The sequence below is a fragment of the Pseudoalteromonas sp. 2CM32C genome (assembly GCF_023161925.1).
Lineage (GTDB): Bacteria > Pseudomonadota > Gammaproteobacteria > Enterobacterales > Alteromonadaceae > Pseudoalteromonas > Pseudoalteromonas marina.
The window spans coordinates 600,506-715,848 of sequence record NZ_JALNTI010000001.1; the positions used below are offsets into that span (position 1 = coordinate 600,506).

Genomic DNA, 115,343 nt, shown 5'->3' on the forward strand with positions numbered 1-115,343 from the left:
AGCGGTACACGAGGCTCGAACTCGTGACCTCGACCTTGGCAAGGTCGCGCTCTACCAACTGAGCTAGTACCGCATTTTTACTTCTTTAGTTATTTTAGGTTGGTGCGCGACAGGTCGCGTTCAACACTCTAGCAACTGAGCTAGTACCGCATTTTTGGTTAGAAATTGGAGCGGTACACGAGGCTCGAACTCGTGACCTCGACCTTGGCAAGGTCGCGCTCTACCAACTGAGCTAGTACCGCATTTCTATATTTTAACTCCAATTTCTTTGGTGAGAAATTGGAGCGGCACACGAGGCTCGAACTCGTGACCTCGACCTTGGCAAGGTCGCGCTCTACCAACTGAGCTAGTGCCGCATTATGGTTAGTCAGTAATTTGTCCGTTGGTGCGCGACACGTCGCGTTCAACATTCCGGCAACTGAGCTAGTGCCGCATAATCGCTTGCTCAAGCGCACTAACCCCGCGGGGGTTATCGTCTTGAGCGGGGCAGGATTCTACAATAATACGATGTGTTTGCAAGTGTTTTTTACAAATTAAAGAATTTTTCTCTGTATACCTTCAATTCCATAATCGAATCTTTAATGTCGTCTAAGGCAAGGTGAGAGCCTTTTTTATTCACTTGAGCGAGCACTTCTGGTTTCCAACGTCTAGCAAGTTCTTTAATCGTACTTACATCAAGGTTGCGGTAATGGAAAAAATCTTCGAGTTCACGCATATATTTATTCATAAAGCGTCTGTCTTGCCCAATAGAGTTACCGCACATTGGGGATGCACCGGCTGGCACCCATTGCTTTAAAAACTCTAATGTTTGCGCTACCGCATACTCTTCATCAAACGTACTTGCTTTACAACGCGCAGTTAAGCCTGATTTACCGTGCTGAGTAGTACACCACTCATCCATACCATTAAGTAATTCATCGCTTTGATGAATAGCAATAGTTGGCCCCTCGGCTAATATATTAAGGTCTGCATCAGTGACAACAGTTGCAATTTCAAGTATTTTATCGGTTGCAGGTTCAAGTCCGGTCATTTCCAGATCGAGCCAAATTAAGTTTGATTTATTAATAGTCATAATTACCTTAAACGGTGCTTTTCTTTAGATCCAACGCATTTCGATATATCATATTAGCATCAACCGTCGAGCTAAAGCTTTTTTTATACCAACTCGGTTAAGTATTATTGCGAATTGGTATTATGCTCAAAGCCGACATTTAAACAAGGTTATAGGCCAAACGTGGCAAAACAGAAAAAATTAAGTAAAGGCCAATCGCGTCAGATCAAGGCCAATCATCAAAAGCGTATTAATAGTGCAGGTTCAAAACCAGCTAAAAAAGGTGCCCAAGAGTGGCAGGCAGATAATTTAGGTCAGGTTGAAAGCGCCATTGTGATCAGTCGATTTGGCCAGCACGCTGATGTTGAAACGCAAAATGGAGACGTGCTTCGCTGTAATATACGCCGAACGGTATCTAATTTAGTATGTGGCGACGAAGTGTTATTTCGTCGCGCTAAAGTAAGTGAAGGCGATTTAGCCGGAGTTATTGAAGCAACACAAGAGCGTCGCTCGCAGCTTACTCGCCCCGATTTCTACGATGGGGTAAAAGTAATTGCTGCAAATATTGACCAAATACTTATGGTTTCTGCTGTATTACCTGAGTTTACCCCTAGCATTATTGATCGCTATTTAATTGCCTGTGAAGACATGGGTATTGAGCCTATTTTAATCCTCAACAAAATCGATTTAATCGACGAAGCCGGCCTAAAAGATATTCAAAACGTGCTCGATATTTATCGCAAATTAAATTATCGCGTACTGCTTGTCAGCAATATAACCGGAGAAGGAATTGATGAGCTTAAAGACATGCTTGTTGGTAAAAATAATATTTTTGTAGGTCAAAGTGGCGTGGGTAAATCAACCCTAGTAAATACTGTACTGCCAAATGCCGAAATATTAACGAAAGAGGTATCCGAAAACAGTGGCTTAGGCCAACACACCACAACGGTATCACGCCTTCATCACTTACCCTCTGGCGGTAACTTAATTGACTCGCCGGGTATTCGTGAATTTGGGTTGTGGCATTTAGACGTTGAGCGTGTAACTTGGTGCTTTAAAGAATTTAGAGAATTTATAGGTGGATGCCGCTTTAGAGACTGCAGACACTTAAATGACCCGGGCTGTATAATTAAAGAAGCCGTAGCCAATGGCGACATTTCGCAACTACGTTTTGACAGCTACCACCGAATTTTAGAATCAATGGCCGATGGCCGTGCCGGCGCTCGTGCGCCGCGTGTATAATTAAGGAAAAATACCGTGAGCTTAGACAAATTTAAAATCGCAATGCAGTACGCAATGCCAAAACACTTTATTTCGCGCGTTGTGGGTAAATTAGCAGCTGCAAAAGCCGGTGCGTTAACAACAACGCTTATTAAACTGTTTATCAAGCAATATAAAATAGATATGAGTGAGGCTAAATATTCAGACCCGTCTCATTACAAAACATTTAACGAGTTTTTTACTCGTCCACTCAAAGACGGCGTTCGTCCAATGGTTGAAGACGCTGATACAATAATTCATCCAGTAGATGGTGCAATTAGCCAGCTAGGCGACATAGTTGATGGGCAGCTTATTCAAGCCAAAGGCCACGACTATAGCTTGCAGGCACTTTTGGGTGGGTCTGAGGACGATACTACTGCGTTTTTAGGTGGTAAATTTGCAACTATTTATTTAGCTCCGAAAGATTACCACCGTATTCATATGCCTATTGATGGCACATTAAGCAAAATGATTTACGTACCGGGTGATTTATTTTCGGTAAATCCGCTTACAGCGCAAAATGTTCCCAACTTATTTGCGCGTAACGAGCGTGTAGTGGCTATTTTTGAAACGGAAATAGGTCCACTCGCTATGGTATTGGTAGGCGCAACTATTGTCGCTAGCATAGAAACTGTTTGGGCCGGTACTGTTACTCCACCAGCAGGTAGTGATGTATTTAGTTGGAATTACCCGACCAGCGGTGAAAACGCAATCACACTTAAGAAAGGCGAGGAAATGGGTCGCTTTAAATTAGGCTCAACGGTAGTGCTTGCATGGGGTGCTAATAAAGCAAACATACTAGACGATCAACTACCAGAAGTGGTTACTCGCTTAGGTACTGTGTTTGCAAAAATTAAAGAAAGTGAAGAGCTATAAGTTTTTAGTTTTTAGTTAAAGATTAAAAGCACCGCGTTTATGACAAATGCGGTGCTTTTTTATTGGTAGACAATGAGCTTGCTCATGTTAGAAGCGCAGCTTCTCATGGCTTAATCCCAAGTTTAGCCCCGCGAATTACCTCTTATTTTATCCACCACACTCTTTACAGTTTAAATCTTTAACTACTTTAAAATGTTGCTGCTTTAAACTCAGTGCATCAAAGGTAATAAATGCACTCCCCTCAACATGCCCGAGTAAAAAATTAAGCGTAAGTTGTGCCTGCATAGAACCAACAATCCCTAATAAAGGGCTTATTACCCCCGCATTACTACAATTAATAGCGGGTGCTTCACTCGTTTTTGGAAAAATACAGCCGTAGCAAGGGCTTTGAGTCTGTGTAAAATCAAAGCCCATTAACTGCCCGCTTGTCGCGATAGCTGCGCCAGCTATTAAACGCGTTTTATTCGCTAAGCAATACCGGTTAATTGCATAGCGCGTGGTAAAATTATCTGAGCAATCAAGTACTACATCGGCATTGCTTAAAAGCTCAGCGCAATTCTCGTCATCAAGCTTTTTACTCTGCGTTACTATATTTATTTGATTATTGAGGCTCGTTAATACTTTACCAGCGGCCGCTACCTTACTTTGTCCTAAATGATTAACTTTATAAAGCACTTGGCGCTGTAGGTTTGAAAGATCAACGGCATCATCGTCTATTAAAATAAGCGTTCCAATACCTGCCGCCGCTAAATACAAAAGTGCTGGACTGCCTAAACCGCCTGCACCGACTACAGCAACAGTGGCAGACTTTAGTGCTAACTGCCCTTCTAGCCCCACTTCTTTTAATAATAAGTGGCGGCTATAACGCAGGGTTTCTTTATCGCTGAGCTTATCCATGTGGCTGGTTTATAGCGCTTTGTAGCGAGCTAATAGCTGCAATATAGTCATCCGCTTCACTAATGGCCCTTACTACCGCAACACTACCGACGCCTGTATTAGCAACTTCATTTGCGCGGGTTAAATCAATTCCGCCAATAGCAACCGTTGGGTAACTTTGCATTAATGGCACACACTTTTTAAGTTTATCGAGCCCTTGTATTTGCCCTGTCATATCTTTAGTAGTGGTTGGATAAATAGCGCCAAATGCCACGTAACTTGGTCGGTAGTTATGCGCACGTAGCATTTCATAAAAACCATGAGTCGAAAGCCCAAGCCTTAACCCTGCGTTTTTAATGGCGGCTAAATTAGCAATGCCTAAGTCTTCTTGGCCTAAATGCACGCCATAAGCACCGTGCTTTATTGCTAACTGCCAGTAATCATTTATAAATACGTGAGCCCGGTACTTATTACCTAGTTCAACAGCCTGTTTTATGAGTTCATCAAGCTCAGTATCCGTTTTATTTTTAACACGTAATTGTGCTGTTTTGATCCCTTGCTGTAAGCACTTTTCTAGCCAGTCAATACTATCAACAACCGCGTACAAGCCTAATTGTTTACTTTCACAGGGTGCAAAATCAGCGGCAATATTAAACTCAAGCGGCACATCAAAATCAAGTTCATCACCAAGCCAGCTACCTGGCTCTATAACTTGAGGATAGTCATCTAAATGTGTAGGAAATGATGTTTGCGCTACAGGCCCTATTCCTTCACCGTACCTAACCGACTGCTTTAAACCTCGGTTTATATAAGCTTTGGCTAAAATAAAGGCATCTTTTAGTGGATAATCTTTTGCTAAACACGCTGCAATAACCGACGCCATACTGCATCCCGTACCATGGTTGTGTGGGGTTTGAGTTTTTTTATTACCTAGCCAATATTCTTCATTATTTTGTATGCAGTAATCAATACAGTAACCACTAGGGAAATCCCAATGCCCACCTTTAATAACCACTGACTTTGCTCCCCAACTTAGCAGTTTATTTGCAGCGTCTTTAACGGCGCTTGGGCCAATTAAATATACGCCGGTTAATAATTGAGTCTCGTGCGTGTTAGGTGTTATTACATCCACCAGCGGCAATAAGCACTCTTTAATAGCGCTTACGGTATCTTCTTCGGTTAATACATCCCCGCTTGAGGCAATAGCAACGGGGTCGTAAACAATCACTGGTGGAACTGGCCATTTAGCTTTGTAGTGGCTTATGTGTTCACTGATTAATTGAATTTGCTGCACATTTGCTAACATGCCAATTTTAATTACTTTGGCCTTCATGTCTTTTTCAAGTGCCAAAAGCTGTGATTCAATAATATCGGTAGACACCGCATTAATAGCTTCTACACCTAAACTATTTTGCGCCGTAAGCGCGGTAATTGCGGTACAGCCATGTACACCAAAACTTTGCATTGCCTTTATATCGGCTTGAATACCTGCGCCACCGCCAGAATCAGATCCGGCAATTGTCCACACTACGTTATTCATATATTTTATTTCCTTACTGCTGATGCCAAAACGGCATGCCCATTGTAGGAGTTGAGGGTGCTGCGAGGTCTTTTTCGGGCATTGCTTTAGCGTTATAAGCAAAGCGCCCTGCCTCAACCGCCGCCTTAAATGCAAGGCTCATAGTTTTTGGGCAACCCGCCCCAGCAATGGCTGAATTTAATAATACAGCATCATACCCTAATTCAAGCGCTTGGCAGGCATGCGACGGTAGACCTAACCCTGCATCCACGATAAGTGTTGTATTTGGTAAGCGCTCACGAATCGTTTTTAAATTGTAACTATTTAACAAGCCTTTTCCTGTGCCTATTGGTGCCCCCCATGGCATAAGCACTTCGCATCCTAGGTCATTTAAACGCTGACAAAGCACTAAATCATCGGTGCAATAAGGCAGTACTTTAAACCCATCGTTAATTAGTATTTCTGTGGCTTCAAGCAAAGCAAATGGATCAGGTTGCAAGTTATAGTCATCACCTATCAGCTCAAGCTTAATCCAATCGGTAGCAAATACTTCACGACACATTTGAGCAAGGGTTACCGCTTCTTTTACGCTGTGACACCCGGCCGTATTGGGCAATATTTTTAAACCCGTATTTTTTATCAATTGCCAAAAGTCATCACCTGCTTCTGCACTTTGCTGGCGCCTTAGTGATACCGTGACAACCCCCGCTCCGGATGCTTCAATTGATTGCGTCATAATATCTGGCGATGGATACAAAGCGGTGCCAATTAATAATCGGCTATTAATTGCTTCACCATAAATATTTAACGTGTCTTTTACTTGCATGCGCCTACCCACCTTGAATGGGCGATAACAATTCAATGCTATCCCCTTCATTTATAACAAAACCGTTATGCTGACTTTTTGGTATAAATACGCCATTAACAGCCACCGCATAAGGGGCAATTGCTCCATACTCTTTTAATATCTCAAGTAACGCATGAGAGGTTAAATCTAAAAGCTCACCGTTTAACGTAATCTTCATTTAATTCTCACCTATGTACGATAGCGCTTGTGCAACAAGAACAGGGGCTAACATATAGCCATGACGATATAAGCCATTAATGCTAATAACATTTCCTGATTTTTTTACTTGCGGTCTGTTGTCACTAAACGCAGGGCGGAGCCCTGTTTGAACTCCTAATAAACGCCCTTCTGCAAACCCACTATGCACAGTGTAAGCTGCCGACAATAGTTCTAGTGTTGAACGTACAGTGGCTGGGCCGCTGTCTTGCGATTCAATTTCAGTTGCACCAATGACATATTCATTATTAGGTTTTGGTGCAATATAAATAGGATACCGCGGATGCATTAATCGCACTGGGCGCGTTAAATTAACTTCTGGCGCATAAAGTCGCGCAACCTCACCTCTTACACCACGAAGCTGTTGCTCTTTTTTTGCGCCAAGCCCTCTGCAATCAATAATAAAATCAAACGGGCGATTATTAATTTCACCATTTTTAATGGTTACCCGCTGATTAAACACAAACTTCACTTTTCGCCTATTAAGCATGCTATAGCTTGCTTTATAAAAGCCTTGGTTATCTATTTGCCCATCACAGGGTAAAAACACACCTTGGCTAAAACGATTCGCAAGTTCTGGCTCTAACTGCGCTATTTTCTGAGTATTTAAAGCCTCAGCATTGTGCCCAGCTATGGGTTTTATTCGCTGGGTAAAGCTTTGAAGGTCACCTTTATCTTGTTGATGTGCAACCACTAATGTGCCTTGCTGCTGAAAAAACACATCGTGTTCAAGCTCTTCAATTATTTGTGGCCAGCGATTAATCGAATCCAACCCCATTTGCGCTAAATCGGCTTCACACAATACCGACTCAGCCAATGGCGCAAGCATAGCTGCTGCAACTTTGCCTGCGCTATTGAGAGCATGTTCATCATCGGCCTCAAACACGCTCACATTGTGCTGCTTACTTAGCTCGAGTGCAGCAAGCCTTCCTGCTAAACCAAATCCAACAATGGCAATATGGTACTGCATAAAAAATCCTTCATTGGCTGGCCGCGAGTCACAAACTACATGCAATCTTGCGCTAAGGTAGCCACCTCATTGCACGTAGTTAGATATCCGCAGCCTAAGGTCGAATTATATCGCTTTGTGATAAATTTCAGAGCCCGTTTGCTTAAACTCCTCTGATTTAGCTTTCATTTGCGCTTCTACATCAATCATTTTAATTTCAATAGCCTCACCCGCGTTATTGGGATCAATACCACGCTCCTCTAAATCGTTAGCGTAATCGCGTACCTCTTGGCTGATTTTCATAGAGCAAAATTTAGGGCCACACATAGAGCAAAAATGAGCTACTTTGCCCGACTCTTGTGGCAGTGTTTCGTCGTGGTATTCGCGTGCACGTTCAGGGTCTAAACCAATATTAAATTGGTCATGCCATCTAAACTCAAAACGCGCTTTTGACAAGGCATTATCGCGCTCTTGCGCGCCTGGGTGTCCTTTAGCTAAATCGGCGGCATGCGCTGCAATTTTGTAGGTAATTAAACCTTCTTTAACGTCTTCTTTATTTGGTAAGCCTAAATGTTCTTTTGGCGTTACATAACACAACATAGCACAGCCATACCACGCTATTTGCGCCGCTCCAATACCCGATGTAATGTGGTCGTACCCTGGTGCAATATCGGTTGTTAGTGGGCCTAGAGTATAAAATGGCGCTTCGCCACAATGTTCTAGTTGCTCATCCATGTTGGCTTTAATCATGTGCATTGGCACATGCCCTGGCCCTTCAATAAATACTTGTACGTCATGCTTCCATGCTATTTGTGTTAGCTCGCCTAATGTACGTAACTCACTAAATTGTGCTTCATCGTTTGCATCAGCAATAGAGCCTGGGCGAAGGCCATCGCCTAATGAAAAACACACATCGTATTGTTTTAAAATTTCACAAATATCTTCAAAGTGCGTGTATAAAAAGTTCTCTTTATGGTGCGCTAAACACCATTTGGCCATAATAGAGCCACCGCGCGATACAATACCTGTAACACGTTTTGCCGTCATCGGGACGTAGCGCAAAAGCACACCGGCATGAATAGTAAAGTAGTCCACGCCCTGCTCTGCTTGTTCAATTAGGGTATCGCGGAATATTTCCCACGTTAAGTCTTCAGCTACACCGTTTACTTTTTCAAGGGCCTGATAAATAGGCACAGTACCAATGGGTACAGGCGAGTTACGTACTACCCACTCACGTGTTTCGTGAATATAGCGCCCTGTTGATAAATCCATTACGGTATCGGCGCCCCAACGAGTCGACCACACCATTTTTTCTACTTCTTCTTCAATAGATGAAGTGACCGATGAATTACCTATATTAGCGTTCACTTTAACCAAAAAGTTACGGCCCACGATCATTGGTTCGGTTTCTGGATGGTTGATATTGTTAGGTAAAATTGCGCGGCCGCGTGCTATTTCGTCACGTACAAATTCAGGGGTTATAAAATCGGGAATACTCGCGCCAAACGACTCACCCTTATGTTGCGCAGCTAATAACTCTTCTCGAATCTTTGCACGCCCCATATTTTCTCGCACTGCAACGTATTCCATCTCTGGCGTTACAATACCTTGGCGGGCGTAATGCATTTGTGTGACATTTTTGCCCGCTTTACCACGGCGAATTTTTGGTAGGTGATCAAATCGAATATGATCAAGTCCATCATCAGCCATACGCTGCTGTGCAAACTGCGAGGTGACCGAATCGAGTACTTCTGTATCGTTGCGCCCTGCAATCCATTGCTCACGAAATTTTGGTAACCCTTTACGTACATCTAATTCAAAATTTGGGTCAGTGTAAGGGCCCGATGTATCGTAAACACGAAGGGGCTCATTAGATTCATACACCGGATTTTCGTCGGTGCCACCAATAAACGTATCACTGAGTGTTATTTCGCGCATACCCACACGCACGCCTGGCTGGCTACCTTCAACGTACACTTTTTGAGAATTTGGAAATGGCTGCCCTGTTAAATTATAAATATATTCAGAAGCAGCTGCGCGCGTTTCGCGACGCGATGATTTATTTGTAGTGTTTGACATGACTTACCTCATAACTAAAGGGTTGTCTTGTCAGATATTCCAAAAGGAATAGAGAAAGATCGTAAAGTAGCTTCATGCCACTTTGCAGCCTATAAAAATGGGTATCGCTTTATTGCACGCATAAAAAAAGACGCACAAGCGTCCCGTTTTAGGCAGCTTGTTCCCTACGCAGGTATTAACCTGATCAGGTTCACGGATCCCGCTTTCGCGATCTCAGCCTAAGCAACATACTTAGGCACTCCGACAAGTATATAAATTGTTCGTTGATTTAATAAACAATCTTATTAAATCTGCGTTGAGTGTACGCCAGTTAAAAAAGACCCGCAAGGGGTCATTTTTTAAAACTCTAAAATTTATTTAGCAACAAATACAAACTTTTGCTCGCCTTGCATAACTAATTTTTGACCTTGCATGCTAAGCGTTGCACCTTGCTTTAACGTTTTTAAAAACTGCTGTTCAAACTTATCTGTTTTTTCGCCGCAAGATTTTCGGGTCATTCCAACTTTTTGCACACTAAGGCTACTTTCGTTAAGTTCACCCTCACCAAAGAATCGGTTACATCCTGCAAATCCATTTACTTGAAGCGCTTCTATAAAGCTAACGGAGGCCGTGTATTGTTCCTCTAAGGCTAAATCATCAATTGTAGATAACTGCCATTGTGTGTACTTTAGCTGCTCACTGGTAACGGTCCCTGTTGATGCGCAACCAACACATAAACCGATTAAAAGCATCGGTATTGCTGCTAATTTCATACTGCTACTAACTCATTGTCTAATTAATGTCATAATAACAATATTTATGCGATTTATCCGTTAAATTTGCATGTTTTAAATGTAATTTTTTGTTCATAAAACGTTATTTATAGAATATGAGTTAGCTTAAATCATTATTGTTGAATAGGGTTTGCATTTCGGGTGGTAAAAAAGGACGCCCTTTTTCGTTAACGGCAGTACCTATTACTTTTGCTTTAAGCATCACTTGCTGGTCGTGTTTACGTACAATAGTTTGCTCAAACGCAAACTTTAAACGACTTAGACGAACGGGCTTTACAGACACATAAAACTCATCTTCTGGCACCAATGAGTGCTTGTAATCAACTTCACTACGAATCACAACTAAATTAACTTTTTGCTTAGCAAGTAATGCAAAGTCTACACCGTTCGAAAATAGGAATTCATGGCGGGCATGTTCTAAATAATTAAAATAAACACTGTTATTAACGATCCCTTGTAAATCGCATTCGTAATGACGTACTTTAAAATCAACTTTAAAAGTCATATTAGTAATCCTAGTTTTTTTACGTATAATCGCTGCGTTATAACACAGGTATAAAAATAATTACTAGGGTCAGTTTGTCTTTTAAGATTAATACTAAAAGGTCAACAGACCCCAGCATAAGCCCCTAAAATGGAGTTAAGTAACAAAATGAACTTACGTTTGTCTTTAATCACTGCCGCACTTTTGCCGCTAATGAGTGCCCCTTTTTCAGCTAATGCTGATGATAGCGACATAGAAAAAATAGTGGTCACCGGTGACTTTCAACGAGAAACTATTCAAACTTTAAGTGCCAGTGCAAGTTTACTCAGTGAAGAAGAAATAAGCCTACGTGGTGCAAGTTACTTAGACGAAATATTAGGCAGTGCCGCTAACGTAAACTTCACTGCGGGTGCGTCTCGTGGGCGTTTTATACAAATTCGTGGCGTGGGTTTACGCTCACAATTTGTTGACCCTATTAACCCTTCGGTTGGTTTAGTTATTGATGGCATTAACTACTCTGGCCTTGGTGGCAGTTCATTATTATTTGATATTGACCAAGTAGAAATTTACCGTGGACCTCAAGGAACACGCTTTGGTGCAGACGGCATGGCCGGTATGATCCAAATGCAATCAGCTAAAGCAACTAGCGATCCGAGTTTAAAACTGCACTTAGGTGCTGGCACATACAACAGCCATGAAGCAGGCCTTGCAGCAAGCACTGGTTTGACCGACGATACAACGGCTCGTGTTAGTTACTTTCGCAGAAAATCTGACGGCTACGTAGACAACTTATACTTGAACGAGTCGACACAAAATCAAGACGAGCAAGTTGCACGCTTTAAGTTAAACTCTCAGCTTACTGAAAACCTAAACACTGAGTTAAATTTTCATTATATTGATATAAACAATGGTTACGATGCCTTTACGCTCGACAATAGCCGCGACAGCGTTGCGGATGAACCAGGTCAAGATAACCAAAAAAGTTACGCGGTAGGTATTGCTAACACTTACACGGGTTTAGATAAATTTGATGTAAGCCTTAATGTTTCAGCAATCGATAGCGAGTTACTTTATAGCTACGATGAAGACTGGGTTTGTAATGATATTAACGAGCCGCAACTTTGTGCTGCAGGCTTACACCCTTGGGGTTACAGCTCTACTGATATTTACAATCGCGATCGCGATGATCAATCAGCTAACTTACAGTTTAACGATAAAACCGGTAACTGGGTTGCGGGTCTTTATTATCAAAACCGCAATGTTGATTTAGAGCGCCAATACACATGGCTTGCAAGCCCATTTGCCTCTACTTATGAAACCAGCAATATTGCATTGTATGGCCAAGTAGCAACCCCTATTGGCCCAAAAACCACCTTAATAACAGGCCTACGTGTTGAGCAATACCAAGGTGATTACACCGACAGTAACGGTTTTATACAAGAAACCGACGATGTTATGCTCGGTGGTAAAGTCGCGCTTGAGTATCAAGTAATAGATCGCACTATGATCTATGCAAGTATTACGCGTGGTTACAAAGCCGGTGGTATTAATTCTGAAGCGCTTGCAAAAGCAAAAGATGAAGGCCTAAACCTAGACGCTAACTTTTTTCAACAGCACACCAGCTTCGACCCTGAATACTTATGGAGCAGTGAATTTGGCGTTAAAGGATCATCACTCGATGACGCTTTAACACTTCGCCTTGCGGCATTTTATATGCACCGCGACGACATACAGTTAAAAGCATGGCAAGTTGAAGGCCAGCAGTTTACAGGCTACGTTGATAACGCAAGCTCTGGTAGTAACTACGGACTTGAAATTGAAGGTAACTACCGACTCACCGACAACCTATTATTAACCGGTAGCGCTGGTTACTTAGATACAGAAATAGATAACTTTGTAACGCAATCTGGTTTAAACCAAGATGGCCGTGAACAAGCCCAATCGCCTAAGTACCAATATGCATTTACCGCACGCTACAATTTTACCAATGCTTTCTATGCCATGGTGGGTATTGAAGGGAAAGATGATTACTACTTCTCAGACAGCCATAACTCAAAAGCGCCTAACAGCAACTTAGTTAACTTAAGCTTCGGCTACGACGCTGACATGTGGTCAGTTCGTGCATGGGCACGCAACGTGTTTGATGAAGCTGTGCCGACGCGTGGTTTTGAGTTCGGTAACGACCCACTTGATGGCTACGAAACGCATACCTACACACAATTAGGTGAGCCAAGAGTAGCAGGTATAACGTTTACGTTAGAGCTGTAAGTTGTCAGTTAAAGATTAGAAACACCGCGCTTAATTAAAGCGCGGTGTTTTTACTTGTAGACGTTGAGCTTGCTCACGTTAGAAGCAACGCCTCTAATTACTTTAATTTAAGTACAATCGATATAATCAAACAACCTTTCAAAACCTCGCTTTAACGCGCCAGCAAGCTTTGCGCTTACAGGGCAAGTATCAGGCTCTATCTACATCAAAGGCAATTACATCTTTAATTGTGTCTTTGTTAGTTGCTAGCATTACCAGCCTATCAATCCCCAATGCTACGCCTGAACATTGCGGTAAACCATGCTCCAATGCAGCAATTAAGCGCGAATCCATCGGAACTTGTTTTAAACCGTGCGCTTCACGATACTGGTTATCTTCATCAAAGCGTTTAGCTTGTTCTGTTGCGTTGGTTAGCTCGTTAAAGCCATTCGCTAGCTCCATATTTTTATAATAAAGCTCAAAGCGCCCTGCTACCCGGTTATCGTGCTCACAAATCTGTGCCAGTGCCGCTTGTGAGGCAGGAAAGTGATAGACAAAACAGGGTTTAGTTTGCCCAATGCTCGGTTCTACTTTCATACAAAATAATAGCTGTAGCAAGGTATCTTTATGAGTTTCGTTTTTAGCTATGTCAGCAAAGCCGTGCTCACAAGCATGCGCCTTTAGTTGATCTAAAGATGCTGTTAGTGGATCCAGGCCTAATACTTGTTTAAATGCATCCTGATAAGTAATACGCGTTGCTGGCTCCACATTAAGTACACACTGCATTAGCTCATCCATTTCATCCATCAATGCAAATTCGTCAAACCCAGGACGATACCACTCAAGCATCGTGAACTCAGGGTTATGATGGCTGCCCGCCTCTTCATTTCTAAATGCTTTGCAAAGCTGAAAAATAGCGCCTGAACCGGCCGCTAACAAGCGTTTCATTGCAAACTCGGGGGATGTTTGTAAATAAAGAGGCAAACCACCAGCATGCCCGGGGCCCATAAATGAAGTATTAAAACTTGCCAAGTGAACATCAGTGACACTAGCAGCACTTAAGCTCGGTGTTTCTACTTCCATTACATCTCGTACGTAAAAAAATTCACGAATTGTGCGTAAAATTTCTGCGCGTTGTTTTAATGTTTTTATATTTGCGCTGGGCGCCCAAAGTGTTGCTGACATATTTTCTCCAAAAAAAATCCCAGCATAGGCTGGGATTTATACCAATTCGCTTAGGCCGTGTTGCTCTTTGCGGATTGGTATTATTAAGATACGTTAAATATTACTTAACACGGCCTACGTACTCACCACTGCGGGTGTCTACTTTAATTACTTCGCCAATTTGAACGAATAATGGAACACGAACTACTGCACCCGTGCTAAGCGTTGCTGGTTTACCACCCGTGCCCGCTGTATCACCTTTTAGGCCAGGATCTGTTTCAGTGATCTCAAGCTCTACAAAGTTTGGTGGAGTAACTGCAATTGGGCTGCCATTCCATAGTGTGATAGTACATACATCGTTTTCAACTAACCATTTGCCAGCATCGCCTAATGCTTTCTCGTCAGCAGCAATTTGCTCAAATGTTTCGTTATTCATGAAATGCCAAAATTCACCGTCTGTATAAAGATACGCTAAGTCCGTATCCATAACATCAGCACCTTCAACCGATTCACCTGATTTAAAGGTTTTTTCAAGTACCTTGCCAGAAATAAGCTTGCGGATACGAACACGGTTAAACGCTTGGCCTTTACCAGGTTTTACCATTTCATTTTCTAAGATACTGCAAGGCTCGCCGTCCATCATAATTTTTAGGCCGCCCTTGAACTCGTTGGTGCTATAATTCGCCATCGTTTCCTCTATTTTAATTTTTTCGAGTAATCTACGTGCCAATGATACAAAGAAATGAAGCAAATTTGCATAAAAACTGGCAAAAAGAATTAGCAAATGTAGTTACCTGTCCAAAAACCTTGCTTGAAATGGTTGGTTTATCGAGCCAAGTCCATGAAAACGACCTAAAAGCTCGCAGTTTATTTCCGGTACGGGTGCCAGTGCCTTTTATAAAAAAAATGCGTAAAGGTGATGCAAACGATCCTCTATTGCTACAAGTTATGCCTCGCCATCAAGAGTTTTTAAAAAAATCGGGGTTTAATAAAGATCCTTTGCTTGAGCAAGACAACTCCCAACCCGGGATTTTACATAAGTATAAATCGCGTGTTTTAGTTATGTTTAAAACCGGTTGCGCGGTAAATTGTCGGTATTGTTTTAGACGTCATTTTCCGTATCAAGAAAACCAACTTAATAAAAAAAGCCTACTAGATGCCCTTAGCTATATAAAATCAGATACCAATATAAACGAAGTGATCTTAAGTGGTGGCGACCCGCTTATGGCCAAAGACGATGCCATTAGCTGGTTTTTAGATGAGCTTGAAAAATTACCACAAATAAAACGTATGCGAATACACAGCCGTTTGCCTGTCGTGATACCTGCGAGAATTACCGACGAGCTATGTGCCCGCTTACAAAAATCACCACTAAAAATTGTATTTATAAACCATATAAATCACGCCAACGAAATAGATGATGAGTTTAAAGCCGCAATGCAAAAGCTTAAGCATGCAGGCGTTATGCTATTAAACCAAGCGGTTATTTTAAAAGACGTGAACGATACGGTTGACGCACAAATAAATTTAAGTGAAGCGTTATTTGATGCCGACGTGCTGCCGTATTATTTGTATTTGCTAGATAAAGTTGAAGGCGCAAGTCACTTTGATATTAACGAAGAGCAAGCAATAAAAATAATGGCAGAGCTTTTAAAAGCTCTGCCCGGATTTTTAGTGCCTAAATTAGTAAGAGAAATAGGCGGTCAAAAAAGTAAGACCCCTATCGACCTCAAACTTATTTAGAGCGATATTTAAACGTATACGTTTATGTTATTACCAAGTGTTGCAGTCACCGATTTAGCCGGTGTTTGCGCACTTGATGATTGCGCAGCACCTTCAATTAGTGCAAGCGCAGCTGCGCCGTCTGCCTGTTGCTGTTTTTTAGCCAAAGAAGCGCTGTAAACTTCACCACTTTCGCTAGCCCCTGACATAACGGGTAAACTTGAACCTGATATATTCATATTACTAACCTGACTTTTAAATGTAATCCACGTATTATATCGGCCATGCAGTACAAAGCTTTAGGAAAACCATGGATTCTATAATTGAACAACTCAACGCTAACTTAAAAATTGTTTATCGTCAGTCACTTGATGCCGACAAAAAACTAGACGAATTACAACAACAAGGCCATGGTAAATTTAAAGCCTTATTTGGAAAAGACGCTGGTTTTGACTTTGAGGCAAAGCGTTTCAAACCCTATGTACTAGACGTTGCAGCCGACGTAGAAAGTTTATCTACCGATGGCTTTAACGAAGAAAAGTTAAAAACAACCGTCATTAAATTACAACAATTACTCACTTTACTTGCCACGTTTAAGTAACCAAAGTTAATCACTTGCCGCTCTTAAGCGGCAAGTTAACTCAATCAATACTTGTTAATACTTGTTCGCCAAACCACTGTGTGAGTAATCTTTTTTCGTGGTCAAATGACTCCTCTCGGCCTCTTCTTATTCTATCCATAAAGCCCATGTCTTTGAGTTCAACATCATTTGCTTCACTTATTACATCGCCTTCTTTATTAACTAACGAATAGTTCAGGTTAATACGTGGGAAAAAAATAGGTTCAACAACGCGAATTTCACTTGTGCCACTGAAACGTACATCACCAGCTAAATCAACATCTGTAATTTCGACATTTAGCTTATAATCTTTTGGCAGTTGCTCAGCAAGCTTGGAAAAGTGTTTTTCAAACTGCTTCGTAATTTGCTTATGGTAAGACGCTTTAGTTTGGTTTGATGCACGCACATCGCGATAGTCTTTAAAGTCATGCCACTTAACTGCAGACTCGCCAGCATGTGTAAATAGTGGCAATACAACACACAGTGCCATTGAAATTTTTGTAACTGAGTTCATAGCTATCTCCAAAAAGTAATCCATAACACAATGTATATGGTATGATTTTGTTGCTTACCTTAATTAAATTATACTAACAGATATATATTAACTATAACTTAATCATAGTTGTTAAATGTAATTATAAACGAACAAAATGTAATCTGATGTACCTTTTAAAACTACGTTAAAACATCTTCTTTGCAAACTAAAAATTAAATATAAAGCATGTAAACTCTGCCATTTTATGTTGAAATTAAAATAACTGAATAAAGAACCCTTCGGAGCTTTCATGACTATTTTAGTAACCGGTGGCGCAGGCTATATTGGCTCGCATACCGTTTTAGAACTTTTGCAACAAGGAAGTGATGTTGTTGTTATAGATAATTTAGCAAATTCATCGCAAGAGTCTCTGGCTCGCGTTAAACAAATTACGGGAAAAGAAGTAACTTTTTATCAAGGTGACATACTCGATAAAGCTTTTTTAGATTCAGTATTTGCAAAGCATACGGTTAACAGCGTTATTCATTTTGCAGGCTTAAAGTCGGTTGGCGAATCGGTTGCTAAACCAGTAGAGTATTACCAAAATAATGTGCAAGGCACGTTAACCTTAGTTGATGCTATGCGAGATGCGGGCGTATTTAAGTTAGTGTTTAGCTCATCTGCCACCGTTTATGGTGACCCGGCAAGTTTGCCTATTAAAGAAGACTTTCCTGTTGGTGGCACAACTAACCCATACGGTACCTCAAAATTGATGGTAGAAATGATGCTCCAGGATATCGCTAAATCTGACGAGCGCTTTGCGTTTGCTATTTTGCGTTACTTTAATCCAGTAGGTGCTCACGAATCGGGCCTAATTGGTGAAGATCCTAATGGCATTCCTAATAATTTATTACCATTCATTGCTCAAGTAGCAGTGGGTAAACTCAAGCAGTTAGCCGTATTTGGTGATGATTACGACACCATTGATGGCACAGGCGTACGCGACTACATTCACGTTGTAGATTTAGCTATTGGCCACTTAAAAGCGCTTGATAAAATAGCTACAAATACGGGTGCACTTGTATATAACCTTGGCACTGGTAATGGCTATTCTGTTCTGCAAATGGTTAATGCATTTATTAAAGCAAGTAACCAAGCAGTACCATACCAAGTATCACTTCGTCGCCCTGGCGATATTGCTGCATGTTACGCCGCACCAGAAAAAGCCCTTAATGAGCTGGGCTGGGAAGCTAAACGCGGAATTGATGCCATGATGCAAGATACATGGCGCTGGCAGTCAAACAATCCAAATGGCTACAGTAAGTAAAGTAATTAGATTTGCGCTTAGCCATAAACCGTTAAGCGCGTTTTTTACCAATTTTGCATTTCCACTAGCCGTGATTGCGTTCGCGCATATTCAAAGCTTAGCTTTTTACCTACATATAATTGATCTATATTTACCTGAGCATTGATGATCAGTAATTTTTGACAGTCGTAAAATTCATCCACTAATGCAATAAAGCGTCGAGCCTCGTCGTCTAAAGTGTGTTCTTCAAGCGTTTGCTTTTCCCGTTGGTAGCTATCTTCTATTCCATGCACAATCGTTTTACCCGTTGCGGTTTCACCCATTTTAGGCACATTATTAACGTACAACACATCAAACTGGGATGCTAAAAACATATAGTCGTTTGCACTACGAGGGCCTGAACATAAAGCCATAAAATCAATAATTACGGCTCTAGGCGCTTTTAATTGGTAGCTAAGTTTACGGCCGTGAATCGTTATTACATCTGAAAAAGTAACCTGCGAATACGCTTGCACAAAAATAGCTTTAAAATCATCACTCGGTAAGTTGATATAATAATGGCGGTTGTTTTTACCGTATCTAAAGCGATGATCCTCCTCACCGGCCACATTGACTATGTGGCAGTGGTTGTTAATTAAATCGATAGTAGGTAAAAATCGCGTGCGTTGCAGGCCGTTGCTATAAAGCAGTTCTGGTTTTGCATTAGAGGTAGCCACCAGCACTAAACCTTGCTCAAACATCGCTTTAAACAATCTAGCCATAATCATGGCATCGCCAATGTCGCTGACAAAAAACTCATCAAAACATAATACTTTAATGTTTTTAGCCCATTTTTTAGCTATCAATGTAAGCGGATTAGCGTGGCCTTGTAGCTCAGCTAATTGGCTATGAACATGTGCTATAAAATGATGAAAGTGAAGTCGCTGTTTTTTTACCACTGGCACATTGTTATAAAATAAATCCATTAACATAGATTTACCGCGTCCTACTGGCCCATACAGATAAACTCCGTTTATATTTGGTGTTTTTTGCCACCATTTCACCGGTGTCTGAAGTTGTAGGCTTAAGGTATTTAATGCCATAACCGCACGTTGCTGGGCAGCATCGTACGTCAGCTCACCAGAGGCCACTTTGGCCTTATACAGGTTTAAAATTAGTGTGCTGTGCACTGTCATGGTATTTCACTATCGGCTATAATCGCGCCCATTGTAGCCGACTAAAAATGTGAACCAAAATGAAATTCCCTTGCCGTTTAGATAAATTTATTAGCCACTTAGCAGAAGTACCGCGCACGCAAGCTCGCGCCAGTATTAAGCGTAAAGAAGTAAGCGTAAATGGTGAGGTGATCACAGCACATAACTTTCAGTTAGCAAAAGACGATGTCGTATTACATAACGGTGAGCCATTAGTGTTTTTAGGTAAACGTTACTTTATGCTAAATAAGCCTGTTGGTTATGTGTGCGCAAATAGTGATGACTTACACAAAACAGTTTTTGACTTACTTGATGAGCCAAATATGAGTGACTTTCATGTAGCAGGCCGATTAGATATAGACACAACAGGCTTAGTTATTATCACTAACGATGGCGACTGGTCACATAAAATTACCTCACCACGCAGTAATAAATTTAAAACATACCTAGTTGAAACCCAAGAACCAATTACCGACGAAGCGCTTGAGCAATTACGCGAAGGCGTTATGCTACACAATGAAAAAGATGCCACCCGCCCCGCTATTGCTGAGCGCTTAGCTAACTACGGTTTACGCTTATCAATTAGTGAAGGAAAGTACCATCAGGTAAAGCGCATGCTTTACGCCGTTGATAACAAAGTGGTTGAATTACACCGTGAGCAAATTGCGGGTATTAAGTTAGATGAAGACTTAGCGCCAGGCGAATACCGCTTGTTAACCGAGAATGAGATCAAACTATAGGCCGGTCTGATATAGAACCACTTTCCCTTACGATTTAATTTGCACTAAATCAAAGTCTGCCATGCCCGGTACAATCGCTTGTAAGCGAGATTCGGTGACATCTAAGGTGTTGAGGTATTCGCAATATTCTGATGCTTTTAGCTCTAATTGGTCTGCTTTTTTTTGCAATGACTTATCAATCTCTTTCGTGATGATATCCATGCGTTGACCCATATCGTTAATGCGATCCTCAATATTGCCTTCACGCGATTTAAACGCATCCCCTAAAGACACTAAAATAGCACCTAACGAGCCATGAACCGCCGAGTGGATTTTTTGGCTTATTTCTTTTGTAAAAAAGTCATCAATTTGAGAAAGTGATTGCGGAGCTATAAAAAAAAAGTCGTCGCCTCGCTTAAACTTATCCATCAACGCGCGTTCTACGTATTGCAGTTGGGTTTTAAGTACTTCAGGCTCTTTATCCGACATGCCCTCAACCACCTGCTCAATAGCACTCAGCCCTAAATTAACACCGTCGGTGGCTAAATTTACAAGTTCGGGTACTGTTTGGCGAATGCCTTGGCTAAATTGCTCCAGTACTTTGCTTTCATCTTCACCTAAATCGACCCAATAGCCACGAATAAAGAGCTGGGTATTGTTGTTAATTTGCACTCGTGTTTGGCCTTTATCAACAATTCGTATTACGTCATCGGTAATAATTAGACCATGTCTGAGTTCAACATCACACGGTTTTTGAGCAAAGGCAGCGGTACTTGAAAGTGCAATGGACAGCGATAAAATCGCACGAGATAAAAACGCCATATACACCTCTAAAAGACAAAAAATGGAAGGCAAGTAGGTTAACAAAAAACCAATTTTATGCAAGAAAAAACAGCGCTTGATAGTATCGAAGCGCTGCTTATAAAGGCGTTTAAAGCTCAGGGCGTGTTAACCTGCGCCCTTATAAAATTAAATGGGTGAACCTGGCGGTATAGGCAGAACCTTAAAGTTATTAGGCCACTCTCCATTGGCTAAAAAGTGTTTTACCTGCACTGCTAGGTATTGCTTAAATGCGCTTTCACCGGTGCTTGTATTACTCAGCATCGTGTTTTGATTAAAGTCGTCACTTAACTTAACTAAGTAATAACGAAGTTGCGCTTGTACCTCTGGGCTTACATTATTATTTGCCACTAAGTCAGCAAAGGTTTTTGCTGTTAAAAACTGTATACGCTGGGTTATTTTGCCTTTCATTGTATCGGGCGACGATACATTATAAACATGGCTATACAACTGCTTTAATAACGCATCTAAACTGTAAAATTGGTTATTACGGGCTTGTTGTTGCGCTAAACGATTTAAGCGCTGTGGATTAAGCAACAACGATAAACTATGCTGCACTGCAACCTCTGGTAAAGCCATTGCATCAAGTGTTAACCCTGTACGCCCCACTACGCTTTCGCGCGATTTAGACTCACCATATGCTTTTGGCGGAATTAACGATAATACCGATTCAGGTATAACTAAATTTTTGGCTGTAAGCGTTGCTAAAATGGCATTAACTGCATCTTGTTGCACTTGCTTATCAACAACCTGAGCGCCTTGGACTGGCTCATCACCGCGTGTTTCATATTCGTAATTTATACCTGCAATTAACTTAACCACAGACTCAACTTGAAAACGATGAAATAAATAAAGTGGCACAAGCTTTTCTTCTAACTGAGATAACGCAACACCGGACTTAATATTATTAATACCAAATTGCGAAAGTGCCTTTTTACGAACATCTAAAACACGTAAAAGCTCTTCTGATGGGTTAGCGCCGTTATCCCATAAGTGAGCCGTTGGGTGAGCGCCTCCTTTAGCTCGCGCGTCAGAATCTGAAATAAACGCTAGTCCTTTGGCTTTATTATCTTTTAAAATTGCTGCCAGCTCTGCGTTTTCATCTTGATTAGTAAAGTCGCTATAACCGTATTTAATTACCTGGGTATCCCATACGCCCATACCTGTTGCATAGCCTCGTGTTACATCAAGCTTGCCTTGTTCATTAAAGCTCAATAATGGGTGCGGGTAATCCATTACTGAGGCTCTATCACTTACTGATGCCGCAAAGTTATGGGCAATACCTAATGTATGACCAATTTCATGGGCGCTTAACTGGCGAATACGATCAAGCGCCATAGCGTGTAAGTTTTTAGCAACTTCATCGCCTTTAAAATAAGGAGCAGCCAGCGCTTCTGCAATTAATATATCTTGGCGAACACGAAGCGAACCCAACGTCACATGGCCTTTTAATATTTCACCGGTGCGCGGATCAATAACTGAGCTTCCGTATGACCAGCCACGTGTTGCTCTATGCACCCATTGAATTACGTTGTAACGAATATCCATGGGATCAACATTAGTTGGTAATACTTTAACAATAAACGCGTTTTTATAACCTGCAGCGCTAAATGCATCATTCCACCACTTACCGCCTTCAAGTAAGGCGCTTTTAACTGGCTCTGGTACACCGGGATCTAAATAATAAACAATAGGCTCAACCGGCTCGCTAATAGGTAAGCTCGGATCTTTTTTTGCTAAACGGTGACGCGGTATATAACGAACATACATCGACTCGCCTAAAGGCGCTGCGTAATCTTTGTGTTCAATGCTCCAAAAGCCCGATTGCGGGTTAAATTTACGTGGTGTGTAATTATCATCTGGTAATTGAACAAGTGAATGGTGCATATGTACGGTAACAGTATATGGGTCGGCGCTAACTTGGCGTACAAACTTACCCGGCTTTGCGCCTTTAAATGTAAGCACGGCTTCAAGTTCGGTGTTTTTTACAAAGGCTTTTGAACGCGCCATGTAAACCGCACTTCGTGATTCATCAAGGTTAAAATTACCCTGCTTACGGGCAGCTAATGTACGGCTTACTCCATGTACATCGCTCAATAAATAAGGCGTGTAGTCAATAAGTGCCGTGCTTTTGTCTTCTGCAACCACTTTAAAGCCCGCCAATATGCTTGATGCAAATGCCTCTTTGATACTTTGCTGCTCGGCTTTGTTATTAGTGTTAGCACGGTAGTAAGTATTTACAGCACGCAGCATAACTTTATCGCCAAAGCGCTCAAACTGTACCAAATGCGTGTTGCCAAGCTGGCCTCGATCAAGTCCAATATCGTTTGACCCAATCCCGTATGGCAAACTTTGTTGTAATAAAAACTGCTGCTCAAACTTATCTACCTTTAAATACACTTTGCCGTTTTGAGTATCGTAATAAAACGAGTAGTACCCCGGAAAGTGGTTCATTTGTGTAGTAAATTCATCAATTGACTTAATTGCTGCGTGCGCTTGAGTTATGATAGAGCACAACACAGTAAAGAATATGTAACTTAGTAGTGGTATTTTTTTCATAATCTTATCTTTGTTATTGGCGTTTTAGGTACGATTAGGTGCCCCCATTATAGGGCGGTATTTAAACAATACAGATATTTAAGACGAATTTCAGCGCTCTAAACTAATCTCTCTCACATTATGATTGGTTTTAACACGTTATCAGGAAAATAGAATGCGTAGACTCCCTCCAGTATTGCTAGAAGACGGTTGCCCAAGAGAACTATTATCATTAATCCGAACTATTTTAGCGGCATGTAAAGAAATATCGTTTCGTGTTGGCCAAGGTGCGCTTTCTGGCGTATTAGGCTCAACACTTGATGAAAACATTCAAGGCGAAACTCAAAAAAAGCTCGATGTATTATCTAATCAGCTATTAAAAGATATTTTACTGGAGTCGGGCACAGTTAAAGCCATTGCCTCTGAAGAAGAAGACTACACCGTTGCAGGAAACCCCGACGCTAAATATATTGTGGCATTTGATCCACTTGATGGGTCGTCAAACACCGATATTAACTCGCTGGTAGGGACTATATTCTCAATTATGGAAGCGCCTGAAGGCTCAGATGCAGCAGACGAAAGTATTTTTATGCAACCTGGCCACAAGCAAGTTGCGGCAGGTTATGTACTTTACGGCCCATCAACAATGTTAGCGCTTAGTACAGGTAAAGGCACACGCATGTTCACCCTTGATAAAACCCAAGGGAGCTTTTTACTAACAGAAGACTTTGCCACTATACCTGCAGATACAAACGAGTTTGCGATTAATGCGTCTAATCAGCGTCATTGGCAACCCGCTATGCAAAATTACATAAATGATTTATTAGAAGGCGATACCGGCCCGCGCGCTAAAAACTTTAATATGCGCTGGATTGCGGCCATGGTAGGCGATGTTCATCGCGTACTAAGCCGAGGCGGTGTATTTACTTACCCAACTGATACTAAAGATCCTAATAAACCCAATAAACTGCGCCTACTTTACGAAGCAAACCCAATGGCTATGCTAGTAGAACAAGCCGGCGGCATTGCCTCAACAGGCTCTGAACGTATTATGGATATTCAGCCAGACGCTATCCACCAGCGTGTAGCGGTTATTTTAGGATCTAAAAACGAAGTAGAAACCTGCTTGGGATATCACAAGTAACCAAGTTATTAAAAAATACTAAAACCGCATCTAATTTAAATGCGGTTTTAAGTTAACCTATACTTTAACCCTTTAACAATGCCAGTATTTTTTCAAGCTTTTGGTGATCAAGCTCGCCCATTTGCTCGCTATTACTAAGCGCATAAATAACGCCCTCGTGTTCAGCGCAATCAACGTCTTCTCTTGACTCAATAACGTTAGCCCAAAGCTCTAAGTCATCTAAATCTATTTCACCACTCAAACAGCGTTTAATTACATCAACTAATACGTCAGTTTTTAATGTATATAAGGGCGCTTGACCATATGCAGGCGTTGACACAATAACCGATATTGCATCGTCTCTTTGTGCCGAAAACGTAATAAATTCTGCTAATGCTTTTTGTATATTCATAATGTTTGTTATTCTTGACGCTCTACTGTTGATAAGAACTAAAATGACTCAAACAAACTGCAGCCAATGTAATACAGTGCTTAACTGTAATGTAAATAATATAACCGCATGTTGGTGTAACCAGTTACCTGCCATTTTACCCCTAGACGCAACAGCAACAAGCTGTTTGTGCCAAACTTGTACACTCAAAAAGATTAATCACTACCTTGAAGCGCTTTATACTCAGCCAATAAAAAGCCAAATAGAGTTTGCAAAAGCATTTAGAGGAAACGATAACTTAATTGAAGAGCTCGACTACACCATGCAAAATGGCTACATGGTATTTAGTAAGTGGTTTTTTTTAAAGCGAGGAACCTGTTGTAAAAATGGCTGTAAAAACTGCCCTTATGGATACAAGCTGTAAAAGGTTTCAAAGTGAATAAAACATTATTATCACCACAGAGAAGACAAGGAGCAGTGCAGGAGAAGTAATTTTAAAACCAATCAACCGTTACGCTCTACTCAGTGTAGCGTGCTGCGCTTCGGTGCGCTCGGTGGTAATTAAATGCTATTAAGTAATACAACAAAAAGTGACTTATTCACCACAGAGAAAACAAGGAGTAGTGCAGGAGAAGTAATTTTAAAACCAATCAAACGTTACGCTCTACTCAGTGTAGCGCGCAGCGCCTCGGTGCTCTCGGTGGTAATAAACATTTAAAGTTACCCACACGTAGGCGTGAAGCTTGCTCACGCAAAGGTTGTTAATGTGACTATGTATAAATTAAACGTGCCAGCAAGCAAGGCGCCTACAAAAATTGCTTGTTATGGTATTTTCACTTATACATCTTTGGTGATAGGCAATGAATCACTCGCGCCCCACTCACTCCAAGAACCGTCATAAACACTTAAGTTTTTATAACCACATTCATCAGCAAATAAAGCTAAAATACACGCTGTAATACCTGATCCACAGCTAAATTGAATATGCTCTGCAGTACCTACAGCGTTCTCAAATTTTTTCTTTATTTCTTCAAAAGCTTTAGCCTCGCCATCGGTTAATAAATCTAAAAAAGGCAATGAACGGCTTTGTGGTATATGCCCACCTCGCATGCCTTTTCGAGGTTCGCTCTCTTCGCCAGTAAAGCGCTTATAGGCACGCGCATCTAATAATACAGTATTAGCATCATCTATTGCTGCTAATACTTGCTGGCGACCAATAAAGTAACTTAGATTATGACTTGCGTCAAAATTACCACATGTTAAAGCCTCACTATAACCTTGCTGCACTGCATAGCCGCACGCTAACCACTTTTTAAGGCCGCCACTTAATACCTTTACATTGTGATGCCCCATGGCTTTTAGCATCCACCACGCCCTTGCAGCACTAAATAAGCCGGCATCTTCGTATACCACAATAAACGAATCATGGTTTACACCCGCATGCTGCATAACCTGTGTAAACTGCTGTGCATTACACATTGTGCTTGATAGCGGGTTTGATTTATCTGCTAGCTCATTTTTTATGTCAAACCGCTTTGCATTGGATAGCATAGCTTCAGGCACATAAGTTCCTAAAACACCGGGGCGAAGCATACCCGCATCAAACAACACTAAATCAGGGTCGTTTAGCCTTTTTTGTAATTGCTGGCAGGTTATTAAGTTTTTGATTTGATACCCTTTTAATAATAAAGCGAATGGGGTTTAGAGTAATAATCAAAATATTACTCAATTATCGCTCTTCTAAGTTTTATGAAGGATTGCGAACTACTTCAATTATTTCCGTAGTTGAAATGGAAGGTGTTCTAGTTAAGTATTGTACGTCACATAACGTTTTAAAGTTATCGAATTTACCTGCCCAATCATCCCCCATTACTAACAAATCTGCATCATGTTCTTTTATATAATCGCCTTTGAGCTCAAGGGAATGCTCTATAAAAATTTCATCGACACAGCGTAAAGAACTAATTATTTTAACTCTATCACTTTCGCTATAAACTGGAGTTCTACCCTTCTTTTGCATATTGAGTGCATCTGATGATATCCCAACAATTAAATAGTCACCTAAGGATTTGGCGCGTTCTAAAATGTTAATATGACCGACATGAACAATATCAAAGGTACCAAATGTAATAACTCGTTTCATTCATAACTCTCTAAGTAATTAACTATACGGTCAGCGCAATTTCCATCTATTTTTCCTGCAAGCTGCTCTATAATTTTTTTCCGGTTAAATCTAAATTCTTCAGACTCTGAGGCACACAACTGAACTGCAGATACAACATCACTGAACTGTTCAGCCCTTTGACAAATTTTGTGAAAATAATTTATGTCCTCATCAAGCCGTGCCTTAAAACGATAAGAAAATATACCTCTATAATTCCATCGCAACTTGTAAAAGTCACACCACACAACAGGCTTATCCAGAGCTGCAAACTCAAATATAGCAGACGACGCGTCTGATAACATTATGTCTGCAACCGCTAAAAAAGGCGTTAAGTTAAATTCACTTTCACTTGTTAAATAAACATTATTATATTTTTGCCAGCGCATGATTTTACTTTTTTGTTTTTTATAACGCGGTTTAGACAAACTAAAAAAGTGTGGTTTTATAATAATATTATAATCAGGAAAACACTCTGGAAAATCATCGCTCATACACTCAATAGAGCTCGGATAAAAAGTGGGGGCATATAAAAGTGTTGGCTTATTCTTATCTAAACCCAACCCAGCCAAGTCAACTTTTTCGACTGAGTTGTTAATAATTGGATCTAATTTCGCATAGCCGCTATCAACAAAATTACCATTTGGATATAAGTTTTTTAATCGTTTTAAACGATGCTCACCTTCAACAAAGCGAACGGTAGTCGTTGTGTTTGATACATCGTAGTAGCAGCTTTTTGGACCTATGCCATGCTGCATTAATACACTTTTATTATTGAGCTTATCAACGTCTAAAAACGCATTACCAAACACGACCCAATCACACTCAACACCCTGATAGAAATCTAATGTATTTGATTTATCTTCCAACCAAATTGCTTTTATTGAATGTTCAACTGCGAATGTCTCACAAATATCTATAAATTGTTTTTCTTGAGATCTATAAAATACTAATGCGCATTGATGACCTCTTTGTGATAATTTTTCAATTACAGGTATATATTGAGGTAAATAATAAATATGCTGGACGTCGAAATATACAAACATGAAAAATATACAATAAAGTAACAATATTGTTCATTGTACATAAGTAATGGCTTGTATTGTAGGTAAACAGAAAATAATGTTTATCCACTATATGTTAATAATGTCGCTTCTTAATGGCGCCATTTTTGACAAAATTTTATTTTGAATAGGATGAGGTATGTTTTGCTCATTCATGGCATTCACTAATAAATCAACAACATGATTAAAATCTTTTTCTGTTATATTCATGCCGGTGTGTATGTCTACCATTGAATCACCTGCGTAGCTGTATTTACACGGACCATCGGTAAGCATGCACAAATGCAGAATAAAACCTTGACGAAAATGCGCTATGTTTGTGTGCTCAAAGTAGTGAAATACCTGCTCGTCATTGCCTATTTGGTTAATAAAGCTATCAATTAGTTTTTCTATGCCGGCGTTACCGCCAATTTGGTAATATAGAGTAGGCGGTGCTTTATTCGCACAGCCCATTAAAATACCTACACATAAAAACCCAACTGCAATTAACTTCATTACCAATACCCTGTTACCGATAAGTACCAACCCGTTTGATCGTCTGCCCCTGCAATACGCCCTAAATCTAAATATGCGGCAGTTACACTCACGTTTTTATTAGGCATCCAGGCAACAAAAACGTCTTTCCAGTCTTGCTCACCCAAGTTTAAGTTATTCGCTTTTTGACGATACTCAATACCGATTGCCAATTCACGACTTAAAAATACAGCGGTGCTACCTTCAAATAAAAACGCGCTGTCAGCATTGCCGCCACCATAACCGAGTAGTCCCAATTCATTGGCTGCACTATAGCGTGTTGTTACATTCCAAAACCAGTTATAACCTGCAAGTGCACCTAAGTGAAGCTTACTGGCAGCCAAGTAAAAATCTGTACCGCTGGTATCCTCTGCGCCAACAAGTTTGGCTACGGTGCCGTCATCTAGCGATTTATGCTGTATACCTAAACTTAACTGCGGCCATTGGCTGTAAACAATATCACCATATAAACGTATTTTTGCACTGGTAATCGATTGCTCTATTTCTGTGTTAAGTGCTGGCACGTCAAACTCTTGTTTTGCGTAACTTAGCTCTACCCGATTAAATAAGTTTAACTGCGCACCACATACATTTAATGCGTAATCACTTACATCCGCTCGGCTACAAAAACCATTTACCGAAAATTCATCTTCGCTCGCATAACCTGCAAGCTGAGCCCAAGGCACAATACCGCCACCGCCGCTACCTTCAACTTGAGATACACCCGGTGTTGCTAGTAACTTTCCGCTACTGTTGGCAAACGTTGGCAAACTTACTAGCAATAAAACACTGACAAATAAATACTTAATTTTTACCATAGTATTCTTCCAGCCATTGTTCTAATAAATCAGCTTTTAAAGGCCGGCTAAGGTAGTAACCTTGTGCATGGTCGCACTGCATTGTTTCAAGTAAAGCTAACGACTCTTCGGTTTCGACCCCTTCAGCCACCACCGAAAAACCTAACTGATGCCCAAGCGTAATTGACGACTGCACTATAAATTGATCTTTTTGAGAGGCATCTAGTTTTAAAATAAAACATTTATCAAGCTTAAGCTCATCAATAGGTAACATTTTTAAACGCCCCAGCGATGTTTGCCCTACCCCGTAATCGTCAAGCGATATTTTAACGCCAATTTGTTTTAAATCTTTAAGCGCTTTTATGCCCTTTTCTTCGTTTTCTATCATGTCGCGCTCGGTTAATTCAATAGTGATTAACCTTGCATCCACATTATGTTTTTTTAGCGTAGCGACTAACGCGGCATGAAACCCCGGATACGCAATATCTTGTGCCGATACATTAATAGCGGCTTGAAGCTCAATACCCTTCGATTTCCAGTCGGCAACTTGTGCAACAACGGTATTTATTACCCATGCAGTTAGTTCAACAATTAGCCCTGAGCGCTCGGCTAAATCAATAAATAACTCGGGATTAACCCAGCTGCCATCTTTACGCTGCCAACGAATAAGCGACTCAACTTTATCTATTTTTTGAGTTTGCATATGCAGCTTAGGCTGGTAGGTCATAAACAGCTGACCATCGTCGTCGCTAATAGCTTGCTTTAATTCATCAAGCATAATTAAACGATCTAAGTGGGCCTCGTCCTCGCCATCTTGGTAATAATGTATATGGTTTTGGTTATTTGCCGCATTTTCTACGGCAATAAGCACTCGCCTTACTAAGTCATCACTGGCAGTGCCTTGCGATGGGTACTGCAATACCCCGGTACTAAACTGTAAGTTAATTTTTAGCTTTTGAATGGTATAACACTCTTGAAGCCTAACAATTAACCCCTCTATGCCGCACTTTTTCTCGCTAACCGCACTGCTTGGAAATACCGTTAAAAACTCATCTCCCCCAATACGCGCATGAATCCCACCAAACTCATCCGAAAACTCACTAATTCTGCATGCCACGGTTTTTATACATTCATCGCCAATGCGCGGGCCAAGCTTATCGTTTATATGGCGTAACCCTTTTATATCTATAGCTACAAGCGTATATTGAGTTAATTCGCTTAATTCTTTGTCCAACACTTCTAACATCGCAGAGCGATTATAAAAGCCGGTTAAAGTATCGTGTCGCGCCTGAAAACTAATTTGTTGTTCACGCTTGTTGATGTCGTTACCCATGTTGTCGAACGCATTAACTAAGGTCGTTATTTCTGTGCTTTGTTTTTTACCTTTAAACTCAAAATTATAATTACCTTGCGCAAACTGCTTAGCAATTACAACCAGCTGAGAAAGCGGCGTTGTTAAGTTATTTGCTAATAAGCTACTTGTTATTACACCCACAAACATCGTTAAGATAGACAAAATGATAAGGGTAAAAAATAGCTTTTCAAAATCGCTATAACTTTGTGTTAAATCGGCGCTTAATAAAATAATAATTGGGTGTGTTGCCAAAGAGGCTAAATTAATATCTCGGTTTCGGTAAACCGGGTACTCGCCAAATATTCGTGAGGTGGTGGCCGAGTTAAAATAACTCACCGGTTCAAAAGGCGTTGGGCGCTCATCTAACGAGCTAATAACTAGGTTGTCGGCACTGCCTACAAAACTTACATCCATGCCCGTTAAGCTTTTAAGCTCGCTAGCAACACTGTCGTCTATTTTAAAGCCTACTAAACTGTAAGCTATGGTTCTTGGGGCTTTTACAGGTAATAAAATAACCTGGTAAAGCTCATTGTTTAACACTACAAATGTGGATTGCTCTTGTGCGTTAAATAGCTCTGCGAGTAAAGGTCGCAAGTCGTCTTCAAAGGCACCTTGCTCTAAATTTGACGAAATTAGCTGACCCGATAAATCTATAAGCAACATTAATTGCGCGTCTATCCGTTGGCTGTGATTATACAAAACACTGCTTATGGTACCCGCATCGCGCGTGGCAACCGCTTGTTTAAAACCAAAATCGGCAGTTAATACTTTAGCTGCTGTTAACAATAGACTTTCTTTTGAGGTTAAATATTGCTTATAAACGTTTTGCGCAACACTTATGTCTTGGTCTACTTTTTGTTCCTGAAACTGACTTGTTGACCACCAAAAACTAGCAACGCTCACCAGCGTTGTTAACAACACCAGCCCTACGCAGAGTGAGGTAATTCGGTTTTTTAAACTATGAGTCATTACCAGCCTTAAATTTACTACCAAAGGTGTTTCTTGGTGCAGGTGTAGATGTGTTTACCGTTATGGTGTGTTTGCTTTTAGCGCTTACTGTTATAATTTTTTTATTCTCCAAAGGCGCTGTTTGCAAAGCGTGCCATACACTTAATTCAATCGGTAATAGGTTATTTGGCAAGGTTACTTTGCCTTGCTTATTTGTTTTATAAACATGTTTGCTACCTGCCACATATATGTAGCCAACCATAGAGTCGTGAATATTACACCCCAAAACAACGACCCCTTGATTGTCAAAAGTAATAGGTGCTTTTGGTTGCCCTGAATATAACTTTAGCTGAAAAGGCTTAGCTTGCGAAAAAGAATACACATGGTGGCGAATATTATCGCTATTTGGAAAGTCAACTTGCTGCCCTTTTTGCACAACTAATAGCTCTGGCAAAAACTGTTTATGAACTTGGTCCATAGTGGCTACAGGAAGATTTGGCTTGGCTAATTGCTCGGCGTTAAAGTGTAGCTCAATAACAGCATTTGCTAGTTTACTACCGTGTTGATCTTCTACTACCAACTCCAGTGCAGCGGCGTTAGAAAAGTAACCAAAAAACAAACCCATGGTTAAAAAACGGCAACTTTTAGTTATTTTTTGCAAACAACGTTCAAACATAACAACACCTAACTATTAACGTTAGGTTAAGGTAATTAATTACAGGGGTTAATTGCAAGGAATATAGCCCAGTAACTAAAAATAAAAAGTTAGCCACTGGGTTTTTTAGTTCTTTAGTATGGCTATTTTACAATTAAGCCATAATCAGCGTCTAAAATAGAAATGACCTCTTGGCGCGGATCTTCAGGAATAGTAATTGCTTCACCAACTATTTTACTGGCAATACCCACATAAGTATTAGACACTTCGAGCATGACTGATTCGGGTAAAATATACTCTTTTGCTAATTTTTCGCGCTCAGCCATGCGATCTTTGTTTAGTAATACGTCGCTTTCTGGCACGTTATTAATTAACAATTGGCGAAAGCCTTCTTTAGAGTTTTCAACAATTTTACCATCTCGATACGCAGCGCCATCCCATATACGCGATGAATCTGGTGTACCCACTTCGTCGATGTAAATAAGCTGTTGTGCGCCATTTAGGTCTTCTACGTAACCAAATTCAAACTTGGTATCTACAAAAATTTGGTCAAGCTTGGCAAGCTCTGTACTAATTAAACCAAAACCTTCTACTAACAGCTTTTCGTATTTTGCAACGTCGTCTGCCGACTTAAAATTAAATACGTCTAAGTTATTTGTTATGTTCTCGCGGGTAATATTTACATCGTCTACTGGCGGTATGTCGGCAACGCCTTCAATAATCCCCTTGGTTGATGGCGTAATAAGTACATTATCGAGTTTTTGATTCGCGTTTAACCCTTCAGGTAAATCTATACCGCAAAAGTTACGTGTCCCTTTAGCGTAATCACGCCACATGCTACCCGTAATATATTGGCGCGCTATCGCCTCTACCTTAACTGTGCTTGCTTTACGAACAATCCATACATATGGGTGCGGAATATCCACAATATGATTGCCAGCTAGGCCTGCTTCGTCAAATAATTTAAACCAATATGATGCAACGGTGTTAAGTGCTATCCCCTTACCCGGCACACCATTTAAGCCATTTTCACCTTGCCAAATACAATCAAATGCTGAAATACGGTCCGAAATTACCATAATAGCCAGCTCAGTATCTGCGGGTACTTTGTAGCCTTTATCTTTAATTAATCGTGCACTGTCTTCGTCTGTTAGCCAATAAACTGAACGCACTTTACCACTGTGTACTTCACCTTTGGTGCGGATGGGTAAATCATCGTTTACGTCTAAAACTTTATAGCTAGTCATGCTATCTCCGGGGTTAGGGATGCTCTATGAGCAAAGTATGGTATGGGGTTATGTGCGGTATGATAATCCAGCCAACTTCAAAGCTCAATCTTGGGCTTGAAACTAAATAACCTGAACTTTGGTTAAGAGATTTAGCAAGAATATTTATATGGTTGTCACAATCGGGTAAACTAGCTGTGCTAAAGAGTCGAGGAGCTAGCTTGAACTACTTAACCACCACCAAAAATAAAAAATACTTAATGTATATATCTCAAAATTATTCATACGCAATTTTGAGGCCTATTCAGGCGGCCATATTAGCGAATGGTGGTCAGGTACGCTGGTTTTTACAAGGTAGCTCTGTAAACCCTGACTTTTTAACACCCGATGAAATACGTCTGAATTCAATAGACGACATTCACAACTGGAAACCCGATGCTACGTTTGCACCGGCTAATTTAATTCCTACGTTTTTTCCGGGTATTAAAGTGGGTGTATTTCATGGTTTTGATGCCGGAAAACTTGATAAAAAAGGGAACAACGACCACCTAAAAGCAAGGGGCTGCTTTGATCTTTACTGTACTCAAGGCCCCAATACCACAGTGCCATTTAAAGCCTTACAAAAAAAGCTTGGTTATTTTAAAGTGACTGAAACTGGCTGGCCAACGCTCGACCGCTTGTTTACTGGCGAATTACAAACCCCATATACCAGCAAAGCCGACACTCGCCCTACACTTTTAATTTGTTCTACTTTTTCAAAACGTTTATCACTTGCACCTAAGCTTTACGAGCAAATAAAGCACTTTAGCGAAACAGGAAAGTGGCGCATATTAATGCAGTTTCATCCTAAAATGCCTATTGAGCTTGTTAATAAATACAAAGCATTAAGTAATCAAAACTTAACCTTTATTGAAACCGACGACGTAGTCCCCTTATTAAAGTCGGCCGATGTAATGCTGTGTGATACCTCGTCGGTGCTTTTAATGTTTATAGTGCAGCGAAAGCCTGTTGTGACCTTTTGTAATAATGCCCCAGACAAGCACTTACTAAACGTAACAGATCCAAATAAGCTAGAAGACGCGATAAACCTTGCATTTACCTACCCTAAAACATTGATGCAAAATATAGAAAGCTATTGCCAACAGCTGCACCCATACACAGACGGTAAATCAAGTGAGCGAGTAGTGGCTGCAACGAATGAGTTTTTACTTAGTGACGAAAAGCTAAAACCTAAACCATTTAATATTATTAGGCAGTTTAAAACGCGCAAAAACCTTAATTATTGGAAGTGGTAAACCAAACAATGATAAGCCTTAATAATGTTACTTTTAAATGGCATAAAAACGATAAAACGCCCACGCTAACTATTAGCAAACTTAATATAGAAAAAGGCCAACATGTTTTTTTACATGGCCCAAGTGGTTCGGGCAAATCAACGTTACTTGCCTTACTTGCCGGTATAAATACAGCTACCAGCGGCAATGTCACGTTATTAAACCACACCTTAAATACACTAAGTAACACTCAACGAGATGTATTTAGAGCTGACCACATTGGTATTATTTTTCAAAACTTCAACTTACTTCCATATCTATCGCCTATTGAAAACGTGATACTGGGCTGCCAATTTTCAAAAAAACGCCAACAAAAAGCATTAAGCCACTCTGCCACGTTAAATAATGAGGCTACACGGCTATTAGACTCACTGGGGTTAACCGAGCAATACCATAATAAAAATGTGGCAGAATTAAGCATTGGCCAACAACAACGCGTGGCCGCCGCACGCGCATTTATTGGTAACCCAGAAATTATAATTGCCGACGAGCCAACCTCAGCTCTTGATACACAAAACCGCGAAAGCTTTATTAACTTATTGTTTGAACAAGCGAGTAAAACAAACAGCACACTCATATTTGTAAGCCACGACGAAAACTTAAAGCCGCTGTTTAATCGCTCAATCGACTTAGTAAGTTTGCAGGAGACATTATGATCCTTACAAAGCTTGCTTTAAAAAGCCTATTAAATAGACGTGCAAGTGTTGTTTTAACACTGTTTACCATTGCCGTTAGCGTTATGTTATTGCTAAGTATTGAACGTGTTAGAGTTGATGCTAAAAGCAGCTTTAGCAATACCATTTCGGGTACCGATTTAATTGTAGGAGCCCGCACCGGCGATATTCAATTACTGCTTTCATCAGTATTTAGAATTGGCCACACCAATAATGGCGTGAGCTGGCAAAGCTACAAATACATAACAAACCAACGCGGCGTAAAGTGGAGCATTCCTATTAGCCTTGGCGACAGCCACAAAGGCCAAGCCGTGTTAGGCACAACCCCCGATTACTTTACCCATTACCGCTTTGCTAAAAAACAACATTTGAGTTTTAGTGCTGGTAATCCTTTTAGCACTATTCACGGCGTGGTATTGGGCAGTGAGGTGGCTACAAAACTAGGCTATAAGCTGGGCGATAGCATTGTAATATCCCATGGTATGGGTAATACCAGTTTTCATCATCACAACGACAACCCGTTTGAAGTAGTCGGCATTTTAAACCCGACGGGTACCCCGGTCGACAAAACACTGCATATACCGCTTGCCGCTATTGATTTAATTCACGGCGGTAACGCAAGTCATAAGCACGGTGAGCACGGTGAGCACGGTGAGCACGGTGAGCATAACAACCTAACTGGTTACCCTAAACAAATCACTGCATTTTTAATGGGGTTTGATTCGCCTTTATATACACTACAAATTAGGCGCAACATAAATCAGTACAAGCCCGAGGCTCTATTAGCCATTATGCCTACCGTCACACTAAAAGACTTATGGGAAATGCTCGCCATTGTTGAAAAAATACTGCTGCTTTTTTCATTTGTTGTCGTGCTAATAAGCCTGCTTGGTATGTTAACCACGTTACTTGCAAACCTTAATCAACGCCGCCGTGAACTTGCTATATTACGCTCAGTTGGTGCAAGGCCATGGCAGCTATTTACACTTATAAGTATGGAGTCATTGCTTACAACATTTTTAGGCTGTGTGCTTGGGTGCGCATTATTTTACGCCACCTTATTTTTAGGAGCCGACTACCTACAAAGCCATGCGGGTATTAGTGTAAATATAGCTATGCTTTCACGCTATGAACTCACCCTCATAGGCGTTATTATGGCGGCAGGTTTTATTATTGGCTTAATACCAGCAACTCGTGCTTATTTATACTCACTCAGCGACGGCATGAGTATAAAAACATAATGTTTAGGAATTTTATGACACTTTTTAAAACAGCTTTAAATGCTTTTTGCATATTAAGCTTAGCTATTATTAGTTTTTCAAGTAACGCTAATCCACCTAAAGAGATTTTTTGGGAAGACTTAATTCCAAAAGGCCATGTGCAAATAGATACCCAAGCACAAGCAAACCACGAAGGCAGCGATCAAAACTGGGTACAGCCCGACCTAGACGCCCCTGTAGTAAAAGAACTAAATGGGCAATCTGTCAGCTTACCCGGCTTTGTTGTACCGCTAGAGGGCGATAGCGAAGTAATCACCGAATTTTTACTAGTACCGTATTTTGGCGCCTGCATACACGTACCACCACCGCCACCTAACCAGCTTGTACACGTTACTATAAAAGGCGGCGTACCAATCGAAAGCCTTTACGATGCAATTGTAGTCACAGGTATTATTACAACAGAAACCTGGTCAGGTGAATTAGCGCAGGTAGGTTACAAAATGAAAGCCGTAGGCGTAGCGCCGTTTGAGCTTTAAGAACCCTTAAAGCTTTTCTAAGACATGTTCTGCGCGGCTTACTGTGAACTCTTTGCCTTCTTCTACAAATAACTCAGTAACAACCGCGTTATTCACAATCATCGCGTAGCGAGATGAACGAACACCACCAAAGCCAGCGGTGTCTTTTTCAAGCCCGAGTGCTTTGGCAAAGCTTGCATCACCATCGGCTAGCATTAAAATTTCCTCAGCGTTTTGCGAGTCGCCCCATGCTTTCATTACAAAGGCATCGTTTACCGAAACACAATAAATAGCATCAACACCTTTTGCTTTAATTTTATCAGCAAGCGTAATAAATTCAGGTAAGTGCGCATTTGAACACGTTGGCGTAAACGCCCCCGGCACAGCAAATAACACCACTTTTTTACCATCAAATAATTCTTTGTTAGTCAATGTTTGCATACCTTCGCTTGTTAACTGCGTAAGTGTAACCTCTGGTACGTATTGGCCTTGTTCAATCATGATAAATCCTTAAAATATAAATAACGAATAGCCCATAGCATAGTGGGTTTTGCTAATAGGCGCAGCTTTATTATTAATAAGCATAAATACAAATTTTTCACACAATATACGTTAAGGTACAAGTTGGAATGCTCATCTACTAATCCGAACTTACAGTCGCACAGCGAATTTAATGTAGGCGCTTTGCTTGCTAACGTGGAAAAAACTCTAAAAAGTAATTACCACCCGGAACACAGAGGTGCAGCGCGCTTCACTGGGAAGAGCGTAATACAATATATATGTTTAGAATTACTTCTCCTGTACTGCTCCTTGTCTTCTCTGTGGTGATAATAATGTCTTATTCACTTTATCAGGCAGATAGAAAGCAATGGGAAGTCCACTTCGATAAAACCGTAACCAGTTTTTGTAGGCGCTTTGCTTGCTAGCGCGTTTAATTTATACATAGTTGCATTAACAAATTTTGGCGTGAGCAGGCTTCACGCTTATGTGGAGAGAGTTTTGAGCGTTAACTGCAACCGAGAACACAGAGGCGCTGCGCTACACTGAAAAAAGCAAATATGTTAAAGGGTCAGGAATATTCATAAGTCACTTCGCCTAAACTACTTCTTATTTTCTCGGTGGTGAATAAGTCACTTCGCCTAAACTACTTCTTATTTTCTCGGTGGTGAATAAGTCATTTTGTAATTAAAACTTACCTGTATAAGTCTTAGTAACTAATCTGATAAATGCTGTCTGCTGCACCTTATAACTTGTAACAGAATACTCCGTCCCCGAACATAAAAGTACCTGTTACGGGGGCAGTTTAACATCTGACAACTATTATTTAATCGCTACCAAACAAATCTCGCGTGTACACTTTATCAGCAATGTCACTTAGCTCTTCAACCATACGGTTTGAAACAACCACGTCTGATATTTGCTTAAACTCGTTTAAATCTTTAATCACGCGTGAGTGATAAAATTCGCTTTCTTTAAGAACAGGCTCATAAACAACAACCTCAATCCCTTTGGCTTTAATACGCTTCATAATGCCTTGAATAGACGACGCTCTAAAGTTATCAGAACCCGATTTCATTACTAAACGATATACTCCAACCACTTTTGGATTTCGCTTTAAAATAGAAGCAGCTATAAAGTCTTTACGTGTAGTATTCGCATCAACTATTGCACCAATAATATTATTTGGAACACTCTGATAATTAGCACGTAACTGTTTGGTGTCTTTTGGTAAACAGTAACCACCGTAACCAAACGACGGGTTATTGTAATGGTTACCAATACGTGGATCTAACCCAACACCCTGTATAATTTGCTTAGAGTTTAAACCGTGTGCTTCAGCGTAGCTATCAAGCTCATTAAAGTAAGCGACTCGCATTGCAAGGTATGTGTTAGAGAATAACTTAATAGCCTCAGCTTCAGTTGAATCCGTAAATAGCACTTCAACATCTTGCTTTACAGCGCCTTGCTTAAGTAAGTTTGCAAATACAGTTGCACGCTCGCTTTGCTCACCCACTACAATACGAGAAGGGTGTAAATTATCGTAAAGCGCCTTGCCTTCACGTAAAAACTCTGGCGAAAATATTAAGTTATCAACATCAAGTTGCTTTTTTATATCGGCCGTAAAACCCACCGGAATAGTTGATTTAATTACCATTATTGCATTTGGGTTATGCGCTAATGCATCTTTAATTACGGCTTCAACCGAGCAGGTATTAAAGTAGTTATTTTCAACATCGTAATCGGTAGGTGTTGCTATAATGATAAAATCTGCGCCACTATAAGCCGAAACTTTATTCGTCGTTGCAGTAAAGTTTAAATCATTGCGCATTAAAAATTCACTAATTTCTGTATCAACAATCGGCGATTTTTTATCATTCAACAGCGCTATTTTATTTTCATCTATATCTAACGCAACTACTTCGTTATGCTGTGAAAGCAGCATAGCATTAGATAAGCCCACATAGCCTGTACCCACTACGGCAATTTTCATGTTAATCCTTTAAGATTAATTAATATTTTACAAAATTATTTTATCAAAGTTACTTATATTCAACTATTGGTGTGTTTAAATAAAAAATATTACGATAATCTATAAGACCAATGACATTTAATTATTACCATCCGTAAAACGCACCGAGCCTAAAAAAGCTATCGTCAAATACGGTTTTACCTGTATAAAGCTCAATACCCCAGTAACCATTTTTTAGTTGCTGGGTATAGCGAGTTTCGAGCTCAAAACCTATTGAATAAGGACCAGCAGCCTCACCGATTTTACCATTAGAGTCCATTTCTGTCTCAATGCGTCTAAATGTAGTATCAATATTTTGTGATGAGCTATATTGCCAAACCCAATTAATCGATTGACTTTCTGCGCTTGGGTAGTGTTGAAAGTATCGTTGTTCTCCTCCCCAATGCCCTAATGCCTGTTTATCAATAGTATTACCTTGTGAATACAGCTTTGACCAGTACCACTCTGTTTGCCAACGGCTATTTTCAAGCCTTAAACTATTATTTTCACTTAAATAAGGTAAGTACAAACCAAAGTTATAACTATTATTACGAGTCCCTCCAAGCGTGTCTTCAAGGCCCACATCGCCGTAAAAGCTAAACGGCTGATTAAACCAAGCCGCTTTGTAATCAAAACTGAGTGACGCTAATTGGTCACCTACCTCATAATTAGGGCCAAATTTTTGGGTTTCTTCCGCATTTACATTATCGTTACCGCCAGGTAAAAAAAACGCCTTTGCAAAATCTTTTAAACCTACAGAGCGATCACCACCACCAAACTGTAATAACCTGTTTGCACCTAGCGTTAAACCATCAAAGGGCGAAAAGCTCAAATGTACACCGGCTAAGTGGGGTTTACCTGGCACCTTTAAACCTAACTCTTTACCGGAGTTTATAGCGGGATCTGTTTTCATTTTCATGTAAAACAAATCATAACGAATATCAAAGTCAGTAATTGGTTTAACATTACTAATACTTATAGACGGAAGCGTTTTGGCATTAGTACTTATAATCATCGCGCTATCGTAAAACGGAGAGTACCAATGCTCGCGGTAACCTATATCAACCTGTGCATATTCGTAACCAAAATAAAAAAAGCTTTGGGTAGGTATTAGGTTATCTTCGTTAGCAATACCGGCAACACTTACACCAAAATGCTTGCCAAAATTTGCAAAGCCACCCGCTTCTAACTTTAAATAGGTATCAACCTTTTGGCCGCGCTGATTAGGTATAGACTTAGGCTCATTACCATAAGCGACAGTCGCTTTAGCATAAGTCATCGCATCGGTTTGCTTGTATAATGCAAGCTCGTTAAATAGCTTTTGGTAAAGGCTTGGATAACTATGCTCTACCGATTTTAAAACTCTAAGCACTTCGCTGGTTTTATAGGGTTTACTCATCATGTGAGCGTTTTCCCCAACAACAAGGAGCTTCTCAACCAATTGCTCTAATTGCGGGTTTTGTTTTAGAGGTAAGTAAGGCGATACCCCACTAGCTAAAACCTGAGAACTAAACATTATTCCAATTAATACGGGTAATTTTTTGAGCATTTTTTTTCCATTTATTTTTTATGTTCTAGGTTATGCCCACATAATAAAAAATCGCTGGTGAGTTAACAACAACGATCTGTATTAATTTACTATCTCGGTTATATATAGTACTTAATTGATTACAACATACTAAATAACTCTTTGCGTGAGCAAGCTTCACGCCTACAAAGAGATAATTTAAAAATTAACTTTCGCCAAGCGCACCGGAGTCTGTTTTTTGTAGGCGCCTTGCTTGCTGGCGCGTTTAATTACAAATAGTCACATTAATAATCTTTTGCGTGAGCAAGCTTCACGCCTACGCGGAAAAAACTCTAAAAATTAATTACCACCGAGAACACCGAAGCGCTACGCGCTACACTGAGAAAAACGTAATACAATATATTTGTTTAAAATGACTTCCCTGCACTGCTCCTTGTCTTCTCTGTGGTGATGATAATGTTTTATTTACTTAATCAATCAAATACAAAGCTTGCCTAAAAAACAAAAAAACCGTGTTTAAACTAAACACGGTTTTATGATACTAAATAAGCTAAATTGTTTATTACAAGTTAACCACATTGTTTAGTGTTGGTGCATTTTCACCATTAACCAATGTATTTAAATGCTGTGCAAACTCCTTACCCAGCTTTTCATCACGCATACCGTATTCAACAATCGCCTTTAAATAACCAAGCTTATCGCCACAGTCGTGCGCGCGGCCACTCATGTGGAATGCCTCTACCGTTTCTTGTGCCATTAACGCATCAATAGAGTCGGTTAACTGTATTTCACCGCCCGCCCCTACAGGTGTTTTAGCAAGTAGCGGCCAAATATTTTTACTTAATACATAACGGCCAACAACAGCAAGGTTTGAAGGCGCAACATCAACATCTGGCTTTTCAACCATAGTTTTAATTTTAGCGCTTTCGCCAGCAGCCAATTGCACACCATTAATGTCGGCAATACCGTATTTACTTACGTCATCCATAGCAACAGGTTCAAGCATTATTTGGCTTGCTGCAGTTTCATTAAAACGAGCGATCATAGCGGCTAGGTTTTCTGTTTTTTGGTTTGCTGTGTATGCATCTAGTATTACATCGGGTAGTACAACAACAAAATCGTCATTACCCACAATAGGCTTTGCACACAATATAGCGTGGCCTAAGCCTTTAGCCTCACCTTGGCGAACGTGCATAATGGTCACGTCGCTAGGGCAAATAGAGCGCACTTCTTCAAGCAATGTGCGTTTAACGCGTTTTTCAAGCGTTGCTTCAAGTTCGTAGCTGGTATCAAAGTGGTTTTCTATCGCATTTTTAGAGCTATGTGTTACTAATACAATCTCTTTAATGCCAGCAGCAACACACTCGTTCACAATGTATTGAATAAGTGGCTTATCAACTATAGGTAGCATTTCTTTTGGAATAGCTTTAGTCATAGGTAGCATACGTGTGCCCAAGCCGGCAACAGGGATAACTGCTTTCATAGGTAGTCCTTTATTTAAAATAATAATTTATATGTTGATCTTAACTTAGCAATTTAAAAGTAGATACAACCTGAATATATTTAATAATGTGCTTTATCACACAATATATAAGTTTAGGGCTTTGTAAAAAATGCTTATTTCGACTGGCAAGAGTGCTTGCTGGCGTTAGAGTCGAAGCTTATCAAGGCTTTTATAAAGCAATTAATAATGTAAAAGTGCAGCTTTTAAACGCCAACATGCTGTGCGTCTGCAATTAAACTTTACATCGTTTAGCTCTTTGCCCAACTATTCGTAATACCCTACAAGCTCTTCAATAAAGCTTTTAACTTGCGCTTTAGGTAACTCATTAATGCCAGCAGCGGCAGCTCGCCCACCACCGGTGGCAAATTTACTGCAAATATCAACAGCACCTTGCTTATTGGTAAGGGGCGCTCTAACGCTTACAAGGTAACTACCTTTATTATTAAACGTCAATACTGCATGGGCTTTATTTGGTGATTGATTAGCAAGGTCATTACCTAAAACCCCACTTACACGCCGAGCCCAAGCCGCATCTTCTAATAAAATAACTTTAGCTGTATCACAATCATGCATAACAGTAGCATTTGCTGCCTTTTGCATATCGGCTTTATAAGCTTGCTCGAGGGTGTAATAAACTGAGTTTTTATCGTTAATTGCATCAAAAGGCGACTTAAACTGCAAAAGAAGCTCAAATAAATCGGCAGGAGCAAAATGTAAATCAGCTACTTCACTGCCGTAGCCATTGTAATTAATGTATGTGCCAAATGCTTTTAACTGTGACTTTTGAAGTTCAGTTAACCCTAGCTTATCAGCCTCATTATCGGCCTTAGCAAATAAATTATCGCCGTAGGCAGCTGTAATAGCCCATAAATGAAATTGCTTATCTATTAAATCGCTAACAATCAGACTAGTACACATGTTTGCATCTAAATCTATGTGAGCAAATAAATTGGCATGGGTTGGAATATCACCTGCCTTATGGTGATCTACATACATAACCTTAGCGCCAGCACTTAAGGCATCGTGCAATGCGTCCATGTTTTTTTCCATCGACACATCAAGCACGCGAATACAATCGCCTTGGCGCGGAGTCACATTTTTTAGCAGCTGAATATCTCGTTTCACACCCGTTATTTTTACTGTATCTGTAGGGTTCGCAAGCTGTAACTGTAATAAAGCAATAATGCCATCGGCATCACCATTAAAAATATCGTATTTCATAAAGTTCTCTAGTAAAAACTAATTAATAATTGACTTGGTATGCTTATTATATTTAGCTAATTATTTGTTTTTGTTGTAGGTATTTAACTATCTGCATCACGCTTTGTTCAATACTTTGATCTGCTGTTTTTATATGTAATTCTGGTGACTCTGGTATATCAAATGCAGAACTAATACCTGTAAAGTTTGGTATTTCGCCAGCACGCGCTTTTTTATATAGCCCTTTTGGGTCACGGCTCTCACATACCTCAATAGGTGTATCTATAAAAACTTCTATAAACTCCCCTTCAGCCATTATGGCACGAGCTTGATCCCTGTCGGCTTTAAAAGGTGATATAAACGCAGTAGACACAATAAGCCCTGCATCTACAAATAATTTAGCAACCTCACTTATACGGCGAATATTTTCAACGCGGTCTTCATCACTAAAAGTTAGCCCTTTGTTCAGCCCCATACGCACGTTATCGCCATCAAGCAAATAGGTGTGACAGCCTAGCTCAAACAATTTGGCCTCTACTGCGTTAGCAATGGTTGATTTACCCGATCCACTTAAACCGGTATACCAAAGTAATACAGGTTTATGACCTTTGTGTTGCTGTTTTTGCTCTCGCGACACGGTTTGGTCGTGCCATACTATATTTTCGTCTTGATTCATTAATTTGCCTTTATTCTAAACTTGTTATAATTTTATCTAGCTCGCAGCAGACCAACAGTGTCACAGAGATGAGCTTTACGCTATGTATTGTGCTTTCAAAGTGACTTCCCTGCCTTCTTCCTTTGCTTCTATGTGATGATAATAATGTATTATTAACTTTACCATCCAGATACAAAAACTAGCCTATAAAATAATTTTACCATCGATAAAACCGCAGCCAGCCTTTGTAGGCGCTTTGCTTGCTGGCGCGTTTAATTTATACAAAATCACATTAATAATCTTTTGCGTGAGCAAGCTTCACGCCTACGTTAAAATGATTGCAAAAATTTAATTAACTCACCCTAAAATTACGTTTATTTTTCGCACTAATTATTAAAATGGAAAAAAAACAGGCACAAGCGTTATAACCACCACACTGTATGCAACAGAAATAGGTAAACCAAATTTAATAAAGTCTGCTAATTTATAATTGCCAGCGTTGTAAACCATTAAATTTGTTTGGTACCCATAAGGGCTAATAAAGCTACCACTTGCAGCAAAAGCCACAGCAAGTACAAAAGGTAAATAACTCACGCCAAGGCCTTGTGCAATACTAAACGCGATAGGAAATGTGAGAGCTGCAGCTGCATTGTTTGTAATTACCTCGGTAAGCACTAAGGTAAGAACAAACACACCAATAAACGCAATGTAAACACTTTGCCCTGTAAGTAAATACTCTACCTTGCTGGCAATAAGCGCTGAAACCCCTGTGTTATCTAATGCTGTTGCAAGAGTAAGTGCACTCATTACTATTAGCCATAGCTCTAGTGGAAAGCGACGTTTTATTTCGTTAATAGATAAACATTTACTACCTACAAGTAATGCCAAATAAAATACAAAGCACTTAAATAAGCTAATATCAAAAATAAGTGAGCTGCCAATAGTCGCTAAAAAGCCCCACAAAACTATTCGCTCTTTTGTGCCACTTAACATATTTTCGGCTTTTACACCGCTTAATATAAAAAAGTTTTTAGTGAGGTTTGTACGCTTTGCAAAATCAGGCCCAACAGCAAGCACTAAAAAGTCACCGCTTTGTATTGTTATTTCACCTAACTTACCAGAAAGCTTTTCACCCTCACGCCTTAACGCAACAACTGCAGCATCAAAACGCGCCCTAAAGCCTGCTGTTTTGAGTGTTTTACCTACAATAGCGGCACCAGGTTTAATAACAACTTCAGTTAAATTATCGCGTAATAGGCCATCTTGCTCAGCAAATAAAGTTAAGCCTTCAAATTGCTGTAAAATGAGTATCTTAGTAACATCGCCCGAAAAAATAAGCTTATCACCCTCACGAATCATTTGGCTGGGTGCTACGGGCGATATAAGCCGATTATCGCGCACTATTTCTACTAAAAAAAGTGACTCTAAATTACGTAAGCCATTTTGTTCTACCGTTTTACCTATTAGTGGTGAATGTTCAGTTACTTTGGCATCTACAAAGTAATCACTCATTACTGCGGTATTATTTAATGTGCCTTTTAACCTATTAATTGTTAAAGCCATAACAATAAAGCACACAATAACAGCAGCTAAACCAATGGGTAAAAAGTCAAAAAATGCAAAACCTACCTCTCCACGCTCAATCAGCATAGAGTTAACAATTAAATTAGTAGAAGTACCAATAAGAGTGAGCGTACCGCCCAAAATAGCAGCGTACGAAAGCGGAAGTAATAATTTAGTAGCAGGAATTAGTTTATTATTTTTTACGGGGCTTATCAGGGTGGCAACCACTGCCGTATTATTTAAAAAGCCCGATGCAATAACTGTTGCAAACAATGTTTTTAAATACGATTTAAGTACTGAGCCATTAAATAAAATAGTGGCAATTTTACGTAACAGGCTTGTGCGTTCAAATGCGAATGCGCACACAACCAAAAGCAATAACGTTATTAACCCGGGGTTAACCGCATTATTTAATAACTGCTCTGTAGAGACAAGTGAAAGCGCAAAACAAGCAAGGCTGGCTGCAGCAAATACGCGCTCTGGCACTTTTTGAAATTTAATTAAACCAACAATGGTTATAATAAATATAACCACTATTAACCATTGTGCTAAAACCACTTATTCTTCCTTAAACTCAATTTACTAACTCGTAGCCCTTAGCTCGCAGCTTTTATCTCGTAACCCGTGGCTCGTGGCTCGTGGCTCGTGGCTCGTGGCTCGTGGCTCGTGGCTCGTGGCTCGCCAAATCATATCTTCTGCCAAAACTTGAGTGTATTAAAACCTAATCGTTTTTTTACAAAGTACACAGCCAATAAGTTTTGTAAACTTATAAAAAACGCAGTTGCTACCGCAGCCCCCATTGCGCCATATAAACTTGTAAATAGTGGTACGCTCAGTAATACACCACAGCCGCTAATTATAGTTACAAAGCGCATATCACGTTCGTTTCCGCTCATCATTAGTAAAAAACCAACAGAGCCTGTTATTACATTTACGGCTTGGCCTAACACCAGTATTTGTAAAATAACTGCGCCTTGCTTAAATTGCTCACCAAATAACCCCATTAAAAATTCAGGTAACAACAACATAAACAATACAATAGGCAAGGCGCTTAATACTAATAAACGCACACTAAACAATGCCGTTTTTCGTATTCCATCCATATTATTAGCAGCTTTAAACGCGGCAAACTTAGGCGCAACCACTAAATTAACCGCCATTAAAATAAAAGTTGTAAGCATTGCTATACGTTGAGCAACACTAAAATAAGCAACCTGTTCAGCCACTAAATACACACCTATAATAATAGGGGCGCACCACTGCACTGCCTGATTCATAATGACGATTATCCAGTTAGGGCGGGCACTATTCCAGAGCTCATGTGGGCTAACAGTATTACCAGCTGAATTTAAGCTTTTTAAAGCAATCCAATAAAAAAAGCTTGCTGTAACACCTAAACTTAAACTTAAATACAATGCGGTAGTATCTGCTGCAGAGGTATTAAATGATAAAACAGCAGCACCACACAGTAAAAAGTGCGCAATGTTTTGACACGGAATACTCGCTATTAAGTTATGCCGCCCCTGCAAGCTCATTGCTATAATTGTTACAGCACTTAACCCAATAATAGCAGGCGCAATAAACGCAAGGCTATTAGCCATTTCCGGCTTGTTAAATACATTATTTGCAATCAGCGGTGATAAAAAATAAAGAATTACAGCAATAGCACTTGCTACCGGCAAGCTGTATTTTAAAGCAAAACTCAGGATACTGTTTACCGTAGCTCCATTGTTTGCATTAGCACCAGTAAACCTAAGTACTGTGTTATCAAACCCCAAGCGGGCAAAGGCCGACAGTAGCATAGCAACGGCAAAACTTAAAAAAAAGTAGCCTGATTGTTCAGCCCCTAACTGCCTTGCAATTATTAAATTAAATACAAAGGCCATACCTGCACCAAAAACGCGTATAAAAAGTGCAATAGCGGCGTTTATTGCCGTGTGGCGGTGCTCGGCGTCATTTAATATAGCTTTTATTTTGCTAAGCATTTACTTCTCATTTTCTTTTGCCCGCAGCCCGCAGCCCGCAGCATTAATACGCATTTTTGTTTATAAAGCCTTTAAAAATAGTCAAAAATACTATTTTTAAATCTAAAACGAGTGACCAATTTTGAATGTATTCTAGGTCGAACTCTATGCGCTTTTCCATTTTATCTAATGTGTCGGTTTCGCCCCGCCAGCCGTTAATTTGTGCCCAGCCAGTAATGCCAGGCTTTACTTTGTGGCGTAGCATATAGCCGTCAACCAAACTACGGTATTGCTCGTTATGTGCAACTGCATGGGGGCGAGGGCCTACAATCGACATTTGGCCTTGTAGTACATTTAAAAATTGTGGGAGTTCATCAAGGCTGGTTTTACGTATAAACTGCCCTATGGGCGTGAAGCGCTTATCGTTTTTTATGGCTTGGGTAACTTTAGCACCGTCTTCCATGACGTTCATTGAACGGAACTTCCATACTTTAATAGGTTTACCATCAATACCGTATCGGTTTTGTTTAAAAAACACGGGGCCTTTTGATGTAACCTTAACTGCAAGTGCTAGCCCTATTAATACTGGTGAAATTAAAACAAGTATAAAAATAGAAAGTATTACATCCTCAATACGCTTAATTATGGCGTTACTGCCATCTATGGGGGAATCGTAAATACTTATGGTAGGTATACCCATAATGGTATCACTACGTGAATGTAATAATTGATAGGTAAATACATCGGGCACTATGTAAACACTCGCGGTACTGTCTGCTAATTGTTTAACTAACCACTTACGGCGCTCATATGCTTGTGGTGGTAGTACAATATAAACGCGATCTATTCCACCGCTTTTGCAATCAGCAACAAGTTGCTCTAAATCACCCAGAGTTTGTGCAGCAACCACTTTTTGGCTAGGTGTTTCGTCGTCGTAATAACCACTAAAAACCAAGCCAAAACTGGCATGTTCAATAATATTATTTGCCAGCTTTTGCCCTAGCACACCAGCACCTACAATAACTACATTACGGGTGTTGTAGCCTTGTGCTCTAAGCAGCCTTAGTATAAAGCGCAAGAAAATACGATATGAGCTCAGTAATACACAAGCAAAAACAAACCATACAAACTGAAGCCCTGTAGGGTTTAAATACTCTGGCGCTATAAAATTAACACTTAAAAACAGTACTGCGGCGCTTATAAACCAGTGTGAAATTGTTTTTTTAAGTTCTTTGTAAAGTGATAGCCCACGCCACGATATATAAAGCTTGTCGAGCTCGCTAGTAAAGTGAAACAAAAAAACAGCCAGCAAAGCAGCCGTTGTGTGCTGCAATAACCAAGGAGTATTATGTAGGCATGTACTAACCCATAAGGTACCCACTATTATTACTATGTCGAGCACTCGCTGGATAAATGCAACAATAGTTGCATTACTTTGCAAAATTCCTTTATGCATATGCATAATCTTCTCTATTATTGTTGTTATAAATGCAACTTTATAATAACGTAACAAACTAAAAATAACACCATAGAAAAAACACTAACAATTAGATAAAAATGTGTTGTTAATGGCTTAATTCTTGTTGTGTCGTAAATGTTTAATTATGAATAACCGTTCACATTGCTATTGCACTTTAAAGTGTAGTTCGCTTACAAAAACCACATTAATTATCAAATTATATTTTTTAATGCTGTTCGCCAATCTGAAAAACTAACATGTGGGGATGTGTCTTTCATTACTGAATATTTAGGCCTTTTTGCCGGAGTTGGGTATTCTGATGTTGTTAACTTTTTAAGTAGTGGCTTATTTACAATTACCTTTTTAGTTTTAGCTTCATCAAAAATAGCATTGGCGAACTCATACCAGCTAACTTGCTCGTCACCGCAAAAGTGGTAAATACCAAAAACTGTTTTAGCATTATTTTTAATTAATGTTATAAAATTAAAAATACACTGCGCTAAATCACCTGCGTAGGTAGGGCAACCTACTTGGTCTGCCACTATACCAAGTTCATCTCGCTCTGCGCCTAACCTAAGCATGGTTTTTACAAAGTTATTTCCGTATTCACTAAATACCCAAGCAGTTCTGATAATCACATGCTTAGACGTAATTGCTTTTATACTGTTTTCACCGCCTAACTTTGTTTGACCATATACACTTTGTGGATTGGTAGGGCAACTCGGTATGTATGGGGTTATTGCAGTACCATCAAAAACATAATCAGTAGATACATGAATAATAGGTATATCTAGCTTTGCAGCAGCGTATGCTAAATTTTCAGACCCCGTTAAATTAATAGCACCTGCAGCTGCAGGGTTACTTTCTGCTTTATCTACAGCTGTATAGGCTGCTGCATTTATAATAAAATCGGGCTTTAGTTTTTCACATAACGCCATTACATTTGCTTGGTCTGTAATGTCGAGCTCAGCACGTGTTAAAGCAATGAGCTCAATACCTTCAGGTGCTCTATCCTGAATACAACGCCCTAACTGACCATTGGCACCGGTTAGCAATACTTTCATGTTTATAAATCCTTTAACAACCCTGCAAGTTCATCCTTAGCTGATAAAGAGGGCTCAAAATCAAATGGCCAGTCAATAGCAATGTCAGGGTCGTCCCACTTTATAGCACCCTCATCATTGGGGTCGTAAAAGTCAGTGCATTTATACTCAAAGTCGGCAGTATCACTTAAAACAACAAAACCATGAGCAAAGCCAGGTGGAACCCAAAATTGGCGTTTATTATCACCCGATAATAAAACACCTTCCCACTTACCAAAAGTCGGTGACCCTTTGCGTATATCTACTGCAACATCAAAAACCTCACCAGTTACAACACGCACTAACTTACCTTGCGGCTTTGTTTTTTGAAAATGCAGGCCACGCAAAACTCCCTTACTAGAACGGCTATGATTATCTTGAACAAAAGTAAGGTTTTCACCAATAACAGCTTGGTATTTTTTAGCCTGAAACGTCTCTAAAAAAAAGCCACGTTCATCGCCAAATACTTTTGGTTCAATAATTTTAATTTCAGGAATACTTGTATCAATAATTTTCATTTTTAATCTTCAGATAAACGAGCCAAATACTGCCCGTATTCGTTTTTCATCATTGGTTTAGCTATTTCAAGTAACTGTTGGGTAGTTAACCAACCGTTGCGCCACGCTATCTCTTCTAAACAGGCCACTTTTAACCCTTGTACATGCTCTATAGTTTGTACAAACGATGACGCCTCATGCAAGCTTTCGTGTGTACCCGTATCGAGCCATGCGAATCCGCGTCCAAGCAACTCAACATTAAGAGTACCATCAGCTAAATACATTTCATTTAACGTTGTTATTTCAAGCTCGCCCCTATGAGATGGCTTAACTTGTTTAGCTAATTCAACTACTCTATTGTCGTAAAAGTAAAGGCCTGTCACTGCGTAATTCGACTTTGGCTTTTCAGGCTTTTCTTCTATGGAAATAGCTTTCATGTTTTCGTCGAATTCTACTACGCCAAAACGCTCAGGATCTTTTACTTGGTATCCAAATACAGTAGCACCCGTTTCACGGCTTGCTGCACTTTTAAGCGTTTTACTAAATGACTGGCCATAGTAAATATTGTCGCCAAGCACTAAACACACGCTATCATCGCCAATAAAATCTTCGCCAATAATAAAGGCTTGTGCTAACCCATCTGGCGATGGCTGTACAGCATAACTTAAGCTAACACCGTAATCGCTTCCATCACCTAATAAGCGCTTAAAGCTTTCGTTATCTTCAGGTGTTGTGATTATTAATATATCGCGTATACCTGCTAACATTAGTGTAGATATTGGATAATAAACCATTGGCTTATCGTAAACGGGTAGTAACTGTTTTGATACACCACGGGTAAGCGGGTAAAGGCGAGTGCCTGAGCCGCCTGCTAATATAATTCCTTTCATAATACTCTCCTTACTATGCTTTTATTTCGCCAAGGCGTTCACGTTGGTATGAACCATCCTGTACATTTTTACACCATTGCTGATTAACTAAATACCATTCAATTGTTTTGCGTAACCCAGTCTCAAATGTTTCTACTGGCGTCCAGTTAAGCTCTTCACTCATCTTTGATGAATCAATAGCGTAGCGACGATCGTGACCAGGGCGGTCGGTTACATATGTAATTTGCTCTGCATACTTTGTATTTTTTGGCACTAAGGTGTCTAAAATTTCGCAAATAGTTTGCACTACTTCTAAATTTTGCTTTTCGTTATGGCCACCTATGTTGTAAGTTTCGCCAACTTTACCTTCGGTTACTACCTTATATAAAGCGCGAGCGTGATCTTCTACATATAGCCAATCACGAATTTGATCGCCTTTGCCGTATATAGGTAGTTCTTTTCCATCAAGGGCATTAAGTATCACAAGCGGTATTAACTTTTCAGGAAAGTGGTAAGGACCATAATTATTTGAGCAATTAGTAACAATGGTTGGAAAACCATATGTGCGTAACCAAGCGCGTACTAAATGATCGCTCGATGCTTTACTCGCAGAGTAAGGGCTACTTGGTGCATAAGATGTTTGCTCAGTAAATAAAGGAAGCTCACCGTGCTGCTCATCAGGGTGCGGAAGATCACCATAAACTTCATCAGTAGAAATATGGTGGAATCTGAAGTCTGCTTTAGACTCATTATTTAATGTATTCCAATAATCACGGGCCGCTTCTAGTAAATTATAAGTGCCAACAATATTAGTTTGAATAAAATCGCTAGGCCCTGTAATCGAACGGTCAACATGGCTTTCTGCAGCTAAGTGCATAACGGCATCGGGTTTGTGTGATTTAAAAACACGGTCGAGCTCTTTACGGTTACAAATATCAACCTGCTCAAATGTATAACGTTCACTGCTATCTACAGTTTTTAAAGATTCTAAGTTACCTGCGTAGGTTAATTTATCTAAATTGACTACTGAATCTTGTGTGTTCTCTATAATATGGCGAACAACTGCAGAGCCTATAAAGCCGGCACCACCAGTAACTAAAATTTTCATAAAAATAATTTATCCATTTATTTTAAATATTTTGTAAGCAAAGTTTCATACTGAGTTAAAATATCACCCCACTGAAACTTTGTAGTAAATTGATCTTTAGCAGCAGCACTTTTTTGCTTAACAAAATCATCATTTAAATAATCTTTATCTAAAAACTCACTTAAATGTGCTTTATTTTCAAAATAAAAAGCGCCATTACCGGCAACCCAGCGATTAAACTTGTTATCGTGTGCTATTACTGCGCAACCAGCAGCTAAACCTTCAACCAGTGATGGGTTAGTACCACCAACTTGGTGGCCATGCACATAAAAGCGTGCATAAAAACGCAGTGCTGCCACTTTTTCGGCTTCGTAAATAGCACCAGGAAATACCACGTCATTACTTGCAGCAGCAAGAACTTGTTGATGATATGGGTTTGAATCTAAAAACTTACCTAACACCACTAATTTATGGCTACGCGGTTTAGCCGAAAACGCCTCTACTACTTCTAAAATAGAGTTTTCAGGCTCTGGCCTAGCAATCACTATTGCATACTCGTTTTTAACTAACCCGTAATCAGCTAACACAGCTTCGTTAGCCATACTTACATCAGGGCCGCCGTATGGAATCATAGTAATTTTTTTTCGCGCTACACGAGTCGCTAAGTGATCCTCTATTTTTGGGTGATCTGCTACCAAATGGTTTCCAAACCAGCAACCAAAACGTTCGTTTAACCAAAACCACGTTTTTGCAACAAAGCCCCATTTTTGGCGTTTCCATTCAATGCCGTCCATATTAATTACATTAGTAATTCCATATAGACGCTGAATAATATTAAAACACGCAGTATTGTAGCCCAGTGTTAAATGCAAGCCCTTATTTTTGCGCGCATGCCATACCGATTTTAAGTCAAAAATAATAGTGCCTAATGGCCCTTCATTTTTTACAGGTATATGAATACGCTTAACACCTTGCCATTGGCTTTCGTACATTTCACCTTCACCGTCTTCTTGACAGTACACAGTGACCTGCCAGCCATTTTTAAATAAAAAAGGGCATAAATATTCAGCAAAGGTTTCAAAGCCTCCATGACCAGCAGGAACACCACGTATACCTAAAACAACTAATTCTTTATTACTCATAGCCTAGTAACTTCATAATCCGGTTAAATTCTTCACTAATTTCAATAGGTAAAACTATTGGACTTTTTTTCTTCGGTGATTTTAAAACTTCACTACAATAATCATTAAAGTTAGTATCAGGTGATAAATCACAAAACTTCAAAATCTCATCTCTAAAACTACTGTCAGTAACAAATTGCTCATATTTTACAGCATAAACATCGCTATTTTGTGATAACGAAAGACCTTGCTTCATAGTTAAAATCCACTCAACCGCAGCCATAGCAACATGATCAGTGTAATTTTTTATCGTACCGTAATTATCCTTTAGCTCAGGGTCTTGCAATAAAACTTGATCGCACAGAGCTATCCATTTTCTATTATTTACTCCCCACCAGTCATGCGTATTTCCATTGTCAGCAACCCCTAAACGCTCCGACCAATGTTTTATAGAATGGCAAGTATCCCACCCATTTCTAAATAGAAATAAAAATTTAGCGTCAGGAAAAATCTCTTTAACAAACGGCACTCTAAAAATAAGTTCAGGGTACTTATCCACCACTCTATTACTCAATGTAAACCTTAAATAACTTCCAAAAATTTTATGGGCGTTTACTTTTAAAGTATTATTAGCGTCTTGCTCAGTTAAAAAGTAGCGGCCAACCTTATTTTGATAGCTGCCAATTAAGTCTTCATCGTTATAAAGGTGGCTCCATAATGCTTTCGGCTCATTTAAAAACCCCACATCTTTATGAATCCCTAAAGTGACACCTAAAATAGTCGTTCCGCTCCTACCTGTACCTAAAATAAAAACGGGCTTTTCAACCTTTTTCGCAAAGGGTAAAAGTTCTTGCAAACGGTATAAAGCAAAAACAAGTGGATTTATCCATCTACCTTTTGTTGTTAAGGGTCTGCCTTCGTAGAGTAAATAAGACAAATATCGTGTAAATGTTTTTAACTTAGTGCGCTTAGTAAAGCGACTATCAACCTGTGCAACCATTATAAATTAACCATCCAATTAAACTGCTTTTGAATACCTGCTTCAATAGTTGTCGTAGGTTTCCAGTTAAGCTTCTTTCTTGCTAACGTTGAATCAAGAATAATCTCATCAATATCAAAATCACGTTTTGGTAAAAAATTACATTCAAAGCGATGTAACGTAATATCTTCAATACACTTTTTTATATTACTTACACTGTAGCCAGCATCGTAGCTAATATTGTATATTCCAGTTACACCTTGTATTACAGATTTATAAATAGCTTCTATTAAATCATCTATGTATATGTAGTCTCTAATAGCATTGCCATTATCAAACAAAATAATTGGCTGCTTTTTAATAGCTTTGTCTAATAAAGTAGCAATAAGCCCTTGGGAGCCTTTATTATACTGCCTTGGGCCAAAAGGGTTAGAGGGCCGTATTATTGTTAAGTCTATTTTTAATTGTGTACACAATATGCTTAGGTAGTTTTCAACAGCTACTTTTGTTGCTCCATAGACAGAAACGGGTTTTAGCTCTGTTTTTTCGCTCACAGGCAAATGTAGTGGGTTTCCATAAACAGTCCCGCCGGAAGAAATATAAACAAGTTTCTTCACATTTTTTCGTGCCATGGCTTGCACTAAAAAAATAGTGGGTAATAAATTAGCCTCAATATCAAACCTGGGATCGGCAGCGGCAATAGCGGGAGTTGAAGAACTTACAGAATGAATAACACAATCATGACCAATAAGTGCAGCTTCTAATGCTTCTTTATTATTAAAGTCACCAACATAACTTTTAACATCAGGGTTATATAAATACTCTTTCCTTGCAAATGATGCCGCATATCCTGTTTTTTGTTTTAATAAATCAGTAAGATGAGAACCAATAAATCCATTTGCACCTAAAACTAGGCATTTCACTTTATTACACTCCGGTAGTTTTCCATAATATCTTGGTAAAAAACATTATCATTAAAATGACTCTCCACATACTCCCTTGCAGCTAGTCCCATTTCCTTACAAGCAGTTTTATCATTCCATAGCTGCTGCATTTTATTTGCTAAGTCAGTTATATCATCAGGCTCAAAAAGTAGTCCCCTATCACTTCCTACTAATTCGGGGATCCCGCCCCTGCGCGAGCCAACAACCGGCTTCCCATAAGCAAAAGCCTGAAATATAACGTAAGGAAAGTTTTCGTGCCATAAAGAAGGCACAACGACAAAGCGAGCATTACTTAATACTGTATTTAAAGCCTCTCCCCACATAGGTCCTAAAAATTCTATATTTACACTGTGTTGCTGCTTTGCTAAATGCTGTAACTCTTGTAACTGCGGGCCGTCACCTATTATTTTTATAGGTAAGTTAACCTCAGCAGCTGCCTTTACTATTCTGTCTACGCCTTTCTCGTCAATAATACGGCCAAAATAAAGAGCGTAATCACCAGTGTAATTAGGTGTATATTCTTCAGGCTTAAATGGGTTTTTTAGCACGCCATAATTTATATTTTTATTAGCCCAAAACTCCTTGGTTTTGTTGAGCATAAACTCACTAGCAAATAAATACTTGTCTACTAAATTGTCGTATACTTTTTTGTGCTCATGTACATAAGCTTCAATAGCCGATGCAGCACTGAACGATAAAGACCCTTTACAGCATCGTTTTTTTATAGCGTTATAAAACTTGCCGCCCTTGCATAACTCACAATTTTTTTTGCCATCATAAATTTTATAATTTGGGCAAATATGTTTGTAATCGTTACACGACATTACAACTGGAATATTACGCTCTTTTGCTGCTTCTAAAATAGATGGAGTAAGGTGTACATGAATAGCAAAGGCATGAACAATATCTGGTTTAAAGTCGTCTAAAAGCTTCGCAAATGCCTTTTTTTTATCTTTTGAGTAAAACGTGCTTGGTAACGCTTTTAGCTTATCTAAAAGCCCGCCACTATAATTTGGCGCGGGCACAAAGTGCGCAACATCCCCTGTGTTAATGTTATTTTCATCAGCAGTTGAAAAGAAAGCGACCTCGTGACCATACTTTTTCAGTACACGTGCCACTTCGAAGTAAAAAACTTCTGCCCCACCAGTTAGATGGTGGAATTTATGAACTAATAAGATCTTCATATTTTATTTTTACTTAAATTAAAGAACAAAGTTAAAAACATTAAAATACCAATAGAAAACCCTGCTAAAAACAGGGAGTTGTAACATAAACAAATTAATAATGTAGGTTCTACATAAGAATTATTGATCCTACCTTTTACCCAAACTCGCTTTAAAATCAGGATAAAGCCAACTAATCCAACCGCTCCATATTGTGTCAATATTGATAACCAGTTATTATCTTGAAAAACACCTAAAGGTATTGAAAACCCGGCATAATACATAATTTTGTTATGCTCGCTCGACTCTGAAAAAGCTAAACCTAATCCCCAACTACCAGCACCACTACCTAAAATAGGACTTTCAAGAAACTTTAAAATAGAAGCATATATATAGGCCCCACGCCCAACATCAAGAACAGTAGTGTAATATTGCTGAGAAAAAACCTCTTTTATTGATTTAGGAAGATACTCCGTATCAATAAAAAACAAAGGTAGTATAATCAAAGGCGCAATTAGAATAATTAATAATTTATAATCCTTTCGACTCAAATAGAAAGTAAATAAAACCATAAAAACAAAAGCACTACGTGACTCAGATATCAAAATCAGGAAAAAGCAAGAAGATAGGACTAGAACGTTTTTAAAATTGGTATCAAATACCTTATATTTACTAAAAATAATAAAGCAGAACAATGAAAAATAGCCCAATGTATTTTTTGATATAAAACTCCCGAAAACTCCTCCACCAATAAGATTTTCTCTATAGTAGTCATGGGCATTAATAAAGGCTATTTGTATAATTAGTGACTTTAATCCAAGAATATTAAAAAACTGCAAAATAGAAAATATAAGCTGGAAAAGAAACATTACAAATAAAAGCTTGGAGCATTTTATAAAATCCACATGCCTACAAAAGACCAAAAGATAAGTGCAGAAAAGAAAATATTTACCCTCGTAAAGAACAGTTTTCACGCTATCAAATAAATTAAAACCATATCCCAAAGATAATAAAATACAAAAAGAAATATAAAATAAGACCCAAAAATAAAAATAATCCAATTTAAAGTTAAAATTAGATAAGTAACCTGAAACACCTATAAGGAAAAGACTAACTATATAGAACGTGACCAAAAGCGAAAATTGAGGATAAATAACAGAAATTAGTGGCTCAAATGAAAAAAGAAATACTCCAAAAGAAAACGTTAATTCGGGTTTAAAAAGCGTTTTCATTTCAAAACTCTTTTAATTTTAAATTTTAGAAATAGTTCTACGAGCTCTTTTTTAATAAAAAACTTAAATCTCAGAGATTTGCCCCCCCCAACACGCATTAACAAACTAAAAAATGAGATTAAACTCACATTTTTACTCAGCTCTTTATTCCTAAGAATTTTAAATGACTCCCAATCACTTTGCTCAAGACTGATGCCTGTGTTTTTCATTGCATTTTCTATTATTTGACAAGCATTATTTTGCATATCCTCTCTTCTAGTTGAGCTAACACTCGAATTATGCATTCTGTAGTACATCAACTTTTCTTTTAAGTTTGTAATGCGAAAGTCATTGTCTAAAAGCCTATGCCAGAGCCCAAAATCTTCACAGTATAACTGAGCCTCATCATAATATAAAAATGGCCTAATTTTATCAGAAACTTTAATCATGACACTCGGGTGTAAAACGGGCACTCTAACAAAGCTTTTAGCTTTCACAGCTAGAGGTGCAACTGGAAATGAGATAGAACCAACCCTCTTACCTGAACTGTCAATAAGAAAAGCATTACAACCCAAAACATCTATGTTTTCATGAGAGTTCATATAGTTAATTTGCATTTCAAGCTTACTAGGAGCGAGAATATCATCATGATCCATCCTAACAAGGTATTTGGCACGAGATAAAGAAATCCCTAAATTTAAAGTAGCGATAAGGCCTTCATTGTCTTTATTTATGACTTGAATTCTAGCATCAGTATTTTTAAGTTGCTCTAGTATTAATTTGGTCTTATCTGTAGAACCATCGTTAATTACTAACAAATTAAAGTTACTATAAGTCTGATTTAAAATACTCTCTATAGATTCAATAATGTAAGCTTCACCATTGTAAACAGGTAATATAATATCAATACTATCTTTCATAACCGAACAACTCAAAGTCCTCTTTATAGTAATCATAAAGCTTTTCTTTATTTTTATTAGTCAAAACTTCATTTCTATTCACACTTCGGTTCACTTTTGTAAAATCACCTGAAAATGATATCGATATCATATTTTTCAGAGTGGTAATGTCATCATCTATTTTTTCGAATCTGCCAACAAAATCCATTTCAACTTTTCCATTTACAGTTAAAAAATGACTCTGGGGAACAAAGTGTATCCAATTTCTTATCTCTTTCTTCGCAAAGAAGTCATCAATAAATTGATTTATTGAAACGAAGCTGGCTTGATGCTCAAGATAAAAAGTTTTATCAAATGTATTTCCTCCACCAGCACTCAAATAATTATATGCTGAAACGAATCTAGTGTAAGGGTTCCGAACGAATGTGAATTTAAAATACTCATTATACTTTTGATTATCTAGAAATTTATAGTCCGCTGCATAAAAGTGCCCTACTTGTTTTCCAAAGAATATGTCTTTAGAAATTGATGAACCTGCAGCCTTTGGTATATGAACAAATATAGCTTTTCTTTCATCAACCTCACGAAGAAATGGAGTCCTCAACCCCCTTTTCACATCTAACCAAAGAATTAATTTTTGTGGCAAGACGTTACGATATATTTTTTTCAAGATACTCATAGAATTGGTTTTGCATTCCATTCAGGGTAATAGTCACAAACATATTTATTCAAGGCAATTTCAGCCTCGGTATATTTGCGGGCTGCTGGCTGCGGGTTGCGTGCTTCAAGCATGGTATTAGTAATCATACCCGCACCTACAGTTACATTAGTTAGACGGTCAATTATAATAAACGAGCCTGTGCCTACCACGTTTTTGTAAGTGTCGATCACTACTGGGCTTGCGGTTTCTATTGTACAGTTTGCAATTTCGTTTAATTGCAGCTCGCTTGCTTGCAGCTCATTGAGGGTATTTACATCAATACGGTGGTTTATCGCACTGATTGTACCAAATGTGTTTTTAGTGCCAATTTTTAGCTCGTATTCTTTACCTGGTTGCATAGCAGCGTCAGCCATCCATACAATATTGGCAGCAAAACTTGTTGTGCTGGTAGGTTGTTGCGCTTTGTTACTTGTAGTACGGGTAATTACATCGCCACGGCTTATGTCTATTTCATCAGCAAGTGTAAGTGTAATCGCTTGGCCAGCAAACGCCATTGGCAAGTCGCCGTCGGCCGTTACTATGCGCTCAACACTCGATGTTTTACCTGAAGGGTAAGCTGTTACTTTGTCGCCTACATTAATAACACCACTGGCTATAGTGCCGCAAAAGCCGCGGAAATCTAAATTAGGGCGGTTTACGTACTGCACAGGTAAGCGGAAAGTATCTAGGTTTTTATCATCGCTTATGGTTACTGTGTCTAACAGTTGCATAAGTGTGGCACCTGGGTACCAGCTAAGGTTTTCACCTTTGTCTACCACGTTGTCGCCATTAAGCGCCGATATTGGCACAAACCGCACGTCTGGTATGTCTAGTTGCTCAGCAAATGCTTTGTAGTCGGCTTTAATTTGGCGGTAAACGTCTTGGCTGTAATCAACTAAGTCCATTTTATTAATGGCGACTATTACATGTTTAAGGCCAAGGAGTGATGCAATATAGCTGTGGCGTTTAGTTTGTGTTTGTACGCCTTTACGGGCATCAATCATCACAATAGCAAGGTCGCAGTTAGATGCACCGGTTGCCATATTACGTGTATATTGCTCGTGCCCTGGGCAGTCTGCAATTATAAATTTACGCTTTTCGGTTGCAAAGTAACGGTATGCTACATCTATTGTTATGCCTTGCTCGCGCTCAGATTGTAAGCCATCAACTAATAAAGCTAGGTCAAACTCGCCACTGGTGGTATTAAACTTTTTAGAGTCACTTTTAATAGCGGCCATGTGATCTTCAAAAATTAATTTTGAGTCGTGCAGTAAGCGGCCAATTAAGGTTGATTTACCATCATCTACGTTACCGCAGGTTAAAAAGCGCAGTAAGTCTTTATTTTCGTGTTGTTTTAAGTAACCTTCAATATCGGTTTCGAGTAGGTTAGCTTGTGTTTGTTCGGTCATGATAATCCTATTTAGCTTTAAGCTTTAAGCTGTAAGTTGTAAGTAAAAACAGCAGCTATATAAGTTTGTTTTTAAGGCTATTGAGCATGGCAGATAGCTCTCTGGTTTCAACAAGCCATTCTTGTGCCTGTTGCTTTGGGAGATAGCCGATATCAATGCCTATATAAATTTGTGTTCTTGCTTCTGATAATGACGATCGTGCAATATCCAAAAAGCGTTTCTTTTCTTTAACACTTTCTCGTGTCATTCCCTCCGCAATGTTACTGGGCACGGAAAGTCCTGAGCGTGTCAGTTGATCTCTAAAGCCAAAGTCTTTTAATGATGCCGTTACCTTATATATCTCTGCAGAAAGTCGAGCTGAACGTTTCCATACGTCCAAATTTTCAAAATTCATGAAAATTCATTTTAAAGAAGTTATTAATTCTGAGCTTTGAGAGCTATATTACGACGTCTGTTACTTATGACTTACAGCTTACGGCTTCAGGCTCCTAGCCTTCGGCTAGAAGTACCCTTCCATTTTCTTTTTCTCCATTGAGCCGGATGAATCGTGGTCAATTACACGGCCTTGGCGCTCAGAGGTTTTTGTCAGCAGCATTTCTTGAATAATTTCGGGTAATGTTGTGGCATGTGACTCAACAGCACCTGTTAATGGGTAACAACCTAGCGTTCTAAAGCGTACCATTTTTTGCATGGGTACTTCGCCATCGTTAAGTGGCATGCGTTCGTCATCTACCATTATTAATGTACCGTCGCGCTCTACTACTGGGCGTTCTGCTGCTAGGTATAGTGGTACAATGTCGATGTTTTCTAGGTATATGTATTGCCAAATGTCGAGTTCGGTCCAGTTACTTAGCGGAAATACACGAATGCTTTCGCCCTTTTCTACTTTACCGTTAAAGGTGTTCCACAACTCTGGACGTTGGTTTTTTGGGTCCCAGCGGTGGTTTTTATCGCGGAACGAGTAAACACGTTCTTTTGCGCGTGATTTTTCTTCATCGCGGCGCGCGCCGCCAAAGGCTGCGTCAAACTTGTATTTGTTAAGCGCTTGCTTTAGGCCTTGGGTTTTCATTATATCGGTATGCTTTGCACTACCGTGGGTAAATGGCCCTACGCCTGCGTCAATCCCTTCTTGGTTTTTATGTACAATTAGGTCAAAACCCAGCTTTTTAGCCATTTGGTCTCTAAACTCAATCATTTCTTTAAACTTCCATGTGGTATCTACATGCATTAAAGGAAATGGTGGTTTTGCCGGAAAAAACGCTTTCATTGTTAAGTGCAGCATTACTGCTGAGTCTTTACCTACTGAGTAAAGCATGACTGGGTTATCGAACTCAGCCGCTACTTCACGAATAATGTGAATAGACTCAGCCTCTAGTTGCTTAAGATGGGTCATCCTAGCTTGTGAGATTTCCATTTGTTTCTCCAGGGTATTAAGTTTTAAGCTGTTAGTTATGAACTACGGGACACTAGCGACAAGCATCGAGCTGCTAGGCTCAGGCTGCGAGAATCGTAGCCCGTAGCCAATATTCATCTATTTATCTGATTTATATTCGTAGTTGTAGTAACCATAGTACCCGTAGGCATTACTGGCTTTTTTAACTACGCCATTAAATACTAGGCCTTTTACATCTATGCCGTTTTGTTCAAAGCGATTTCGCGTTAGCTCTATTTCGCGAACATGGTTTTGGCCAAAGCGTGCTACTAATAATGTGGTACCACAATGCGCGCTTACTATAGCTGGGTCGGTTACGGCTAATATTGGCGGGGTATCTATAATTACTAGGTCGTAGGCTTCGCTAATTTGTTCAATAAATTGACTAAAGTTGCTATGCATTAACAGCTCTGACGGATTAGGTGGTATTTGCCCGCGCGTGATTACATTTAAGTTTTCAACTTTGCTTGCTTTTGTTATTTGCGCTAAGTTTAAACGGCCCGATAGGTAATCACTTAGGCCGTCGTCCCACTTTAAACCAAACTGTGTTTGTAAGTAGCCTTTACGCATATCGGCATCAACTATAAGTACTTTTTTACCACTTTGCGCCAATACTGTGGCCAAGTTTACTGATATAAACGATTTACCTACACCTGGGCTTGGGCCCGATATCGCTATTATATTATTTTTTGATTCGATCATCGCAAAATGTAGGCTGGTACGTAAGCTACGTAATGCCTCTATGGCTAGGTCTGCAGGGTTATCTACTGCGAGTATTGATTTGGCTTTTCCTGCTTTTGTTTTTTTAGACTTAGCTCCAAACCCTACCAATTTATCTTGGTGATCTGAGTGTGGCACACTTGCATATACGTTTATACCTAGGGCTTCTATTTCGCTTGGATCTTCAACGCCTTTGTGCATAGCTTTTTGTATAAGCACTATAGCAACCGCTAAAAAGCCCCCTAGTAACGTTGCAACTACTGCAATTAAAGCTTTTTTAGGTTTTACGGGTTCGGTTGTATCTACCGCTGCAACATCAACAACACGTACGTTACCTACGGTGCCAGCACGCACTATGTCTAGCTCTTGTGTTTTACTAAGTAGTAGCATGTAAATTTCGTTACCTACTTCTACATCTCGTGTTAAACGCAATAGCTCTTGTTGGGTTTCGGGTAGGTTACTTACTTCAGCAGTTAGCTGCGCTTTTTCTGCTTGTATTGATTCTATTTGCTTAATTACACCTTGGTATGCTGGGTGTTCGCGCTTAAATTTACGGCTAAGTTCTAGGCGCTTTAGGTCAAGCTCTTGCAGGGTTGTGTCTAGCTCTACAATTTGTTCAAGAATTGCTTGTGTTTCTAGTGTAATGTTTACCGACTGTCGCTTTTTTTGGTAGTCGTTAAAACGCTGCTCTGAGCCTTCTAGCTGCTTTTTAACCTCTGGCAGTTGTACCTCTAAAAAATCGAGCGACTTTTTAGCCTCTGCGCTGTTGCGCTCTACGTTTCGGCGTACGTAAATATCGGCTACTTTATCAAGCACTTTTTCAGCGTGCGATGCATTTTTATGCTCGTAAGCAAGAGTAATAATGCCTGAATCTTTTCCTTTTTCGCTGGCCGATATTTCTTGCTGTAGTTCAACTACTGTGCGGTAACGGTTGTTTTTTACTAAGGTAAACACCGTACCAGGGCGTGCATTTAAAGCACGAACTGTAAGGGCATAAAAGCCTGCGGCTTCGTCTTTACCTACTGTGCCGTTTAGTACTGCATCGCCATCTGGGTTTAATAATTCGTACTGATTGTTTTGTTTTATGTGTAATTCAAACTCTTTGCCTTCAAATGCTTGGGGCACTATAAACCTAAATACGTTTATAGATTCACCGCCCCATGCATAGCTACTTGCACCTAGGAGTGGGTCGGCTACATCGTTTGGTTTGTTGGCTACAAATCCTCTGTAAAACTTGCCACCAATAATAGGAAATAATTTAGGCTCGGCTATTATATCAAGTTTAAGCGCGTCAACCGCCTCGCCAATTACACTGCGCGATTTTAATAGCTCTATTTCGGTTACGGCCTCACTTGAGCTCTCAAACATACCTGCCATGTCATCTAAGCCAGGTACTGAGGGGCTACTTTCTTCTACTTGTATGAGCGCTGTGGCTTTGTAAATGGGTGTACTAAATACAGCTACAGCCACCCCTATTATTGCAAATAATACAGTTACTAAAACTATAAAGTATTTACGGTCGAGTAATGTGCCAAATAACGCAAGGAGATCTATTTCTTGTTCGGTTGATTTATTTTGATTATTGGTTGGAGCTGAAGGCTGAGGGGTCATTTACTTTGCCAATCCTTATAAATACTTTTGCCAAGCGCTACAAGCGCTATCGATTAATGCGTATACGTGCTCAAAAGCCTCTTGGCTTTGGCGGTAAGGGTCTGGTATTTCGGCGTTGTTGATCCATTTACCTAATAAAAATGTTTTACCGCGCGCTTCGGGGTAGCGTGCGTGTAAATCATTTAAATGTCGTTCTTCCATAACTAATATTACGCTATTTTGCGCAACGAGTGCCGATGTAAGCTGGCGACCTTGATGGGTATCCATATTTACACCATGAACTTGGGCAATTTTTTTTGCCATTGCATCTGCTGGCTTACCTTCAAGCGCTGTTAACCCCGCAGACGACACTTTTATATTTTTACCTTCCAGCTTTTGCTTTAATACATACTCGCCGGTTGGGCTGCGGCAAATATTGCCGGCACACACAACTAAAACAGAATCAAACATTATAGCTGCCTTAGTTGTTTATATCGTTTAAGTTATCAACGGTAGCTACCGACGGTAATAGTAAACTTATTACGCGGTTCCAACGGGCCAATGGGGCTGATGTTACATATACTATATCGTGCGGCTGCAGTTCAAACTGCTCGGCCAATACAAGTGCTGCAATGTTTTTTGCATGAAGCTGGTATACGTTTGCAAGCACACCTGTTTGCTCTAAATTACTTTTACGTAAAACGAATACGCCGTTTGCATCTGCTGTATTTTCATTTAAGCCGCCCGTGTCGCTTAATGCTTGTGCTAGGTTTAAGCCATAACGGTTAAGCGTAACCGACCCTGCTCGTTTTACATCACCTAATACAAATACTTTTTGTTGATCGTTTCGACTAACGTGCACTATATCGCCATGTTGTAGTAAGCGATTTTGCGAAATATCACCATGAGCATAAAAATCATCAAGCTCTATTACTTCTGTTTTGTCGCCACGGGTAAACGTTACTGTACGCCAATCGGCTGATTCGGTTAGGCCGCCAGCTTGATTTAGTGCATCTATCAAAGTAAGTGGTGTACTAGTGACAGGGTAAACACCTGGTTTATTTACTTCGCCAGTAACATACGCTTTTTGGCTTCTAAAACCGACTACTTTAACATCTATTTGTGGGTCTTCAATTACTCTACTAAGGCGTTTTACTAGCTGTTCACGCACTTCACTTATGGTGTGTCCTGCAGCTGGAATGTTTGGTGCGTATGCGTATGTAATGGTGCCGTCTTCTTGAACTCTAAAACCGTCAAACTCTGCGGTGCGCTGCGTACCTGCTGGTATGGTTAACTCTGGGTGATCCCATACACCTATTGTAAGTACGTCTCCTACACCTAGTTTGTATTGGTAATTGCTTACGTTTAAACCCGCGGTATTCGATATTGGCTTTGCGGCCACACGTGCTTGTTTTTGTTGTTTAATTAGTGACGAGTCAATTATTTGAATGTTTACTTTTTCTAGGTCTTGCTCAAGGTTTTGAGTTTGCTCGCCAGATTCTATGCCTTCAAAATGGCTACCTGGTACTATGGTGCAACCGGTAACTGATAGTATTGCGAGTGAAGTGATGAGTGATTTACAGCTTAACGCCATCGTAGAATCCCAAAATTATTTTAAATATTGCACTTGCCCACCAACCTTGGTGAGTACTTGTATTTTATCGGCTAATTAAAGCATGAGCTTACTTTGCACGCAAGCCGAAACACGCTTTTGCGCTTTGGCATTCCCTTAAATAAGTATTTATGCTTACTCAGTGTTTTATAAAATATAGACAGCAAACAGTGGCTGATTTACTTTATGAGTTATTAGCATTCACGCTGGCAAACTACGCGTCTACGAATAGCCACTCGGGCACGCTTCTCGTTCCAGTTCGTCGCAGAGCTCCTCTCGCTCCAGCTTGAAAGCAAGACCATTTGCTTATCTAGCCCTTCGGGCACGCTTCACGTTCCAGTTCGTCGCAGAGCTCCTCTCGCTCCAGCTTGAAAGCAAAACTATTTGCTTATCTAGCCCTTCGGGCACGCTTCCGCCCCTAGGTTGCAGTTCCTACTTACTGATAAAAGCTAAATTTTGATGAGCGGGGTAATAATTTAATACTTGCCACTAAGGAGTTTATTTAAAATCATTGTTGTCTATGCTTATTTCTACTTCTTTGTTAAGCAATTTAATTAACAAAATGCTTCGGATATCTCCATCAGGTTCTTTATATATGGCATCTATATTGTTAAACGAGTTGTTATTTACGTTTACCCTATCACCTGATTTTGGCAGTTCGGATTTAGTAGTGTACAAACGTTCACACTTTAGTTGTTCTATTATTTGTATTGGTACAATTTGGTATTTGGCACCATATGCAACAAAACTTGCTATTCCGCGTGTGTTTTTTACAGCAGAAAAGTTACCGTTTTTTGAATCAAGGAACACAAATAAATAATTTGGAAATAAAGCAGATTTTTTGATGGTCTTACGACCTTTGACCAGCCTTTCGGTAGTCAATTGGGGGTAAAATGCTTCAATCCCTTGATTATTTAAGTTGGTTTTTGCCCGCTCTTCCTGACGAGGTTTACACACTACTAAGTACCAACTTTCCATAGCAATCCTACATAACAAAATTGCAATTAACACAAGATTAAACTAAATCAGGTGAGCATTATAGCTAATACTAAACACCTATGTAAACTGGCAATTAAAATAAATAATGCCAAACTTATGCTTTGAGTACTAAGTTTATCACTAAAAATAAACTTAACCAATTATGCAACAGTCACTTAACATTGGTAACGTTTAAAATTTATTTTGTTAAATATTTTTACATATATTATTTTAAATTTGATGGGTTAACTTATTTTTGGAAAAACATTGTAAAACAGCTATTTTTACCACTTTTATTTTAACTAAATTTTAACACAAGGAGAGTGTATGCATTTATTTCACCACGGGGCTGTAAACGGTGTTACAGGCTCATGCCATGAGCTTTTAATTAATGAGCAAACAAGTGTACTTGTTGATTGCGGATTATTTCAAGGAGAGGACTCAAAAGAAGACTTAGCAATAGAATTTGATATTAGCCATGTTACTGCGCTTATTGTTACGCATTGCCATATTGATCATGTTGGCCGAATTCCCTATTTATTTGCCGCCGGCTTTAAAGGGCCAATATTTACCTCGCAAGCTTCAGCCAGTTTGTTGCCGCTAGTAATAGAAGATGCGCTAAAAGTGGGCGTAACACGCGACTCTAGAATTATAAATGCCTGCTTAAACCTACTAAAGCGACGCATTGTACCCGTTGATTTTAAAACATGGTTTAACTTGCGATGCAATGGACAGCAAAGTGCTAAAGCGCGATTTCAGCGAGCCGGGCATATTTTAGGTTCAGCCTATGTTGAAATTGACATTAAAACTCATAAGCAAAGTACTAAACCAAATAGCACTCACCGCGTTGTATTTTCGGGTGATTTAGGCGCTCCATACACGTCATTACTCCCCTCGCCTAAAGCGCCTTATAAAGCCGATACTTTAGTGATTGAATCTACTTATGGTGATAAAAATCATCAAGGGCGTAAACAGCGTACCCAAACACTTAAAAAAATAATAGAGCGTGCGGTTGCAGATAATGGAGTGGTGCTAGTGCCTGCATTTAGTATTGGCCGAACCCAAGAACTTCTATACGAACTAGAACAACTTATACATAGCTCTGCCAAGCATTCACAATGGCGAGATATACACGTAATACTCGACTCTCCCATGGCAGCAAACTTTACTGCTCAATATAGAAAGTTTAAACACTTATGGGATAACGAAGCAAAACAGAAAGTAGCCAAAGGCCGTCACCCACTTGATTTTAAAAACCTAACCACGGTTGATTCGCATAAAGAACATATGGCCATTATTAATTACTTAAGTACGCGCCAAACGCCTGCTATTATTTTAGCCGCCAGCGGTATGTGTACCGGAGGCCGAATAGTTAACTACCTAGAACGATTTTTAGGTGATGCAACCACCGATGTTTTATTTGTGGGCTACCAAGGGAGAGGCACGCTAGGCCGAGACATTCAACAATACGGCCCACGTAATGGTTATGTATTTATAAACAATACACGCGTTACCATTAATGCCAAAGTACATACCATTAGCGGTTATAGTGCACATGCCGATCAAAACGGATTAATTAAGTTTGTAACGGGTATGCGTAAAAAGCCAAGCCATATAAAAATTGTGCATGGCGATGATGATGCAAAAGCTGCATTGGCAAATAAGTATAAAGAGGTGTTGGGTGAGAGTGTTAAAATTGAAATAGGAAGTTAGCTTTAACGCGCCAGCAAGCAAGGCGCCTACGTGGCGTTAAAGCCTAATATTAGAGGTTTGAGGTACCTTTGTAGGCGTGAAGCTTGCTCACGCGAATAGTTAAATATACACGCTTTTAACGCGCCAGCAAGCATGGCGCCTACATGGTGTTAAACCTTAATATTAGAGGTTTGGAATACCTTTGTAGGCGTGAAGCTTGCTCACGCAAATGGTTAAATATAAACGCTTTTAACGCGCCAGCAAGCAAGGCGCCTACATGGTGTAAACCTTTACATTAGAGGCTTGGGATACTCTTGTAGGCGTGAAGCTTGCTCACGCGGATGGTAAAGATTTAAAACACTAACTATCGTTTATTATAAACGCTACTCAAGAACTACTTATATTAGGCAAAACAGTCACATTTGATTGGCTAGTTTGTTTTTCTTTCCAATTAAGATCGCAAATACCATCCGTAGGTGAAAACGCTGTGGGCGCTTGTAAAAGTAGCTTACGAATTTGAGGATGGTCAGACTCGTCACATGCAACTTTTAGATTAGCTAAAAAAGTATCTAATTCAGCCCATGGCATTTTTATTTCGTGAGCACTTAGAATTCTAGGATGATCAGTCCCAGTAACATTATCGCCAATCAATAACTCTTCGTATAACTTTTCACCTGGGCGTAAACCAGTACATTTAATTTCTATATCGCCATTTGGTCGTTTTTCATGCTTAACTTCAAGCCCTGACAAGTGCACCATTTTTGTTGCAAGGTCTTTAATTTTTACAGGCTCCCCCATATCAAGCACAAATACATCGCCACCGACCCCCATTGCACCAGCTTGAATAACAAGCTGAGCGGCTTCTGGTATTGTCATAAAGTAACGCGTTATATCTTGATGGGTTAATGTTATTGGGCCACCTGCTTTTATTTGCTTTCTAAAAAGCGGCACAACCGAACCCGATGATCCTAAAACATTACCAAATCTAACCATGGTAAAGCGCGTGGTGCTTTGCACCTCTGAAAGGCCTTGCAGTACAAGTTCGGCCATACGCTTGGTTGTTCCCATTATATTTGTTGGGCGAACAGCCTTATCGGTAGACACTAAAACAAATGTTTCTACATTAGTAAATATGGCTGCGGTTGCTACATTATAAGTTCCGTAAACATTGTTGCGAACACCTTCAACTACGTTATGTTCTACTAGTGGAACATGCTTGTAAGCTGCGGCATGGTATACAGTTTGAATACTAAAAGTTGAAAATGTTGATTCAAGTAATTTTTTATTTTGAATGGAGCCAAGTATTGGTAACACTTCAATATTCAGATTATTTGCAGAGCAATATTCTGAAAGCTCTTTTTCAATAGCGTATAAAGCAAACTCTGAAAGCTCAAACAACACAATTTTTGTTGGAGTATTTTTTATTATTTGCCTACACAGCTCTGACCCTATTGAACCACCTGCGCCAGTCACCATAACGGCTTTATTGGTAATATTTGATGACATTAAATCTTGTCTTGGTTTAACTGATTCTCTGCCAAGTAGGTCATCGATTTCTACATCCTTAATTGCATCAACACTTGTAGTGCCCGACACTATATCGGCCATTCCAGGTATGGTCATCACCTGTAACTTGTACTTTTCAATTGCGTTAAGTATTTCTTTACGGCGGCTTCTTGATGTGCTTGGCAGGGCAAGTAAAATCTTCTTAGCACATTTTTGCTTTGCAACTTCTGCTATTTGTGTAGATGAGTACACGCATACTCCCTGTATTACAGATAAATGCTTTTTAGAGTCATCATCGATAAATGCAACAGGTGAATATTCAGGCCCGCTAGCAAGCGCGGTAGCTAATTGCCGACCTGCAGATCCTGCACCATATATAATTACACCTTCTTTGCGACGCATGGTGATTTGCCCTACAATGGCGCGCGCTGTTAACCTTGACCCACCTACAAATAAAATACAGAAACTAGCATATATAAATGGCACAGTACGCGGAACCGCGGCACTTAAAAAGAAAGACAAAACAGTTAAATATAATGTAGATAGCACAACGCCAGCGGCAATGGCCCACATAGCTTGTGTATTCATATATCGTAGAACAGCTCTGTATAATCCTAGCTTCACAAAACTAAGTAAACTCAATGGCAACAGAGCGGCTAGTAACAACCAATTGTGTATGCTTTTTAAAACAACTACACTATCTAGCCTAAGCAAAAAAGAAAGCCAAAAAGCCACTATTATAAATACGCTGTCGATAAGGAGAGAAATAACTCTTTTTTGGGGGCGTGGTAAACTAACTAAAAACTTTAAAAACACAATACATTTCCCTGAAGCCAGCAATCATATTGCTATTCTATTGGCTACAATTTTACTACAAGATGAGCAACCAATGCACTTAATAAATAAAGACTATAGGCAATATTTTATATAGTCTTTATGTATTTAGTTATTTTTTGTAAATTTGTGTATGTTATGTTGCTATTTTACTCTATCGCCACTACCACTTCCTGTTACTGTTTGCAGTATATAAGTAAAGTAATCTTTAAGGTTTAGCGTGGCAATCATTTTTGCATCGGTTTCAGCTAACAGCTCTGGAGTAGACATATCTATTTCGCTCACTTGTGCCAAGCCAGTAATGCCAGGGCGCACATTGTATATATTTTTAGCATCACGAGCCTGAGTAAGTTCTTGCTGATTAAATAGCCCGGGACGTGGTCCAACTAAACTCATTTCACCTTTAAGTACATTCCAAAGCTGCGGTAGCTCATCTAATTTAGTTTTACGTAAAAAACCACCAAAACGAGTGATAGATGCACTGCTTGCAAGATGGCTAGCAACCGACGCTGTATCTACTGACATTGTTCTAAATTTAACTAAAGTGAAAGGTTTTTTATTACGACCAACACGCTCTTGTTTAAATAGTGGTGAGCCAGTATCGAATAAGCCAATAAGGTATAAAATCAATAAAAACGGTAAAGCAAACAATAAACCAAAAAGTGAAAATAAAAAATCGAGTACACGTATCATTTATAATTCCATATTATTAAAATAGTAGTTATTTAAAGCAACGACGAATGCCTTCTTCCAGAGTAATTGGCGGCTTCCAGTTTAATGTACTTTTAGTATGCTCAATATCAACAATTAACGAACTAGAAAATCTTTCAACGGTATCTTTTTTGCCAACTATAGAAGCTATGAGTTTTAAAAAAGATAATGGAATAGGTATCAACCAAGGCTTTTTACCTGCTGCCAACGTAAGCTTTTTCAAAAGATTTGATGTCGATATATCCTCATCATCGCTTACCAAAAATGTATGATTAACAGCATTTGGATGATCAATACATGTAACTATTAGATCAACTAAGTTATCTACAGCTACAAAGCTGCGCTGATTATTAATTGCACCCAAAGGAAGTGGTAGATTCCTCTGTGCAACATTTAAGAGTTTACCAAAGTTACCTGGAGCATTTTTACCATAAACTAGAGGAGGTCTAATTATAACGAGCTCCATATCAGTATTCTTTACTATTTTTTTTAGCGCTATTTCAGCTTCATACTTAGAAATAGCATAATTTTCAATTGGAGTAGGTTTATCGTTATATTTAAAAGGAGATGAGTTTGATACCCCATTTACTCCTATAGAACTCATAAAAATAAACTTTTTAACACCTGCAATTACGGCTTGCTTCGCTAAGTTGACTGTACCATATGTATTTACCGAGCGGAAAGCTTCCAGCGACGACGCATTACTTACCTCATGTGCTTTCCCTGCTAAGTGAATGACAACATCGGCTTCTGCAAGTAACTCACTCCAACCCTCTTTTTGATTTAAACCTGGACATAACTGAAAGTTCGGCGGCAATGGCTCTCTTGCTAACGGTATAAAATTAAGGTAGTTGTATTTAGTTAAATTTGAGCATAGAGCTTTACCAACAAAACCTTTAGCACCAGTTATAATGATTTTTTTACTAGAATTACTTGCCAATTTTTATCTCAATTTTGTTTTTCAAACAGTTCATCTACCAGGGATTTATACTTTTCAAGTGATTGTTCTTCAGAAAAGTGGTCAATCATACACTTCCGAGGGTAAATGCGATTATTAACTGTTAACCAGTTTTCGGATATTGTATCAATACTCTCGGCTAAAGTTACTGGGTTACCACTTTCACAAAACCAGCCTACATTGTGCTCATTTATTAATAGATCCAACTCAGACTCCTTATCAGCCACTAATAAAATAGGTTTGTCTGCAGCCATAGAAAAATATGCCTTGCTAGGTACACCTAAACCATACATTCCCTGCCCAAGAGTAACTAAGGCTATATCGCCACAATTTAAGCCTATATTATTATCTTTTAGCTGTAGTTCACCGTAATAGTAACTATTCCTTTTACCAACTGATGAAACAAACTTCTTCACCAAATGGTCTTCTGAACCACCACCAATGAATAAAAACCTGCTAGACTCCGATTTCACTAGCGCGATAGCAGATAATAAATTATCGATACCCTGCAAACGACCGATATTTCCAAAAAAACAAAAAACCAAATTGTTTTGCCAATTAAGCTTTTTAATTATTTGGTTTTCGTTTTTAGCCATCATCTTTATTTTATTATGATCAGCCCAATTTGGTACTACTACAATTCTTTCTTGAATTACACCTTTTTGCTGAAGCTTAACCGCCATATCTCTACCAATAGGTGTAATTATATCTGGGGTTCGATACAAAAGTGAGAATACTTTATTCACCAATTTGTACTTCAATCCTAACTGCATTACACCTGATGGAATTAAATTGTCAGGAAATATATCGTGGCATAGCATTATCCATTTGAAGGCTTTAAGCTTCTTAATTAACCCGGTAAAAAACATGCTAATTATTGGGTTAGTTCCAGTAAAAACTATATCTTCTTTACTAATATATTTAAGAATATGCCTGTTAAAAGACCAGGCATATTTCAATTGTCCAAAAACTCTTGATACTAATTTATTTTTATCAAAAGCAATATCTTTAACATAGTAAACGTTAAGCTTATGCTCGCGAAAAAAGCTTTCTGTATGCGAGTTTTTAGGACATATAACAATTAATTCATAATGTTTATTAAAAAATAATGCAATTTTCGCCCAATAAAAAGCTGTAGAATTATGATTGAGACCAATATATTCAGTAACTATAAATATTTTATTATTTTTACTCAATTTAATATTTTTTCCATACAACTCTATTTACATAGTCAGTGTAAGAATGGATTATTCTCACCACTTTATCTGCAACATTTGGCATGCTGTAATCATAAACCTGACGAAGTAAGCGTTGATCCCCTGCAGGTTGAGATTCCAATATACGTAACCCCTGCATAACTCGCTCAACCCCTAAACCGACCATCATTACTGATGCCTCTTCCATTCCTTCAGGGCGCTCATGAGCTTCTCGTAAGTTCAATGCAGGAAAGTTCATAATAGAAGATTCTTCATTGATTGTTCCACTATCAGAAAGTACAGCTTTTGCATTTTTTTGTAAGTTATTATAATCATGAAAACCTAAAGGTTTTAATAATCTAATATTTTGATGAAACTCAATGCCCTGTGCTTCTATTCTATTTCTTGTACGTGGGTGAGTAGAAATAATTACAGGCATGTCATAATGTTCAGCAAGCGTGTTAAGCGTTTCAGCTAAGTATGCTAGTTGTTTTGGGGAGTCAACGTTTTCTTCTCTGTGAGCACTGACTACAAAAAACTGACCCTTTTGCAGTTCCAGTTCATTTAGTACACTTGAATCATCAATTTGAGGCATATAGTGGTTTAATACTTCAAACATCGGGCTACCTGTTTTTATCACGCGGTCTGCGGGTACCCCCTCTGCTAACAGGTAATCTCGTGCAATAGTGCTATAAGTCAGGTTTATATCAGCAGTATGATCAACTATTTTGCGGTTAGTTTCTTCAGGTACTCGCTGATCAAAACAACGATTACCTGCTTCCATATGAAATATTGGAACTTTTCGACGCTTTGCAGGAATTGCTGAAATACATGAATTTGTGTCACCTAACACAAGCATCGCTTCTGGATTAACTTCTTCAAGTACTTGGTCAACTTTAATAATTACTTGACCAATTGTTTCTGCAGCATTTTTACCTGCAGCATTTAAAAAATAATCAGGCTTTCTTACACCTAAATCGTTAAAAAAAACTTCATTAAGTTCAAAATCATAGTTTTGACCAGTATGTACCAAAATATGTTCGCAATGCTCATCAAGCTTAGCAAGTACTCGAGATAAACGGATTATTTCTGGTCTTGTTCCTACAACAGACATTACTTTTAACTTTTTCATTTTTTTCACTTTAAACTTATTAAATTAAATAACGCACTTTATAAAGGCATAGCGACAGTATCTGGTTTCTTTCTATCGAATATTTCATTTGCCCACAGCATAACGATTAGGTCTTCTGTACCAATATTAGTTATGTCGTGAGTCCAACCTGGTATAGTTTCTACTATAGTGCGGACTTGTTCCGATGTTGTAAGTTCATACTCTTCGCCTGTGACAATGTGCTTAAACTTAAATCGAGCATCACCCTTTAATACTAAAAACTTTTCATTTTTAGTATGGTGATAGTGCCCACCGCGAGTGATACCTGGGTGCGCAGTGAAAAATGAAAACTGACCTGAATCATTTGTTTTAAGCATTTCGCTGAATGAGCCTCGCTCATCAGTATAACTTGGCACGTCATAATTAAACTGCTCAGGTTTAAAATAACTCAGGTAAGTAGAATAGAGCGCTCGTTCAAACCCAACACCTACCTTACTCGTTATTAGAGAGGTGCGACTTTGTTTATAATCATTCAATAAGCTAACAACCTTACCTACTGTAGTTTTGTAAACAGGCTCTACATAATTATACTCTTCAGACTTTGAAGGTGTATTGATTAGTAAGTTAACAAATGCATGACAAACATCATCTATGTAAACAAGATTAATGGGTGCATCAGCTTTGTGTACAGTAATTGGTAAATCGTTTATTACGTTATAGCAAAAGGTAGCCACTGCAGAATTATAATTAGGTTTACACCACTTACCAAAAACATTCGGTAGTCTATAGATGTATGCCGTGCTTCCAGTTTTTTCCCTGTAAGAAAAAATAGCGGACTCTGCACCGGCTTTACTTTTTCCATATGGATTATTTAATTCAGCCTGAATTGATGATGTAAGTAAAATTGGAGTACTTCGTTTATTATTGACTAATATATCAACTATTTTTTTTGTTAAGTCAGTATTACCCGCTTGAAACTCAGCGTCATTTTCAGGTCTATTTACACCTGCTAAATGGTATATAAAGTCAGCACTGTTTACCTTTTTATCAATACTTTCATCAGTGTCATCGCGGGTAATTGTTTCTATACTTTCAAAACCAGCCTCTTTCAAATGAATGCATAAATTTTTACCAATAAAGCCGTTAGCACCTGTTACTAAAATATTCATTACACACCTTCTGGTACTATTAATTTACCAGCTTCAATATCACGCATAAAGTCAAGTTTACGTAATAACTGCTTCATCCCTTCAACATCTAAGCGAGCTGTATTATGCGAATTGTAATCTTCGACATTAGATAAGTCTTTTTCACCTTGTTCAGTATATTGCGCATAGTTCAAATCACGATTATCAGCAGGTATACGGTAATATTCACCCTGATCTTGTGCTATGAACATTTCTTCACGGCTACATAATGCTTCAAACAGCTTTTCGCCGTGGCGAGTACCGATTACATTTACTAAATGCTCCGGTGTTTTTAACATTTCAAGCAATGCTTTAACTAACACGTCAATGGTTGCAGCAGGCGCTTTTTGTACAAAAACATCACCATTTTGGCCATTTTCGAAAGCATGTAATACTAAATCAACCGCATCGTCTAAAGTCATCATAAAGCGAGTCATGGTAGGGTCGGTAATCGTAATTGGCTCATTATTAACTACCTGGCGAATGAACAATGGAATAACCGAGCCTCGTGATGCCATAACATTACCGTAGCGAGTACAACAGATTGTAGTGTTCGTGTGCTCTAAATTTCGGCTTTTTGCAACGATCACTTTTTCCATCATCGCTTTTGAAATACCCATAGCATTAATTGGGTACACCGCTTTATCAGTACTTAAACACACTATACGCTCAACATTATTCGCTATAGCAGCTTCTAGCACATTCTCTGTACCTAATACATTTGTTTTTACGGCTTCTAGTGGGTAAAACTCACATGATGGAACTTGTTTTAATGCTGCCGCATGATAAACATAATCAACACCGCGCATAGCCATTGAAATACTTTGAGGATCACGAACATCGCCAATGTAAAACTTTAGTTTTTCATTATTAAAAGCCTTACGCATATCATCTTGTTTTTTTTCATCACGAGAGAAAATACGAATTTCTTTGATGTCTGTATTTAAAAATCGGCTGAGTACAGCGTTACCAAATGAGCCTGTACCACCTGTTATGAGTAGTGTTTTATTTTTGAACATTCTAAACTTTTAACCTCAAATAAGATAAATATAATAATTTTATAAACTTGGTTCTAATTTTAATTTTTTGTAAAAACGTAAGGCCCTTTTTAGGGCTTAAATTATTGTTATGCTGTCGATAACTTATCAATACTTTGTCATCGAAATATAAATTAGAAGAAACTACACCAAAGGCATTTAACCAATGATCATGTGAGTATACTTGTTTTGGAAAAGGCACAATAAGAGGTACTATTTTTTTTCTAAAAGCCATAGCGCATCCATAACACTTCGGCTTAAGAATTGTTAATAAAACCTTACTATAGTAATTTTTCTGATTAAAGGAGGGAGGTACATAATTGAAGGTTTTATCTAATAAATTTCCATCACTACTAATAGTCTCCATGCCATGATGTAAAATATCTACGTTAGAATTCATTTCATCATTAAAAAAATCGGATATATATTTAACTTTATCTTCATTCCAAATATCATCTTGATCACTCAAATAAATGATATCACCTCGTGCTTCATAGATTGCTTGTTCAAAATTTTTTACATAGCCAAGATTTACTGGGTTCTTTTTGACTTTGACAATAGAGTTTACTTTAGAGAAATTAACTAGAAACTCATACGTGCCATCAGTAGATTTGTCATCAAAAATTAAAACTTCATCTGTAGAAGACAACTGATTCAATATACTGTTTAATTGTTGCTCTATGTAAGCTATGCCATTATATGTGGTCATACAAACTGATATCACAAAACTATCCTCTTCTAATTAACCTCTTCACTAATAACCTTATAGTCTTGAGATACTTAATCTGCGAAAAAACTAATAAACCAACTCTACCTCTATACTCACTAAGCAATCCAGTATGCAAATATTTGTCATACTCCACTGGGTCATAAGCTGGATTAAAAGCAATACTAATAGCTTCCTCATAAACCATCGGATCATGTGTCCATGTATTTGAATGTGTCCCATCAGTTCCGAAACCTACATTTCTTATAAGGTTTCCATTTGGTATAATACAATATTGATGTTTATTCCTAAAAAGCATTTCATATGAATATGCCCATGAATTAACCTGTCGTGATGAAAGCAAACCTAGGACGCCTTGAACATATAAACGCTCCACAATACCACTCGGCGTGTTTAATAACTTAAAATTGGATTTATAAGGAAGTTCTACATCTAACCCTAATATTCGATCAGACCAAGATGCCCAGCCCCAACAAAAAAAGCGAGAACAAAACGAATAATCTTGATGCATATCTAAATCGAAGTGTTTTCTACCAGATATAGTGGCAACTCTCAAATCACTTCTATAGTTATTTAGCATATTGCGACAATAACTAAAAAAGCGCTTATTTGGTACACAATCGTCTTCTAGTACAATACCTGCGTCTACCTCAGAAAAAAACCATTGTACTGCAGTATGAACTGCTCTTTTACAGCCCAGATTCTCTTTTTGGTACAAGGTCTTAACTTCACATGGCCAGTCAATAAAAGATTCAACTTTACTTCTTATTGCATCGACATCGAAAGATTCAGATTCACTACGTGCACCGTCTGAGGCTAAATAGATATATTTAACTTTAATTTCTCGGAGTATATTGAAAGTATCTTGCATCCCTCCTAATCGATTGAAGGAAAGAATTAAAACAGGTACTTCGTTTTCATTTTTAAATTTAATCATCTAAATTAACAAATTTTTTAAATTGGGTAGAAACCGTTTCTTGTTTGAATAAACTAGACGCTTCTTCTAAATCAATATTTTTCGCGTCTTTCATAAGTTTTTCAATACAATGTAAGATTCTATTTTGCTCTAATGACGTACAAGTAACTCCGCAGTTATATTTCAAAACAAAACCACATACATCGGCACTTTCTGGTCCATGGTAAAAAATTGGCAAATTCATTGATAGGTATGAAGTTACTTTTCCTGGGAATGAAGTTTTAACAACTAACTCTTTTTTTAAACTAAACCAATAAGGCATATAACCAGCATCACAATCTTTTATTACATTAAGAGTTTGACTCTGAGTCAAATAACCTAAATTAATAACACCAAACTCGGGGAATTTAGTAAGTCTACCTGGCGTTCCGATAAAAACCAACTCAACCTTCTTGTTTGATACTATAAAATCAACGGATTGAAGCGCTGTCACTAATGCATCCCACTCTGCTCTGCAATATAAGGAACCCGCAAAAGCAATCCTAAACTTCTTGGCTTTCCTATCAGTCAACATAGGTAAGTTCTTACTATATTTTTCCTGATTATCAATAGCATTTCTAAGTATAAATACTTTATTAGGTTCAATATCAAATTTATTCAAAGCAAAATAGTTTCTATACATGCCTTCAGATACAACGCCCAATGACAAAGATGAATTTATAATTTTTTTATATGCTTTGCCTAGCATATTTGAGGTAAACCTTGAAACTCTGAGGTTACTACAGATATACTCTAATACATCCCACACTAATACTCTAAATTTGAATCGCCCATTAATTTTTATTATTTCTGACAATATTAAAATTATAGCTGGACTAGATAATACGAATACTACCTCTTTATACTTATCTTTTCTTATTTCAGTCAGAATTTCACGAGCATACTCCGCTGCTTTAGTTTTATAGAAAAAGTATATATTTATATCAGAAAGTATTGGCCATGAGATATTTTTGTAAAAAAAGCTATCTACACAATTCGCATCGCTAATGGCTATATTTTTATCTACATCTGAAACAAAAATTCTTTTTACATCAATCCCACTACACATATTCGATAAAAAAATCTCGCCCACGCCAATTTTATCTGGACGGGTTCCTGATACAACTAAAACTGTCATTTATAGAGTTAACCTTAGAAGCCAAGGGGAAAATTAGTAGAAGTAAAATCCAATATTCCTTTGATTGAAACAAACTACCAGAAAACATTCCATTAACAAAATAGAATATGTAGAGATAAAATACTAACTTAAGTATTTTATCTAATATTATATTAGAACTAAAATATACAGCAATTGTTATAATATTAATAAAAATAAAAACGACTAGACCTACCGCCCCTATAGACATCATAACTTCAATTAAAAAATTATGTGGATAATAATTTGTATTAATTTCCACCGCTCTATCCCCTATAAAAGGAGAATTAGAGAATTGTTCAAAGGCTGAAATGTATAATGAAAATCGTTGGTTTGCACTCTGATCTTCGCTGCCACCTACTTTACTAAACATCTCTATTAAATCAACATTGTAACCAACGAACTGAGATACTGAAGTGTAAATAATTATTATCGCAAATAAAGAAATGACCAAGTAGGTTATTTTCTTCAAGCTAAAACTACCTAAAACGAAAATAAATAATACAACAGCTAATCCTAACATTGGCCCCCTTGCTAAAGATAACAACAACCCTGTTGAACCTACGATAAAGATTAAAAGTGATAATAGCTTATGCTTACTTGGAATAAACATCTCGATAATTATTAATACTGCACTTGCTCTTCCAATTGAAATTGGGTTTAGTCTTTCAAATCCAGCCCTAATATTAGTTAGACCACCACTGCTAAAATCCAATAAAAAAAGCGAGATTATTAATACCGTTGAAATCAATAATAGCACTTTTAAACTTACCATTACTTCGAGTAGTAATTCTCTCGTTGAATTAATAGAAATTAGAATAGAGGCAAGCAAACTAAAAAGTAACCCAAAGACAAAATACTCAAGAAGATAAGAGTCATCAATGAATTTTTCTGAGTATATCGAGTCAATAAAAACCCTATAAGTAAACATTATATAAATGCATACAACTGACATTATAGCAATAAGATGTGTAAACTTTATTCTTCTATTATCAGTCTTTACTGATATAAAAAAAAGCAAAAATAAAAATATTACCTGACATATTCTTAACACTATCGTTATTGGTGATATATCTTCTGTATAACCTAAAAACTTACTGAAAGGAGAGAGTATATAAAAACCATATAATAATAAAATAATGGTTATGTATATAAGTCTTTTTTCTAAATCATTATATTTAAATAGCATTTTTAAACCTTCTCCAACTTTAATGAAGAAGGTAATTCCACAATTAAAAAGCACATAAAAAACACTATAAATGGATTTATTTCGAGCTGGAAATACAAAACTAAAATAAGCACTAAAATAGAGGTAATTGCTTTGATTAAAAATATATTGGAAATTTTATTTATTTCATCTTTAGCTGTAAGTATGCAAAAAAACATATTACTCCAAATTAACGATGAGAAATATAATGATGCAGAAAACACATAAAAATATGAAAAGTCAATTTTATAAGAAAAATACCAAGTAACCAAATACTCTGCAATAGTGCTTCCAACTATTAAACTGGCTGTGATTAATAAAAACCCATAAGATTTCAGTCTTTTCACACTAGATTCGAACCAGGTTTTTTCACCTTTAATAAGTGATTCCCTAAGAGCTGGTATCAATGGAAGAGAAATAATAGAAAACAAACCACTACAAAGTAGTATAAGAGAATTTAAACTACTATATTGTGACGACCACTCAATACTACTAAACTTAGCTAAGATAATTACAGGTAATACATTCAATATAAAATTAACTAAAGTCGAAGCTTTTGTGTACTCTAATGCTGATAAAAAAAGTTCTTTTATAATCCTGGCATCAATTAACCCCACCAAAAACAAGTTTTCTTTGATAGTAAATAAAAGGCCTGTAATATATTTCATAATTAGTGCTGGAAGAATTACAACTAAAAGAAAAATAGGGACTGAATCAATATAATCACGAAAGAAAATTAAGGTAATAATAGAGACCATACTTCCGATGCAAATAGCTAAACTCGACAAATATTGCTTTTGAAAGGATAAAACGATTGCATCAACTGGAAGACAGATACATTGGCTCATGAATAAAATAAATACTATAAATATCCCCGCGAATAAATTTTCACTTCTCAAACCCAATAAAAGCAGATTTTTAACATCTATTATATTGATGAAAATAATCATAATAGAAGAAACAAACAAACCAATTACCAAAAATAATGCCATACCATTGGTAATCCACACCCTAGCAGTATCACTGCTACTCGAACCCGATATTTTTGTAATCATTGCAGGTGATATTCCTGCTGTAGAAAGCATCAACCAAGAGTTTATACTTAATAAAACTGAGTAAAAAACTAGCCCCTCTGCTCCAAACTTTTCTGCAACCATAGGTAGTGACGTTAACTGCAGTAATAAAGTAGTTACTTTTGCGATAAGCGATGTTGATATTGAAGCTTTTAATTTGTTACTTCTGTTCATATTACCAATTTTTTAATGTAAATTACTTGGTTACGCTAATATAGCTTATATTCATGACTAGCTAACTCTAAGAATAACTCATCACTGAATCGTATAAATTTAGAAGTAAATTTTAACTGCAATTAAATGAGTGTAATAACATTCACTCTTAACAATAAGGGGTCAAGAGACCACGTGAACTTACTTCATCAATTGATAATGAATTAGTATCCTTACTGGATAACACAGGCTTATTTTCAATAGGCCACTGAATACTCAAGATATTATCATTCCATGCAATAGATACTTCAGCTTTCGGGTTATAATAATCCGTACATTTATAAACAAATTCAGCTTTATCGCTCGTCACATAGAAACCATGAGCAAAACCTTTAGGTATCCATAATTGATGCTTATTTTCAGCTGATAGATATGCACCAACCCACTTTCCAAAAGTCGGTGAGCCTTTTCGAATATCAACAGCCACATCAAAAACCTCCCCTGAAATAACTCGAACAAGTTTCCCTTGAGTATTTTCAGTTTGATAATGTAAACCACGTAAAATCCCTTTATTTGACTTAGAATGATTATCTTGAACAAATTGAGTTGGTTTACCTGTAACTAGCTCTTCAAATTTTTTTTGGCTCCAGGTTTCCATAAAAAACCCGCGTTCATCACCAAATACTGTAGGCTCTATAATTTTCACATCTGGGATGCTTGTATCGATTACTTTCATTTTTTCAGCCTACTTATTTATATTTTTGAATAGTGTTTAATGCGGCTTTCCAGTCACTTGGCTCTACAGAAAAATTTGTTAAAATTTTACTGCAATCCAATTTTGAATTAGCTGGACGTTTAGCAGGAGTCGGATACTCTGAGGTTGAAATTGCACTAACTGTTACGGGCGATTCAATCACTTGTTGCGATAACGCTTGAGAAAATATTTCTGTTGCAAACTCTTGCCAGCTAACGTGTGGGTAGCCTGAGTAGTTATATACACCGAACTTAGTAATACCTTTCTGAAGCTGTTGCGCTATGTTAATTAACGCTTTCGCTATATCACCTGCATATGTTGGGCCGCCAAATTGGTCCCCAACAACACCTAGAGTATCGCGTGTTTGTGCTAAACGCAGCATCGTTTTTACAAAGTTATTCCCATATTCGCTAAACACCCAAGCTGTACGAAAAATAATATGAGCATCGCACTCTTGTGCAACACTTTGCTCACCAGCAAGCTTAGTTTTACCGTAAACGCCCTGTGGGTTTACTTCATCACCCTCTGTGTATAAGCCGCCTTTATCACCAGCAAAAACATAGTCAGTTGATATATGAAGAATGACCGCATTCACATTCGATGCTGCTTTCGCTAAGTTTTTTGGACCAACATTATTTATAGCATTTGCCAGCCCAAATTCAGACTCTGCTTTGTCAACTGTAGTATATGCCGCCGCATTAATTATAATAGTCGGCTGATACTTGTTTACTACTTCATTAACTTGTTCAGCATTCGTTATATCAAGCTCTTCTCGTCCTAACGCCAAAAAGTCAATGGAAGGGATATCAATTAATTGCGATACCAAGCAGCTTCCAACTTGACCATTTTTACCAGTAATAAGTACTTTCATTACTTTGCCTCAGACGCCAAACGAGTTAAATATTGACCATATTCATTCTTCATCATTGGTTTAGCTATTGTAAGTAATTCATCTGTGCTTAACCAACCGTTGCGCCATGCTATTTCTTCTAAACATGCCACCTTCAAACCTTGTACGTTTTCAATAGTTTGTACAAACGATGATGCTTCATGAAGACTTTCATGCGTCCCAGTATCAAGCCAAGCAAAACCACGCCCTAACAGCTCAACATTTAAACTTCCATCGTTTAAATACATTTCGTTTAAGGTGGTTATTTCAAGCTCACCACGGTGAGAGGGCTTTACCTGTTTAGCGAGATCAACTACACGATTGTCATAGAAGTATAAACCTGTAACAGCATAGTTTGACTTTGGCTTTTCAGGCTTTTCTTCTATAGAGATAGCTTTCATGTTTTTGTCAAATTCGACTACGCCAAATCGTTCTGGGTCTTTAACTTGATAGCCAAATACCGTAGCACCTGATGCTCTACCTGCCGCGTTTTTAAGCGTTTTACTAAACGATTGACCGTAATAGATATTATCGCCAAGTACTAAGCACACGCTATCATCACCAATAAAGTCTTTACCAATAATAAAGGCTTGTGCAAGTCCATCAGGAGAGGGTTGAATCGCGTAACTCAAGTTAATGCCGTAATCGCTACCATCACCTAATAAACGTTTGAAGCTGTCACTATCTTCTGGTGTAGTGATTATTAATATATCGCGTATTCCCGCTAACATTAACGTTGATATTGGGTAATATACCATTGGCTTGTCATAAACTGGGAGTAATTGCTTTGATACACCGCGTGTTAGTGGATAAAGTCGAGAGCCTGATCCCCCAGCTAAAATAATTCCTTTCACAAAATGCTCCTTTATTTATGTTTAATTTCGCCTAGGCGTTCGCGTTGATATGAACCATTTTGTACATTTTCACACCACAATTGATTTACTAAGTACCACTCAATTGTTTTGCGTAGACCGCTCTCGAATGTTTCCTCTGGTGTCCAGCCTAGCTCATTTTGCATTTTTGATGAATCAATAGCATAACGTCTGTCGTGGCCCGGGCGGTCTGCCACGAACGTTATTTGTTCTGAATATAGGGAATCTTTAGGCACTAAAGTATCTAAAATACTGCAAATACTTTTCACCACTTCAATATTTTGCTTTTCATTGTGACCGCCTATGTTATAGGTTTCTCCAACAATACCTTCGGTCACTACTTTATACAAAGCGCGCGCATGGTCTTCTACGTATAGCCAGTCACGTATTTGGTCGCCTTTACCATAAATAGGCAAGTCTTTTCCTTCAAGGGCATTGAGTATCACTAAAGGAATTAACTTCTCAGGAAAGTGGTAAGGCCCATAATTATTTGAACAGTTAGTGACAATTGTAGGAAACCCATACGTGCGCAGCCATGCCCTTACTAAATGATCGCTCGATGCTTTGCTTGCAGAATAGGGACTACTAGGCGCGTAAGATGTTTCTTCTGTAAATAACGGAAGTTCACCTTCTTGTTCATCAGGGTGAGGTAAATCACCATATACTTCATCAGTTGAGATATGATGAAACCTAAACGATTTTTTGGCATCATTACTTAATGTATTCCAGTATTCACGAGCCGCTTCTAATAAGGTATAAGTTCCTACAATATTAGTTTGTATAAATTCGGCAGGACCAGTGATTGAACGATCAACGTGGCTTTCAGCCGCTAGGTGCATCACAGCGTCAGGCTTATGTGTATTAAAAACTCGATCTAATTCCGTTCGATTACAAATATCAACGTGTTCGAAATAGTAACGCTCAGACTCATCTGCATTTGAAAGAGACTCTAGGTTCCCTGCATACGTTAACGCATCAACGTTAGTTACACTATCTTGAGTGTTAGAAAGTATGTGACGAATAACGGCGCTACCAATAAAGCCTGCACCACCAGTTATTAATATTTTCACAATAAATACCTTTATATTTTTTGGGGATTATTCGTGCAAAGACGCTTTGCGCAGTCCTAATTATGTTTTATTTCTACAAAGTGTCTCAGTCATTTAATTAAGGACTGAGACACTTTTTCTAAATTGAGACAGTCAATTTAACTACCCCATTATAATTACTTGTTTTTATACTTTTATTTAAACGTGTCCAACAGCCCCGAAAGCAGGTTCCAAATCAGGATTTGGAATTACCAACAAAATGTCTGATCAATACTATCATTACACTTAACATCCCACCTAAAAGTAAACCCAGCACACAGATTAAAGCACGCTTAGGTTTAAACTTTTCTTCTGGCACGAGTGCTGCGTCTATAGTTTTAAATACATATTCGTCGCGCACTTTTGCAAACATAATTGTTTTAGTTTGCTCTTCAACAAGTTTATAGAGAACAGCACGTATATCAGCAATTTTAGTTTGTTCTAGTTGTTGAGTTAAAAAGTCGGTACTTTTTATTGCCTCTAACACATCACGCTGCTTCATGGTTTGGTTAATATCTTGTATTAACCAGCTCACCCATTGTTGAGCAATAGTTGGAGAAACATGCTCAATCGATATTTTAACCATGCCTGTTTCTTTATCTGTGCTGGCACTAAGAATTTTACTAAACTCTTTATATGCCTCTTGCATTGAAGGCTTTGGTTTAAAAGGTGCAGAAACTTCTCGCACCCATTTATTATTTTGAGCATTGTATATTTCGCTGTCATGGATAATGGCATCTGTTTGCATATTCCATGTTTTAGCGGACATTAAATCAGGGAGAATGTTGTGCTTTTTAATAAAATCGCTGGTGAATTGGCGTGATTTTAACACCTCAATTGCTAATTGTGCTTTATTGCTTGAACCGCCACCTAAATTAACGCCAGCCAAACTCGCTAAACCACCGAACTGGCCTGCTAAGCCAGCTAAACCACCTGAATTTTCTTGCTCTGCAGGAGCTAACAACGCCTCTGACTTATAAATATTAGGTAAGTGGATTGCATAAAAAACGGATGCCAGAGCAAACAAGGCAGTTACAGCTATAATTATCCATTTACCCTTCCAAATTACGGCAAAGAGTTCACGCAAGTTTATTTCGTCGTCGGCGATGTCATGGCTTTGTACGTAATCGTTATTTTCTTTTATACTTGCTTTGTTATTGTTCATATAAATCTCGGTTGATAGCTAAAGCTATTTATTAGTCTGGCAGCCAGGATTGCGATCCAATTCGTCGCAGAGTTTCTCTCGTTCTAAACTGAAGGCAGAATTATTTGCTTGCATAGCCCCTAGAGCACGCTTCCGCCCCTAGGTTGCAGTTCCTAAGGCCTGATAAAAATATAAATTTTGTTTTTACTATCTTGTACATGCCAACTAAAGCCAAAGGTTTTCTTTGGCTTTAGTTGCTAGTTTATTGCTTTAATTAAAGGCTACCAATTGCGGCTACTGCTACACCTAGTTGATAAAGGATCTGCGTCGCAGTGCTCCACAGTGTTAGCTTATCCATGTGCCCAGCATCCATAGGGACCACTATTGTATCGCCTGGCTCTAACTGGTTTGCATTATTAGCCGCGAACCAGCCTCCTGTATTTGGAATTTCAACAGAGCCATTGGCTTTAATAATGTAAATGCGGTCTTCTGCAGCTCGCTCTTTAAGGCCGCCGCTTAGGTCAATGTAATCATCAACACTTACACCAGCTTTATAAAGATGCGATGTAGAATAGTTAACTTCACCAATAATGCTTATAGAATCACGCTTACTTGGTACGTAAAGCGTATCGCCATTTTGTAGTACTAAGTTTTGTTGGTTATTTACTATTAATGGTAAATCAATAACTAAACGTCCTACCGCTTCAACACTAGCTAAATCGTTTAGTAGTTTATCCATCTCATCGTATGAAAGAGAGTTACCGCTAACTGAGTTTTGGAAGCTTTTAGAAGCAATATCGCGGCGAAGCTCGGTTGATAAACGAGCAAGCTGTTGTTGCTCTTGCTCTTTTATAGAAACACGGGTAAATATTGCTGCGTTTTGTTCTGCAAAATCAGAAAATCCACCTGCACGTTTAAGTAAATCAGTGAGCGTTTCGCCCCGGCGAATAGTGTAGGTACCCGGGAATTTCAGTTCGCCTTTTAGCTCTACCTTTACATTTTCTTGCCAGTTAGGAATCGAGAAAATGTTAATGCTGTCTTTGCTACGAAGGGTAATATTGTTTTGTGATTCACCTTTTAGTGCACTTTCAAGATCAAATCGTACATGTTCTACCTGAGAGGCATCACCTAAAACAATGCGCGTTATTTCAGCTTGTTTAGTATAAGCGGATTCTAATAAGCCACCGGCTGCGGTTACTAAGTCGGCTACTTCGCCACTCACTGTAAGAGGGTAAATACCCGGGTAAGTGACGTTACCGTTAATTTCAACTAGTTGCATAGCTTGCGATATTGATGCTTGCTGTTTTAACTTTTCGATAATAGGAAGAAGTAAGTTATGGCGACTAAAAAAAGCATAGTCTTCTGCTTTTAATTCTTGCGATTGTTGATTCGCTTTACGTTTTGAGAAATCAGCAATTGTAAGCCCTTGCTGATTTTTTTTAATAGTTTCATCTTTTTGACTTATACCGATGTATTTTTCAAACTCTTTTTGTTTAAACTTATGCCATTGCTTGGCTTTAAGTTGTTGCTCTTGTTGCTTTTGGCTTAGCGCCATGTTTTCAAGCGCTGTTTTTTCTATTTCTTTTTCTTCAAAGCGGCTAAATACAATGATTTTATCATTAGCTTTTAGCGCTAGGTTATTGTCAGCGTTTTTAATAATCGCTTGCGCTACATCAAATTGGTGCGCTTCTATGTCACCATTAATGTTTGTTTCACGAATTAATAAACCGTAGCTTAAATCTGCCTGAGGGAGTAAATCGCCGCGCACGGACTTAAGCACATCTGAAATGCGTTTACCTTGATACCACTGATAGTTACCTGGGCGAGCAACTGCACCAATTAGGCTGATTGAGTTTTCGTATTGTGAACTTACCGAATTAAAACGAACTCGGTCGCCATCTTGTGGAATATAGTTAATGTTACTTTTGCTAAAATCAACAGAGAGTATTTCTTTACGCTGATTATTAAAACGCTCAACAACCACGTTTTTAGCATAAGCCTCTGGTTTTAATCCGCCGGCCATGTTTAAAAGTTGTTTAGCCGTTTCACCTTGTTTAAGTTCAAAAATAGCCGGGCGTTTTACAAGGCCTTCAACCGTTACTTGTGAACCAACAGAAGGTACAAATACAACGTCCCCAGGTTTTAATACTATATCTTTACTGCTATCACCTTTGATCAGTAAATCGTATAAATCGAAGTTACTAACCACTTTACCAGCGCGTTTAACTTGAATATTACGAAGAGAAGCAATGTCAGATACACCACCACTGACAAATAATGCATGCGATACGGTGGTTAAAGACGAAACACTATAGCTACCCGGTTTGTAAGCCTCACCTAATACTAAAATACGCATACTGCGTAACTGCCCAAGCGATACAAACGCTTTTACGCCAATAACTTCTTGCTCTACCTTAGCATTAATAAGCGCTTTTACTTCTGCAAACGTTAAGCCCGCTACTTGGACTGGTGTTAAATCAGGAATGCTAATTCTGCCTTCACGATCGACTGTAACATCAAAACTTTCACTTTCTTTACCATAAAAGTTAATGTTTAACTGATCACCAGGGCCTACTAAATAAGTGTCAGGAACTGCTGCGCCTTCATTTGGCATAAAAGTGGTTGGCTCACCGGCAAACAGTGAATAACCAAATGGTTTTAATTCATCTTTTTTTGGATTAAAGCGCTCGTCATCGGTGAGTTCTGCTTGCTGTGGTTCTTCGCGTTCGCCAATCGTTGGCTGATCGGTTTGTGTTTGATTGCTTGGTTGATTTGATCCTGTTATTGAAGAAAGGTCAACACCATACTGCCTAGCTAAGGCTTCTTGTTGTGATTTAGGTAGTTTTTTAAATTGCTCTAGCTGCGAAGCAGTTGGCGTAAAAGCCATAGCGTTAATGCTAAATAAAAGAACAAAAGCACTTAATAATTGTGTAAAAACTTTCACGAGTAGGTATATCCCTAGGTCTACAACCAAAATTGGTGGCTATAATACATTAATCTGAGGCAAATAAAAAAGGGACTTTCGCCCCTTTTGTCATTTTAGTGTCACTAATTTAATGGTTTTGGTTAAAAACTGTAAACTAGTGTGAATGACGTCTCTGTGTCTGTGCTTTCTTTGTCATCAGCAACGTCTGAGTTGTTGGTAACATTAAAAGCCACTTTCATTTGTAGAGAGCCATTAATTTTAGCAAGCAATGCCGTTTCTGAACGTGTTTTAGTGTTCGTGTCACCGTATTCAACCGCCACTAACTGCGTAAAACGTGCATTATCAGAAATTTGCCAATTGTAGTCTAATTTACCAAGGGCAATCACTTCACCTTCAAACTCACCGGCAAGTGGATTGCCATTTTCGTCTACTTCAGTGCTGTCATCTGGGTACTCAAAGTATTTGTAACCCGGACCAATCTCTGCGCTTAACCACATTGTTTTTTCATTTAACAAACGTAAGCCATAACCCGCTGAAATTACAGACTCACTGCGGTATGCGCCAAAGTAGTCTGAAACGTGTGAACCATAAATGAATAAGTGAGAATGCTCTTCATTTAATTTGTAGTTACCTTGGGCCGAAATTGAGTACTTTTCGTTTGTACGTTGAGTAACTTTGTTACCGTTAGCATCATCAACTTCATCTTCTTTGTAGATTCCGTCAAGCTTGTACTCGTTGTTCCAGCTTTCTAGGTTGTGTTGTACTTTAATACCACCTTTAAGCGTTGTTGTTTCAGTGTTACCACTAGTAACAATAGCACCAAGCTCACTGGTAACTTCCCACGTTTTTTGCTCTGCATCTTCAGCGAAAGCGTTAGTCGCAGCAGAAGCTGCAACTAACACTGATAAAAGCTTTAATTTCATTAAAAATAACCTATTTAATACTAAAAATTAGTCTTGCTTGTGTAAATGAACATCCATTTGCGGAAATGGAATTGAAATATTTGCGTCATCTAATGCAATTTTAATATTTTCCATTAGTGAAAAATATGTAGGCCAGTAGTCAGCAGCATTAACCCAAGGACGCACAACAAAGTTAACGCTTGAATCACCTAGTTCAGAAACAGCTACGGTATAAGCAGGGTCTGTAAGTAAGCGTGTTTCTGCATCAAGTACTGATTTTAATACTTCTTTTGCCTGACGTAAATCAGCATCGTAACCAACACCAATTACTAAATCGATACGACGAGTTGATTCGCGCGATACGTTTGTAATCGCACCTGACATAATTTGAGAGTTTGGCACAATAATTACTTTATTATCTGGTGTGCGAAGTTCTGTAGAGAATATTTCGATTTTTTTAACCGTACCAGATTTGCCACCGGCTTCTACAAAATCACCCGATTTAAACGGACGAAGTAAAATGATTAGTACACCCGACGCAAAATTAGACAGTGAACCTTGCAGAGCCAAACCTACCGCTAAGCCGGCTGCACCTAAAATAGCAATGAATGACGTTGTTTCAATACCAATTTGCGAAAGCGCCATTAGTACTGTTAATGCAAATACAAGGGTATACACAATGCTTGCTACAAAAGAGCCAACCGCTTTGTCTACCTGTTTTTTTGCAAACCCTTTTTCTGTCAAGTTAGAACAAAACTTAGAAACCCTACTACCTATTAAAAAGATAATAAGCGCAACAACTGCTTGAATACTATAGTGTAAAATTAAGCCTGAGTTATCATTAAGCCAATTAAGTACTGAATCCATGTTTACTCCAAATGTTTTTGATTAGTGTTTTTCCGGATAGCATTATACATTAATTTACAATTTATTCTCATTTATTAATGAATTCATACTATATATATGGCGAATTGTTTATAGTTTTTAATCGCGCATAGCTTGAACAAGCTTTACTGAACTTTCGCTGTACGATAGTGAATTTTTAGATTTTATTTTTAAATTTAATTTTTTTTAATTTAAGGCTTCACAAGGTTTATTATTTTATGTATTATGCGCGCCACACCAAACAAGGTGTGTAGTGGCGGTTGTAGCTCAGTTGGTAGAGCCCCGGATTGTGATTCCGGTTGTCGCGGGTTCAAGCCCCGTCAATCGCCCCATTTTTTTCTCCACAACCTTCCCCTGTGAATAAAAACTACACGTTAATCACCATAAATAAGCTTTTTTAATCCAACTATATCTTCCATTTGTTAGCTCTGTACTGTTCTCGATAAGTTAATATTGATGATTAAAATTAAATATCATTGAATTTATTATGTATTTTCATTAAAAACCGCTTATTTTCTGTTCAAAACCTATTTTTATTGTAAAATATATCTACACTTTTCAAGATATATAACTAAGTATGATTAAACCGATTCTAAAGCTTTTCCTATGTAGTTATTTAACCGCCCTCAGTTTTAGTTCTATTGCACAAAATATTAACAGCTACAGTCAGTTTTTAATCGATGTACAAAAGTTAGTCTCTGAAAAAAAATATCACCAAGCCTACCAGCTAAGCCACGAACAAAACCAGTATTTAGGCGAGCCCACTTATGATTTTTTGTTAGGCGTTTCTGCTTTAAAGTTAAATCATACTGCTGAGGCTATTTTTGCTTTTGAGCGCACCATTGAAAGCAACCCAAAGTGGTATGAAGCGCGTTTATTTTTAGCTCGCGCTTATATGTTGGTAAAAAACTTTCCTGCTGCACAAAATCAAGCCTTAATACTTGTTAACTCATCTATGGCGCCAAACACTATAAAAACCTCTGCAAGGGCATTGCTAGATAAGGTCGCTTTACAAAGTAAACGAGCAGGTGATTTTTATTCTCAAAATATTGAGTTTGCGTTAGGTGTTGATGGCAACGTAAATGCAGGCACTACAGAAGATACAATTATTATTCCTGAAATTGGGGAATTTTTATTATCTCCTGAAAGTAAAAGCACAGATGATAGTTACGCTAAGCTTAATTACTCAGGTAAATACTCTTACCCTATTAACCAACAAAGCACTGTAGTAATAAACGCTAACGCTGGATGGTATAAATTCGCCGAACTGAGTCAGTATGACCGCGTTAATGCCCATTTTAGTGCTGCATACAATTATGATATTGGAAGTATTAATTGGCACGTTCAGGCTTCAACAACGCCTTTAATGCTTGATTCAGAACTTTATAGAACTGAGTCGGCTATTACCTTGGGGGCTGATTTTACGTTATCAGACGGTATTACCCTTTTTGCAGCGCTCAGTGGGGGGGAATTAAACAACCGGTTTGACGACAAGCTCGATAATACATTTTATGCGATTAATACAGGAGTAAGTTATTCAACACAGTATTGGTTTAACCGCTTTAGTGTCAATGTTAAAAATGAAGACGCAGACTTAACTCAGGGAGAATTTAATAGTCGCCAAAGCACCAGTGTGTACTACCAAGCCAACACTCAATTAGCCAAAAATTGGCAATTACTTTCACTTGCTGGTTACCAATGGATTAATTATCAAGAAGATCATCCTTTATTTTTGCAAGAACGTGCCGATAATCTACTTATGCTCTCGGCTACTGTTCGCTACTTAGTTAGTCGTGATTTTGCGTTGCAACTAACCACTAACTACCAGGATAAAAGCAGCAATATTGCTTTGTTCGAATACGACCGTTTAGACATTAATTTAAGCGCCTCTTACTCATTTTAATTTAAGGTATTTATGAAACACATACTTCCTATCATTACCGCCTTACTGTGTGTAAATTTTTATGCGCAAGCAAGTGAGCCAGCGGGTAAAACAATTTTGGCCCGTGGTTCTGTATTAGCAACAAATGAGGCAGCCCAACAACGTCAATTGCAGCGTCGTGATACTGTTTTTGGTATAGACCGAATAACGACTGGCAACCAAAGTAAAGCGCAGTTTTCAATGTTAGATGGCGGTTTAATTTCTTTAAAAGAAAATTCAGAACTTAATATAGCCAATTACCAGTTTGATAAAAATACACAACAAGGGTCTGCATCTATTGAGTTACTCAAGGGCGGCCTGCGTTCTATATCTGGCGTTATCAAAAAAAATGGCGGTGCTTATGACGTCAAAACCCCTGTGGGGTCAATTGGTATTCGTGGCACGCACTTTGAAGTGCAGCTAGTAGGTAGTGATGTATTTATAGCTGTGTGGGATGGTGCAATCGACCTAACACTTACAAATAATAATGTGCTGTCGCTTGGTGATAATGAAGCGTTTTCGTTTGCACAAATTACAAGTACTGGTGATGTTTTTACAACAACGCGTGCCGCAGCTGTATTTGATCAAACCGTTGCAACTATTGAGCCTAATAGCAAAAGTGAAGAAACAGAGCAAACTCAAACAGCCTCAACAAACAACACAATCATAGAAGATGATAGCACAGCAGACGCATACTCTGAGCAGCAATTTCAGGCTGTAGATAACGCCTTTTTAGTTGACCAAATAGCTCAACGCCAAGGTGTTTTTAACTACAGCGCTTCTGATTTTAGTGTGGCTTCAAGTGCTGGAGGCGTTACCGACTTTTCTATGACTATGGCCGTTGATTTTGACAATGGAACAGTGCCCGATGGCGAAATTAGCTTTAATGATGCAGGTGGTACATGGTATGCCGCGTACAGTGGTTTAATAAATGTAAGTGAACTTGATTTAGCTGTTACGTTTGCCTCATACGGAAACAATAAAGCAGAAGGTGATATAGACGCGGTGTTTTTAAATGACCTAGACACCATTATAGGTAACTTTCAGTTGAGTGAAATTAATAATCCAGATGTAAACGCGAGCGGTTCTTTTATTTTAGAACCGTAAACACATTGGATAGACCGCTTTTATTTTGGAGTATTAAATAATGACCGCCAAAAAACACTTTTTGCTTGGTTCAATGATGTTTGTACTAAGTGCTTGCGGAGGCTCAGATGAGCAACAACCTCAAGCGTCAGCGTCAGCGCAAGCGCCTACAGCTACAGTTAACCCACCAGCCGTTGCAAGTTATGTAAATTTAGCGGGCGCTTTAGCCAGTAATAAAACAACACAAATACAGATTTTAGGTGAAAATACCGCGAGTCGCGGCGCTGTGGGCTCAGCTATAGCAAACTCGCAAGCTACTATTGGCTTTACTCAAACAGAAACAGTACAGGGTAATGTTTCATTTTTACTTAATGCCCGCGATCCCGACGGCATTAGCGAAATAAACTTAGTATTACCCGGCGTTAATAAAAGCCTGCCTATTTGCTCATCTGATTGTGGTAATGAATACGAGCGTTCTGTTATTGGGCTAAGCCCATCTATTTATGGTGTAAGTACCGGAGAATTACGCTTAGAAATATGGATAACAGATACACTGCAAAACCAAGTTCTTGCCGATGCAATTACGTTTAGCTGGCAGCCTCATCAAATTGTAGGAGTAACAGCTCAACGAGAAGATCAAGGTATTAACCTTACTTGGCAAGCCAACACTGAGCTAAACCGTTATAACGTATACATTGCCACGCAACCGGGTGTGTCGCCTTCTAATGTTGATGAACTTGAAAATGGCCAGCAATTTTTAAGCATTTCAGACCCTTTTTTTACAATACCAAACACGATTACAAACAAAAGCTATCAAGCTCTTATAACAGGCATAGATGGTAGCGGTGAAAGTGGGTTTTCTAACTTAATAAACATAGCTCCCCTAGGTGGAGAACTTGCTTTTGCTCCTACAGCCAACAACGATATATTTGAAATTGATGAAGATACTGCCCTGCAAGGCAATGTACTAACAAACGATACGAATCCGTATAGTGGACAACTGCGTGCTAATACACAAGTATTAGTAGCCCCTTCGCATGGCTCAGTAACTATGACCGAATCGGGTGATTTTACTTATCAGCCTGCGTTTAACTTTAATGGTGAAGATGCATTTAGCTATCAAATTATTAACGAGCTAGGCAGAACCGACACCGCGGTTGTGGCAATAACTATCAACCCAATTAATGATGCGCCTAATGCCCTAAACAATACCTATAATATTTCAAACGATGGTACGTTAACTGTTTCAGCTCCCGGTTTGTTAGGTAATGATAGCGATGTTGATTTAGATGAACTTACGGTTGATGTAGCGCCTGTTAATGAGCCGCTGCGCGGACAGCTAACCTTATTTGCTGACGGTAGCTTTGAATACCAAGGCGAACCAAATATGCAAGGTGAAGATAGCTTTCAATATAAAGTTATTGATAACCAAGGCGGTGAAGCTACAGCAACTGTATTTATTGTAAGCACCAATACTAACTCGGCCCCCGTTGCTAATAACGATAGTTATAACGTAAACGAAGATAATACCCTTGTTATCTCTGCAGAAAATGGGGTACTTAGCAATGATACCGATCCTAACGATGACACATTTACGGTAGACGACACCTTTATAGTTGCACCTACTCATGGGCAACTTTTACTTAGCATTGATGGCAGCTTTAGTTACATACCTGATGCTAACTTTAATGGGGTAGACCAGTTTCAATATGCAGCCATTGACTCCCAGGGTGCTAGTGCCACAGCAACTGTCACTATCATTGTAAATAGCCAGCCAGATAACCCGGTTGCGCAAAACGATGCATATCAGTTTAGCCGAAATAGTCTATTTTCAGTCTCAGCTGAAAGTGGCCTACTAGCAAACGACTTTAATATAGAAACTGGCGAACTTACTGTTAACACCACACCTGTTACAGTGCCTCAAAACGGCACGCTCAATTTAAATAGTGATGGTTCATTCACTTATCAACCCAATGCTGATTTTTCTGGGGTCGATAGTTTTTCTTATTCAATTTCAAACGATCAGGGCTTAACCGCAACCGCTCAAGTAACCCTGAGTGAAAGTGGAAATAACACCTTCCCTGAGGCAAGCGATGATCAGTTCACCATAGCCGAAGATAGCAGCGCAACACAGCTTAATGTACTAGCAAATGACACAGACGCTGACGGCGATACCATTACACTATTTAATGTAAATAGCACACTTGGCTCAGCAAGCATTGTTAATGGGCAAATTGAATATACCCCGCCGGCCAACTTTTCTGGGCAAACTGTTCTTACCTACAGTATTACTGATGGGTATGAAAATGGCTCTCCTGGTGAGAAAGACAGTACCGCAAGTGTTACGATTATTGTAACGCCTGTAAATGATGCACCCGTTGCAAACGCTGACTTTGCTACCATAAATGAAGACGCAATTGCATTGCTCATTGACGTTTTAGCCAATGATTCAGATATTGACGGCGACAGCTTAATATTAAGCGAGGTCTCTGCCGACAGTGGCACTGCGCTAATTGTTGAAAATCAAATTCAGTACGCACCCGCCCCCGATGCAAATGGTGTAGCAACGGTGACTTATTCAATAAAAGATGCGCAAGATGCAAATGCGACTTCAACACTGAGCATTACTATTTTACCAATCAACGATGCGCCCGTTGCCACTGCCGATACCGCAACCATGGATGAAGATGCGGCACCTATTGCTATTGACGTACTCGCTAACGATTCAGATGTGGATGGCGACAGCTTAGTAATCAGTAACGCCACTGCCGATGTGGGTGCTGTAAGTGTTGTAAACAACCAAATTCAATACACGCCTGCAGCTAATGCAAACGGTGTTGCAACGGTCACTTACACGGCAAGCGATAATAACGGTGGAACGGCTAGCAGCACATTAGCGATTACTATCAACCCAATCAACGATGCACCCGTTGCAACCGCTGATACCGCAACTATGAATGAAGATGCGGCGCCCATTACTATTGATGTACTCGCTAACGATTCAGATGTGGATGGCGACAGCTTAGCAATAAGTACCGCGAGCGCTGATGTAGGCACTGCAACTATTGTAAATAACCAAATTCAGTACACGCCTGCTGCTAATGCAAACGGCGTTGCAACGGTGACTTACACTGCAAGCGATAATAACGGTGGAACGGCTAACAGCACATTAGCGATTACTATCAACCCAATAAACGATGCACCCGTTGCAACCGCTGATACTGCAAATATAGATGAAGATGCAGCGCCTATTACTATTGATGTACTCGCTAACGATTCAGATGTGGATGGCGACAGCTTAGTAATCAGTAACGCCACTGCCGATGTGGGTGCTGTAAGTGTTGTAAACAACCAAATTCAATACACGCCTGCAGCTAATGCAAACGGTGTTGCAACGGTCACTTACACGGCAAGCGATAATAACGGTGGAACGGCTAGCAGCACATTAGCGATTACTATCAACCCAATCAACGATGCCCCCGTTGCCACTGCTGATACTGCAACCATGAATGAAGATGCAGCGCCTATTACTATTGATGTACTCGCGAACGACTCTGATGTAGATGGTGATGGCTTAGTGATCAGTAACACCACTGCCGATGTGGGTGCTGTAAGTGTTGTAAATAACCAAATTCAGTACGCGCCTGCAGCTAATGCAAACGGCGTTGCAATGGTGACTTACACTGCGAGCGATAATAACGGTGGAACGGCTAACAGCACATTAGCGATTACTATCAACCCAATAAACGATGCCCCCGTTGCAACCGCTGATACCGCAACTATGGATGAAGATGCGGCGCCCATTACTATTGACGTACTCGCTAACGATTCAGACGTGGATGGCGACAGCTTAGTAATAAGTACCGCGAGCGCTGATGTAGGCACTGCAACTATTGTAAATAACCAAATTCAGTACACGCCTGCTGCTAATGCAAACGGCGTTGCAACGGTGATTTACGCTGCGAGCGATAATAATGGTGGAACGGCTAGCAGCACATTAGCGATTGCTATCAACCCAATCAACGATGCACCCGTTGCAACCGCTGATACCGCAACTATGGATGAAGATGCAGCGCCTATCACTATTGATGTGCTCGCTAACGATTCAGATGTGGATGGGGACAGCTTAGTAATTAGTACTGCGAGTGCTGATATAGGCACGGCAACGATTGTAAATAACCAAGTTCAATACACGCCTGCTGATAATACAAATGGTGTTGCAACGGTAACTTACACTGCAAGTGATAACAATGGTGGAACGGCTAGCAGCACATTAGCAATTACTATCAACCCAATAAACGATGCACCCATTGCCACTGCCGATACCGCAACCATGGATGAAGATGCGGCGCCTATTACTATTGATGTACTCGCTAACGATTCAGACGTGGATGGCGATAGCTTAGTAATAAGTAACGCGAGCGCTGATGTAGGTACGGCAACTATTGTAAACAACCAAATTCAGTACACACCAGAGGCTAATGCAAACGGCGTGGCAACGGTGGCCTACACTGCAAGTGATAATAATGGTGGAACGGCTAACAGTACATTGGCCATTACCATCAACCCAATCAATGATGCGCCCATAGTTACTGAGCAAAGCTTTAGCATTAACGAGGAAGCGACAGATTCCGACATTATAGGAATCATTGTTGCAACTGATAATGAAAACCAAGATTTAACTTACGTATTAGCCGGCGGTGATTTTGCTTTATTTAACATAAATGCATCATCTGGCATTTTAAGCGTGAATGGCGAAACCCCTTTTGACTATGAAACCAAAACTCAATACATATTAAATATTCAAGTAACAGATAACGGCACACCTAATGAAACGACTGCGGTTAATATCACGGTTAATATAATTGATGTTGCCGAGCCACTAATTCCTGTTGAAGATACATCATTTGGTCGCCCTATTTCAGGGCAGCTTGATCTAGGCAGCGTATTTTCAAGTGGGCAATTTAATGACAGCATAGTGCTTAACAACAATTTATATTTTGTGGGCTTTACCAATAATGCAGACAAAGACATTCTTATTGTTTCGTACACTAATAACGGCGGTGCAAATACCGCATTTAATACCACAGGCACTAAAATACTTGATTTAGAGCAAGATGAAGAAGCCACTGCCATTATTTCCGACGGCACCGATTTGTTTATTGCCTACTCTAGTTTTGATGGCAGTAATAACGAAGCGTGCGTACTTAAGATGGATCTTGCAGGAGCATTAAGAACTGGCTCAGATGATGACGATGACGGAGAAAGTAACACGGGTATAAAGTGTACAACGCTAAACAGTACCAGCGTTATTAATGACCTTGAAGTTAATGGTAGTGAATTAGTGGCTGTAGGCAAGCACTTTGATGGTACTCAAACCGATAGCCTATGGATACATTATAAAACCGACGACTTGTCATTTGAAAACTCCACACCCGCTATCGTTGATGTAAGTGGTGCTAATCGCGATGATGAAGGCTACGCAGTTAAAAACTTTGAAAACTCAGACTATTTAGTTGTGGGCAGCATGACCGATGCTGATGGTACTAAAAACTCACTTCTTCGCTATTTAAAAGCAAATGGAGATAACGATGGTAATTTTAATGGTGGCGTTCCACTTATCATTAACTTATCAAGCGACTTAGGCCAACCAGATAGCAACAAAGACGATGAGTTATTTGCGATTGGTGGTTTAGCAGATTCTAATTTTATAGCTTTTGCGGGTGGCTATATGACACGGCAAACAGGTGAAAAAGAAGCTGTTATGTTAGCCATTGATAAAAATGGCGAGCTAGTGACCAGTTTTGATACCGACGGAATAGCAATTTATGACATTGATGGTGAAAGTGGAGGCACCGGTAACGGGGTTATAAATGGCGGCGCTCAAGTAACGGGTATTCAATACGAGCCAATTAAAAATGAAATAATGCTCTCGGGCACAACGGGTATACCTGTTGCAGAACAAGTATTTACAGCTCGCGTAATTAGCTCAACTGGTTTACTTGATGATACGTACGGTGAATCTGGAGTCAGCATTCTTTCAGGCATAGATGCTAAACAAATTGTAAACACAACGTCTATCGACTCTAACGATACTTTATGGGTAGCTGGCATTGATGACGACACCAATACTAAACCATTTATTGGAGCGATAACCGATCAAGCCGCATTATTTACTAATTTCAATAGCACAGGTTATTTAACAGTTGATGAAATAAGCGAAGCGTCAAACGATAAATCAATGAAATTGATACAACTTAGTAATGGCGCTCAAGCAGGTAAATATATGCTTGCCTCAACAGCCGAAACAAACGGTGTAATAAAATTAGTATTAACCCGTTTTACCAGCACAGGCGCAATAGATACAAGCTTTAGTAAAACGGGCCACAAAGAAATTGCCATAGAGTTAAACTCGCAACACGTTGCGTTAGCTGAATTAAACAATGGCAACTTATTACTTGCTGGTGCTAAAAAAACCACCAATGGCTCGCAAGGTTTTGTAGCCAAAGTGGACCAAGACGGCTCCCTCGACACAACATTTGCAACCGATGGCATCTATGTAACCAACATTGAAAATACCGAGGCGCTTACATTATCAGATATAGCAATAACCAATAGTAACAATATTGTTGCAGTGGGCACTGCAACGCAATCTGCAAACGCACAGTCATTTGCAATGATGCTCACAGCGCAAGGGGTACTTGCTACAAGCTTTGGCACTGAAGGCGTTTTATTAGGGTTAACGGGTGAGGATTTTTCTAAAATTCACATTGATAACAATGAGATTTTTATTGCTGGTGAATTAGTAACAGGTGCTGATTCAGCATTAATTGCGCTCAAACTTAACTTAACCGGCAATGAGTTGTTTAGATATTCAGGTACCGATACGCCTAACATCAACAACAAAGTAGCCAGTGTACTAACCGACTCATCTGGCGCAATCTATTTAGTTGCAAATTTAGTCGCTACACCTGATAAAGCGAATGTTGTGCGCCTGCTTTCGTCGGGCTCATTAGATACAAGCTTTGCTGACAATGGCGTTGGCCAATATAGTTTAGCTGTAACCGGCAATACTTTAATTAAAGGTGCCAAGCTAGATAGCACTGATAAACTTATATTAGTCGGTACCAGTAACAACCAGGGCGTAATTGCACGAATTACTACAAATGGTGAGCTTGATAACACATTTGGTACTAGTGGAGTTGGTTATTACCAAGCTAACCTGTGTACAAATTCACTCGTATTTTCCTCGTTGATTCTACAAACTGACACGCAAATAGCCTTAAGTAGCACTTGCGATAATGGTAGCTCAAATAATATCAGTGTATCTAAGTTTGATTTTTATCCGGATGGAGTTGAGCCATAAATGAAAGTCGAATTATTTGGGGTAAGAGGCTCAATGCCTACACCCGGTAGCGATACCCATCTATATGGTGGGAATACATCGTGTACTTATGTGACAAAAAATAATGGCAGTTCACTGATATTAGACTCGGGCACTGGAATAGCAAAACTTGGAGATTATTTACTCGAGCAGCAAAGCCCCATTTATATTTTGCTCACTCACAATCATTGGGATCATATTCAGGGCTTTCCTTTTTTTAAACCTATTTATCAAGCAAATCGCGATATAACAATTGTTGCGGGTGATGTTGATGATAAAGGTAGCCAACACGCTATTTTAAAACAAATGAGTGGCTCTTATTTCCCTGTTCGCCATCAAGATTTACCGTCAAACATTACGCTCAATACTGAGCTTTCGGCGCAAACGCAATTTAACCTTAATGGTTTTTCTATCTCCACCGCACCGCTAAATCACCCTGGTGGCGGAACTGCTTATTGCTTATTTGCTGATGGCGCGAAGGTGGCATATGTGACCGACAACGAGCTTAACCCACCTCAGCAAACTAAAACCAGTATTAGCGAGTGGGCAGCATTTATAGAAGGGGCCGATTTACTTATACATGACGCTCAACTTATTGATGCTGACTTACCATTAAAACATGGCTGGGGCCACAGCACTATTGACCAAGTTGCTCAACTTGCAATAAAAGCGAAAGTCAAAAACATGGTGATAATCAGTCACGACCCATCAAGAACCGATGAGCAACTTATCGAAATAGAACGTTATTTAAAAACAAGCTACGGCAAGGATGTGCGTATTGAATGTGGTAAAGAGGGGCGCGTTTTTGAATTTTAAATGCGCTAGGAGCTTTGACTATTAACCTATTAAAAAAAATAACATCAAAGCATTTTTATATTGGTGTATTGATCACATTACTCATAGCATCTATTGAATTTTTTTCGACAGGCGCTGTAGCTAAACTTTTAAACCGAGTTGAAGGGATTATTTACGATTCACGCTTACAACTAACCCTTGCAGAGACACCAAGAAAAGTAAATGAATCTGTAGTGATCATCGATATTGATGAAAAAAGCATGCAAGAACAGGGGCGCTTCCCTTGGAGTCGCTCTAAAGTAGCTGAGCTAGTAACTAAATTGACTGACGCTGGTGTTATTGTTATCGCCTTCGATATATTTTTTTCGGAGCCTGAAGTAAACCCAGTCACTAAAATCATAACTGAACTTCCTGACTTTTCGGCAAAGTATTCGACCCCCCTTTCGACAATAAAACAACAAGTAGATGCCGATACAAAATTGGCTAAAGCGCTGGCAAAAAATGATATTACCTTAGGGTTTTTATTAATTAACGACAAATTAAGTGAGCATAAAGCGCCATCTAAAAGTAGCGTGGTTTGGCGAGAAGATGATCACATCAACTCGCAAATTAATGACTACCCGGGTGCTATTATTAATATCCCTCATTTACAAAATGCCGCATCAGGCCAAGGTTTTATTAATGCACATAGTGATGAAGATGGCTTTATACGAAAAGCAGCATTGATTAATCGTGTAGGTGATACCCTTTACCCTTCGTTGGCCCTTGAGGCCGCCCGTTTGTACACATTAGCCAACACAATAGAAACACGCTCAACGACATCAAATGGTATAACCCTATTTGAAGGCATTAAGTTTCACAATAAATGGATCCAAACCGATGAATACGGACAAGTACTTATTCCTTATAAAGGCGGCGCTCGAAGCTTTCCATATTACTCAGCAACCGATGTGCTAACCCAACGAGTTGGCTTGAAAGAGCTTGAAGGAAGCGTTGCGTTTATTGGCACCTCTGCTGTGGGGTTGGCTGACTTACGATCCACCCCTGTGGGCTTACAATACCCGGGAGTTGAAGTTCATGCCAATATATTTGAAGGACTCATGAACCCACAACTACTTCCTTCAAAACCGAGTTGGTCACTTGGCGCCAGTTTGATCATTATTATTATTACTGGCCTTGTGCTGTCGTTTTTTAGTATTGGCAAAACCGCACGTTTTATTTTGGCACTCTCAATTATTGTTGCTGGTGTTGTCGTCGCTATAAATTTTTATTTGTGGTCAGCACAAAAGGTGAGCCTTCCTTTATTCATGACCTTATTACTCACGACTCTTCTGGCTAGCTATTACATTATTGTTGGTTCTATTGCTGAAATGAAACACAGCAAAAAAATAAAAACGATGTTTGACCAATATGTACCACCAGAACGTATCAACCAACTTATAGAGCAAGGCGGTAACCTAGTTAAAACCAGTGAACGCAGAAATATGACTGTTTTATTTGCCGATATAAGAGGTTTTACGTCACTGTCTGAGAGCATGTCGGCTCATCAATTAAGTGAGTATTTAAACCAATACTTAAGCTCTATTACTAAAATAATATTTGATAATAATGGTACTATCGACAAATACGTTGGCGATATGGTCATGGCATTTTGGAATGCCCCGTTACTAGATAAAGACCACGCCCAACACGGCGTAGAAGCGGCTCTAGCAATGACCGAAGGCCTAGCAGAAATAAACGCCGTGTTTGCACAGCAAAACCTTCCTGCAATTAGTATTGGAGTAGGCTTAAGCTCTGGCGATATGAATGTAGGAGACATGGGTTCAATATATCGTAAAGCCTATACAGTTTTGGGTGATGCGGTTAACTTAGGTGCTAGAGTCGAAAGCTTGACCAAGTTTTACGGTGTCGCTATTCTGGTCACTGAAGAAACAATGCAAGCTTGCTCAGCAATTACTTTTAGGCTCATAGATAAAGTACAGGTGGTTGGGAAAAAAACCTCAATTGCACTATATGAACCCATAAATTATACGAATAAGCTCAATAAAATACAGCTTAAAGAAATAGATAACTCGCTTAAAGCCATCACGCTTTTCCATAACAAAGAATGGGAAAATGCGCTTAGCTTATTTGAGCAATTAGAAAATAACGCTGTATTAAACGCAGGCGTTTACCGTGTTTACATAGAAAGAATACAAAGTACAGATATACAAACACTCGCTAAGGATTGGAATGGTGCCTTCGTACATACAAAAAAGTAGCAAAAATATGCCTCAGCACATTAAAGACAGAACAAACCTTCAGCACTTTATCGATATTAGTATTCGCCTTACTACCGAAAAAGAGCCACAACTGCTGTTAGACGAAATTTTACAAGTTGTCATGTCTATCGCTAACTCAGATGCAGGCAGTATATATTCGATTACAGAAGATGATCAGCTTAAGTTTGAAACAGTGATCAATAAATCACTTAACTTATACTTGGGTGGCGGTTCAGATCGTTTTGTTAGCTTTCCCAACATTGACTTGTGTATCGATGGCAAACCAAACCAACGAGCAATCGTTGCCCATGCTGTTAATTCAGGCAAAGTAATTAATATTCCTGATGTTTACGCTGCACTGCCATTTGATATGAGCGCTGCGCGTGAAATGGATGCTCGTACGGGTTATCGTACGCAATCAATGCTAACTATTCCTTTAAAAGATCACCAAGATGATATTTTAGGTGTGATACAGCTTATAAACGTAAAAGATAGCAACAATAATATTATTCCCTTTAGTGAAGAGCTCGTCACGCTAATACGCTCGTTTGCTTCATTAGGGGCTATTGCATTAACTAACTCATCACTGATTAAAGAAATGGAAGAGTTGTTTTCTACTTTTGCTGAAACCATTGCAATGGCTATCGATGAAAAGTCTCCCCATACCGGTGGACATTGTAAGCGTGTACCCGCATTAACGTTAATGCTGGCCGATGCGGTAAATGCAATAAGTAAGGGCCCATTAGCGTCATTTTCTATGAGCGACTCAGACCGTCATCAATTAGATATAGCTGGCTGGTTACATGACTGCGGAAAAATCGCCACCCCCGATCACATCATGGAAAAAGCAACTAAATTAGAAACCATTTTTGATCGTATCAGCTTCATAGACGCCAAATTTGAGATCATTAGCCGAGATTTAAAAATTAACTACCAAGAACAAATAATCTCAGCAATGAAAAATGGTAAGCCTGTAGAGGTGCAGCAACTCGAACGACTGCTCGATACCGAGCTTAAGCAAGTTGCACTGGACCGTGCTTTATTACAACGCATAAATGTAGGCGGGGAATTTTTAGGTGACAAAGAACTTGCCCAAATAGAACGCATTGCACAACACTACCACTTAGTGATCAATGACGTAAAAACACCACTGCTCAATGATGATGAAGTTGAAAACCTGTCAATACGAAGAGGAACGCTCACCGCTGGCGAGCATGATGTCATGAAGCGTCATATGGATGTCACTAAAAATATTTTAGACGCCCTGCCGTTCCCTAAACACTTAAGTAAAGTATCTGAGTATGCATTAGGGCATCATGAAAAACTCGACGGTACAGGTTACCCAAGGGGTCTCACCAAAGAGCAAATGTCGGTGCCTGCTCGACTAATGGCAATTACCGATATATTTGAAGCACTTTCAGCGGTAGATAGGCCTTACAAAAAGGCAAAGCCGGTAAGTGAGTGTTTATTTATACTCGGTACTATGGTCGAAAAAAACCACTTAGACCCTGATATTTTCGCTGTTTTTATCGAATCCGGCGTGTACAAAAATTATATTAGTGAATACGCAAATCCAGAACAGCTTGATGACGTAGACCTTAATAACCTACCTGGATATAAACCAATCCGTTAATGCCCTACTAAAATTAACGACGCTGAACAAAAAAATGCCACCTTACGGTGGCATTTACACACGGGGTTATTTCTACTTATAGAAATCCTTTTACTTTTTATTTGGTTTTTAGTGTTGTTTTATTAACAAAAAATATGTGGCAAAGGTAGCACTTAGTCCTTGCTGTATCAATAGCAAAAAGAAAAGTTCATGATTTCGCCATATTATTGTAATAAACAAACGTTACCGAAACACAGCCTAAGAACCTTAAGCGTAAAATCGCGGATTGCTATTAAATTTTAATACACACGTACTTTTCTTCTAGGTATTCATTAAGTCCTTGGTGTCCACCCTCTCGCCCTAAGCCAGATTGTTTTACCCCACCAAACGGGGCAACGGGGTTTGATATTACCCCTTCATTTACGCCTATCATGCCAAACTCAAGTCCTTCGCTAATGCGGTAAACTTGTTTTAAATCTTGGCTATAAAAATAAGCGGCTAAACCATAGGGCACATCATTAGCAAGCGAAAGCACTTCTGCTTCTTCATCAAAAGGGATGACCGTTAATACAGGGCCAAATACTTCTTCGTGGTATATATCCATTTCAGTCGTTACGTTAGTAACAATGAGCGGGTTTTGAAAGCTGCCGCCTAAGCTGCTGTTATCCCCTATTAGGTCTGCGCCTTTATCAAGTGCATCTTGCACAAGCTGCTGCACTTTCTCTTTCGCTTTTGGGTAAATAAGGGGGCCAATATCTACGTCCTCTTCAAACCCATTGGCTACTTTTAATGAGGCTACTTTAGGCGTAATTTTACTCAGCACTTCATCTAAAATACTGCGCTGAATAAAAATGCGGTTTGCGGCTACACAAGCTTGGCCACTGTTTCTAAATTTAGCCGCCATAAGCCCGTCAATCGCATCATCCAGATCCGCATTATCAAAAATGATAAACGGCGCATTGCCACCTAATTCCATTGAGGTACGCTTAACCGTGTCGGCACATTGCTTAAGTAATTGGCTACCAACACCTGTAGAGCCAGTAAAAGTAAACTTACGGATAATATGTGAGTCAGTGAGCATTTTACCCACTGTTTTAGCGTCTTGCGATACAAGTACGTTAAATGCCCCTTTGACAAAGCCAGCTTGGTCGGCTAGGTATGCTAATGCAATCGCGCATAGCGGCGTATGCTCAGAAGGCTTTAATATAAAACTACAGCCTGCAGCATATGCTGGCGCCACTTTACGTGTCACCATAGCAACCGGGAAGTTCCAAGGAGTAATACCTGCTACAACGCCTACAGGCTGCTTAAAACTGGTTAAACGGTGGTTATTGTCGGTAGGTGGGATCACATCGCCATAACTTCGCTTAGCTTCTTCTGCAAACCATTTTATAAAGCCTGCGCCGTAATCTATTTCGCCCAGCGATTCTTTAAGTGGCTTACCTTGCTCTTTAGTCATTAGCTCAGCTAATGTTTGTTTGTGCTTGATCACAAGCTCATACCAGCGCATTAGCGTTTCACTACGCTCAGTGGCGTTAGTGTTTTTTAATTTTACAAAAGCGCCCTGTGCGGCAGTTATGGCGCTATTGACGCCTTGCTCGTCTATATCACTTACTTCAATAATACTTTGTTGGGTAGCGGGATCGTTAACGCTAAAGTGTTCATTGGTTTTATAAAATTCACCATCAATAAACGAGTCACAAAAAATTAGATTACTCAAAGTACACCTCCGAAAAATATTTTAGGGGTTAGCTTTTAATGCGTGGCATAGAGCCAAGGCTAACTCTTTACGTCTACAAAATAACTTACGAGCTTTACTCGTCACGCCTACAATTTACAAACAAAAAAGCCGCTGTATTAAACAGCGGCTTTTAATAGATTAGTCGTTAATTAAAAACTAGTGCTCTTCATTAACGATATTGAGATTGTACTTAGGTATTTCAACCACTAAGTCTTCATCTTTAATTATTGCTTGGCAACCAAGGCGCGACTCAGGCTCTAAGCCCCACGCTTTGTCTAGCATATCGTCTTCTAGGTCGTCACTTTCATCAAGTGAATCAAACCCTTCACGAATAACTAAATGACACGTAGTACACGCACACGACTTTTCACATGCATGTGGAATGCTTATGCCATTTTTAAGCGCCGCGTCGAGCACAGTTTGCCCCTCAGGTGCTTCAATTGCAGCGCCGTCAGGACACAATTCAGGATGTGGAAGAAAAACAATTTGTGGCATTCTGATCTCTCTTAAATGTTGTCTACTGACTGACCCGTTAGGGCTTTTTTAATTGATGCATCCATTCTGCGCGATGCAAATTCACTACTGGCGTTATCTACTTTTTCGATAGCCGCTTTAATTTCGCTAGGTTGTTGAGCATTTTCGCGCACTTTTACCAGCTCTGCAATTTCAGCTCTTAAACTTGTAAGCTGAGCGTCATCAAGTAACGCGCCATCAGCATCTAATGAAGCATTTAGTGCCTCAATAACACGAAGAGCCTCAACTTGTTGCTCTTTAAGCATACGTGCTTGCATGTCGTCTTTTGCGTTGCTCATCGACTCTTTTAGCATATTAGCCACTTGGTCGTCAGATAAACCAAACGAAGGTTTAACCTGAATTTCGGCTTGCACACCCGTTGATTTTTCCATCGCTGAGACACTTAATAAACCATCAGCATCTACTTTAAAGGTAACCCGAATATGCGCAGCGCCAGCTGCCATTGGTGGAATACCTTTTAAGCTAAACTTAGCAAGTGAACGACAATCGTCAACTAGCTCACGCTCACCTTGTAATACATGCAAAGACATCGCCGTTTGGCCATCTTTAAACGTCGTAAATTCTTGAGCACGCGCTACCGGAATAGTGGTGTTACGCGGAATAATTTTTTCAACCAAACCGCCCATGGTTTCGAGTCCAAGCGACAGTGGCAGTACATCAAGTAATAACATGTCTGAGTCTGGCTTATTGCCAATGAGCACGTCTGCTTGCAGTGCTGCACCCAATGCCACAACGCGGTCAGGGTCGATTGAGGTTAGCGGTTCTTTATCAAAAAAGCTATGTACTTGGCTGCGTACCAGTGGCATACGCGTTGAACCGCCGACCATAATAACTTGTAAAACTTCTTCGTTTTCAATGCCAGCATCTTTAACAGCTCGGCGACACGAACGCAGTGTTTTTTTAACCAGTGGCATAGCCATTTCGTCAAATGTTTCGCGCGTTACTTCTACCGTGTGGTTTTGCCCGTCAAACTCAAGCCCTACATTTACTTTTGCGTATTGGCTTAACGCTTCTTTACAGGCTTTTGCTTTGTTAATAAATAAACGTAAAACCGAAGGTGATAACGCTGATACACCGGTTTGCTGCTTAAAGTAGTCAACGAGTAGTGAATCAAAATCGTCACCACCTAAGCTTGAGTCGCCGCCAGTTGCCATTACTTCAAACACACCTTGGTGTAAACGAAGAACAGAAATATCAAATGTACCACCGCCTAAGTCGTAAACGGCAATGATCCCTTCTTGGCCCGAATCTAAGCCATAGGCAACAGCCGCCGCTGTTGGCTCGTTTAACAAGCGTAATACGTTAATGCCAGCAAGCTCTGCGGCATCTTTAGTACTTTGACGCTGAGCATCATCGAAATACGCAGGAACGGTAATAACAGCGCCTAAAATCTCTTGGTTGCCAAAACTTTGTTCTGCACGCGCTTTCAACGCGGCTAATATGTGGCTTGACGCTTTAACTGGGCTGACTTTTCCAGCCTCTGTTTGAATGGCAAGCGAGCCATTATCTTCACAAAATTCATACGGTAATTGGCCGTAGCTTTGCTCTATTTCAGCCTGTGTTTTACCTAAAAAACGCTTTACCGAAATAAGTGTATTTGCGGGGTCTTGTGTTGCAGCTTGAGCCGCATCGCTACCCACAGTAATACCACCGGCTTGATAACGAACAACCGACGGCAACATTGCCGCACCTAACTCATCTGTTAAAGTGCGCGCTTCGCCACTTTGTACGGTAGCAACTAATGAATTAGTAGTACCAAGGTCAATACCTATGGCTAGTTTATGTTCGTGTGGTGCCGCGCTTTGCCCCGGCTCAGCAATTTGCAATAATGCCATAATGCTCTTTAAACTCGTTTTGCTCGCTTTACAGCAAGTAATTAATCGTCAAATAAACTGTCTTCAATGCGTTCTAGTTCGTCACGTAATTTATAAACAAACTTCAGTTTACGAATATTATCGGCAGCGAGTTGGTACTGTTGCTCGTTGCTGCTTGCTAACTGTTCTGCAAGTTGTGCACTGTATTGCTCGTTAAGTTGTTTTATTTGTTTTTCAAAATTAGCAATGGCCGCATCCGGGTCACTCGCTGATGCAAGCTCTTCAAGCTCTTCGCGCAATTCCATTTGTTGCATTAAAAATAATGGATCTTGCAGTGTTTGTTGCTCAGCGCGAATATCAACTCCCAGTTCGCTTAACATATACTCAGCACGTTTAACTGGGTGCTTAAGTGTTTGCAAGGCATCGTTAATTTCAGCTGCGCTTTGCACCGACATTAACTTATCACGGCTGCTTGCATTGGCATGGCGGTCGGGATGTACAGCACGCTGCAATTCTAGGTAATTTTTATTAATCGTTGCTAAATCAATATTATAATCAACGGGCACTGCAAATAATTCAAAGTAACGCATAGCTTCAACCAGTAATATTCAGAAATAACAAAGCCCTACAGTTGCAGGGCTTCAAAATACAATTACACGTAGCAATTAAACGGTAAAGCTTTCGCCACAACCACACTCGTCAGCTTGGTTAGGGTTATTAAATTTAAACCCTTCATTTAAGCCTTCTTTAGTGTAGTCGAGCTCTGTGCCATCGATGTAAACTAAGCTTTTTGCGTCAACTATTAAAGTAACGCCTTTAGCCGCAAAGGTTTCATCGTCTTCGTTTAACTCGTCAACAAACTCAAGTACATAAGCAAGACCTGAACAGCCCGTCGTTTTAATGCCAACGCGCAGACCTAACCCTTTGCCGCGGTTTGCTAAAAATGATTGTACGCGGTTTGCTGCCGCATCTGTCAATGTCACTGCCATGAGTTTCTCTTCTTACTTCGCTTGTTTGCTTTTGTAGTCTGCAATTGCTGCTTGAATTGCATCTTCGGCTAAAATTGAACAGTGAATTTTCACTGGTGGTAATTCTAGCTCAGCACTGATATCAGTGTTTTTGATGGTTGCTGCTTCATCAAGTGTTTTACCCTTAACCCACTCTGTTACAAGTGAAGAAGAGGCAATTGCGCTACCACAACCGTAGGTTTTGAATTTTGCATCTTCAATAACGCCAGTATCCGATACTTTAATTTGCAATTTCATTACGTCACCACATGCTGGTGCGCCTACCATACCCGTTGCCACTGACGGATCGTTTTTGTCTAGAGCACCTACGTTACGTGGGTTTTCTACGTGGTCGATTACTTTATCACTGTACGCCATAATTCTATCCTCATTACCTGCTAGGGTATGTGCTTACACCACTAATTATTAGTGGTGAGCCCATTCAACTGAATCTAAATCAATACCTTCTTGATGCATCTCCCAAAGTGGAGACATTTCACGTAGGCGACCGATAGAGTTTTTCATTAATTCAACGGTGTAATCAATCTCTTCTTCGGTAGTAAAACGACCAATACTGAAACGAATTGAGCTGTGTGCTAGTTCGTCGTTACGGCCAAGTGCACGTAAAACATAAGAAGGCTCTAAGCTTGCAGATGTACAGGCTGAACCTGACGATACCGCAATGTCTTTTACTGCCATAAGTAACGATTCACCTTCAACAAAGTTAAAGCTGATGTTTACAATACCCGGTACTGATTGGTCTTGTGTGCCGTTAAAATATACTTCGTCCATATCAGCCATAATGCCGTCGATTAGGCGTTTACGTAATGCGCTGATGTGTGCAAAATCTTTTTCAAAATCTTCTTTTGCGATTCTAAATGCAGTACCCATGCCCACTAACTGATGAGTTGCAAGTGTACCCGAACGCATACCACGCTCATGACCGCCACCGTGCATTTGCGCTTCTAAACGAGCACGTGGTTTACGACGAACGTAAAGCGCACCTACACCTTTAGGGCCGTATGCTTTGTGCGCAGAGAACGACATAAAATCAACTTTAAGTTGTTGTACGTCAATAAGTACTTTACCTGCACTTTGCGCAGCATCTACGTGGAACATGATTTTACGTTCACGACACATTTCGCCAATCGTCGCGATGTCTTGAATTACACCTAGCTCGTTATTCACGTGCATGATGCTGACAAGTACTGTGTCGTCACGCATTGTGTCTGCTAGCTTTTGCAGATCAAGCAAGCCATTTTCTTCAACGTCCATATAGGTTACTTCAAAACCTTGACGTTCTAATTCACGACATGTGTCGATGACTGCTTTGTGCTCAGTTTTAGCGGTAATAACGTGCTTACCTTTCTTTTTGTAAAACTGTGCTGCACCTTTAATAGCTAGGTTATTTGATTCAGTTGCACCCGAAGTGAACACAATTTCACGTGGGTCTGCATTTACTAAATCAGCAATATCTGTACGTGCTTGGTCAACGGCTTCTTCAGCTTGCCAACCAAAACGGTGTGAACGTGATGCAGGGTTACCAAATTTACCGTCCATTGTAAGGCATTGCATCATTTCTTTAGCAACACGCTCATCAACAGGCGTGGTTGCTGCGTAATCTAAATAAATCGGTAACTTCATTTCTCTCTCCGCTGCAGGTCAACCTTAAAGTTGACAGCTTACTTGAATGTTTTCCAACTGCTTAATTGCGTTATTGATACTGTTATCTTGGCGCGATGCAATTTCTTTCACATCTGATTTTTCCACCAATTCAGCAAGGGTAATACTGTTCAAAAATTCTTCTATACGTGCGCTTAAA

Annotated in this window: 100 protein-coding genes, 4 tRNA genes and 1 riboswitch (1 of these 105 cut by a window edge); of the genes, 21 read left to right on the forward strand and 83 right to left on the reverse strand. The window is 39.3% G+C overall.

Annotation, left to right across the window (positions count from 1 at the left end; genetic code table 11):
* The 4 genes from MTF67_RS02830 to orn all read right to left on the reverse strand — a co-directional run bounded on the left by MTF67_RS02830 (window position 1) and on the right by orn (window position 1,072).
* A tRNA-Gly gene (locus MTF67_RS02830) sits at window positions 1-73 on the reverse strand.
* 93 nt (window positions 74-166) lie between these two features.
* A tRNA-Gly gene (locus MTF67_RS02835) sits at window positions 167-242 on the reverse strand.
* Window positions 243-280: 38 nt separating this feature from the next.
* A tRNA-Gly gene (locus MTF67_RS02840) sits at window positions 281-356 on the reverse strand.
* A 170-nt stretch (window positions 357-526) separates the two neighbouring features.
* On the reverse strand, window positions 527-1,072 hold the full coding sequence (gene orn, locus MTF67_RS02845; RefSeq protein WP_008130263.1) for an oligoribonuclease: 546 nt from the start codon (window positions 1,070-1,072) through the stop codon (window positions 527-529).
* A gap of 162 nt (window positions 1,073-1,234) precedes the next feature.
* Here orn and rsgA point away from each other — a divergent pair, with 162 nt between their 5' ends.
* A complete protein-coding gene (gene rsgA, locus MTF67_RS02850) occupies window positions 1,235-2,293 on the forward strand; it encodes a small ribosomal subunit biogenesis GTPase RsgA (protein ID WP_248518642.1) in 1,059 nt (352 codons plus the stop codon).
* Window positions 2,294-2,308: 15 nt separating this feature from the next.
* The gene (asd, locus tag MTF67_RS02855; protein ID WP_248518643.1) at window positions 2,309-3,187 is read left to right on the forward strand and encodes an archaetidylserine decarboxylase; all 879 of its coding nucleotides are present in this window, start codon (window positions 2,309-2,311) and stop codon (window positions 3,185-3,187) included.
* A gap of 147 nt (window positions 3,188-3,334) precedes the next feature.
* On the opposite strand, the gene MTF67_RS02860 is transcribed toward asd, so the two are convergent.
* The 8 genes from MTF67_RS02860 to MTF67_RS02895 all read right to left on the reverse strand — a co-directional run bounded on the left by MTF67_RS02860 (window position 3,335) and on the right by MTF67_RS02895 (window position 10,951).
* Complete coding sequence (locus MTF67_RS02860) at window positions 3,335-4,084, reverse strand: HesA/MoeB/ThiF family protein (protein ID WP_248518644.1); 750 nt, start codon at window positions 4,082-4,084, stop codon at window positions 3,335-3,337.
* A complete protein-coding gene (thiE, locus tag MTF67_RS02865) occupies window positions 4,077-5,603 on the reverse strand; it encodes a thiamine phosphate synthase (protein WP_248518645.1) in 1,527 nt (508 codons plus the stop codon). Before thiE ends, MTF67_RS02860 begins: the two co-directional genes overlap by 8 nt.
* A gap of 13 nt (window positions 5,604-5,616) precedes the next feature.
* The gene (locus MTF67_RS02870) at window positions 5,617-6,408 is read right to left on the reverse strand and encodes a thiazole synthase (protein ID WP_248518646.1); all 792 of its coding nucleotides are present in this window, start codon (window positions 6,406-6,408) and stop codon (window positions 5,617-5,619) included.
* Between the two features lie 4 nt (window positions 6,409-6,412).
* Window positions 6,413-6,607, reverse strand: a complete 195-nt coding sequence (gene thiS, locus MTF67_RS02875) for a sulfur carrier protein ThiS (RefSeq protein WP_006792068.1) — start codon at window positions 6,605-6,607, stop codon at window positions 6,413-6,415.
* Window positions 6,608-7,615, reverse strand: a complete 1,008-nt coding sequence (locus tag MTF67_RS02880) for an FAD-dependent oxidoreductase (protein WP_248518647.1) — start codon at window positions 7,613-7,615, stop codon at window positions 6,608-6,610.
* A 105-nt stretch (window positions 7,616-7,720) separates the two neighbouring features.
* Window positions 7,721-9,673 (reverse strand): phosphomethylpyrimidine synthase ThiC, encoded by a 1,953-nt coding sequence (thiC, locus tag MTF67_RS02885; protein WP_008130246.1) that lies wholly within the window; start codon window positions 9,671-9,673, stop codon window positions 7,721-7,723.
* Between the two features lie 144 nt (window positions 9,674-9,817).
* A riboswitch (TPP riboswitch) is annotated at window positions 9,818-9,926 on the reverse strand.
* Between the two features lie 100 nt (window positions 9,927-10,026).
* The gene (locus tag MTF67_RS02890; protein WP_033025531.1) at window positions 10,027-10,425 is read right to left on the reverse strand and encodes an META domain-containing protein; all 399 of its coding nucleotides are present in this window, start codon (window positions 10,423-10,425) and stop codon (window positions 10,027-10,029) included.
* Window positions 10,426-10,546: 121 nt separating this feature from the next.
* Entirely contained in the window at window positions 10,547-10,951 is a 405-nt protein-coding gene (locus tag MTF67_RS02895) for an acyl-CoA thioesterase (RefSeq protein WP_008130241.1), read from the reverse strand.
* Window positions 10,952-11,080: 129 nt separating this feature from the next.
* On the opposite strand from MTF67_RS02895, the gene MTF67_RS02900 reads away from it, so the two are divergent.
* Window positions 11,081-13,198 (forward strand): TonB-dependent receptor, encoded by a 2,118-nt coding sequence (locus MTF67_RS02900; RefSeq protein WP_248518648.1) that lies wholly within the window; start codon window positions 11,081-11,083, stop codon window positions 13,196-13,198.
* A gap of 189 nt (window positions 13,199-13,387) precedes the next feature.
* Here the strand turns inward: MTF67_RS02900 and epmA are convergent, their stop codons facing one another.
* Window positions 13,388-14,362, reverse strand: a complete 975-nt coding sequence (gene epmA, locus MTF67_RS02905) for an elongation factor P--(R)-beta-lysine ligase (RefSeq protein WP_248518649.1) — start codon at window positions 14,360-14,362, stop codon at window positions 13,388-13,390.
* A 100-nt stretch (window positions 14,363-14,462) separates the two neighbouring features.
* Entirely contained in the window at window positions 14,463-15,029 is a 567-nt protein-coding gene (efp, locus tag MTF67_RS02910; protein ID WP_006792061.1) for an elongation factor P, read from the reverse strand.
* A 41-nt stretch (window positions 15,030-15,070) separates the two neighbouring features.
* On the opposite strand from efp, the gene epmB reads away from it, so the two are divergent.
* On the forward strand, window positions 15,071-16,084 hold the full coding sequence (epmB, locus tag MTF67_RS02915; RefSeq protein ID WP_248518650.1) for an EF-P beta-lysylation protein EpmB: 1,014 nt from the start codon (window positions 15,071-15,073) through the stop codon (window positions 16,082-16,084).
* Between the two features lie 8 nt (window positions 16,085-16,092).
* Here epmB and MTF67_RS02920 read toward each other — a convergent pair whose 3' ends face one another.
* Window positions 16,093-16,302 carry a hypothetical protein gene (locus MTF67_RS02920; protein ID WP_006792059.1) on the reverse strand — a complete coding sequence of 70 codons (210 nt, stop codon included), beginning with the start codon at window positions 16,300-16,302 and terminating at the stop codon, window positions 16,093-16,095.
* A 71-nt stretch (window positions 16,303-16,373) separates the two neighbouring features.
* On the opposite strand from MTF67_RS02920, the gene MTF67_RS02925 reads away from it, so the two are divergent.
* Window positions 16,374-16,664, forward strand: coding sequence for a hypothetical protein (locus MTF67_RS02925; RefSeq protein ID WP_039036353.1), 291 nt, complete (start codon window positions 16,374-16,376; stop codon window positions 16,662-16,664).
* Between the two features lie 40 nt (window positions 16,665-16,704).
* On the opposite strand, the gene MTF67_RS02930 is transcribed toward MTF67_RS02925, so the two are convergent.
* On the reverse strand, window positions 16,705-17,196 hold the full coding sequence (locus tag MTF67_RS02930) for a DUF3016 domain-containing protein (RefSeq protein ID WP_006792057.1): 492 nt from the start codon (window positions 17,194-17,196) through the stop codon (window positions 16,705-16,707).
* Window positions 17,197-17,467: 271 nt separating this feature from the next.
* Here MTF67_RS02930 and galE point away from each other — a divergent pair, with 271 nt between their 5' ends.
* Complete coding sequence (gene galE / locus MTF67_RS02935; protein WP_248518651.1) at window positions 17,468-18,484, forward strand: UDP-glucose 4-epimerase GalE; 1,017 nt, start codon at window positions 17,468-17,470, stop codon at window positions 18,482-18,484.
* Window positions 18,485-18,528: 44 nt separating this feature from the next.
* On the opposite strand, the gene zapE is transcribed toward galE, so the two are convergent.
* Window positions 18,529-19,638, reverse strand: coding sequence for a cell division protein ZapE (gene zapE, locus MTF67_RS02940; RefSeq protein ID WP_248518652.1), 1,110 nt, complete (start codon window positions 19,636-19,638; stop codon window positions 18,529-18,531).
* A gap of 59 nt (window positions 19,639-19,697) precedes the next feature.
* Between zapE and rsuA the strand changes: the two genes are divergently transcribed.
* Entirely contained in the window at window positions 19,698-20,396 is a 699-nt protein-coding gene (rsuA, locus tag MTF67_RS02945) for a 16S rRNA pseudouridine(516) synthase RsuA (protein WP_006792054.1), read from the forward strand.
* Window positions 20,397-20,423: 27 nt separating this feature from the next.
* On the opposite strand, the gene MTF67_RS02950 is transcribed toward rsuA, so the two are convergent.
* Both MTF67_RS02950 and MTF67_RS02955 read right to left on the reverse strand, forming a co-directional pair.
* Window positions 20,424-21,197, reverse strand: a complete 774-nt coding sequence (locus MTF67_RS02950; protein ID WP_006792053.1) for a YggN family protein — start codon at window positions 21,195-21,197, stop codon at window positions 20,424-20,426.
* 147 nt (window positions 21,198-21,344) lie between these two features.
* Window positions 21,345-23,774 (reverse strand): zinc-dependent metalloprotease, encoded by a 2,430-nt coding sequence (locus MTF67_RS02955; protein WP_248518653.1) that lies wholly within the window; start codon window positions 23,772-23,774, stop codon window positions 21,345-21,347.
* A 154-nt stretch (window positions 23,775-23,928) separates the two neighbouring features.
* Here MTF67_RS02955 and MTF67_RS02960 point away from each other — a divergent pair, with 154 nt between their 5' ends.
* Window positions 23,929-24,897, forward strand: a complete 969-nt coding sequence (locus MTF67_RS02960; protein WP_006792050.1) for a class 1 fructose-bisphosphatase — start codon at window positions 23,929-23,931, stop codon at window positions 24,895-24,897.
* 64 nt (window positions 24,898-24,961) lie between these two features.
* Here the strand turns inward: MTF67_RS02960 and MTF67_RS02965 are convergent, their stop codons facing one another.
* Window positions 24,962-25,288 carry a hypothetical protein gene (locus tag MTF67_RS02965; RefSeq protein ID WP_248518654.1) on the reverse strand — a complete coding sequence of 109 codons (327 nt, stop codon included), beginning with the start codon at window positions 25,286-25,288 and terminating at the stop codon, window positions 24,962-24,964.
* 43 nt (window positions 25,289-25,331) lie between these two features.
* On the opposite strand from MTF67_RS02965, the gene MTF67_RS02970 reads away from it, so the two are divergent.
* Complete coding sequence (locus tag MTF67_RS02970) at window positions 25,332-25,691, forward strand: DUF5522 domain-containing protein (RefSeq protein ID WP_248518655.1); 360 nt, start codon at window positions 25,332-25,334, stop codon at window positions 25,689-25,691.
* A gap of 413 nt (window positions 25,692-26,104) precedes the next feature.
* Here the strand turns inward: MTF67_RS02970 and MTF67_RS02975 are convergent, their stop codons facing one another.
* From MTF67_RS02975 to MTF67_RS03010, 8 genes are all read right to left on the reverse strand, one after another.
* A complete protein-coding gene (locus MTF67_RS02975) occupies window positions 26,105-26,935 on the reverse strand; it encodes a sulfurtransferase (protein WP_248518737.1) in 831 nt (276 codons plus the stop codon).
* Between the two features lie 79 nt (window positions 26,936-27,014).
* On the reverse strand, window positions 27,015-27,410 hold the full coding sequence (locus tag MTF67_RS02980; protein ID WP_039036343.1) for an adenylyltransferase/cytidyltransferase family protein: 396 nt from the start codon (window positions 27,408-27,410) through the stop codon (window positions 27,015-27,017).
* Entirely contained in the window at window positions 27,407-28,474 is a 1,068-nt protein-coding gene (locus MTF67_RS02985) for a CDP-glycerol glycerophosphotransferase family protein (RefSeq protein ID WP_248518656.1), read from the reverse strand. The genes MTF67_RS02980 and MTF67_RS02985 overlap by 4 nt, the downstream gene beginning before the upstream one ends.
* 87 nt (window positions 28,475-28,561) lie before the next feature.
* Complete coding sequence (locus tag MTF67_RS02990; protein WP_248518657.1) at window positions 28,562-28,987, reverse strand: group 1 truncated hemoglobin; 426 nt, start codon at window positions 28,985-28,987, stop codon at window positions 28,562-28,564.
* Window positions 28,987-29,823 (reverse strand): DUF3034 family protein, encoded by an 837-nt coding sequence (locus MTF67_RS02995; protein ID WP_248518658.1) that lies wholly within the window; start codon window positions 29,821-29,823, stop codon window positions 28,987-28,989. Before MTF67_RS02995 ends, MTF67_RS02990 begins: the two co-directional genes overlap by 1 nt.
* Entirely contained in the window at window positions 29,810-32,125 is a 2,316-nt protein-coding gene (locus MTF67_RS03000; RefSeq protein ID WP_248518659.1) for an EAL domain-containing protein, read from the reverse strand. The genes MTF67_RS02995 and MTF67_RS03000 overlap by 14 nt, the downstream gene beginning before the upstream one ends.
* Window positions 32,115-32,780 carry a methylamine utilization protein gene (locus MTF67_RS03005; RefSeq protein WP_138739978.1) on the reverse strand — a complete coding sequence of 222 codons (666 nt, stop codon included), beginning with the start codon at window positions 32,778-32,780 and terminating at the stop codon, window positions 32,115-32,117. Before MTF67_RS03005 ends, MTF67_RS03000 begins: the two co-directional genes overlap by 11 nt.
* Window positions 32,781-32,902: 122 nt before the next feature.
* Window positions 32,903-34,006, reverse strand: a complete 1,104-nt coding sequence (locus MTF67_RS03010; RefSeq protein WP_248518660.1) for a phosphoribosylaminoimidazolesuccinocarboxamide synthase — start codon at window positions 34,004-34,006, stop codon at window positions 32,903-32,905.
* A gap of 200 nt (window positions 34,007-34,206) precedes the next feature.
* Here MTF67_RS03010 and MTF67_RS03015 point away from each other — a divergent pair, with 200 nt between their 5' ends.
* The 4 genes from MTF67_RS03015 to MTF67_RS03030 are packed head-to-tail and all read left to right on the forward strand — an operon-like array spanning window position 34,207 to window position 37,749.
* Window positions 34,207-35,280, forward strand: a complete 1,074-nt coding sequence (locus tag MTF67_RS03015; RefSeq protein WP_248518661.1) for a CDP-glycerol glycerophosphotransferase family protein — start codon at window positions 34,207-34,209, stop codon at window positions 35,278-35,280.
* A gap of 8 nt (window positions 35,281-35,288) precedes the next feature.
* Window positions 35,289-35,975 (forward strand): ABC transporter ATP-binding protein, encoded by a 687-nt coding sequence (locus tag MTF67_RS03020; RefSeq protein ID WP_248518662.1) that lies wholly within the window; start codon window positions 35,289-35,291, stop codon window positions 35,973-35,975.
* Complete coding sequence (locus tag MTF67_RS03025) at window positions 35,972-37,234, forward strand: ABC transporter permease (protein ID WP_248518663.1); 1,263 nt, start codon at window positions 35,972-35,974, stop codon at window positions 37,232-37,234. The genes MTF67_RS03020 and MTF67_RS03025 overlap by 4 nt, the downstream gene beginning before the upstream one ends.
* A 14-nt stretch (window positions 37,235-37,248) precedes the next feature.
* Window positions 37,249-37,749: a DUF3299 domain-containing protein gene (locus MTF67_RS03030; RefSeq protein WP_008130189.1), complete on the forward strand. Its 501-nt coding sequence runs from the start codon at window positions 37,249-37,251 to the stop codon at window positions 37,747-37,749.
* A gap of 6 nt (window positions 37,750-37,755) precedes the next feature.
* Here the strand turns inward: MTF67_RS03030 and MTF67_RS03035 are convergent, their stop codons facing one another.
* From MTF67_RS03035 to rfaH, 27 genes are all read right to left on the reverse strand, one after another.
* Window positions 37,756-38,229, reverse strand: a complete 474-nt coding sequence (locus MTF67_RS03035) for a peroxiredoxin (RefSeq protein ID WP_248518664.1) — start codon at window positions 38,227-38,229, stop codon at window positions 37,756-37,758.
* Between the two features lie 823 nt (window positions 38,230-39,052).
* Window positions 39,053-40,219, reverse strand: coding sequence for a nucleotide sugar dehydrogenase (locus MTF67_RS03040; RefSeq protein ID WP_039036333.1), 1,167 nt, complete (start codon window positions 40,217-40,219; stop codon window positions 39,053-39,055).
* A 124-nt stretch (window positions 40,220-40,343) separates the two neighbouring features.
* A complete protein-coding gene (locus tag MTF67_RS03045) occupies window positions 40,344-41,786 on the reverse strand; it encodes a capsule assembly Wzi family protein (RefSeq protein WP_039036332.1) in 1,443 nt (480 codons plus the stop codon).
* A gap of 541 nt (window positions 41,787-42,327) precedes the next feature.
* Window positions 42,328-43,248: a UTP--glucose-1-phosphate uridylyltransferase GalU gene (gene galU / locus MTF67_RS03050; protein WP_248518665.1), complete on the reverse strand. Its 921-nt coding sequence runs from the start codon at window positions 43,246-43,248 to the stop codon at window positions 42,328-42,330.
* A 285-nt stretch (window positions 43,249-43,533) separates the two neighbouring features.
* Complete coding sequence (locus MTF67_RS03055) at window positions 43,534-44,490, reverse strand: DHHA1 domain-containing protein (protein ID WP_248518666.1); 957 nt, start codon at window positions 44,488-44,490, stop codon at window positions 43,534-43,536.
* A 52-nt stretch (window positions 44,491-44,542) separates the two neighbouring features.
* A complete protein-coding gene (gene cysC, locus MTF67_RS03060; protein WP_248518667.1) occupies window positions 44,543-45,145 on the reverse strand; it encodes an adenylyl-sulfate kinase in 603 nt (200 codons plus the stop codon).
* A gap of 372 nt (window positions 45,146-45,517) precedes the next feature.
* Window positions 45,518-47,245, reverse strand: coding sequence for an SLC13 family permease (locus MTF67_RS03065; protein WP_248518668.1), 1,728 nt, complete (start codon window positions 47,243-47,245; stop codon window positions 45,518-45,520).
* A 128-nt stretch (window positions 47,246-47,373) separates the two neighbouring features.
* Complete coding sequence (locus MTF67_RS03070) at window positions 47,374-48,672, reverse strand: oligosaccharide flippase family protein (RefSeq protein ID WP_248518669.1); 1,299 nt, start codon at window positions 48,670-48,672, stop codon at window positions 47,374-47,376.
* A 43-nt stretch (window positions 48,673-48,715) separates the two neighbouring features.
* Window positions 48,716-50,113, reverse strand: coding sequence for an undecaprenyl-phosphate glucose phosphotransferase (locus MTF67_RS03075; protein ID WP_248518670.1), 1,398 nt, complete (start codon window positions 50,111-50,113; stop codon window positions 48,716-48,718).
* A gap of 209 nt (window positions 50,114-50,322) precedes the next feature.
* Window positions 50,323-51,174 carry a dTDP-4-dehydrorhamnose reductase gene (gene rfbD, locus MTF67_RS03080; RefSeq protein WP_248518671.1) on the reverse strand — a complete coding sequence of 284 codons (852 nt, stop codon included), beginning with the start codon at window positions 51,172-51,174 and terminating at the stop codon, window positions 50,323-50,325.
* A gap of 2 nt (window positions 51,175-51,176) precedes the next feature.
* Window positions 51,177-51,710: a dTDP-4-dehydrorhamnose 3,5-epimerase gene (gene rfbC / locus MTF67_RS03085; RefSeq protein ID WP_248518672.1), complete on the reverse strand. Its 534-nt coding sequence runs from the start codon at window positions 51,708-51,710 to the stop codon at window positions 51,177-51,179.
* A gap of 2 nt (window positions 51,711-51,712) precedes the next feature.
* Window positions 51,713-52,579, reverse strand: coding sequence for a glucose-1-phosphate thymidylyltransferase RfbA (gene rfbA / locus MTF67_RS03090; RefSeq protein WP_039036322.1), 867 nt, complete (start codon window positions 52,577-52,579; stop codon window positions 51,713-51,715).
* Window positions 52,580-52,592: 13 nt separating this feature from the next.
* Window positions 52,593-53,666 (reverse strand): dTDP-glucose 4,6-dehydratase, encoded by a 1,074-nt coding sequence (gene rfbB / locus MTF67_RS03095; RefSeq protein WP_248518673.1) that lies wholly within the window; start codon window positions 53,664-53,666, stop codon window positions 52,593-52,595.
* A 17-nt stretch (window positions 53,667-53,683) separates the two neighbouring features.
* Window positions 53,684-54,787, reverse strand: coding sequence for a DUF1972 domain-containing protein (locus MTF67_RS03100; protein ID WP_248518674.1), 1,104 nt, complete (start codon window positions 54,785-54,787; stop codon window positions 53,684-53,686).
* Window positions 54,780-55,766: a sulfotransferase gene (locus MTF67_RS03105; RefSeq protein ID WP_248518675.1), complete on the reverse strand. Its 987-nt coding sequence runs from the start codon at window positions 55,764-55,766 to the stop codon at window positions 54,780-54,782. The genes MTF67_RS03100 and MTF67_RS03105 overlap by 8 nt, the downstream gene beginning before the upstream one ends.
* The gene (locus MTF67_RS03110; RefSeq protein ID WP_248518676.1) at window positions 55,766-56,668 is read right to left on the reverse strand and encodes an NAD-dependent epimerase/dehydratase family protein; all 903 of its coding nucleotides are present in this window, start codon (window positions 56,666-56,668) and stop codon (window positions 55,766-55,768) included. Before MTF67_RS03110 ends, MTF67_RS03105 begins: the two co-directional genes overlap by 1 nt.
* On the reverse strand, window positions 56,665-57,873 hold the full coding sequence (locus MTF67_RS03115) for a glycosyltransferase (protein ID WP_248518677.1): 1,209 nt from the start codon (window positions 57,871-57,873) through the stop codon (window positions 56,665-56,667). The genes MTF67_RS03110 and MTF67_RS03115 overlap by 4 nt, the downstream gene beginning before the upstream one ends.
* The gene (locus MTF67_RS03120) at window positions 57,870-59,084 is read right to left on the reverse strand and encodes an O-antigen ligase family protein (RefSeq protein WP_039036317.1); all 1,215 of its coding nucleotides are present in this window, start codon (window positions 59,082-59,084) and stop codon (window positions 57,870-57,872) included. Before MTF67_RS03120 ends, MTF67_RS03115 begins: the two co-directional genes overlap by 4 nt.
* On the reverse strand, window positions 59,081-59,983 hold the full coding sequence (locus MTF67_RS03125; protein ID WP_248518678.1) for a glycosyltransferase family A protein: 903 nt from the start codon (window positions 59,981-59,983) through the stop codon (window positions 59,081-59,083). Before MTF67_RS03125 ends, MTF67_RS03120 begins: the two co-directional genes overlap by 4 nt.
* Window positions 59,973-60,632 carry a sulfotransferase family 2 domain-containing protein gene (locus MTF67_RS03130; protein ID WP_158649130.1) on the reverse strand — a complete coding sequence of 220 codons (660 nt, stop codon included), beginning with the start codon at window positions 60,630-60,632 and terminating at the stop codon, window positions 59,973-59,975. The genes MTF67_RS03125 and MTF67_RS03130 overlap by 11 nt, the downstream gene beginning before the upstream one ends.
* A gap of 5 nt (window positions 60,633-60,637) precedes the next feature.
* Window positions 60,638-62,071, reverse strand: a complete 1,434-nt coding sequence (cysN, locus tag MTF67_RS03135; protein WP_248518679.1) for a sulfate adenylyltransferase subunit CysN — start codon at window positions 62,069-62,071, stop codon at window positions 60,638-60,640.
* Between the two features lie 55 nt (window positions 62,072-62,126).
* Complete coding sequence (locus MTF67_RS03140; protein WP_248518680.1) at window positions 62,127-62,465, reverse strand: four helix bundle protein; 339 nt, start codon at window positions 62,463-62,465, stop codon at window positions 62,127-62,129.
* Between the two features lie 105 nt (window positions 62,466-62,570).
* Complete coding sequence (gene cysD / locus MTF67_RS03145) at window positions 62,571-63,497, reverse strand: sulfate adenylyltransferase subunit CysD (RefSeq protein WP_282447093.1); 927 nt, start codon at window positions 63,495-63,497, stop codon at window positions 62,571-62,573.
* A gap of 105 nt (window positions 63,498-63,602) precedes the next feature.
* Window positions 63,603-65,834 carry a polysaccharide biosynthesis tyrosine autokinase gene (locus MTF67_RS03150; protein ID WP_248518681.1) on the reverse strand — a complete coding sequence of 744 codons (2,232 nt, stop codon included), beginning with the start codon at window positions 65,832-65,834 and terminating at the stop codon, window positions 63,603-63,605.
* 15 nt (window positions 65,835-65,849) lie between these two features.
* Window positions 65,850-66,284, reverse strand: coding sequence for a low molecular weight protein-tyrosine-phosphatase (locus MTF67_RS03155; protein WP_039036312.1), 435 nt, complete (start codon window positions 66,282-66,284; stop codon window positions 65,850-65,852).
* A 10-nt stretch (window positions 66,285-66,294) separates the two neighbouring features.
* The gene (locus MTF67_RS03160) at window positions 66,295-67,407 is read right to left on the reverse strand and encodes a polysaccharide export protein (protein ID WP_039036311.1); all 1,113 of its coding nucleotides are present in this window, start codon (window positions 67,405-67,407) and stop codon (window positions 66,295-66,297) included.
* A 516-nt stretch (window positions 67,408-67,923) separates the two neighbouring features.
* Window positions 67,924-68,403, reverse strand: a complete 480-nt coding sequence (gene rfaH / locus MTF67_RS03165) for a transcription/translation regulatory transformer protein RfaH (protein WP_039036310.1) — start codon at window positions 68,401-68,403, stop codon at window positions 67,924-67,926.
* A 327-nt stretch (window positions 68,404-68,730) separates the two neighbouring features.
* Here rfaH and MTF67_RS03170 point away from each other — a divergent pair, with 327 nt between their 5' ends.
* Entirely contained in the window at window positions 68,731-70,116 is a 1,386-nt protein-coding gene (locus MTF67_RS03170) for an MBL fold metallo-hydrolase (RefSeq protein ID WP_248518682.1), read from the forward strand.
* 366 nt (window positions 70,117-70,482) lie between these two features.
* Here the strand turns inward: MTF67_RS03170 and MTF67_RS03175 are convergent, their stop codons facing one another.
* The 20 genes from MTF67_RS03175 to MTF67_RS03270 form a co-directional block, all read right to left on the reverse strand.
* Window positions 70,483-72,417 carry a nucleoside-diphosphate sugar epimerase/dehydratase gene (locus tag MTF67_RS03175; protein ID WP_248518683.1) on the reverse strand — a complete coding sequence of 645 codons (1,935 nt, stop codon included), beginning with the start codon at window positions 72,415-72,417 and terminating at the stop codon, window positions 70,483-70,485.
* A 162-nt stretch (window positions 72,418-72,579) separates the two neighbouring features.
* A complete protein-coding gene (locus tag MTF67_RS03180; RefSeq protein WP_039036307.1) occupies window positions 72,580-73,128 on the reverse strand; it encodes a sugar transferase in 549 nt (182 codons plus the stop codon).
* Window positions 73,129-73,156: 28 nt separating this feature from the next.
* Window positions 73,157-74,086 carry an NAD-dependent epimerase/dehydratase family protein gene (locus MTF67_RS03185; protein WP_248518684.1) on the reverse strand — a complete coding sequence of 310 codons (930 nt, stop codon included), beginning with the start codon at window positions 74,084-74,086 and terminating at the stop codon, window positions 73,157-73,159.
* Between the two features lie 8 nt (window positions 74,087-74,094).
* Entirely contained in the window at window positions 74,095-75,300 is a 1,206-nt protein-coding gene (locus MTF67_RS03190) for a glycosyltransferase family 4 protein (protein WP_058428287.1), read from the reverse strand.
* A 1-nt stretch (window position 75,301) separates the two neighbouring features.
* Window positions 75,302-76,432 carry a UDP-N-acetylglucosamine 2-epimerase (non-hydrolyzing) gene (gene wecB / locus MTF67_RS03195; protein ID WP_248518685.1) on the reverse strand — a complete coding sequence of 377 codons (1,131 nt, stop codon included), beginning with the start codon at window positions 76,430-76,432 and terminating at the stop codon, window positions 75,302-75,304.
* 38 nt (window positions 76,433-76,470) lie between these two features.
* Entirely contained in the window at window positions 76,471-77,580 is a 1,110-nt protein-coding gene (locus MTF67_RS03200) for a capsular polysaccharide biosynthesis protein CapF (protein ID WP_039036303.1), read from the reverse strand.
* A complete protein-coding gene (locus tag MTF67_RS03205; protein WP_039036302.1) occupies window positions 77,580-78,617 on the reverse strand; it encodes a polysaccharide biosynthesis protein in 1,038 nt (345 codons plus the stop codon). The genes MTF67_RS03200 and MTF67_RS03205 overlap by 1 nt, the downstream gene beginning before the upstream one ends.
* A 1-nt stretch (window position 78,618) precedes the next feature.
* Complete coding sequence (locus MTF67_RS03210; protein ID WP_052242849.1) at window positions 78,619-79,344, reverse strand: glycosyltransferase; 726 nt, start codon at window positions 79,342-79,344, stop codon at window positions 78,619-78,621.
* Between the two features lie 19 nt (window positions 79,345-79,363).
* Window positions 79,364-80,299 (reverse strand): hypothetical protein, encoded by a 936-nt coding sequence (locus MTF67_RS03215; RefSeq protein ID WP_248518686.1) that lies wholly within the window; start codon window positions 80,297-80,299, stop codon window positions 79,364-79,366.
* Entirely contained in the window at window positions 80,292-81,455 is a 1,164-nt protein-coding gene (locus MTF67_RS03220) for a hypothetical protein (protein ID WP_248518687.1), read from the reverse strand. The genes MTF67_RS03215 and MTF67_RS03220 overlap by 8 nt, the downstream gene beginning before the upstream one ends.
* Window positions 81,418-82,662 carry an O-antigen ligase family protein gene (locus MTF67_RS03225; RefSeq protein WP_248518688.1) on the reverse strand — a complete coding sequence of 415 codons (1,245 nt, stop codon included), beginning with the start codon at window positions 82,660-82,662 and terminating at the stop codon, window positions 81,418-81,420. Before MTF67_RS03225 ends, MTF67_RS03220 begins: the two co-directional genes overlap by 38 nt.
* 2 nt (window positions 82,663-82,664) lie before the next feature.
* A complete protein-coding gene (locus MTF67_RS03230; RefSeq protein ID WP_039036298.1) occupies window positions 82,665-83,927 on the reverse strand; it encodes a hypothetical protein in 1,263 nt (420 codons plus the stop codon).
* Window positions 83,928-84,075: 148 nt separating this feature from the next.
* Window positions 84,076-84,642 (reverse strand): dTDP-4-dehydrorhamnose 3,5-epimerase, encoded by a 567-nt coding sequence (rfbC, locus tag MTF67_RS03235; RefSeq protein ID WP_039036297.1) that lies wholly within the window; start codon window positions 84,640-84,642, stop codon window positions 84,076-84,078.
* A gap of 13 nt (window positions 84,643-84,655) precedes the next feature.
* Window positions 84,656-85,531, reverse strand: coding sequence for a dTDP-4-dehydrorhamnose reductase (rfbD, locus tag MTF67_RS03240; RefSeq protein WP_039036296.1), 876 nt, complete (start codon window positions 85,529-85,531; stop codon window positions 84,656-84,658).
* Window positions 85,531-86,403 carry a glucose-1-phosphate thymidylyltransferase RfbA gene (gene rfbA / locus MTF67_RS03245; protein ID WP_039036295.1) on the reverse strand — a complete coding sequence of 291 codons (873 nt, stop codon included), beginning with the start codon at window positions 86,401-86,403 and terminating at the stop codon, window positions 85,531-85,533. The genes rfbD (MTF67_RS03240) and rfbA (MTF67_RS03245) overlap by 1 nt, the downstream gene beginning before the upstream one ends.
* Before the next feature lie 11 nt (window positions 86,404-86,414).
* Window positions 86,415-87,491, reverse strand: coding sequence for a dTDP-glucose 4,6-dehydratase (gene rfbB / locus MTF67_RS03250; RefSeq protein ID WP_039036294.1), 1,077 nt, complete (start codon window positions 87,489-87,491; stop codon window positions 86,415-86,417).
* A 214-nt stretch (window positions 87,492-87,705) separates the two neighbouring features.
* Window positions 87,706-88,674 (reverse strand): Wzz/FepE/Etk N-terminal domain-containing protein, encoded by a 969-nt coding sequence (locus tag MTF67_RS03255; protein WP_039036293.1) that lies wholly within the window; start codon window positions 88,672-88,674, stop codon window positions 87,706-87,708.
* 253 nt (window positions 88,675-88,927) lie between these two features.
* Complete coding sequence (locus MTF67_RS03260; RefSeq protein ID WP_039036292.1) at window positions 88,928-91,597, reverse strand: SLBB domain-containing protein; 2,670 nt, start codon at window positions 91,595-91,597, stop codon at window positions 88,928-88,930.
* A gap of 122 nt (window positions 91,598-91,719) precedes the next feature.
* Entirely contained in the window at window positions 91,720-92,502 is a 783-nt protein-coding gene (locus MTF67_RS03265; RefSeq protein ID WP_010555578.1) for a DUF481 domain-containing protein, read from the reverse strand.
* A 27-nt stretch (window positions 92,503-92,529) separates the two neighbouring features.
* On the reverse strand, window positions 92,530-93,348 hold the full coding sequence (locus MTF67_RS03270) for a mechanosensitive ion channel domain-containing protein (protein ID WP_039036290.1): 819 nt from the start codon (window positions 93,346-93,348) through the stop codon (window positions 92,530-92,532).
* 274 nt (window positions 93,349-93,622) lie between these two features.
* Here MTF67_RS03270 and MTF67_RS03275 point away from each other — a divergent pair.
* The 7 genes from MTF67_RS03275 (at window position 93,623) to MTF67_RS03305 (ending at window position 108,446) form a co-directional block, all read left to right on the forward strand.
* A tRNA-His gene (locus MTF67_RS03275) sits at window positions 93,623-93,698 on the forward strand.
* Window positions 93,699-93,943: 245 nt separating this feature from the next.
* Window positions 93,944-95,269: a hypothetical protein gene (locus MTF67_RS03280; RefSeq protein WP_248518689.1), complete on the forward strand. Its 1,326-nt coding sequence runs from the start codon at window positions 93,944-93,946 to the stop codon at window positions 95,267-95,269.
* Window positions 95,270-95,281: 12 nt separating this feature from the next.
* Window positions 95,282-96,394: a FecR family protein gene (locus MTF67_RS03285; protein ID WP_248518690.1), complete on the forward strand. Its 1,113-nt coding sequence runs from the start codon at window positions 95,282-95,284 to the stop codon at window positions 96,392-96,394.
* Between the two features lie 40 nt (window positions 96,395-96,434).
* Window positions 96,435-103,739 carry an Ig-like domain-containing protein gene (locus MTF67_RS03290; RefSeq protein ID WP_248518691.1) on the forward strand — a complete coding sequence of 2,435 codons (7,305 nt, stop codon included), beginning with the start codon at window positions 96,435-96,437 and terminating at the stop codon, window positions 103,737-103,739.
* Complete coding sequence (locus MTF67_RS03295; RefSeq protein WP_248518692.1) at window positions 103,740-104,573, forward strand: MBL fold metallo-hydrolase; 834 nt, start codon at window positions 103,740-103,742, stop codon at window positions 104,571-104,573.
* Window positions 104,574-104,587: 14 nt separating this feature from the next.
* Window positions 104,588-106,813, forward strand: a complete 2,226-nt coding sequence (locus MTF67_RS03300; RefSeq protein WP_248518693.1) for an adenylate/guanylate cyclase domain-containing protein — start codon at window positions 104,588-104,590, stop codon at window positions 106,811-106,813.
* Complete coding sequence (locus MTF67_RS03305; protein WP_248518694.1) at window positions 106,785-108,446, forward strand: HD family phosphohydrolase; 1,662 nt, start codon at window positions 106,785-106,787, stop codon at window positions 108,444-108,446. The genes MTF67_RS03300 and MTF67_RS03305 overlap by 29 nt, the downstream gene beginning before the upstream one ends.
* A gap of 271 nt (window positions 108,447-108,717) precedes the next feature.
* On the opposite strand, the gene MTF67_RS03310 is transcribed toward MTF67_RS03305, so the two are convergent.
* From MTF67_RS03310 to iscR, 8 genes are all read right to left on the reverse strand, one after another.
* A complete protein-coding gene (locus MTF67_RS03310; RefSeq protein ID WP_248518695.1) occupies window positions 108,718-110,145 on the reverse strand; it encodes an NAD-dependent succinate-semialdehyde dehydrogenase in 1,428 nt (475 codons plus the stop codon).
* Window positions 110,146-110,322: 177 nt separating this feature from the next.
* On the reverse strand, window positions 110,323-110,661 hold the full coding sequence (gene fdx / locus MTF67_RS03315) for an ISC system 2Fe-2S type ferredoxin (RefSeq protein ID WP_248518696.1): 339 nt from the start codon (window positions 110,659-110,661) through the stop codon (window positions 110,323-110,325).
* 11 nt (window positions 110,662-110,672) lie between these two features.
* Window positions 110,673-112,535, reverse strand: a complete 1,863-nt coding sequence (hscA, locus tag MTF67_RS03320) for a Fe-S protein assembly chaperone HscA (protein ID WP_248518697.1) — start codon at window positions 112,533-112,535, stop codon at window positions 110,673-110,675.
* A 41-nt stretch (window positions 112,536-112,576) separates the two neighbouring features.
* Window positions 112,577-113,104 carry a co-chaperone HscB gene (hscB, locus tag MTF67_RS03325; protein WP_008131647.1) on the reverse strand — a complete coding sequence of 176 codons (528 nt, stop codon included), beginning with the start codon at window positions 113,102-113,104 and terminating at the stop codon, window positions 112,577-112,579.
* A gap of 75 nt (window positions 113,105-113,179) precedes the next feature.
* Entirely contained in the window at window positions 113,180-113,503 is a 324-nt protein-coding gene (gene iscA, locus MTF67_RS03330; protein ID WP_006791976.1) for an iron-sulfur cluster assembly protein IscA, read from the reverse strand.
* Window positions 113,504-113,515: 12 nt separating this feature from the next.
* Window positions 113,516-113,899: a Fe-S cluster assembly scaffold IscU gene (gene iscU, locus MTF67_RS03335; RefSeq protein ID WP_006791975.1), complete on the reverse strand. Its 384-nt coding sequence runs from the start codon at window positions 113,897-113,899 to the stop codon at window positions 113,516-113,518.
* A 48-nt stretch (window positions 113,900-113,947) separates the two neighbouring features.
* Window positions 113,948-115,165: an IscS subfamily cysteine desulfurase gene (locus MTF67_RS03340; RefSeq protein ID WP_006791974.1), complete on the reverse strand. Its 1,218-nt coding sequence runs from the start codon at window positions 115,163-115,165 to the stop codon at window positions 113,948-113,950.
* A gap of 24 nt (window positions 115,166-115,189) precedes the next feature.
* Window positions 115,190-115,343 carry the end of a Fe-S cluster assembly transcriptional regulator IscR gene (gene iscR, locus MTF67_RS03345; RefSeq protein ID WP_006791973.1) on the reverse strand. The gene runs 338 nt beyond the window's last position, so only the last 154 of its 492 coding nucleotides appear in the window; its start codon lies off the right edge, out of view — the gene reads right to left on this strand; it ends in the stop codon at window positions 115,190-115,192.

Bases quoted from the DNA above. Each gene is read 5' to 3' on its own strand.
- orn (WP_008130263.1), bottom strand. From the start codon at position 1,072: ATGACTATTAATAAATCAAACTTAATTTGGCTCGATCTGGAAATGACC.
- MTF67_RS02860 (WP_248518644.1), bottom strand. From the start codon at position 4,084: ATGGATAAGCTCAGCGATAAAGAAACCCTGCGTTATAGCCGCCACTTA.
- thiE (WP_248518645.1), bottom strand. From the start codon at position 5,603: ATGAATAACGTAGTGTGGACAATTGCCGGATCTGATTCTGGCGGTGGC.
- MTF67_RS02870 (WP_248518646.1), bottom strand. From the start codon at position 6,408: ATGCAAGTAAAAGACACGTTAAATATTTATGGTGAAGCAATTAATAGC.
- thiS (WP_006792068.1), bottom strand. From the start codon at position 6,607: ATGAAGATTACGTTAAACGGTGAGCTTTTAGATTTAACCTCTCATGCG.
- MTF67_RS02880 (WP_248518647.1), bottom strand. From the start codon at position 7,615: ATGCAGTACCATATTGCCATTGTTGGATTTGGTTTAGCAGGAAGGCTT.
- thiC (WP_008130246.1), bottom strand. From the start codon at position 9,673: ATGTCAAACACTACAAATAAATCATCGCGTCGCGAAACGCGCGCAGCT.
- MTF67_RS02890 (WP_033025531.1), bottom strand. From the start codon at position 10,425: ATGAAATTAGCAGCAATACCGATGCTTTTAATCGGTTTATGTGTTGGT.
- MTF67_RS02895 (WP_008130241.1), bottom strand. From the start codon at position 10,951: ATGACTTTTAAAGTTGATTTTAAAGTACGTCATTACGAATGCGATTTA.
- MTF67_RS02900 (WP_248518648.1), top strand. From the start codon at position 11,081: ATGGAGTTAAGTAACAAAATGAACTTACGTTTGTCTTTAATCACTGCC.
- epmA (WP_248518649.1), bottom strand. From the start codon at position 14,362: ATGTCAGCAACACTTTGGGCGCCCAGCGCAAATATAAAAACATTAAAA.
- efp (WP_006792061.1), bottom strand. From the start codon at position 15,029: ATGGCGAATTATAGCACCAACGAGTTCAAGGGCGGCCTAAAAATTATG.
- epmB (WP_248518650.1), top strand. From the start codon at position 15,071: ATGATACAAAGAAATGAAGCAAATTTGCATAAAAACTGGCAAAAAGAA.
- MTF67_RS02920 (WP_006792059.1), bottom strand. From the start codon at position 16,302: ATGAATATATCAGGTTCAAGTTTACCCGTTATGTCAGGGGCTAGCGAA.
- MTF67_RS02925 (WP_039036353.1), top strand. From the start codon at position 16,374: ATGGATTCTATAATTGAACAACTCAACGCTAACTTAAAAATTGTTTAT.
- MTF67_RS02930 (WP_006792057.1), bottom strand. From the start codon at position 17,196: ATGAACTCAGTTACAAAAATTTCAATGGCACTGTGTGTTGTATTGCCA.
- galE (WP_248518651.1), top strand. From the start codon at position 17,468: ATGACTATTTTAGTAACCGGTGGCGCAGGCTATATTGGCTCGCATACC.
- zapE (WP_248518652.1), bottom strand. From the start codon at position 19,638: ATGACAGTGCACAGCACACTAATTTTAAACCTGTATAAGGCCAAAGTG.
- rsuA (WP_006792054.1), top strand. From the start codon at position 19,698: ATGAAATTCCCTTGCCGTTTAGATAAATTTATTAGCCACTTAGCAGAA.
- MTF67_RS02950 (WP_006792053.1), bottom strand. From the start codon at position 21,197: ATGGCGTTTTTATCTCGTGCGATTTTATCGCTGTCCATTGCACTTTCA.
- MTF67_RS02955 (WP_248518653.1), bottom strand. From the start codon at position 23,774: ATGAAAAAAATACCACTACTAAGTTACATATTCTTTACTGTGTTGTGC.
- MTF67_RS02960 (WP_006792050.1), top strand. From the start codon at position 23,929: ATGCGTAGACTCCCTCCAGTATTGCTAGAAGACGGTTGCCCAAGAGAA.
- MTF67_RS02965 (WP_248518654.1), bottom strand. From the start codon at position 25,288: ATGAATATACAAAAAGCATTAGCAGAATTTATTACGTTTTCGGCACAA.
- MTF67_RS02970 (WP_248518655.1), top strand. From the start codon at position 25,332: ATGACTCAAACAAACTGCAGCCAATGTAATACAGTGCTTAACTGTAAT.
- MTF67_RS02980 (WP_039036343.1), bottom strand. From the start codon at position 27,410: ATGAAACGAGTTATTACATTTGGTACCTTTGATATTGTTCATGTCGGT.
- MTF67_RS02985 (WP_248518656.1), bottom strand. From the start codon at position 28,474: ATGTTTGTATATTTCGACGTCCAGCATATTTATTATTTACCTCAATAT.
- MTF67_RS02990 (WP_248518657.1), bottom strand. From the start codon at position 28,987: ATGAAGTTAATTGCAGTTGGGTTTTTATGTGTAGGTATTTTAATGGGC.
- MTF67_RS02995 (WP_248518658.1), bottom strand. From the start codon at position 29,823: ATGGTAAAAATTAAGTATTTATTTGTCAGTGTTTTATTGCTAGTAAGT.
- MTF67_RS03000 (WP_248518659.1), bottom strand. From the start codon at position 32,125: ATGACTCATAGTTTAAAAAACCGAATTACCTCACTCTGCGTAGGGCTG.
- MTF67_RS03005 (WP_138739978.1), bottom strand. From the start codon at position 32,780: ATGTTTGAACGTTGTTTGCAAAAAATAACTAAAAGTTGCCGTTTTTTA.
- MTF67_RS03010 (WP_248518660.1), bottom strand. From the start codon at position 34,006: ATGACTAGCTATAAAGTTTTAGACGTAAACGATGATTTACCCATCCGC.
- MTF67_RS03020 (WP_248518662.1), top strand. From the start codon at position 35,289: ATGATAAGCCTTAATAATGTTACTTTTAAATGGCATAAAAACGATAAA.
- MTF67_RS03025 (WP_248518663.1), top strand. From the start codon at position 35,972: ATGATCCTTACAAAGCTTGCTTTAAAAAGCCTATTAAATAGACGTGCA.
- MTF67_RS03030 (WP_008130189.1), top strand. From the start codon at position 37,249: ATGACACTTTTTAAAACAGCTTTAAATGCTTTTTGCATATTAAGCTTA.
- MTF67_RS03035 (WP_248518664.1), bottom strand. From the start codon at position 38,229: ATGATTGAACAAGGCCAATACGTACCAGAGGTTACACTTACGCAGTTA.
- MTF67_RS03040 (WP_039036333.1), bottom strand. From the start codon at position 40,219: ATGAAAATTGCCGTAGTGGGTACAGGCTATGTGGGCTTATCTAATGCT.
- MTF67_RS03045 (WP_039036332.1), bottom strand. From the start codon at position 41,786: ATGCTCAAAAAATTACCCGTATTAATTGGAATAATGTTTAGTTCTCAG.
- galU (WP_248518665.1), bottom strand. From the start codon at position 43,248: ATGAAAGCAGTTATCCCTGTTGCCGGCTTGGGCACACGTATGCTACCT.
- MTF67_RS03055 (WP_248518666.1), bottom strand. From the start codon at position 44,490: ATGAAATACGATATTTTTAATGGTGATGCCGATGGCATTATTGCTTTA.
- cysC (WP_248518667.1), bottom strand. From the start codon at position 45,145: ATGAATCAAGACGAAAATATAGTATGGCACGACCAAACCGTGTCGCGA.
- MTF67_RS03070 (WP_248518669.1), bottom strand. From the start codon at position 48,672: ATGCTTAGCAAAATAAAAGCTATATTAAATGACGCCGAGCACCGCCAC.
- MTF67_RS03075 (WP_248518670.1), bottom strand. From the start codon at position 50,113: ATGCATATGCATAAAGGAATTTTGCAAAGTAATGCAACTATTGTTGCA.
- rfbD (WP_248518671.1), bottom strand. From the start codon at position 51,174: ATGAAAGTATTGCTAACCGGTGCCAATGGTCAGTTAGGGCGTTGTATT.
- rfbC (WP_248518672.1), bottom strand. From the start codon at position 51,710: ATGAAAATTATTGATACAAGTATTCCTGAAATTAAAATTATTGAACCA.
- rfbA (WP_039036322.1), bottom strand. From the start codon at position 52,579: ATGAAAGGAATTATATTAGCAGGCGGCTCAGGCACTCGCCTTTACCCG.
- rfbB (WP_248518673.1), bottom strand. From the start codon at position 53,666: ATGAAAATTTTAGTTACTGGTGGTGCCGGCTTTATAGGCTCTGCAGTT.
- MTF67_RS03100 (WP_248518674.1), bottom strand. From the start codon at position 54,787: ATGAGTAATAAAGAATTAGTTGTTTTAGGTATACGTGGTGTTCCTGCT.
- MTF67_RS03105 (WP_248518675.1), bottom strand. From the start codon at position 55,766: ATGGTTGCACAGGTTGATAGTCGCTTTACTAAGCGCACTAAGTTAAAA.
- MTF67_RS03115 (WP_248518677.1), bottom strand. From the start codon at position 57,873: ATGAAGATCTTATTAGTTCATAAATTCCACCATCTAACTGGTGGGGCA.
- MTF67_RS03120 (WP_039036317.1), bottom strand. From the start codon at position 59,084: ATGAAAACGCTTTTTAAACCCGAATTAACGTTTTCTTTTGGAGTATTT.
- MTF67_RS03125 (WP_248518678.1), bottom strand. From the start codon at position 59,983: ATGAAAGATAGTATTGATATTATATTACCTGTTTACAATGGTGAAGCT.
- cysN (WP_248518679.1), bottom strand. From the start codon at position 62,071: ATGACCGAACAAACACAAGCTAACCTACTCGAAACCGATATTGAAGGT.
- MTF67_RS03140 (WP_248518680.1), bottom strand. From the start codon at position 62,465: ATGAATTTTGAAAATTTGGACGTATGGAAACGTTCAGCTCGACTTTCT.
- MTF67_RS03150 (WP_248518681.1), bottom strand. From the start codon at position 65,834: ATGACCCCTCAGCCTTCAGCTCCAACCAATAATCAAAATAAATCAACC.
- MTF67_RS03155 (WP_039036312.1), bottom strand. From the start codon at position 66,284: ATGTTTGATTCTGTTTTAGTTGTGTGTGCCGGCAATATTTGCCGCAGC.
- MTF67_RS03160 (WP_039036311.1), bottom strand. From the start codon at position 67,407: ATGGCGTTAAGCTGTAAATCACTCATCACTTCACTCGCAATACTATCA.
- rfaH (WP_039036310.1), bottom strand. From the start codon at position 68,403: ATGGAAAGTTGGTACTTAGTAGTGTGTAAACCTCGTCAGGAAGAGCGG.
- MTF67_RS03170 (WP_248518682.1), top strand. From the start codon at position 68,731: ATGCATTTATTTCACCACGGGGCTGTAAACGGTGTTACAGGCTCATGC.
- MTF67_RS03180 (WP_039036307.1), bottom strand. From the start codon at position 73,128: ATGATACGTGTACTCGATTTTTTATTTTCACTTTTTGGTTTATTGTTT.
- wecB (WP_248518685.1), bottom strand. From the start codon at position 76,432: ATGAAAAAGTTAAAAGTAATGTCTGTTGTAGGAACAAGACCAGAAATA.
- MTF67_RS03200 (WP_039036303.1), bottom strand. From the start codon at position 77,580: ATGAATATTTTAGTAACAGGTGCTAACGGCTTTATTGGTAAAAATTTA.
- MTF67_RS03205 (WP_039036302.1), bottom strand. From the start codon at position 78,617: ATGTTCAAAAATAAAACACTACTCATAACAGGTGGTACAGGCTCATTT.
- MTF67_RS03210 (WP_052242849.1), bottom strand. From the start codon at position 79,344: ATGACCACATATAATGGCATAGCTTACATAGAGCAACAATTAAACAGT.
- MTF67_RS03215 (WP_248518686.1), bottom strand. From the start codon at position 80,299: ATGATTAAATTTAAAAATGAAAACGAAGTACCTGTTTTAATTCTTTCC.
- MTF67_RS03220 (WP_248518687.1), bottom strand. From the start codon at position 81,455: ATGACAGTTTTAGTTGTATCAGGAACCCGTCCAGATAAAATTGGCGTG.
- MTF67_RS03225 (WP_248518688.1), bottom strand. From the start codon at position 82,662: ATGCTATTTAAATATAATGATTTAGAAAAAAGACTTATATACATAACC.
- MTF67_RS03230 (WP_039036298.1), bottom strand. From the start codon at position 83,927: ATGAACAGAAGTAACAAATTAAAAGCTTCAATATCAACATCGCTTATC.
- rfbC (WP_039036297.1), bottom strand. From the start codon at position 84,642: ATGAAAGTAATCGATACAAGCATCCCAGATGTGAAAATTATAGAGCCT.
- rfbD (WP_039036296.1), bottom strand. From the start codon at position 85,531: ATGAAAGTACTTATTACTGGTAAAAATGGTCAAGTTGGAAGCTGCTTG.
- MTF67_RS03255 (WP_039036293.1), bottom strand. From the start codon at position 88,674: ATGAACAATAACAAAGCAAGTATAAAAGAAAATAACGATTACGTACAA.
- MTF67_RS03265 (WP_010555578.1), bottom strand. From the start codon at position 92,502: ATGAAATTAAAGCTTTTATCAGTGTTAGTTGCAGCTTCTGCTGCGACT.
- MTF67_RS03270 (WP_039036290.1), bottom strand. From the start codon at position 93,348: ATGGATTCAGTACTTAATTGGCTTAATGATAACTCAGGCTTAATTTTA.
- MTF67_RS03280 (WP_248518689.1), top strand. From the start codon at position 93,944: ATGATTAAACCGATTCTAAAGCTTTTCCTATGTAGTTATTTAACCGCC.
- MTF67_RS03285 (WP_248518690.1), top strand. From the start codon at position 95,282: ATGAAACACATACTTCCTATCATTACCGCCTTACTGTGTGTAAATTTT.
- MTF67_RS03290 (WP_248518691.1), top strand. From the start codon at position 96,435: ATGACCGCCAAAAAACACTTTTTGCTTGGTTCAATGATGTTTGTACTA.
- MTF67_RS03295 (WP_248518692.1), top strand. From the start codon at position 103,740: ATGAAAGTCGAATTATTTGGGGTAAGAGGCTCAATGCCTACACCCGGT.
- MTF67_RS03305 (WP_248518694.1), top strand. From the start codon at position 106,785: ATGGTGCCTTCGTACATACAAAAAAGTAGCAAAAATATGCCTCAGCAC.
- fdx (WP_248518696.1), bottom strand. From the start codon at position 110,661: ATGCCACAAATTGTTTTTCTTCCACATCCTGAATTGTGTCCTGACGGC.
- hscA (WP_248518697.1), bottom strand. From the start codon at position 112,535: ATGGCATTATTGCAAATTGCTGAGCCGGGGCAAAGCGCGGCACCACAC.
- hscB (WP_008131647.1), bottom strand. From the start codon at position 113,104: ATGCGTTACTTTGAATTATTTGCAGTGCCCGTTGATTATAATATTGAT.
- iscA (WP_006791976.1), bottom strand. From the start codon at position 113,503: ATGGCAGTGACATTGACAGATGCGGCAGCAAACCGCGTACAATCATTT.
- iscU (WP_006791975.1), bottom strand. From the start codon at position 113,899: ATGGCGTACAGTGATAAAGTAATCGACCACGTAGAAAACCCACGTAAC.
- MTF67_RS03340 (WP_006791974.1), bottom strand. From the start codon at position 115,165: ATGAAGTTACCGATTTATTTAGATTACGCAGCAACCACGCCTGTTGAT.